Genomic DNA, 115,343 nt, shown 5'->3' on the forward strand with positions numbered 1-115,343 from the left:
CTCGGCTCCACGCCCAGTTCCCGGGCCAGCACGAGGCGAGTGGTCTCGTACCGCTCGAAGGCGATCGCCCGCTGGCCCGTCGCCTGGTACGCGCGAATCAGTGTGGCCTGCACCGCCTCGTCAAGCGGGCTCACCGCGCCCTGCACCGCCAGCGCGGCGATGACCTCGGCGGCGTTGCCCGCCCGCAGCATCAGGTCCCAGTAGGACAGCTGCGCGCGGCGGCGCTCGGCCTTGAGGCCCCACACCTTGGGGTCGCTTTCGAGCGCCGGCACGTCGCACAGGGGGTCGTCGTCCTCCCACAGCCGCAGCGCCTCGCGGAAGAGCGCGGCTGCTCGCGCCGGGTCGCCGTCGCTTTCCGCCTGCTGCGCGGCTGCCACCGTACGCCGGAAGCGCAGCAGGTCGAGGGCGTCCTCCGGCAGGCGCAGCAGGTAGCCGTCGCCGACGGTGGAGAGCACCCCGTCCTGGCCGCGCGGGCTGCGCCGTGGGTCGAGCAGGCGGCGCAGGTGTTTGGTGTGGGTGTGCAACACGTTGACCGCGCTTGACGGCGGCCGTTCGCCCCACAGCGACTCGATCAGCTCCCGGCGCGTGGTCAGCCGCCCGGCGTTGAGCGCCAGAACCCCCAGCATCAGACGGCGGGCGGGTGGCCCGGCATCGACCTCGCGATCGTCGTGCCACACCCGCAGGCGGCCGAGCACCTGGACGACCAGCACCGCCACAGTGTAAAGGCGATGTTCATCAAACTTCCAGAGCCTGTCCAGAGGCCGGGGTTTCCCTTCGTCCAACGTTCTTCCACGAAGGGAGTAACCCGTGGCCAGATGGAAAGCGGGGATCGCGAGCGTCGCTCTGGCGCTGTCGTCCCTGCTTGTCCCCACTCCTCCGGCGACAGCGGCACCGGACAAGCCCACACCGGAGCCCACCGTCGTACAGGAGTGCGGCGCCGACCTCAAACAGCACGCGGCGAAGATCGCCGCGACCGAGAAGTCCGAGACCGCCACCTGTATCCGCAAGCAGGCGAGGAAGACCGGCCCGGCCACGACCGACGCCGGCGTCGCCGCCGCCGCCGATATCTGCGGCGGGCGCGCCACGCTGTCCCGGACAGCCGCATGCGTGATAGAGGATGGTCTGCTGCTCATTTTCACGGTGCCCAACGGGGTCGTCATCGGCTCGATACAGTTCACCGTCTCCAGCTTGACGACCCTTGACTACAGCTCGCTGCGCTGGAGCCAGTCGTGGCACTACCAGGCCAACTCCGTCTCCGGCCCGGCGATCCCCGTGGTGCTCGACACCTTCGTCTACGCCGAGCCGCAATGCCTCGCCAGCTGCACGGTGTCCAGCAGCGGACTGGTCGGCGGGTCAGCGCTTCCGGGCCGCGTCCACTCGACCACCACGTACTTCCACAGCCCGCTCAGCGGCTACAAGTGGGGGGCACACGGTGGGATGAGGTACTGGTTCGCCAACGCGGGATGGGTCAACCCGACGACAAACCCCTCGATCACGGCGCCGGCCGTGCACCGCTGCGACGACGCGCTGACCGGTTACCCCTCGGGCTGCGTCTACGACTCGGTCGTCCCGATGCACGACGTCCTGTCGTATCGCTACCCGTCGTATGCTCGCCACCTCCAGCTCGCCATCAACCATTTCAAGATGACGAATCTCCTGACCAGGACCCAGAACGAGACCCTCATGGCCAACAACTACAACAGGGCATGCCCGCCGGGGCGCCCTGACCCCCCGCTTCCGGGAGTCTGGTCCTGTGACGAATACCCCTTCAAGTCCACCTACAACGGCGCGTACTCCCAGCCATACGGCCGAAACATCTTCATCTTCAACTGGAACACCGCGTATGAGTTCAACTGTCGCGCGACGTGGCTGACGATGCGCGTCTCCACCGACTCCGGCGGCTACAGCGCCTGCATGATTCCCCTGGCGGAGAACACTCTCGGCGGAGCCGACCTGGGCGCCTTCTACTACAAGTCCCGGGTCCTGGACGGGGACCAGTTCCAGGTCCGCGTCATCTGATCAGGATCGGACAACTTGCCTGGCAACACACCGCTCCACCGGTTGCGGGAGCGCGACTTGCCAGGCAAGTCACACGACCATGCCGACCACCGCAGCCGTGCGGCGGGTGGCGAGGAGCACAGGGGGGCCGTACTGACGTGCGGAGACAGGTCGGCGGGTCTAGAGGCTCCGCGGGTCGCGCACCCGCAGGCCGAAGGCCGACAAGCCCTGCTCGTGGTGCTCGATCAGGTCGAGGCGACGGTAGAAGGCGTGGTTCGCGGGGCCTGCCGGGGTGGACTCATGGTCGGTGGTGAGCACGAAGTAGCGGCAGTGCGCGTATCGGTCCTTGAGGTGCTCCAGCAGTCGGCGGCCGACGCCCTTGCCGTGGTGTCGGGCATTGACCAGCAACTCCTGCACGTAGCAGACGATCTCGTCGTCGGATACCGTCCGTGCCAGGCCGAGCAGCGTGCCCGACTCGTCCCTGGCGGTGATGACCAGGTGCGAGTTGGCCAGGCTCCGGCATACCCGGGTGATGTCGCGCGTCCACGGGCCCCAGCCGACCGAGTCGTAGAGCTCAAGCATCTCGGCCTCGTCGAACGACGTCTCCTGAGCGATGATCACCACTTATGGGGCTCCCTGATGTGCTCGGCGTGAAGTGACGCGCCCGAGCTTATTCAGGCCTTGAGCGGCGGCCAATCGGCCGGTGGCGCCAGGTCTCCGCTGAAGATCGGTGACGTGTGGAGAACAGGGGCGCCGACGTCCGGCGTACTCCGCGACGCCGGACCTCGGCGATGGAAACGTCACCCCAGAAACCGCCGCGCGCCACGCAGCCTGGTCCGAAGCCGCCGCTGAGTCATCTCGCACTCCAGGCGCACATCCAGCGGACCGGGCACGTTGGTGTCCGCTCTCCGGCCCGTAGGCAATCGGTCCGCGTCGAGTCCGTCGCGGCGGGCGATGAGCAGCCCCAGCTCGTACCGGCTGATCGCATCGGTTCCGGCGACATGGTGGACGCCGTGATACTCGGACACGGCGAGTTCGAGGAGCGCCGCGGCGAGATCGGCGACATGCACGGGACATCGCACGTCGTCGGTGAACAGCACTCCGCTCGCCCTGCCGGTGGCCAGTGAACGCACCAGCGCCTCGTGCGGAGAACCGCCGTCGCCGATGATCAAGGATGTCCGGACTGTCACCGAGGTCGGCGCGATCGCGCTCACCGCCGTCTCGGCGGCGGCCTTGGCCGCACCGTACGGGGAGATCGGGTCGGGCAGGCACGTCTCGTCGTAGCGAATCGCGGCGCCGGAGAAGACCGTGTCGCTGGACACATGGACCAGGCGCCCACCTGCCGCAGCGACGGCGAGAGCCACGTTCGCGGCTCCGGTCGCCGTGATGGCCCAGTCTGACTGCAGGTACGCGGCGTTGACGACCACCTCCGGCCGGAACGCGCCGATCAGCGCGTCCACGTCGTCTCGCCGGCGCACATCGAGCGGCGACCACTCGACACCCGCGGCCTCTCCCGGCCGGGTCAGGTAGGTCGCGGCCACCTCATGCCCGGCCACCAGGCACTGCCGGACGAGTTCGCCGCCGAGAAACCCACTGCCGCCGACGACAAGGAATCTCATGGCCGGTCCGAGCCGGATTCGCTGGAGGAAGTGCTCACCGGCTCATCATGCATTCATTCTCGGTGTCGTGTCCGCGGAGCCGAGGACCGGATCCCCGTGTGTCCCGCATGGGCTTGACGCACAGGGCAGCGGCGGGGGGCGGTCACGGGGTGCCCGTGACCTGGATGGCGGGTCGCAGGCGGGGCATCAGCTCGGCCAGCTCGCTCACGGTCATGTCCGGCCCCTCCAGTTTCGCCCCGGACCACCGGTCGAAGAAAAGACATACCGCCCCCGGCTCGTAGATCCGGGTCTTCGCGTCCCTGAACTGGGACGGGTAGCAGGCCGCCGCGCCACCGAGCGGGCCGGTCGACATCGCCACGATTCCCTCGGCGCAGGCATCGGTGCTTTTGGTGCCGGATTTGCCCCTGACCGTCTTGCTACCGGACTGCTGCAGTTCCTCGTCGAGCGAGGCGTCCGGGTCTGTGTGCTTTGGGTGGCGCCGCCATACCTGGACCCTTTTCTCGTCGGGTGTCCGGTAGACCGCGGCGATGACGGACTCCTCGTCCGGGCCGGGGAAGGTACGGGGCATGTCCGCCGCGGTGAGCGGCAAGTCGATGAAGGTCTCGGTGCGGGCGGCAGTCGGCGGCCAGGTGCCTGTGGGCGGTGACACGCACGGCTGAGACGCCTCCACCACGGCCAAAACCAGGTTCGTCACCAAGTAGGTCGGAGCCGCGAGGGCGGCCAGCACAGCCAGCAGGACATACCACCACGGCTTTTTGCCGGGCTTGGCTTTGTCGGTCATGCTTCAGAGCCCCGCATTGTTGTACATGCCCCTCAGGGTGGGCACGCCCCCTTGGAGATCACTTGTGCCCGGACGCACTCCCTGATCAGCAGGCGAGAACGGGACTGACCGCCGTGCAGATGGCGGCCTGTTCGCCCCCCCGCTGGAAGTCGTAAGCGCCTTCGCGTGAGGGGGCGGCAGGTGTTCGGCGATGCGTCTCGCCGGGATGGTGGCGGGGGGTGAGTGACCTACCTGGTGTAGGTGACCTCGGGGAAACGTGATGTCGGCCCGTCGAGCAGCGGGGACTTCCTGCCGCGCAGGAACCGGTCGAAGAAGGCGAGCGGGTAGGCGCGCTGGAAGGCCAGCGCCCGCTTCTCGGTGATCGTCCCGACGGATTCCACCAGTTCCTCTACCGGCAGCCCGGCCTTGCGGATGAGCCGGACGTCGTCGCCGAAGGAGTTGTGCGCAGCGCCCCTGACGGTCAGGTGGAGCCGCCATCCGCGCAGGTTCTTCCAGAACGTCCGCAGCGCGGGGTTGCTGACCATCCCTCCCTTGCCGGGCGTGTCGACCACCAAGTACGGCCGGTCCAGCCCGGCGTTGGCGACGGGGCCGAGCACCGCGCCGTCGAGGCCGAGCCCGGCCTTGATACGCCTGTCGGCGTACATGGCCGAGGAGGTGGTGGCGCCACCGAGGGAGTGGCCGAACATCGCGATGCGCCTCAGATCCAGCACCCCCCTCAGCCCCGCGGGCAGGGCGCCGGGCAGCTGGTCGAGCACGAACCCGGTGTCGTCGGTGCGTACCTTGGCCGCCTTGACGAAGTCGGTGATCTCGCCCTTCGGGTTGGTGACGACCCGGCCGCCGGGAAACTCGACCACGGCCGCGTCGTAGGTGTGGTCGATCGTCACGACCGCGTAGCCACGGCTGGCCAGCTCCTGTGCCACCCCGGTGCCGAAGGAGCGCGAGGCATTGGCGCCGGGCGAGTACAGCACCACGGGCAACCGCCCGAGCCGCCGGTCGGCCGGAGCGCCCTGATGGCCGTCGGTGTCGCCCAGGACCAGCTTGCCCGGCGGCAGCCCCATGTCGCGCAGGTAGCGGTCGGCCGCCGCCTTCGGCATCCAGGGCGCGAGCGGGTATCCGGCCGTCTTGCGCGCCGGGTACCAGATGCTGATCATCAGTTCGCGTTTGCGGTCGGTCACCCATGGGTCGGTCCTGGACTGGTCGACCAGGTGCAGCGCGACTGTGCCGATCTTGTGTGGGCCCGTGGGAGAGGGCGGTTCGAACCGCGCCGGGGCTGTGGTCGCGCCCGCCGGGGACGCGACCGTTACCAGGAGCGCGGCGGCGGCGATCACGAGAGGTGTCGTCTTCATGCCTCCACGCTGTCGCCAGGACCGCACGGTGGCATCGCCCTGCCGGACGAAGCTCACATCAGCCCAGGACGCTATGCCAGACAGGCGTTCCTCCTCGCGGACGATGTCGCGCAGGTGACCTGCGCGGATACTGTCGGCTGATGAGAGAGAGCCTGGTGGTGCACAGGCTGCGCCACGGCCACTGGGTGGCCGTGGACGTGGTGGTCGCGCTCCTGCTGGCCGTCGCCTTCGCGGCGGCGGCGCAGCTGCGGACCGGCGTGATCGCGGCGGTCGTCGCGGCCGCCCTGGCCGCGCTGCCCGTCGCGACGCGGCGACGGTGGCCGCTGCCCTCGCTGGTCGTCTCGCTCGCCGCCGCCGCCGCTGCGCTGCTCATGGGCGTGGAGGCGGCTTACCTGCCGGTCGCCGTGGTGCTCTACTCGGTCGGCGTGCGGGAGCCGCGCGGACCGGCCGTCGCCGGCCTGTCCGCGTCGCTGGGCTGTGTGGCCGCCGCCCTGCTCGCCGCCGCCTGGCCGTCCTGGACGCAGGCGCTCGGCGACGCCGGGTTCGGGCTGACCGTGATCGGCTTGTCCTGGACGGCGGGCCTGGCCGTCGGCGAACAGCGTCTGCACGCGGCCCGTACGGCGGAACGGGCAGCCCTTGAGGAACGGCTGCGCATCGCCAGGGATCTGCACGACGTCGTCGCGCACAGCATGAGCCTGATCACGATGAAGGCCGGGGTCGCCGGGCTCGTCGCCGAGACCCGTCCGCAGGAGGCGCGCGAGGCGCTGCGGCTGATCGAGACCATCGGCCGGGAGGGGATGCTGGAGATGCGCGCCATGCTCGGCATGCTGCGCTCGGAGTCCGTCCTCCAGGGCGCCGCGCCCGTGCCACGGCTGCAGGACCTGCACGCCCTGGCCGCGCACGCGGGGATCGAGGTGGACCTGCGCGTCGAGGCCGGGGACTTGCCCGATGGGGTGGCGCTGGCCGTGTACCGGATCGTCCAGGAGGCGCTGACCAACGTGGGCAAGCATGCCGGGACCGGCTGCCGGGTGCGGGTCACGGTACCTGAGGCCGGGGTGGTGGAGGTGGAGGTGACCGACGACGGCCGGTGCCCACCGGGTGACGGAGGTGGGCACGGGTTGCGCGGCATGCGCGAGCGCTGCCTCATGTACGGTGGGCGGCTCATCGCAGGCCCGGTCCCGGGCGGCGGCTTCCGCGTGCTGGCCCACCTCCCCTACGCCTCGCAGGAGGCGCTGTGATCAGGGTGGCGATCGTGGACGATCAGCCGCTGCTGCGTGCCACGCTCACGATGCTCGTCGGCACAGCGGCGGACCTGGTCGCCGTCGGCGAGGCGGGCACCGGAGCGCAGGCCGTCGAGCTGGCCGCGCGCACCCGGCCCGATGTCGTCCTCATGGACGTGCGCATGCCGGACATGGACGGACTGGAGGCCACCCGCCATATCCTGTCCGACCCGTCACGGGCCGGGGCCCGGGTCGTCATCCTGACCACCTTCGACCTGGACGAGTATGTCTACGCGGCGCTGCGCGCCGGGGCGAGCGGGTTCCTGCTCAAGGACATCCCGCCGGCCGACCTACTGGCCGCGATCCGCGTGGTCGCCTCCGGTGAGGCGCTGCTCGCACCAACGGTCACGCGGCGGCTCATCTCCGAGTTCACCCGCAGGGCCGCCGCCGACGCCCTGACCGCACGCGAGCTGACGGCGGTGACCGGCCGCGAGCGCGAGGTGCTGACGCTCGTCGCCCGCGGTCTGACCAATCCCCAGATCGCCGCCCACCTGCGCCTCAGCATCTCCACCGTCAAGACCCACGTGCGCAGCCTGCTGTCGAAGCTGGATGTGCACGACCGCGCCCAGCTCGTCATCATCGCCTACGAGAGCGGCCTCGTCAGTGCCACCAAGGCGTGATGCTCCTGGCAGGAGGAGGGGTTGCCGGCAGGTCCATGCCGTCCAGCGCGGTCCGCGCATCACCGTCCGGGTCGGCGGCCACATCTCGCGTAACACGATCGCGGCGCTGTCCAGGTCCTTGAGCGTACGCAGCCGCTTTCCGTAGAAGTACCGCCTGTCCGCTGATCAGCCGGTGTTTTATCGTGAAACGGTGTTCACGGTTGGTGTTGACCTGGCGACAGAGGCGAAAGAGACGGCGGTGGCCTGGCTTGATTGGTCTGCCGACGGGGCCCGTGTCCGCAGGCTGGAGACTGTGGCGGACGATGATCTGATCGTCGAAGCGATCAAAGGCGCGGACAAGGCCGGTATCGACTGTCCGCTCGGCTGGCCGGACAAGTTCGTTGATTTCATCACGGCTCACCGCACGGGACATGTCGCCGTGCCCGAGGGCAGCACGGACGTCGCCTGGCGCAGGCAGTTCACCATGCGGGTCACCGACTACGAGGTGAAGGAAGTCCTGGACTTCTATCCTCTGAGTGTTTCCGCGAATCTCATCGGCAGCACGGCCCTGCGTTGCGCGGCCCTGCTCGCCGAGCTTGCCCGGCAGGGGCAGCCGGTCGACCGTAGCGGTACCGGTGTCGTGGCGGAGGTCTACCCCGCGGCCTCGCTCAGATGCTGGGGCCTGCCCCACGGCCGCTATAAAAGCCCGGCGAACCGTGGCGGACTCGCGCGGTTGGTCGATGAACTCCAGGAAGCGGCGCCATGGCTGGACCTGGGGGAACACGAGCGAATCTGCCGGACGTCCGACCATGCGACGGACGCCGTCATCGCCGCGCTCACCGCCCGTGCCGCGGCTCAGGGTCTCGCGACCGTTCCGGCACAGGACCAAGCTCACTCGGCGCGCTCCGAGGGATGGATCGCGCTCCCCACCGGACCTCTGAGTGAGCTGTGCCCGGCCGGCTGAGGAGAACGTGTAGCCGGGCACCCTGGTCGTCCTGAACGAGGCGCCCACCCCCGATGTCGTCTCCCCTTCTCGGGATCGGGATCGGGGACGGCAGGGCGAGCCGGGTGGATCCGCGTGTCCTGGACGATCCGGCCGGGTTGTTCGCGGGACAGCCGCGAGTCGCCGGGCGGTTCGTTAAATCCGTGGCCGGGACGCTTGAACGTGGATACGGTCGCCGGGTGCCTGATGCGATTTTCGCGCACCCTCGTCTCGCACCCGTCTATGACGCCTTCGACGGCGACCGCGACGACCTGGCCGCTTACCTCGACCTCGCCGACGAGTTGGGGGCGGACCGCGTACTCGACGTCGGCTGCGGGACGGGATCCCTCGCGGTCCTGCTCGCCGCAACCGGCCGTACCGTCGTGGGGGTCGATCCGGCGGAGGCGTCGCTTGAGGTCGCGAAGTCGAAGGACGCGACCGCAACGGTCACCTGGGTTCATGGAGATGTCAGGACGGTGCCGCCGTTCGGCGCCGATCTCGCGGTGATGACGGGAAACGTGGCGCAGGTCTTCCTCACCGACGACGACTGGGCGGAGACTCTGCGGGGCGTCCACGCCGTTCTTCGTCGAGGCGGATATCTCGTGTTCGAGACCAGGCGACCCGAGTATCGGGCCTGGGAGGAGTGGGCCGCCGACGATGATCACCTGATCCTCGACATCCCCGGGAAAGGACAGGTGGAGCGGCGCCGTGAGGTCACCGAAGTAAGCCTGCCGTTCGTCTCCTTCCGCTACACCTACAGGTTGCCGGTGGACGGTGCGACGGTCGTCTCCGACTCGACCCTGCGGTTCCGCAGCCGCGAGGAGGTCGAATCGAGCCTGGTCGCTCATGGCTACCGGGTGCTCGATGTGCGAGAGGCCCCTGACCGCCCGGGGCGCGAGTTCGTGTTCATCGCCCAGTCCACGACCTGAGAACACGGGACGGTCCAGGCTGAGGCTCGAAGGCGGCCCACTGCGGGAGTCGTTTCCCAACGCCAACGACGAACAGGGCATCAGTTCGCGGAACGCACTCTCAGGATGGTGCGGGTACCCGCACCATCAAGCGTCGACCGCGAGAAGGTACGTCGAAACGCGTACGCGCGTCGGGCTTTCAGGCCGACGACGGGGCGAGGGGCGGACTCGTAGCGTGACCGGGTCCGAGCTTCCCACCCGTTAGGTGAGCCTGCTGATGCGACATCGACTTTCTCTCGCCGTCCTTACCGCGTACGTCTGGATCGCCATGGTGGCGTTCGGGGGTATCGCGGTAGAGACGATCGTCATCTACCCCAACGTGTTCCACGACGTGCCGGCCTCCCTGGCCGAGTCGGTGGAGTTCTTCGTGGTGAGCGGTCCCGCCGACTTCTTCCCGCCGATGGGCGCGGTGACCGTGATCGCCTCCGTGGCGACCCTGATCCTGGTGTGGCCCATCCGGGACACGCGGCTGTGGGCCGGCGGCAGCCTGCTGTCACTGCTGCTGGGCGAGTTCCTGTTCTCGGTCCTGTACTTCTGGCCGCGCAACGACATCATGTTCGAGCAGGGCGCCGCCGTTCATTCCGTGGAGGTGCTGCGCCAGACCGCGTTCGAGTTCGAGACCGGTCACTGGGGACGGCTCGGGATGAGCGCGGTGACGGCCACCCTGGCCTTCGCCGGCCTGTGGCGACTGCTCCGCGCCGGCGCCCTCGCGCGAGATGACGTGTGAGGCGGCTCCTCGGCATGCCCGCGGCGGTGATCCGAGGGCCGGCGCCGCTGGGCGTGCCGCGCGTGGTCGCGCGACAGCCTGCGCGACGACCCCGAGGTCGCCGAGCGATCGCCGGTCGCGGCCCGTGCCGCGTGCGGCAAGGAGGCAGTGGAAGGGTTGCTTGATCTGGGCGTCGGCGCTCGCGGCGGATCGGCTCAGGTCGCTCTTGGCGCGGCGAGCAGTGGATTCTCTCCCCTGACGGATGCCCGTTCAGTGGCAGTGCGGTTGGTGATCATCGCCGGACGAGGTGCCGAGGTCGTCGTCGTATCCGGCCCTGATCCGTGACCACTGGGCGGTCGGGCGGCCGTCCAGCAGGAACTGGTCGCCTCGGGTGTCCCAACGCTGAGGCCAGCCCTCCGGCGAGTCCTCCCAGAACTCCTGCCGGCCGTAGACGGTCAGATCCAGCAGTCCGTACGACGGTGCCATCAGTTCGTTGCCGCGGCCGGTGGTCCAGTAGGTCTCGTAGACCTTGTCGTCGTCGCGGAGATAGGTGACCAGGATGCCGAAGTACCGGTCCGCGACCAATCGGTCCACGGCGTCCTGCGGCACCGAGTACCAGGGAATCGTCCAGCCCATGAAGTCGCGGTAGCGCGAGCTCTCCTCGTACGGTCCCTGGCAGAAGGTCGCGTAGCCGACGTCCCGCGAGTGCAGGTAGGACAACTCGTTGATGTGGGACGTGGAGAAGGTGCAGCCCATGCACTGCTTCGCAGCAGGCTCACCGGTGTGCCACATCTGGAAGTAGGCGATCAGTTGGGATCGGCCGCCGAAGATGTCGATCAACGGCACCGGGCCGTCGGCTCCGATCAGCGGAGTCCGCGGATCGACTTCGACCATCGGCAGCCGACGGCGTTCGGCGGCGAGTGCGTCTCCGGCCCTGGCGTGGGCCTTCTCCTTGGCCCGGAGTTCGTCGATCTGTTTCTGCCAGGTCCGCCGATCGGCGACCGGTGGCCGCGGCAGGGGGCGTCCGGCTGCTGGTGTCTCTGTCATGTGAACCTGTTTAGCCCGGTTGGAGAGGGCGGAACAACACGTTCGACCGATCGTCGTCAAATTCTGATCTTGGGAATGGCCGCCGGTTTCGCCCGCGACGTCGATGGTCTTCCGGTGGCGCCGACGACGCCGTCCGGGCGCGTGGGTGGTTCGTCGGTACGGTCCCACGGCTGCGGGACGCCGTCGTGGTCCGGCAGCGGCGACCGGTCGAACGCGGGTGACCGTGTCGCCGCTGTCGCCGCTGCCGCCGCGCTCTCAGCCGACGCCCTGGTCGAGGCCCCAGCGACGCCGCAGGGCGTTGTCCGCCGCGCCGAAGCACATGTCCACCACGATGCCGATGACCAGGATCACGATCATCGTGGCGAGGAGGCCGGGGGCGTCGGAGAGTTCCCTGGCGTTGTCGAGCTGCTCGCCGATCGACGCCTGATGGGCGATGATCACGAGCAGTTCGCCCGCCATCAGGGATCGCCACGCGAACGCCCAGCCCTGCTTGAGTCCCGACAGGAACGACGGCAGTGACGCGGGCAGGATGACGTGCCGGTAGAGCGCGAGGCGCCGCAGGCCGAGGATGTGCCCGGCGCGGAGCAGGATCGGCGGGGTGTAGTCCACGCCGGCGATCAGCCCGTTCGCGATCGACGGTGCCGCCCCGAGGACGACCACGAACAGGATCGCGCTCTCGCTGAGCTTGAAGAACAGGATCGCGAGCGGGAACCACGCGATGGAGGGCATGGTCTGCAGGCCGGTGATGAGGGAGCCGAGCGCGGCCCGCAGCGGCTTGACCCGTGACACGGCCGCGCCGACCACGAGCCCGACCAGCACCGCGACCGCGAACCCGGTGACCGCGCGGCGCATCGTCACGGCCACGGCCTGGTAGAACTCGGCCTCACCGAGGCGGTTCCACAGATCCGCCAGGACGGTAAAGGGGCCGGGCAGGACGTACTCCGGGCGCCAGCCGCTGAGCACGACCAGTTCCCAGACCGCGAGGACGAGGGCGATCGCCGAGAGCATCGGCCAGGTTCTGGCCCAGATCCTGGAGGCGAGGCTCTGTCGTTCCCGGTGGGACAGTTCCAGCGCGTCCAGGCCGGCGATGTGCTGGGAGAGATCAGCAGTCATTGGTCACCCGCTACTTCTCGATCCCGGTGCCGGCGGGCCGCTGCGCCGCCGGCTGGGCGTGGCGCAACACCTCCTGGCGCAACCGGTCGGTGATGGTGGAGGCGAGTTCGGCCACTTCGGCGGAGTCGGTACGGCGGGGCCGCGGCAGCGTCACGGGGAAGTCCTCGATCACCGTGCCGGGCCTGCTGCTCAGCAGGACGACCCGGTCGCCGAGCCGTACGGCCTCGCGCACGTTGTGGGTGACGAACAGGACGGCCAGCTCGCGCTCCCGCCAGATCCGCTCCAGCTCGTCGTGGAGCAGGTCGCGGGTCATGGCGTCGAGGGCGCCGAAGGGCTCGTCCATGAGGAGTACGTCGGCCTCCTGGGCGAGGGCCCTGGCGAGCGCGACCCGCTGGCGCATGCCGCCGGAGAGCTCGTGCGGGCGCTTGTGGCCGAAGTCGGCGAGGTGGACGATCTCCAGGAGTTCCTTCGCCCGCGCCTGGCGCTCCTTCTTCGTGGTCTTGCCCGAACTCGTCACCCGGAGCGCCAGCTCGATGTTCCCTGAGACCGTGAGCCAGGGGAACAGGGCGGGCTCCTGGAACATCATCGCGATTCGGGCTTCCCTGGTGTCGATCTCCCCGGCGGTGGGACGGTCGAGACCCGCGACGAGATTGAGCAGCGTGCTCTTGCCGCAGCCGGACGCTCCCAGCAGGCAGACGAACTCGCCCCTGTCCACCGAGAGCGTCACCTGGTCCAGGGCCAACAGCTCCCTGCCGTACACCTTGGAAACCGCGTCCAGCCGGACCGCGGGCTCGTGCCCGTCGGTCCGGCCGGGGCGCAGCTCCTGGATCGGAGCTGTCACTTCGCCTCCCTGACCAGCGGCTCGCCGGATGGTGACCGGTGGTGCCGCCTCGACTCTTCTGTTCTGTGGTGCTCGCTCGGACCGGTCACTTGTCGCTCACGGCAGGCTGGCTCTTGGCCTTCAGGACCTCGTTGAGGATCGTGAGGTCGTAGATGCCGTTCAGGTCCACCGGGTCGAGCAGGCCGACCTTCTGGGCGTGCTCGGCGCTGCCGGCGAGGGAGGACGCGATCGGGTCGTTGGTGAAGGTGATGTTGCCGAAGGCGCTGTCCAGGATCTCCTGCGCGATCGGCTTGCCGCTCAGCTCCTTCAGCTCCGCGTTGATCGACTCCTTGGCGCCCGCCGGGTCGGACTTGATGAACTCGTTGGCCTCGACGTGCGCCTCGACCAGCTTCTTCACCAGGTCGGGGTGCTCCTTGAGGAACTGCTGCCGCACGATCAGGTGCGTGATCACGAACTGCTTGTTCGGCCAGAGTTCGGTCTCGTCGAGGAGGATCTTGCCCTTGCTCTCCTGGACCAGACGGCTCGCGAAGGGCTCGGGCACCCAGGCGCCGTCGATGTCGCCGGTGGCGAAGGTCTGCAGGGTCTGGGCGTTCTCCTGGGGGAGGATGGAGACCTCGCCGCCGCCCTTGGTGTCGGTCTTGATGCCCTTCTCCTGGAGCCAGTAGCGCAGCGCGACGTCCTGGGTGTTGCCGAGCTGAGGTGTGGCGATCTTCTTGCCCTTGAGGTCTTCGACGCCGTTGATCTCGGGCTTGACCACGAGGAACACGCCGCCGGACGCCGCGCCCGCGACGATCTTGATCGCCTCGCCCTTGGACTTCGACCAGGCGTTGATGGCCGGGTTCGGCCCGATGTAGGTGGCGTCGATGGCGTCGGAGAAGATCGCCTCGGTCGCGGCCGGGCCGGCGTTGAAGGTCGAGATCTTCAGCGTCGCGTCGTCGCCGAGCGCCTTGGCGAACAGCCCCTTCTGCACCCCGACCAGGGCCGTGGAGTGCGTGATGTTGGGGAAGAAGCCGAGGCGGACCTCTGTCTTCGCCGTGGCGCCGTCACTGCCGGAGGACCCCCCGCCTCCTCCACAGGCCGCCGCGAGGGCTGTCACCGTGACCGCGGCCAGTGCCACTGCCGTCCCCCGGAGCCTGCGAGCCTTCATGGGTTACTCCTTAATTCCTACTTAATAAGTCGGTTAAGTGCATAACATTGCAAACGAGCCCTCCTGTCAAGCGTTGTGATCGCACGGGCACGAGCCGTTACCGGTTTGTGTTCCTGGACGCTTCGGCGTCGTCCCGTATGTCCGCTTATTGGGTTTTATGTCGGATTGGGGCGTCGATGTGTCTGGCGGGGAGGTCTCGACGGGCCGATGGTCGTGGTCAAATTCTGATCTTGGAGATGGTCGCTCTACAGGGCCGCTTCGTCGATCAGTCGACCCGGGCGGCGATGATCCGCGCGCACGCCAGGGACTCGGTATGCGTGGTGTCCACCTCCACGTCATAGATCACGCCGTCGTGAACCACCTCCGCCTGCGACGCGGCCATCCCCTGGACCCGATCACCGCGTGCGATCTCACGGCCCGCGGCGACCGCACCCTCGCACCTCACACCGACCCACAGCACGTCCAGCTCGCCCAGAAGCCTCTGCCACCGCTGCTGGGTGGCGGCTCCACCGAGGAAGACGTCATCGACGATGACCCTGGCGCCGGCGTGGGCCATGGCTACGACGCCCCGCATCCAGGCCGTCTGCAGCTCCATGAAGTCCGCCCCGACGCTCACCCCGCCGTCCGCGGTGATCTCGAGCCCTTCGGTCGACGCCCGCATCCTCGCGGGCATCGCGTCGATGAACGAATCAACGCCGAACGCCGGCCACGGATCCGGAAGAACGGCCTGCAGGCACCGTACGATCCCGGACTTCCCCGAGCTGGAACCACCGTTGATGATGATCATCTGAGTCGCCACCCGGCCACAGTAGAACCTCTCCCGCACGACACGAAGCGAATTTCGCGGCCCCTCGGAGGCTCGGAACGCGGTCGAAGATCGTGGTGAGTGCCGCAGCCTTCGACGGATGCGCCGCCGCTCCCGTCGAAGTCGGAGGATTCGAGGCTCGGTGCCGGAGATGTCCTTCTGTAGGCTGCCGCGATGAACCGTACACACCGTGCCATCGGTGCCGTCGTGGGCTCGGCGGTGGGCGACGCGCTGGGCGCCCCCTTCGAATTCGGTCCCGCCGGGGCGTTCTCCGCCCGGTTTCCCGTTCCAGGCGGCGTTCCAGGCAGTGCTCCCGGCGGCGTTCCAGACAGCGTTCCCGGCAACACTCCCGGCGACGTTCCCGGCAAGGAGAACGAGATGTGCGGGGGCGGCGGCTGGGACGTCGGGGAGGCGACCGACGACACGCAGATGGCCCTGCACCTGGCCGAGTCGCTGCTGGAGCGCGAAGGGCTGGACCTACCGGATGTCTTCGCCAGGTTTCAGCGCTGGGCGGCCTCCGATCCCAAGGACATCGGGCTGCAGACCGAGGATGTCCTGACCAACGGCATGCCCTGGGACCGCGCGGCCGCGACCCACTTCCAGGTCAACCACCGCGCCGCGGGAAACGGCTCGCTGATGCGGGCCACCACCTCGGCGGTCTACTTCGCCCGGCACGGGCAGACCGCCACCATGGACGCCGCCCGCCGCATCGCCGCGCTCACCCACGGCGACCCCGCGGCCTGGGAGGGAACGGCCATCTTCCACGATCTGCTGCGTGTGGCGCTGGAGGGCGGCGACCCCGTCGCCGCGCTGCCGGACAGCCTCGCCCTCGTCGATCCCGACCAGCGCGAGCGATACTCCGTCGTTCTCGCGTCACACTGGCACCCCGACGACGCCACCGAGCCCAACGGTGCCGTCTGGCCCTGCCTCGGCTCGGCGCTCTGGGCACTGCGTACCACCTCCGGCTACGCGGACGCGGTACGCGCCGCGATCGACCTGGGCGGTGACACCGACACCGTCGCCGCGGTCACCGGCGGTCTCGCGGGTGCCGTCTACGGAGCCGACGCGATCCCCGTACGCTGGACCGAACCCCTGCACGTCCCGCTGCCCGGGGCCGGTGAGCGGGTGCTGCGCCTGCCCGAGCTGGTCGATCTCGCACAGCGTCTGGTGAGATGAGGTCACGGCTTCGGGGAGCAGGCGCGTCGCCGCTGTCCGGGACGTTCTCCTGACGGGCGGAATCCTCGTCACGGGAGGGCGGTCGCGTTGGCGAAGCGGTGGGACAGTTCGCGGAGATGCCGGGCGAGTTCCGGGGGAGATTCGACCTCGAAGTCGACGTCGAGCATGCCTACGGTGAACGCGACGAGATCGAACGAGTCCGTGGCGATTTCCAGCAGGCAGGTGTGGTCGTCGACGGGTGTCACGATTCCACTGACGCGTCCGGCGATGTCCGTCGCGGAGGCGTGCATCCGCAGCCTGGCGCGGAGTGGCCACATCTCGAAGCCCATCTTTCTGCACAGGTAGGTCGTGACGTCGCCGTCGGGTGGTTCTCGGTGGGTGAACCGAGGGCCGTTGGGCGTTCGCAGCGAGATCCGGTCGACCCGGAAGGTGCGCCAGTCGGCCCGTTCGACGTCCCAGCCGACCAGATACCACTTCCGTCCCCAGCAGACGAGGCGATGTGGCTCGACGCCGCGGCGGGACTCGGCCCCGTGATGGCTGACGTAGTCGAAACGCAGCCCCTCGGAAGCGTGGATCGCGGCCGAGATCGCGGTGAGCACCGCCGCCTTCACCGGCGGGCCGCTCTCGGGAGACATCGCGACCACCGCGCTTCTCAGCGCGATGACCTGGTGTCGCAACCGGGACGGCAGCATCTGCTCGATCTTGGTCAGGGCGCGCAGCGAAGCCCCTTCGACCTCTGCCACGCTGTGCAGGCCGACCGTGACCGCGACCGCCTCCTCGTCGTCCAGCAACAGCGGGGGTAGCGAGGAACCGGCTCCGAGCCGGTAACCGCCGACCGGGCCCATCGAGGCGCGAATCGAGTAGCCCAGCTCACGAAGCCTGTCGACATCGCGCCGTACCGTCCTGGTGGTGACTCCCAGCCGCTCGGCGAGTTCCGTACCGGACCAGTCGCGGTGCGTCTGCAGCAACGACAGTAGTCGCAGCAGTCGAGCGGGTGTTTCCAACATTCCTCCACTATCGCCCCTGTATAGGAACGGAGCTGTCCTACACGGGGCACAGGGTGGGCGGCATGAGCACAGAAACGCCCTTCCGTATCGACATTCCGCAGACCGAACTCGACGACCTGCGAGACCGCCTCGCCCGCACCCGCTGGCCGGACGAACTTCCCGGCGTCGGCTGGTCCTACGGCGTGAACAAGGACTACCTCGTCGAACTGGTCGAGCACTGGCGTACCGGCTACGACTGGCGGGAGCACGAGGCCCGCCTCAACAAGGTCCCGCAGTTCACCACGACGATCGACGGGCAGAACATCCATTTCCTGCACGTACGCTCGCCCGAGCCCGACGCCACTCCGCTGATCATCACCCACGGGTGGCCGAGCACGGTGTACGACTTCCTGGACCTCATCGGGCCGTTGACCGACCCGCGGTCACACGGCGGGGACCCGGCGGACGCCTTCCACGTCGTCATCCCGTCGCTGCCGGGCTTCGCGTTCTCCGGGCCGACGCGGGAGACCGGCTGGGGGGTCACCCGCGTCGCGCGGGCCTGGGCCGAGCTGATGCGACGCCTGGGATACCGGCGCTACGGCGCCCAGGGCGGCGACTGGGGCAGCGTCGTCTCCCCGGAGATCGGCCGGGGGGACTCCGAGCGTGTCATCGGCATCCACGTGAACGCGCTGGCCAACGCCGCGACCCCGGCCGATCCCGGCATGCTGGACACGCTCTCGGAGGCGGAGAGGGAGCAGGCCGAGCAGAACGAGATGTGGTGGTACGGCCGCTCCGGCTACGCCACGCAGATGGGTACTCGGCCGCAGACTCTGGCGTACGCGCTCAACGACTCCCCGGTCGGTCAGCTCGCCTGGAACCTGGAGTGGTTCGTGGACTGGGACCCCGCCGGAACCGAGCAGACCTCCGTCGACCGTGACACCGTCCTGACCAATGTCACGATCTTCTGGCTGACCGCGACCGCCGGATCGGCGGCCCGGTTCTATCTGGAAGCAGGCGAGTCGTGGGGCCGACCTCCCGAGCGTTCACCGGTCCCGACGGGTGTGGCGAACTTTCCCGGCGACCGGGCGATCCGCGGGCTGGCGGAGCTCTCGAACACGGTCACCCACTGGTCCCATCACCCCCGAGGTGGCCACTTCGCCTCGCTGCAGGCCCCCGACCTGCTGATCTCCGACATTCGGCACTTCTTCCGGATCGTACGACCGCGGTGACCGAGCGCGACGGTGGAACGGCGCGGACCGGTCATTCCCTCATGGGGAAACCGTCTGCTCCCGCCCTCACCCGGTGAGACGGTGACGAGCGGGAAGAAGAACAGCATGGCTGCCACGAGTGTCGACCATCCGCTCTTCGCCCGCTGTTATGCCCGCATCAGCCGGGTCGTGGAGAAGCGAGGGCTGGCCGGACATCGCCAGGCGCTGCTGGAGGGCCTGTCCGGTCAGGTGATCGAGGTGGGTGCGGGAAACGGGCTGAACTTCGCCCACTACCCGTCCACCGTCACGCGCGTGCTCGCGATCGAGCCGGAGCCGCGGCTGCGTCACCTGGCCCGTGCCGCGGCTGTACGGGCACCGGTCCCTGTCGAGGTCCGCGAGGGCCTGGCCGAGCACCTTCCGGCCGCCGATGGCACTTTCGACGCCGCGGTGGCCTCACTGGTGCTGTGCTCGCTGCCCGACCCGCACGCGGCGCTGAGCCAGATGCGCCGGGTGCTGGCTCCGGGTGGGCAGCTGCGGTTCCTGGAGCACGTACGCGCCGACTCGGCAGGGATGAGGTGGGTGCAGGACCTGCTGGACGCCACCGTCTGGCCGCGCCTGGCCGGTGGCTGTCACACCGGTCGCGACAGCGCGCTGGTGATCCAGCAGGCCGGGTTCACCATCACCGCTCTGGAGCGCTTCTTGCTGCCCGCGGTGCGTACACCGATGTCCTTCCTCATCCGGGGAACGGCCTACCCGACCGCATGAGTGCCTGGTAATCCGACGACGGGCGGCACATCGAGTCGGAGGCCGGGCATTTTCCCGGACCACGGAGTGGCTTCCCCAAGGATCGTCGTGCTGTCACGATACGGTCCGCTATCAACAAGGAGGACGGCACGATGAAGTATCTGATGCTGATCTACGGCAACGAGGAGATCTGGAACGCTCTCGCGCCGGAGGACATGGCGAGTCTGATCGCCAAGGTCGACGGGTTCAACGAGACGCTGCGTGAGTCGGGGGAGCTCCTTGAGTCCGAAGGGCTGATGCCCAGGCCGCGGTCGGTTCGGTGGGTGGGTGGTGACGCGGTCGTCACCGACGGCCCGTACGTCGAGGCGAAGGAGTTCGTCGGCTCCTACTTCGTGGTCGAGGTGGACGACGAGGAGCGGGCGATGGAGATCGCGCGGGCCTATCCGGGGACGTTGTACGGCGGTGGCCTGGAAGTGTGGCCGCTGATGGGACGTGACTGGGCGAGTGGCGAGGTCTGACGAGCCTTTCGAGCCGGTCAAGCCGGATGAGCCGGTTCAGCCGATCGAAGCGGACGAGGCGGTCAAGCCGGCTGGGCTGATCGAGCCGGTCGAGCCGGTCGAGCCGGTCGAGCCGGTCGAGCCGGTCGAGCCGGTCGAGCCGGTCGAGCCGGTCGACTCGGTTGAGTCGGTCGAGGAGCTGCTGAGGTCGTCGGCGTCCCGGGTGCTCGGTTCGCTGGTGCGTCGGTACGGGGACTTCGACCGTTGCGAGGACGCCGTGCAGGAGGCGCTGATCACCGCGGCGGACGCCTGGTCGCGTGACGGTGTCCCGGCCCGCCCGCTGGGCTGGCTCAACAAGGTCGCGGCGAATCGGTACATCGACCGGGTCCGGGCCGACAGCGCCCGGGAGCGCCGGGAGAAAGCCGCTCTCGACGCCACGCCGCGCGACGCGCTGGTCGCGCCGCCGCCGGACGCCGAGGTGGTCCGTGACGACCTGCTGGAGCTGCTGTTCCTGTGCTGTCACCCGGCGCTGACCGTCTCGTCGCAGCTGGCGCTCACGCTGCGGGCGGTCGCCGGGCTGACCACCGGCGAGATAGCGGCGGCCTTCCTGGTGCCGGAGAAGACGATGGGGCAGCGCGTCTCGCGGGCCAAGCAGCGCCTGCGGGAGGCCGGGGCGCGGTTCGAACTGCCCCCGGATCCCGAGCACGGGCCTCGGCTGCGGGTCGTGCTGCACGTGCTGTACCTGATGTTCAACGAGGGCTACAGCGCCAGCTCCGGCTCGGACCTGCGCCGGCCCGACCTCACCGGACAGGCCGTCCACCTGGTACGGCGGCTGTACGCGCGGCTGCCCGACTCCGGCGAGGTCGCGGGCCTGCTGGCGTTGATGCTGCTCACCGAGGCGCGCGGCGCGGCGCGTACGGGCCCAGACGGGGTGCTCGTGCCGCTGGAGGAGCAGGACCGGTCCCGCTGGGACGCCGAGGCGATCGCGGAGGGGACCGAGATCCTCACCCGTACGCTCGCGACCCGCCGGCTCGGCCCGTACCAGGTCCAGGCCGCGATCGCGGCGATACACGACGAGGCACCGTCGGCCGAGGCGACCGACTGGCAGCAGATCCTGGAGCTGTACGAGATCCTGGAGCGCCTGCAGCCCAACCCCGTCACCACCCTCAACCGGGCGGTCGCGCTGGGGATGGCACGCGGACCGCGTGCCGGTCTGGAGCTGCTGGACGAGCTGGAATCCGGGATGCTCGCCGGTCATCACCGGCTGCTCGCCGTCCGCGCCTACCTGCTCGACCGGGCGGGGGAGAGGGCCGCCGCGTCCTCGGCGTATCGGGAGGCCGCGCGTCTGGCCGGTAGTCGTCCTGAGCAGCGGTTCCTCCTGCTGCGTGCCGCCCGCTGCGCGCGCTGAGCCGACCGGACGCGAGATCGCGTCATCCGCTGTGAGAGCCGAGCCGAGGCCGCGCAAAAAATATTCGCGCGGGCAGGTAGAAATCCGGTTCGCGGCTCCGATCCTCCACCGAGCGGGCCCCGGAAGGGGGGCCGCCGGAACAGGAGCGAAGCGATATGACAAAGGTGACGGCACAGATGTCGGTGTCCCTCGACGGCTACTACGCCGGTCCGCGACACACCGGTGAGCGGTCGGGCTGGTTGCAATCGGAGGAGGCCGCGGGCTTCTTCCGGGTCACCCGGTGGGTGATCGACGCCATGGCCTGGCGCGAGCGGCAGGGCTTCGCAGGTGGTGAGAAGGACGTCAACTCCGACATCATCGCCGAGTCGTTCGAGGCCGCGGGGGCCTACGTCATGGGGCGGAACATGGCGGACGGAGGTGAGGTTCCCTGGGGTGACGAGCCGCCGTTCCGCGCGCCGGTGTTCGTCGTGACCCACCGCCCCCGCGAGACCCTGGTGCGTCAGGGCGGGACGAGCTTCACGTACGTGACCGACGGCGTCGCCAGTGCCGTGGAGCAGGCACGCGCCGTCGCGGGGGGTAAGAACGTGGCGATCGCCGGAGGCGGCACCCTGCTGCGCCAGGTGTTCCAGGCCGGTCTGCTGGACGAACTGGAGCTGCACATCGTCCCGGTGGTGCTCGGCAGGGGGATGAGCCTGTTCGGCGCCGACATCGGCGCGGGCCTGGGCGCGGGTCCGGGAGCTGACCTGGGGGCGGGGCTGGGCGCGGGCGCGAGGCCGGGTGCCGACCTCGGCCTCGGCCTCGCGGAGAAGGAGGCGATCGAGCTCATCCCCACCAGGGTGATCCACACCCCCGAGGTCACGCACATCCGCTACACGGTCAACGGGCGGTCCGCCCTCGTCCTCGACGACCGAGGCAGCGGGAGTTCAGATCTCCTGAGCTGAGACGGACTCTTCGCCGACCTCCCCTGGCGCGGTGGATCCCTCGGTCGCTCCGGCGACCGAGGAGACCCTCACCCCTTCTCCGCCGCGCCGAAGGGGTTGTCGATGGCGTACCTCCAGTACCCGTCCTGTCCCCGTCGGGCGACGTCGGTGGCGGTGCCCTGGAGGTGCACGGGCCGGCCCCCGCGGTCCGTGCCGTCGATCACCCAGTCGACGATCAGCAGGGCGAGGTCGCCCGTGGTGTGGACGTGTCGCGGACGGACGGTGATCGGCAGTCCCAGATCCAGGAAACGGCCGTTGGCGATGTTGATCTGCTCTCCGGTCAGCGGCGCGCCGGATTCCGAGACGAACACGGCGTCGCTCTCGTAGATCTCCGCCACCGCGTCGGCGTCACCGGCGTTGAAGCGCTCGGCGAAGACGGTGGGCACATCCTCCGGACGTTCGGCAAGCTGTCGCATCATCGCTCCGTTTCGGTAGAAACAACTCGGACGCGGCAACGCTAGGAGGCGCCTTCGTGGCTCACCAAACGGTTGGTTACTCGGGCCTGCCCGACCATCCCCATGCGAACGTCACAGAACCCACCCCGTCATGTCCGGTGGAGATCACCCTGGCGGCCCTGCACGGACGCTGGACGACCCTGATCATCCGTGAACTGCTGCGGGGCGACCGTACGTTCAGCGAGCTTCGCCAGGCACTGCCCGCGCTGTCGGACAAGGTGCTGTCCGACCGGCTCGCGCACCTGGCCGAGGCCGGTGTGCTGGATCGCCACCGCCGCCCCGACTGGCCGCCCCGGGTGCGCTACAGCCTCACCTCCCGCGGGCGCGATCTCGGCCCCGTGCTCCAGGCACTGTGGGACTGGGGTGTGCCGCACCGGCCGTCGGACACGTGAATCGCTCGGCGGGCACCCGTCTCCGGTGGCGGGTGCGCGTCACCGTGAACCGCCTTCACCGTGCCGAACGGTCCACAGCGGATTGTGTCGGTGGCCGTCGCTACAGTCGCCGCACCGTTGACCTTCCGCCGAGGAGACCGCATGACCGAGCCCGATGTGACACCCGATGTGATGATGGCCAGGATCGGCCATGCCGCCGATCTGGGCAGGCGGGGTGAGCGGAAGGCCGCTCGGAGGCTGTTCTCCGAGTTGTGGGAGGAGATCGGGGTGACGGGCGATCCTCTGCACCGGTGCGCTCTCGCTCACTGGATGGCCGATGTGCAGGACGAGGTGAAGGAGGAGTTGCTCTGGGACCTGCGCGCCCTGGAGGCGGCCGACCTGGTCACCGACGAGCGGGCCCGGCAGGTGGGCGTCGCCGGTTCGGTGAGCGGCTTCTACCCATCCCTGCACCTCAACCTGGGTGACGCCTACCGCAGGCTCGGCGACCTCGACCGGGCACGCGACCACCTCGAACGCGGACGCGCCGCCGTCGGCGCACTCGATGACGACGGGTACGGGCAGATGATCAGGCAGGGCCTGGACCGGCTCGCCGGACGCCTCTCGGCCGACTAGATGTCCGTTTCGCGATGGAGGGCCCGGCCGGGCCGCGATGATCGTACGGTCGGACGCATGAGCATCGAAGATCGAAAGGTCGGCGGGGAGGGCGGGAAGAAGGACGCTCGCCGGGCCGGGCTCCGGGCGTGGGGAGGGAGACGGGGGCAGGGGCGGGACGCGTCGGACGGAGCATCCGGGGAATCCTCGGGGTCTTCAAGGTCCTCAGGGGCTTCGGGAACGCGGTCGCGGGGACGGGTTCTCGCGTCGGTCGCCGTGCTGGTGGCGGTGCTGCTCGCGTTCCCCGCCGTCGTGCCCAACGGCGTGGGCAATCTCGGCAGCCTGCTGGAGACCTTCCTGCCGTGGGCTGGCCTGGCCGTTCCCGCGCTGCTCTGTCTGGCGCTGCTGCGCCGCTCGGTCCTCGCGACGGTGTCCCTGGTGCTGCCCGCGGCGGTGTGGGGCGTGGTCTTCGGCGGGCGGGTGCTGCCCGCCGACCGGGAGGCGGCGGGTGACCTGACCGTGCTCCAGCACAACGTGGGCGAGGAGAATCCCGACCACGAGGGGACGGCGCTCGCCCTGGCGGGGGCCGGGGCCGACCTCATCGCCCTGGAGGAGCTGACGCCTGTCGTCCGGCCCTTCTACGAGGACGTTCTCGCCTCCGGCCACCCCCACCGTGCGGTCGTGGGCACCGTCGGCCTGTGGTCCAGGTTCCCGCTGGCGGACGTGCGGCCGGTGGACATCAGGCCCGCGGACGTCGGACCCGACTGGAACCGTGGGATGCGGGTCACCGCGCGGACGCCACAGGGGGACGTGGCCGTGTACGTCGCGCATCTTCCCTCGATCCGTATCCGGCCGTCGGACGGTTTCGGGTCCGGCCGCAGGGACGAGAGCGCCGCCGCGCTGGGTGCGGCCGTCGCCTCGGAGACGCTGGACAGGGTCGTTCTGCTGGGCGACCTCAACGGCACCGTCGACGACCGTGGCCTGGCCCCGCTCACCTCGCGGCTGGTCTCGGCGCGGAGGGGGTTCGGTTTCAGCTGGCCCGCGGCCCTCCCCCTCGCCGGGATCGACCACGTCATGACCCGTACGGCGGTCCCCGTCGCCGCCTGGACCCTGCCCGCCACCGGCAGCGACCACCTGCCGCTCCTGGCCCGCGTCGACCTCTGACGGACGAGGATGTGGGCGAGCGGCCTCCAGACGGGGGCCGACCCGCTCGCGGGCGGTCGTGCGGACGCCGTCCCACGCCGTTCACGCTCCGCTGTGTCGTTTGCGTCGGGCTCGGGCCTTCGTCGGCGATCGGGGTCGCGCTCTTCCAGGAGGCCGGGCCGTCAGGGGCCGAGGATCCCGGCTTCGTTATGCTCGGGCGGTGAGCTCCCCGAGAACGCTCGTACTGTGGGACATCGACCACACACTGATCGACGCCGGCGGTGTCACCGCCGACACCTACGACCACGCGCTGCACGCCACCACCGGCCGCAGGATGGAACACCCGGTGAGCGTGGCGGGGCGGACCGAGCGGGCGATCATCTCCGAGATCCTCCAGGCGCACGGCGTCGAGGTGTCGGACGAGCTCCTCGACTCCTTCTATGTCGCCCTCGCCGAGGCGTTCGTCGTGCGCGAGGCCGTCATGCGGGAGCGTGGCCGGGCCCTGTCGGGGGCACGCGAGGTGCTCGCGGCGCTGGCGGAACGCGAGGACGTGGTGCAGTCGGTGCTCACCGGCAACACCGAGGCGGTCTCGATCGGCAAGCTCACCGTCTTCGGGCTGGACGGTTTCGTGGACTTCGAGGTGGGCGCGTACGGCACCGACCACGAGGACCGCGCCGCGCTGGTGGCCGGCGCGCAGCGACGCGCCGCCGACAAGTACGGGGACTCCTTCACCGTGCGCAACACCGTGCTGATCGGTGACACGCCGAACGACGTCCGTGCGGGTCATGAGGGTGGAGCGAGGGTGATCGCGGTCGCCACCGGCTTCAACGACGTGAACGTCCTGAGCGAGGCGGGGCCTGAGCTGGTGCTGGAGGACCTCGCCGACACCGACGCCGTCGTACGGGCCGTGCTGGGCGTGTCGGACCGGACGGGCGGATCAGCGGGGTGAGCCGGTGGGCACCGTCTGGGTGTCGATCTCGGTGTCGACGAGGCGGACCAGCTCGGGAAGGACCGTGCCCAAAGGGCCGTCGACGGTGAGTGCCGCGTAGCCGTCACCCCTGGTCGGGCCCTGGTTGACGATCGCGACGGGGATGCCGAGCTTCGCGGCGTGCAGCACGAACCGGCGGCCCGACATCACCGTGAGGGACGACCCGAGGACCAGGAGCAGCCGCGCCTCCTCCACGAGGGAGAAGCACGTGCGGACCCGCTCCGCCGGAACGGTCTCCCCGAAGAAGACGACGTCGGGCTTGAGCATCCCTCCGTCGCACGCCCGGCATCCGACCACCTGGAAACCGTCGATCTCCTCGTCGGGCAGTTCGACGTCGCCGTCCGGGTTGATCGCGGTGGGCAGGGCGCCGAAGCGCGGGTTCGCCTCGGTCAGGCGGTGGTCCAGCTCCTCGCGCGGGCTGGAGTGGCCGCATCCCAGGCAGACCACCTCCCGCAGGTTGCCGTGCAGCTCGATGACGGACCGGGCGCCGCCCGCCTGGTGCAGGCCGTCGACGTTCTGCGTCACGATGCCGGAGACCAGGCCCCGCCGCTGGAGGGACGCGACCGCGCGGTGGCCGTTGTTCGGAGCGGCCCGGGTCATCGCCCGCCACCCGAGGTAGCTGCGGGCCCAGTAGCGCCGCCTGGCCACCGGATCGCCGGTGAACGTCTGGTAGGTCATGGGGGTGTGCCGGTTCAGGGTCCCGCCAGGTCCCCGGTAGTCGGGGATTCCCGACTCCGTCGAGATCCCGGCCCCGCTCAGCACCAGGACGCCGCCCCCGGTCAGCAGTCTCGCCAGTGTGCTCGTGCCCTCGCTCACCCCTCCATGCTGCCCCATCCGTACGGGTGGAGCGGCCTCGGGGCCCGCCCGCGGGCCTGGCCGGAGGTTCCGCCGTGTCCGGTCATGCTGCCCGCCGCGTCTTCCCGGGTGATCTCGTCCAGGCGGCCGACGGGGGCGGGACCGCCTCAAGCTCGCTGCGTCCCAAGGTCGCCGGCAGAAGTCACCACGGGTGTGGTGGTAATGTCGGCGAGATGAATCGGGAGCGGCGAGACCGCCTGCGGGACGCGGCCATCGAGGTGCTCGCGGAGACCGGGGGGCGCGGCCTCACCCACCGGGCCGTCGACGCCGTCGCGGCCACCCCGCCGGGCACCGCGAAAAACTACTTCCCGACCAGAGACTCCCTGCTGCGGGCGATCGCCGAGCGCTGCGTCGAGCTGTACCACCAGGTGCCGGGAGGGGAACCCGTCGATCGGGACGGGCTGGTGGCCATGTTCCGCGGGCTTCTGGAGAACGTCGCGGGTCCCGGCCGTTCTCGCCTGCTCGCCTACCTGGAACTCCAGGCGGAGGCGGCGCGCAGGCCGTGGCTGGCGACCATACTCGACGCGATCGCGGCCGCCGACTTCACCGACTTCGAGCGGGCCCAGCGCGCCGCCGGGTTGCCCGTCACCCCGCGTCGCGCCGCCGCCGTCACGCTGGCCATGCACGCCGCCGTCCCGCACCTGCTGGCGGACGGTCACGACACCCTGGCCGCCGCCGGGTTGAACGATCTCGATCGGTTCGTCCGCGATCTCCTGGACGCCGTCTACGGGCGGGAGTCGGAGCCGCCGGAGCCGCCGGAGGCGACGTAGGCGGCGTTGAGTCGCTCGAACGCGCCCGGGCCTTCGTGCGGCTTCGGCGGGGCGTCGAGGTGGCGGACGCGGAGCTCGTCCATGAGTTCCTCGACGAACGCCGGACCCTCGTCGCGCATGAGCTGCTGGCGGCTGCGGAGCTCGGCGCTGCCGGAGGCCCAGTCGAGGCCCCAGTTGCCGAGGGCGTAGATGATCGGCAGGGTCTGGATGCCGGATTCGGTGAGGCTGAAGCGCGCGCGCTGCCCGCGGCCCGCGGCGCCGCGGGTGAGGATCCCCGCGTCGATGAGCCGCTTGAGGCGGTCGGCGAGGATGTTCGAGGCGATGCCCTCGATCGACCCGGTGAGTAGCGCGCGGAAGTATCGGCGGTCGCCGAAGATGATGTCGCGCAGCACGAGCAACGACCAGCGATCTCCGAGCAGCTCGACGCCTGCGTTGATCGGACAGCCGGACCGTGGTTCCACGACTCCTCCTTGACGGTTGTTTCGTTGCCAATATAGTAGTTGCAAAATGCAAGCACTATGGGAAGGAGGAGCTGATGGGTCGCTTCCTCTATTGGATGAACGTGTCCCTCGACCTGCGGATCGAGCAGGTTCCCGGGGACAACGGCGCCGGCGAGTGGCTGCGCATCGGCGAGGAGCTGCACCGCGAGTTCAACGCGCGGGCGCGGGAGCTCGCGGTGATGGTCCAGGGCCGGGTCATGTACGAGACGATGGAGGAGTTCTGGCCGCGGGCGCGCGAGGACGCGTCGCTGCCGGACTTCCTGCGTGAATACGGCGAGATCTGGACGGCGGCCCCCAAGGTGCTCGTCTCCCGCACCCGCCACAGCGCCGATCACGACACCCGGATCATCGGTGGGGACGACGCGATCGAGCGGCTCGCCGCCCTCCGTGACCAGACCGACGGCACCATCGGTGTGGGCGGCGCGGCGCTCGCCACGCAGCTGCTCCGGGCGGGGCTGCTCGACGAGTTGCTGCTCTTCACCCATCCGGCGATCCTCGGCTTCGGCAGGCCGCTGTTCGACGACTACGACCTGCCGATCGATCTCGACCTGCTGGAGCAGCGATCGTTCGACCAGGGCGTCACGATGCATCACTACGCCATCCGGGACGCGAAGGAGACGAGCTCGTGCTGAAGCAGGTCGCGGAGGGTGTGTGGGTCCACGAGAGCGAGTTCGTGCAGACCAACACCGTTGTGGTGCGGGGCCGGACCGGTGTGCTGCTCGTCGACCCCGGCGTGACCGGCTCCGAGCTCGACTGCCTCGCGAACGACCTTCGCGAGTCGGGCCGGCCCGTGGTGGCGGGCTTTTCCACGCATCCGGACTGGGACCACCTGCTCTGGCACGCCGGGTTCGGCGAGGTGCCTCGTTACGGCACGGCGCGCTGCGCGGCCACGATCCGGGAGCAGCTGTCGGAGGCGGGTGCGAAGGACCGTATCGCCGACCACCTTCTCGAGACGGAGATCGCCGGGCAGGTGCCGATGGACCTGCTCGGCCTCATCACCGGACTGCCCGCGGAAACCGCGCGGATCCCCTGGGACGGCCCCGAGATCCGGATCGTCGAGCACCGGGCGCACGCCCCGGGCCACGCGGCGCTGCTGATCGGGGAACGCGGGGTGCTCGTCGCCGGAGACATGCTGTCCGACGTCCTGGTCCCGATGCTCGACATGGAGGGCACCGCCGACCCGATCGAGGAATACCTCACCGCGCTGGACCTGATCGAGGGCGTGGCGGGCGGCGTCGACGTCGTCGTCCCCGGCCACGGGTCCGTCGGCGGATCCGACCAGGTGCGGGCGCGGATCGACCTGGATCGGGCGTACGTACTCGCGCTGCGGGACGGCCACGTCTCCACCGACCCACGGGTCGGCCCGTCGGCGAAGCCCGGCTGGGAGTGGGTGAGCGACGTGCACGAAGGACAACTCCAACGCCTCGCCCGACGAGGCGAGCGCGAAGGAACGCCCCGCTAGCGACCGGTGTGCGGCACGACGCCAAGGTGGCGAACTTCGCGTCAGTCGCGCACGTCGCGACCGCAAACACGATCGGGGCGAGCTCCGACTGCTGCTGTATCCGTATTCGCACCGGACGCGAGCGGACGGCACCCCGGACGCGTGAACAGCGCCGGATGCCGTCTGCAGGTCACCGCCACCGGGGATCTCGACATTCGCGGAACACGTCGTTCTCTTCGCCGGCTCACCTCTTTCTCGGTGTTGCCGGGAATCGACGACGAATAGCCGGCCGAGGCGCGTCAGCGGAAGTCGTCGGCGTGGTCGGCGGCCCACTGCCGGAACGGGGTGCCCGGCCTTCCGGTGAGTTCCTCCACGGTGGAGGTGACCGACTCGGGGAACATCGCCATCTGCGCGTGCCCGTCGATCAGCCCCTTCGCCGCCGCGGGCGGCCAGCCCTGGTCGACCAGCTCGCGCAGCGCCTCCTCGGGCGGGAGTTCCTCCCAGCGGACCGCCCGGCCGACGGCCTCGCCGATGGCGGTCACCTGCTCGATCTGGGTGAGGGTCTCGGGGCCGCTCAGCACGTACCTCGCTCCGGCGTGGCCCGTGCCGGTGAGCACGCTCACCCCGGCGGCGGCGATGTCCCGCTCGTGGATGAGTGCCCTGGTGGCACCTCCGTGCACCCAGCGGACGGTGCCGGTGTCGCGGATCTGCGAGGCCCACATCAGGGTGTTGGCGGCGAACCCGCCGGGCCGCAGGAACGTCCACTCCGGCCCGGACCGTTCGATCAGCCGCTCGATGAGGGCATGGGAGCCGAGGATCGAGTTCGGGTCCGGCTCGGGCGTGCCCGGTGCGAGGTCGGGGACACCGCGTGCGGAGAGGTAGACGACGTGGCGGGCGTGCTTGGCGATCTTCTCGATGGTCGAGGGTGCCGCGTGGTCGGCCGAGAGGGTGGGCCAGACGAGGAACACCGACTCGACCCCGTCCAGGGCGTCGTCCAGCGTGGCGGGGTCGGCCAGATCACCGCGTACGACCTCGGCGCCCTTCGGGAGGGCGGCGGAGGTGGGGTCACGGGTGAGCGCGCGTACGGGGAGGCCCGCGTCGAGGAGCTGGGTGACGGTCTGCCCGCCGACCTTGCCGGTCGCTCCGGTGACCAGAATCATGCGGATCTCCTTCGTGGGTGAGGATGTCCCGACCAGCTTGCGACCTCATCTTTGGTTGAGGTCAAGCGGTAGGGGGTGCATGAGCGCGTTGCCGCTCCGGCCGAGGTCGGGCGGGGGAAGGCGTGTGAGGGTGTCGCGTCTTCGGCTGCGGTCAGCGGAAAGTCCTGGCCGTGGTCGGGCGGAAAGACGTGGCCGTGGCCGGGAGGGAGGTCTTCGGACGAGGTCGAGCGGGAGGTCTTGGCCGTGGTCAGGCGGGGAGGAGGCGCAGGAGGGCGTTGCGCGGTCCCGTCAGGGGGTGGTTCGAGAAGCGGGCCATATGCCGCGACATCGTCACGAGACGCTGAGCGGGCTTTCTGCGCCTGGCGTCGTACGCGCGCAACGCGGTCTCGACCTCGTCCGCGGTGCGGAGGCAGTCGGTGAGAGCGACGGCGTCCAGCAGGGCCTGGCACGCGCCCTGCCCGAGGGCCGGTGACATGGCGTGCGCCGCGTCGCCGACCAGGGCGACGTTGCCCGTCACGAAGGATCTCAGGTGCGAGGACAGCTCGTGGATCTCGTGCCGCAGAACGGTCTCCTCGTCGACTTCGGCGAGGATCCTCGGGATCGGGGCGTGCCAGCCGGTGAAGCGGGCACGCAGCTCGTCAAGGGTCTCCCGGTGGCCTTCCGGTGTCGCCACGGCGGCGTACCAGTTGGTGGACCCGGGTTCCTGGGGAGTGATGCCGAACACCTGGCCGGGTCCCCAGGTCTCACCGCGTAGGTCCGGCTCGAACCCCACGACGCCCCGCCAGGCCACGATCCCGGTGTAGCGCGGGCGGACGGCGGTGCCGAAATACGCCGTGCGCACCGTGCTGCGCAACCCGTCGGCCCCCACCACCAGGTCGTACTCTCCGCGTAGCGCCTCCGGATCGGTGATCTCCGTGCCGGTCGTGATCGAGGCGTCCCCCGCGGCGTCGAGCAGCATCTCCATCAGGGAGATCCTGGACAACATCAGGACCGGCGCGCCGCCCTTGCGCTCGATGCGCTCCAGCGGGAGGTCGGCGATCCTGCGGCCACCCGGCGTGCGGATCTGGGCCCGCCGGTAGGGGACCGTACGGCGACGGAGCTCCTCGTCCAGTCCCAGCCGCGCGAGCGCGGCCTGCGCGTCGGGCCGCACCCCGAGGGCCGTGCCCTGGGAGTTGATCTTCGGCCAGCGTTCGAGCACGTGCACCTCCCACCCGATGCCGCGCAGCCCGATGGCGGTCGTCAGGCCGCTGATCCCGGCCCCCACGATGGCGGCTCTTCCCCTCATGCCCTGCTCCCCTCTAATCACCACAGCGGTGGTGCCACGTCTGTGGTACCACCGCTGTGGTGAATTAGGCAAGTTGGGGCGGGCGGAGTGAGGCGTCGGGATCGACCGCGGCCGGTTACCTGTTCACCGGCCGCGGTCGGTCTCTCGTCGTGATCACCGCTTTCCCGCTGTGATCATCCGCTCCTCGTGGTCGTCGCTCCGGTGGCGGTCGACCTCTCGTCGTGGCCGTCGCCCCGGTCGCGATCACCCTCTTGTCGTGGCCACCGCCTCCCCGGCGGGCTCGTCGCCCTCGAGGACCACGGCACCGCTGAACTGCGCCGAGTACAGGCGGTGGTAGGCGCCCCGCGCGGCGAGCAGCTCGTCGTGGGTGCCCTGCTCGACGATGCGGCCCGCGTCCATCACCAGGATGAGGTCCGCGTCGCGGATGGTGGACAGCCGGTGGGCGATGACGAAGCTGGTGCGGTCCGAACGGAGCGCGGCCATCGCGTGCTGCACCAGGACCTCGGTGCGGGTGTCGACCGAGCTGGTGGCCTCGTCCAGGATGAGCAGCGACGGGTCGGCGAGGAAGGCGCGGGCGATGGTGATCAGCTGCTTCTCCCCGGCGCTGACGTTGCCCCCCTCGTCGTCGATCACGGTGTCGTAGCCGTCGGGCAGGGAACGGACGAACCGGTCGACGAACGTGGCCCGTGCGGCGGCCTGGATCTGTTCCTCGGTGGCGAGCGGATTGCCGTAGGCGATGTTCTCGCGGATGGTCCCGCCGAACAGCCAGGCGTCCTGGAGCACCATGCCGATGTGCGAGCGCAGGTCGTCGCGGCGCATCGCGGTGACGTCCACGCCGTCGAGGGTGATCCGTCCGGAGTTCAACTCGTAGAAGCGCATGACGAGGTTGACCAGGGTGGTCTTGCCCGCGCCGGTCGGACCGACGATCGCGACCGTGTGCCCGGGGTCGGCCACCAGGGACAGATCCTCGATGAGCGGCTGCTCCGGGTCGTAGCTGAAGGACACGTGCTCGAACTCGACGCGGCCCCGCCTGACGGTGGGAGGCACCGGGGCTGCGGGATCCGGTGCCTGCTCCTCGGCGTCGAGCAGCTCGAAGACCCGCTCGGCCGAGGCGACCCCCGACTGCATCAGGTTCGCCATCGAGGCCACCTGGGTCAGCGGCTGGGTGAACTGCCGCGAGTACTGGATGAACGCCTGCACGTCACCCAGGCTCATCGACCCGGTGGCGACCCGCAGGCCGCCGACGACGGCGATGGCGACGTAGTTGAGGTTCCCGATGAACATCGTCATCGGCATGATGATCCCCGACACGAACTGGGCGCCGAAGCCGGCCTTGAACAGCTCCTCGTTCCGCTGCCTGAACACCTCCTCGACCTCGGGACGGCGTCCGAACACCTTCACCAGCTCGTGACCGGTGAACGCCTCCTCGATGTGGGCGTTCAGACTGCCGGTGTGGGCCCACTGCGCGACGAAGTGCTTCTGCGAGCGCTTCGCGATCAGCGCGGTGACGAACATCGTCAGCGGGATGGTGATCAGGGCGATCAGCGCGAGCAGCGGCGAGATCACGAACATCATCGTCAGCACGCCGATCACGGTCAGCAGTGAGACCAGTAGCTGGCTCATCGTCTGCTGCAGGCTCTGGGAGACGTTGTCGATGTCGTTGGTGACCCGGCTGAGCAGCTCGCCGCGCGGCTGGCCGTCGAAGAACCGCAGCGGGAGCCGGTTCAGCTTCTCCTCGACCTCCTCGCGCAGCCGGAACACGGTGCGCTGCACCACGTCGTTGAGCAGGTAACCCTGGAGCCAGCCGAAGGCCGACGCGGCGAGATAGATCCCCAGGACCCACAGCAGGACGGTGCCCAGCGCGCCGAAGTCGATGCCCCGGCCGGGTACGAAGTCCATTCCCGAGAGCAGGCCGGCGAAGTTGTCGTTGCCCGCGGCGCGGGCGGCGGCGATTGCCTGTTCAGGGGTCGTCCCGGCGGGCAGCTGTCTGCCGATCACCCCGGTGAAGATCAGGTCCGTCGCGTGGCCGAGGATCTTCGGTCCGAGGACGTTCAGCACCACGCTGGTCACGGCGAGGGCGATCACGACCAGCAGCTTCGGGCGGTCGGGGGCCAGGCGCCGTAAGAGCCGGCGCGCCGACGGCCCGAAGGTCATCGATTTCTCCGCGGGCATCCCGGCGGCCCCCCCGAAGGGGCCGCGCCCGAAGCCTCCGACGGGCATCGGGGGACGCGGTCGCGTGGTCGTCATGGGCCGGTCGCTGCTCATGCTGCGGCCTCCGAGGCCAGTTGGGATTCGACGATCTCCAGGTACGTGGGGCAGGACTCGATCAGCTCGTCATGAGTCCCCAGGCCGACGACGACACCGTCGTCCAGCACGATGATCTGGTCGGCGTCGGCGATGGTGGAGATCCGCTGGCCGACGATGACGACGGTGGCATCGGCGGTGTGCGGGCGCAGGGCCGCGCGCAGCCGCGCGTCGGTGGCGAGGTCGAGAGCCGAGAACGAGTCGTCGAACAGATAGATCTCAGGCTTGCTGACCAGCGCCCTCGCGATGGCGAGCCGCTGCCGCTGCCCGCCCGACACGTTCGTGCCGCCCTGCGCGATGGGTGCCTCCAGGCCCTCGGGCATCGCCTCGACGAAGTCACGGGCCTGGGCGACCTCCAGCGCCTCCCACAGCTCCGCGTCGCTCGCGTCCGGGTCGCCGTAGCGCAGGTTGCTCGCGACGGTGCCGCTGAACAGGTACGGCTTCTGCGGCACCAGGCCGATGCGCGTCCAGAGCATCTGGGGGTCCAGGTCGCGGATGTCGACGCCGTCGACCGACACCGTGCCGGAGGTGGCGTCGAACAGCCGGGGGATCAGCGAGATCAGCGTCGTCTTGCCGGAGCCCGTACTGCCGATGACGGCGGTGGTCTGTCCCGCGCTCGCACGGAAGGAGACGCCGGACAGCACCGGTGCCGCCGCGCCCGGATAGCGGAACTCGACGTCACGCATCTCCAGCTCGGCGCGCCCGCTCACCTGCCGTACGGGGTCGTTGGGCGGTGTCACCGACGAGTCGGTGTCGAGCACCTCGACGATGCGCTCGGCGCAGACCGCGGCGCGCGGGATCATCATCGAGATGAAGGTGGCCATCATCATCGACATGAGAATCTGCATCAGGTACATGAGGAACGCGGTGAGGGCGCCGACCTGCATCTCCCCGCTGTCCACCCGCGCGGCGCCGAACCAGAGGACCGCGATGCTGGAGATGTTGAGGATCAGCATGATGGTGGGGAAGATGAGCGCGGTCAGCCGCCCGACGCGCAGCGACGTCTCGGTCAGCGCGGTGTTGGCGTCGGCGAACCTGCGGGTCTCCTCGCGCTCGCGAACGAAGGCGCGCACCACGCGGATGCCGGTGAGCTGCTCGCGCAGCACCCGGTTGACCTGGTCGATGCGATCCTGCATCGCGCGGAACTGGGGGACCATGCGGACGCTGATCAGGCCGATCGACACCAGCATCGCGGGGACGCAGACCAGCATGAGCCAGGACAGGCCGAGGTCCTGACGCAGGGCCATGACGATGCCGCCGACGCCCATGATCGGCGCGGCGATCAGCATCGTGCAGGTCATCACGACGAGCATCTGGACCTGCTGCACGTCGTTGGTACCGCGGGTGATCAGCGAGGGGGCTCCGAACCTGGAGACCTCCCTCGCCGAGAACCCCCCCACCCGGTGGAAGACGGCCGCGCGCACGTCACGCCCGAATCCCGTGGCCGTGAGGGAGCCGTAGTAGACCGCCGCGATCGAGCAGGCGATCTGCACGAGGGAGACGAGCAGCATCCAGCCCCCGGCGGACAGGATGTAGCCGGTGTCGCCGGTGGCGACGCCCCGGTCGATGATGTCGGCGTTCAGGCTGGGCAGGTACAGCAAGGCGATGGTGCCGACGAGTTGCAGCACCACCACGGCTGTCAGCGCCCACGAGTAGGGGCGCAGGTATGTGCGGAGCAGCCGGGTCAGCATGAGGGCTCCTCGCGCGGGGTGGCCGGGCGAGGAACGTCGTGCCGGGGATCCGGCCGTCGTCGGCCGGTCGCGCTCGTCGCCCCGGTAACCGGGATCATGGGGGATCTCCTTCAGGGGAATGGTGGGAATCAGCCTGCGAGGTGAAGCTCGGTTGAGGTCAAGCCGAGGAGGACGTCGAGGCAGGAGGAAAGGGTCGAGGTAGGACGGAAGGACGGGAGGTCGCGTTCCCGGCTCGTCGGGGCCGCCGGGGCCGGGACCACCGAGGTCGGGGCGGTTGCGGGCGGGGTGCCGGGAGCGTCGGAGTGCCGGGGGCGCCGTGGGCAGGGTCGGGGAAGCGGTTCCGGTGGGTGGTGGGCGGGAGGTCGGGAAGAGGTTCGGGAGAGGGCGGGGGATCGGGGAAGCGGTTCCGGGGGAGCGGTAGGAGGTCAGGGAAGCGGTTCCGGGGGAGCGGCGGTGAGGCGTACCCCGTCGAGCAGCATGGAGACGACCTCCGAGGCGGCCAGCGGATCGCTCTTGACGAGCCGAGGATGGGTGCACGCGATGACCAGCAACTGCAGTCGGCGGGCGGCCTCGCTCGGTTCGCAGCGCAGCCGTTCCCTGGCGGGTTCGATCAGACCGGTGAGCGCCTCCCTGATCAGCGCGCTCTCCTCGGAGAGATCTCGGTGTTCGTGACCGGCCTCGATGGCCTTCATCCCTATCGCGTCCACCAGGCGGAAGATTCGCGCGGTGCGCCGCTGCAGGATCTCGACCGCCTCGACGAGCCGAACGTCCAGGGGGGCCGTACGGTCGATCGTCTTCAGCTCGCCCAGTAGTGAGGAGGAGTCGAAGGCGCTCGCGATCGCCACGCTCACGAGCTCGTCCTTGGTGGCGAAGACCCGGAAGATCGTTCCCTCCGCCACCCCCGCCGCCTGCGCGATCCGCCGGGTGCTCACGTCCGGCCCCTCGGCGAGCACGAGCGACAGGGTGGAGGCGATGAGAGCCGCGCGCCGCTCGTCGGGGGGGAGGGGGGTGGCACGCTGGGAGGTCGATGTCACGTCGGCATCCTAGCGAATGAATGAGTGAGCCGCTCACTCATTTAAGGGGTGGGGTCCGTGTGAAAGAAGTGATCTTTTCTGCAGAAGTTGGCCGTATTTTTCCGGCAAATGTAGGAAAAAGCAGCTAGAAAGCCCGTCTTTCACCCGATGCGCTGGCCATTGTCTGCGTTCTAACGTCGTCTGGCAGACATCCTGACGTCACCGCGACAGCCGTCTGCCTGTCGGCCAGGAGAACACCCGATGCCCCGTGCCCTCGCCCACCGCCCGTGGGTGCCCGCCACCACCGAGGATCGCGTCCAGTCCGTCCTGAAGGCCGTGACGGACCAGACGGCGTCCTCGGTCCAGAGTGAGATCGAGCGGCTGGTGGCCGAGAACCACCGCATCCACGACGTGGAGTCGATCAACCTCAACCCGGCGACGAACATCATGAACCCGAGGGCCGAGGCCCTGCTCTCGGCCAACCTCGGGTCGCGGGCGTCGCTGGGGTACCCGGGCGACAAGTACGAGATGGGCCTGGAGGCGATCGAACAGATCGAGATCGTCGCCGCCGAGCTGGCCGCGGAGGTCTTCGGTGCGGGCTACGCCGAGGTGCGCGTCGGCTCCGGAGCACTCGCGAACCTCTACACGTTCATGGCCGTCTGCGAACCCGGCGACACGATCATCGCCCCGCCGGCGAGCATCGGCGGTCACGTCACCCACCACCAGCCCGGCGCGGCCGGCCTGTACGGGCTGAAGACCGTTCCCGCCCCCGTCACGTCCGACGGCTACACGGTGGACGTCGACGCCCTGCGCGAGCTCGCCGTACGGGTACGGCCGAAGCTGATCACCATCGGCGGCAGCCTCAACCTGTTCCACCACCCCGTGGCGCGCATCCGCGAGATCGCCGACTCGGTCGGTGCCCGCGTGCTCTTCGACGCCGCCCACCTGTGCGGGATGATCGCGGGAAAGACCTGGCCGCAGCCGCTCGAAGAGGGCGCCCACCTGATCACCATGAGCACGTACAAGAGCCTGGGCGGTCCCGCGGGCGGGCTCATCGTGACCGACGACGCCGAGCTGGCCCAGCGGCTCGACGCGATCGCCTACCCCGGGCTCACCGCGAACTTCGACGCGGGAAAGACCGCGGCGCTCGCCATGACGATGCTCGACTGGAAGGCCGCGGGCCCCGCCTACGCGCAGGCGATGGTCGCGACCGCGCGAAGGCTCGCCGACGAACTGATCGCCCTCGGGGTCCCGGTCTTCGCCGCCGAGCGCGGGTGCACCCGCTCCCACCAGTTCGCCGTCCTCGCCCACCGCTACGGCGGCGGTCAGCGGGCCGCCCGGCGGCTGCGCGAGGCGAACCTCCTCGCCTGCGGCATCGGCCTGCCGTTGGAAGCGGTCGAGGGGGACGTGAACGGCCTGCGCATCGGTACGCCGGAGATCGTCAGGCTCGGGATGACCGAGGCGGACATGCCGGAGCTGGCGTCGTTCATCGCCCGGGGCCTGGACGAGAACGTCGACCCGGGAACCGTGGCACCGGAGGTCACCCAGTGGCGGAGCCGCTTCTCGGGAGTGCGCTTCACGGTGGACGACCCCGCCTGAGGAGGGCTTGCCCGGCCGTCCGGGGCCTTTCCGTAACGGCCGGCAACACCGCCGTCCGGGAGGCTCGGCCCACTTGATCATCAGGGCTCTTTTCCCGCCCGTACCCCGGCCCGCGTGTTAACGGGACGGAAGCCGGGGTAGGGCGGGCCGTGCGCCCGTCACCGCGCGCCTCCACCCGTGGGAGGTCCGATCCGCGCCGGTGGCCGGTTCGTGTCCGGGGCGTGGCCTTACCGGCCCGGCATGAGAGGAGAGCACGGTGGCCGAAGAGTCGGATCTGATCCTCGACCTGGTGTGGCAGGAGTTCCACGAGGTCGTGAACATGACATCGGAGGAGCTGAGGGCCTTCCTGCTCGCGTCGGCCTCGGCCTCACAGGACGCGGCCGCCGTGAGCCCCGAGGCGGCCATGCCGCCGCTCGGGCGTCAGGTGCTCCAGGTTCTCGGCAAGCGGAAGGCCGACCTGACCACCGACGACATCGAGACGATGCGCAAGGCCGTCGACCGTGTCGAGGACACGCTGGCCGAGGGTACGGTCGACGAGGACGACGACGACCGGCGACGGGCGCTGCTGGAGGTGGGCCACAACCCGCTCAGACCGTCACGACTGGGAGGCTGACGCATCGGCAGGAAGCCGGAGGCTGACAGGGCGGCAGGAAGCCGGAGGCTGACAAAGTAACAGGAAGCCTCCGAACCCTCCCCGATCGAAATGGAGACGCCGTGAACGCGCCGACGACCGCCAGGGTGGAGCTGTTCGCCCATCCGGCACTCTTCTACCGGGGCTTCCGGCAGTATCTGGACGGTACGGTGCCCTTCGTCCGCGAGGGCGTCGAGGCCGGAGAGCCGGTCGCGGTCGCCGTGCCGGGACAGAACCTGAAACTCATCCGGGCGGAGCTGGGCGAGGCGGCCGACAAGGTGCACTTCCTCGACATGGAGGAGGTCGGCCGTAACCCCGGGCGCATCATCCCCGCCGTCCTGTGGGCCTTCGCCGACCTCCACCCAGGCCGCCGGGTCCGCATCGTCGGCGAACCGGTCTGGCCGGACCGGCCGCGGACGGAGCACGACGCGTGCCTGTTGCACGAGGCGCTGATCAACCTCGCCTTCTCGGGGCGGGACGCCGTCATCCTGTGCCCGTACGACCTGGACGGGCTGGACGCCGAGATCATCGAGCTCGCCGAGGCGGCCCATCCCGTTCTCGTGGACGGCTCGGGGCCGCGTACCAGCACCGGTTACGCGCCGGAACGCGTCATCCGCAAGTGCGGCGGGCCGTTGCCGGAACCGGAGGACGCCGACGTTCTCCCCTTCGGCGGCGAGGACCTGTGGCGGGTGCGCGCCTTCGCCGTCCGGTACGCCGAGCGGGCGGGCCTGTCGGGGGTGCGCCTGGAGGATCTGCGGCTGATCGCCAGTGAGCTGGCCGCCAACAGCATCGAACACGGGGGCGGCTCCGGGATCCTGCGGATCTGGACGGAAGACCGCCGGATCGTCCTCGACGTCAGCGACGCGGGCCACATCGTCGACCCCCTCGCGGGACGCCGCCCGGCCGACTCCCGGCAGCAGGGCTCGCGGGGACTGCTCGTGACCAACCTCCTCGGAGACCTGGTCCGCGTGCACACAGGGGAGGGCGGGACCACCGTCCGCGTCTGTTTCGACAACCCGTGAGCCGGTGTCCGCGCCTGTTACGACGTCCCCTGAATCGGCGTCCGCGCCTGTTCCGGCATGCCTCGAACCGGTGTCCGCGCGTGTTCGGCATTCCGGAACCGCCGTCCGCGAGCAGTCGCCTCCCTGGAACCGGCCGAAACCGGCCTCGCGCGGTCCCGTCGTCCGTCGCTCCCGTGAACGTTCAGTGGCCGCCGAACCAGCCGGGGACGTCGAGGCGGAAGACCTCATCCGGGGTCACGGCGCGCAGGTCGGACTCCAGGGCACGCAGCCGGTCCTCGCCGATGGTCCTCGCCCAGCTCGCGCGCAGGTCCTCGAAGATACGCGCCGACCGGACGAGGCTGTCGACGCCCCGCTCGGTGAGCCGTACGATCTTGCGGCGGGCGTCGCCGGGGTCGGAGCCGCGCTCGACGTAACCCAGCTGCTCCAGGGTGTCGACCGTCTTGCCCGCCGCCTGCTTGGAGACGCCGAGCCGCCGGCCGAGTTCCACCGCCGTGGTGCCCTCGGGGCCGATCGCCTGCAGAACGAAGCCGTGCATCGGTCGCATGTCGGGATGCCCCTGGCGGGCGAGCTCCGCGTGGAGTTCGTCGATGAGCACCCGGAAGCCGAGAAAGAGCCGGAGCGGGAGCTCGAAGCCAGGAGGGTCGGCCGCCACGTTCGCCTCCTGGCCTCGACGTTTCGACAATGGTGTTGTCGAGCTTAGGGACTGCCGCCGTACCTTGTCATCCTCGGCGGCGCGCCGTGGCGGAGGATGGGGACGACCGGCCTGTCTGTCTCGGTGGTGCGGCGGGACTCCCGCGGCCCTGCCGATCCGCGGCCTTGCCCATCTGCGGCCCCGCTCGTTTGCGGCGCGCTCATCCAAGCCTGCTCATCCACAGCCCTGCTCATCTGCGGCCCTGCTCATCCGCAGCGCGCTCACCTGCGGTGCGGCGGGAGGGCTTTCACGGTGCGCGTCCGTCGGGGCGGCGCCGGTCCTGGAGCCACTTGTCGGTCTGGCGGGTCGCGTTGGGCGCGCTGGGAGTGCCGGGAGAGCGTCGGGTGGCACGGGTCTCGGTCACGGTGAAGTCGGACACCACGTGCCGGTTGTGCATCAGGAAGCCGACGACGCCCGCGATCGCCTGCACGCTGTCGCTCGCGCGGGCACGTCCCGTCAGGAGGTAGACCAGCGGGGTGGACGGCTGGTCGAGGGCGAAATGACGATCGTGATGATGCGCGTCCTGGAGCGTTTTGATCGGGAGCGGCCGTGAGGTGGTGAACCACGCGGCGACCTCCCAGAAGGGGTGCGAGGTGTCGGGATCGATGGACTCCTCGTAGCAGGTCGTGCAACCCCGGCGAGCGTCCTGCCCGTGGGGGCACGCCCAGGCGGCGAGGTCATGCGGCATGCTGCGCTCGGACATGAGCCGACCGTACCTTCCCGTACCGAGAGACCGACGCTTCCACGGTTCCCACGCGCCGGGACACCATGTTCTCACCGGCGTTTTCACCGGTTCTCGGTGAGGATCATCACTTCTTCTCCACCGCCGGAAACGGCCGAAGACGCCGCACCGTCCCCACGGGCAGGGCTTCGCACGCAACATCGTGGAACATCCCGGCCGCCTCCGCCGACCGGTACGGAACCGGCGGCTCCACCGGCCGCCGGCTCGATCCGCTGCCCGTCTTCGGCGGACCTCCTGACGGCAGGAGTACCTCAGGGCTACGGAATAGCTGAGTATTTCGCTGTTTCCGCAGCTCATCGGGGGGAAAGAATGATCTTGGCGGCGTTTCGCCGGCTCCGGGTCGGGCAGCGGATCGCTCTGGGTATCGAACGGGGGACGCATGGCGCGTGAGTTCGACGCGTCCGCTCACTACGGGCGGCGCATCGCCGACGTCCACGACGACGGCATCGCGGTGAAGGATCAACTCCCCGGCAGGGCTCCGGCGCTGCCCGCCGTGCGGGGCCCGATCACCTCCATGCTCTTCGAGCGGCTGGTACGACCACCGCACCGCTTCGGTCTCCTCTCGCTCCCACTCCTGTCGTTCCCCGCCCGGTTCGCGGGCCCCGTCCTCATGGACGAGGACGTGCAGCTGGCGCTCTTCGTCTGTTACGAGCTGCACTACCGGGGCTTCGCGGGGGTGGACGACCGGTGGGAGTGGAGCCCTTCCCTTCTGGAGGTGCGGGAGATCCTGGAGGCGCGATTCGAGGAGGGACTGGCGCGGGCGATACCGTACCCACCCGCCTCGCGGCCCGAGCAGACCCGCCAGGCCCTCGCCGAACTCGTGGGTACGGCCGTCGACGGGCCCGACCTCGCCGGGTTCCTCCAGGGGCAGGCCGACCTGGAGCAGTTCCGCGAGTTCGTCGCGCACCGGTCGATCCACCACCTCAGGGAGGCCGGCCCGCACACCTGGGCGATCCCTGGGCTGGACGGCCGCCCCAAGGCGGCGCTGCCGGCGATCCAGGCGGACGAGTACGGCGGGGGGAGCGCGGGGCGGACGCGCTCGGAGCTGTTTCGGGCCACCATGCGCGGGCTGGGCCTGGACGACTCCTACGGCGCCTACCTCGACCGGGTTCCGGCGATCACGCTGGCGATCTCCAACACCATGTCACTGTTCGGTCTGCACCGACGTCATCTCGGGGCGCTGCTCGGTCACCTGGCGGTGTTCGAGACGATCTCCTCGATCTCCAACCGTCGCTACTCCACGGGACTGGGCAGGCTGGGCGGCGACGAGGCGACGAGGCGTTTCTACGACGAGCACGCACGCGCCGACGCCGTCCGCGAGCAGGCCGCCGCGCACGACATGTGCGGCGAGTTCGTGACGCGGCACCCCACCCGGGTCGGTGACGTCCTGTACGGAGCGGCCTGCGCCCTCACTCTGGACCGGCTCTTCGCCGAGCACGTCATGAGCCGCTGGCGTCGCGGCGCCTCGTCGCTGCGAGAGGGGGATGCGGCGGCGAAGTTGTGAGCGCTCCTGTCGCGAGAGGCGGCCACGGCGCCGAGGTCGTGACCACTCCCGCCGTGAGAGGTGGGTGCCGCGCCGAGGACGTGAGAGCTCCTGTCGCGAGAGGCGGGCGCGGCACCGAGGTCGTGACCGCCCCTGCTCAGTCGCCCGAGCCGCGCATGGCCTGGCGGATCACGTCGCGGGTCCGGTCCACGATCGCGAGAGGCGGCCCGAACAGCAGGTTCATCATCATCGACTCCGTACCGGGATGCGGATGGGTCGGTGCCAGAGCCTCGGCCGCCTTCACCCCGGCCGCCATGGCCCGGCGCTCGGCCACGCTCGTGCGGGCGCGCAGCTGGGCGAACTCGTGGCTCTCCTCGGCGTGGGCGTGGGCGAGCACCGCCGCACGCAACACCTGGAGACGCGCGGAGAACTCGGGGTGCCCGGGACCCAGCTCCTCCAGGTCGACGAGTAACTGCTTCGCCTCCCTCTCCTCCGCGAGGCGCGCGTCGACCACCTCGCCCCCGTCCTCGATCTTGAGACGCGCGTAGGGGTGCACGATCTCCTCTTCTGCGGTCTCGTGCACGGCGAGCATCCGTACGAGACGCTGGAAGGCATCGGCCCGCCGCGCCCCGGTGGGGGCCTCCTCGACCTCGTCGAACAGATTTCTGATCATCGCGTGCTGGCGCACCAGCAGGTCCACGACATCGTTCTCGCTCATCGGCTCGGGCATGGTCCGGCGGTCGTTCATGGGTCCCCCTTCGACTACCAGGTCGATTACCCGCACCCGGGCACCGAAACCCGGGGGACCGGCACCGCGAAGGCGGCGGCACGCGCAGGCGTACGCGAGGAACCTCGCCCCGCCACCCGGCGGGGTGAGCCGCCGTCAGACGGTGATCCACTCGGTGACGACCGTCGCGTCGCCGAGACGGCAGCGGAGGCTGAACGGCCCGGCGGGAACGTCGTCGTAGATGAACCTGCCCAGGTCGTCGGCCGTCAGCGTGACCGGACGACCTCCGAGGACCTCGACCTCAAGGGGACGCGGCGGCATCAGCTGGCCCACCACCCGGCCGCCGACGGCGGTCACGGTGATCTCCAGGTCGACGGTGAGCCCCACGCCCTGGAAGGTGAGCATGCGCGGCTGCCGCTCCCCCCGCACCCGCGAGGATCCGCTCAGGGAGTCGAAGACCAGCTCGGCCAGCTCGGCGTCGAGCGTGCGCAGCGTGTACGCCTCGACCGCGATCTGCAGGAGATGCGAGGGAACGGGGTCGAACAGCTCGATGGCTCGGCGCAGCTCCGCCTCCAGCTCGTCGTCACTCATCGGAAACCCCGTCCGCCCGGGAGGTCCACCCGGAAACCTCGCCTGCCGAGGAGGTCCACTCGGAAGGCACACCTGACAAGGTCCGCCCGGAAGGCACGCCCGAAGAGATTCCCCCGGAAAGCACACCTGGGGAGGTCCACGCGGACATCCCGTCCGCTCGGGAGGTTCACCGGAAACCCCTCCTGCCCAGAAGGACGCGCAGCCGTCGCAGGCAGCGCTGCCTGATCGGCCCGACGCTCCCGACGGCGATGCCGAGTGTCGCCGACACCTCCTGGTAGCTGAACGGCGGAGAGGCCGTGAGCAGCCGCAGCAGCCGCTGGCAGCTCTCACCGAGCTCCTGGAAGGCCTGCCAGGCCGCCCGTGCCCGCTCCCGCTCCCGGGCGGCGTCCTCGGAGTCGATCAGCGCCTGCTCCGGCGTACGGTCGTCGGCGACGCGATCGAACATCTCCCGGTCGTCGCTCGGGGAGACCCGCCGGGCGGCCCTGATCACCTTGACGCACTCGTTGCGCGCCGTGCTGGCCAGCCACGCGCCGACCTTGTCCGGTTCGCGGATCCGGGTGAGATTCTGGGCGAGCCGGAACCAGGTCGTCTGGTAGACCTCCTGCGCGTCCGCGTCCCTCAGTCCGTGGGCGCGCACGACGGACCACACGAGCGGGCTGAGGCCCTCCACCAGGGATTTCCACGCGGCGGCGTCGTCTGAGTCCACCGCGGCGCGGAAGAGGATGCCGATCGAGTCTCGATCCACGGTGACGTCCCCTTGCTTTCTGGACTGTCATCGTACGTCGCAGGACCGATCCGCCCGCACTGGTTTTCAGGACGTGGCCGGGACACTTTGTACGCTCCGTGGCGTCCAGGTGGCGGGGATGAGGGCCGGGGTGGTGATGCCGGACAGCCTGCCGACGGGGATTTCCCGCAGAAGCCTTCCCGCGGCCTCCCGGGAGCCGACCCCCGGGTTCCGCGCCATGTAGTTGGCGATCATGGCGACCACGAGGGGAGCGGAGAAGGAGGTGCCGCTCCACTCCGCCAGGCCGTCGAACTCGACGCGCTCACGGATGGCGTTCGGCGACGACGCCATCTTCTCGGTGAGCTCGCCCCGGTGCGGCGGAAACTGGCAGGTGCAGTCGTACAGTCGGCCGTACCTGCACGCGGGGAAGGTGGAGTGCTGGTAGTCGTACGCCGCGGGAGTGGGGTCCACCGCGGTGAAGGCGCTCACCAGACGCTCACCGGGCGCGTACGTCGTCACCCACGGCCCGTGGTTGCTGAAGCAGGCGCGGTCCGCGCCGTCCTTCCGCAGGGCGCCCACCGACACGACGGCACCCGCGTAGTCGGGGTGGTCGGCGTAGGCGGCGGGCCAGAACCTCACGTCGTTGCCGTTGTTGCCCGCGGCCGCCACGAGCAGCGTCTCGGGGTGGCCCATCAGCGCGTCCATGAAGCGTTCGAGCCCGAGGAGCGCTTCCGCGCCGGTGCTCGGCGTCCCCGCCGACAGGTTGACGATGTCGGGCCACCTCCCCTCGGGCAGCATCCCCCCGAGCAGCTTGTCACCCAGCTCCTTCTCGCTGATCGCGCCCGCGTTGACGAGCGTCGCGTGCACCGTGACGTCGGTGTTGGGCGCGACGGCGCTGATCAGCCCGGCGATGAAGGTGCCGTGCCCGACGTACTGCTTGAGGATGCCCTCGTCGTCGAGCTCGATCTCCTTGCCCTCGCCCACGACGCGGTGCATCCAGGGGTGCGAGCGGTAGTTCTCCACCAGCCCGGTGTCGACCACCAGGACCGACACCGGCGCGCCCTCCTCGCCGGCGAGTTCGGCCACCGCCGGGTTGGGCGACTCGCACCGGGAGATCGGCACCGGCTCGTCGCCGGGGCAGCAGTTCACCGCGATGGAGACGATGTGGTTCCTGGACACCATGCGGCGCCTGTTCTCGCGCTCCAGGTCCTCGACGGCCCTCAGCGCGTCCGACACGTCCCGGTCGGCGAAGCGCTCCCTCCTGTCGGGCTCCCCGACCCGGATCCTGAGCACGCCGCCGGGACTCTCCTCCCGCTCCACCCGCACGCCCGCGTCCCGGTCGCCGCGATCCCTGGCGAACGCTCTCCTCACCGTCGAGGCGACCTCGTCGGCGTCCTCCACGCGGGCGAGGACGTAGCCCTTCTCGTAGAGGAACATGGGCTGTGACCCCTCGAAACCCGCCGCGAGCACCACCTCTCCCATGGCGTCCTGGATCTGGTCGAACTGTTCCTGGAACCTGTCTGGTGCCATACTCGCCATCCTGTTTCGCAGATGTCCTGACGTCGCCATGGGTTAAGAGCCACCGGATGCCTCACTGATACACCTTCCGAGCGATCCGCTCGATACGAACCGGGGGAGTCACCCGGCACGGACGAGCGAATTGCCCGGTAAGGAGAGGGGAGTCCGGAGCTGGACGGGAGGTGTTCTCGGGGAGGGCTCCGCGGCATGGACGCCCTGAACACACCACGTCTAACATCGATCCGTGACCGGGGGAAGCTCGCGGATCCCGCGGCCCGCGGGAGACCCTCTCGATCTGCTGCCCCTGGTGTTCGCCCGCCCGGCGGACGCGCTGGCCGGAGCGCGGGCCGTGCTCTCCGACTCCCCCTCCCCGCACGACGCCTCCGTCGCCCACCAGGTGATCGGCATCTGGCAACGCGACTTCGGCGACCTCACGGCGGCGATCGGCCACCTGAGGAAGGCCCGCGCCCTCGCCGCCAGGTCGGGCTCCGCCAACCGGGAGGCGGACGTGCTCGCCACCCTGGGAGCCGCCCTTATCCACGCGGGCCGCACCCGGCAGGGGCTGGCGGCGCTGGAGACGGCCGTCGAGAGGGGCAGCGGGATCACCGGCGCCCGCGTACTTTTTCGCCGGGGCTACGTCTGGTGGGTGCTCGGCGGGCACCGCGAGGCGCTCGACGACCTGCGCAGGGCCATTCCCGCCCTGCGCAGGGCACAGGACACGATCTGGACCGCGCGGGCGCTCACGCTCAGGGCGACCGTCCACCTCGCGATGGGATCCGTCGAGCGGGCCGAGGCCGACTTCGTCGCCGCCGAGCGGCTGTGGGAGACCACCGACCAGGAGCACGACAAGGCCGACGCGGTGGAGAGCCGGGGGCTGGCGGCGTTCAGGTCCGGCGACCTGCCGGCGGCGCTGCGCCTCTTCGACGAGGCCGCGCGCCGCTACGAGGCCCTCGGCACGCCGATGTTCGTCCTGCACATCCGCCGGTGCGGGGTGCTGCTGGCGGCGGGGCTCGCCCGCGAGGCGCTGGAGGAGGCCGACACCGCCACCGAAGAGCTGAACCGGATGGGAGGTCAGACGACCCGCAGCGCCGAACTCCTGCTCATCGCCGCGCGGGCCGCGATCGCGGCGGGCGAGCCGCACGCGGCGATCGCCCGCGCGAGCACGGCCATCCGGCTGTTCTCCAGCCAGCGCCGCGACTGGTGGCAGGCCCACGCCAGGCTCGTGCTCGTCCAGGCCAGGTTCGCGGCGGGAAAGGTCTCCGGCCGCTCGGTGCGCGACGCCGCCGAGGTCGCCCTGCGGCTGGCGGAGCTGCGTTCCCCCGAGGCGGTCCAGGCCTCGCTGCTCGCCGGACGCACCGCCCTCGCCCTCGGCTGGGAGGCCGACGCCGAACGGCACCTCGCCGCCGCCGCCAGGACCAGGGCGCGCGGCCCCGCCTTCGCCCGCGTGGACGGCTGGGTGGCCCAGGCGCTCAGAGCCGCCGCGGCGGGACGTACGCGCGGCGTGCTGGACGCCTGCCGCCGAGGGCTCGACCTGCTGGACGAGCACAGGATGACCCTGGGCGCCTCGGAGCTGCGGGCGCGGGCGACCGCGCAGGGGGCCGAGCTGGCCGTACTCGCGCAGCGGGCCACCCTCGCGCGGGGCGGCCCCCGCCGTTTCCTCGACTGGAGCGAACGCTGGCGCGCCACCGTGCTCGCGGTCCCGCCCACCCGTCCCCCCGACGATCCCGAGCTGCTGCGCGACGTGACGGCCTTCCGGGAGATCAGCAGCCGGATCGACACGGCGAGGCCGGGTGGCGTGCCGGCCCCCGCGCTGGAACGCGAACAGCGGAGGCTGGAGAAGGAGATCCGCGCCCGGACGCTCCGCACCCGCAGCGCGGGCGGCTTCGACGGGCACCGCTTCGACGCGGGCCCGCTGCTCGACGGGCTCGGCGACGGATGGCTGATCGAGATCGTCGCCGTCGACGGCGAGCTGCACGTCCTGCTCTGCGGCCGGGGCCGGGTGCGCAGGTTCGCCGCGGGACGGCTCGCCGACGCGGCGATCGACGCCGACCACGCCCGCGCCGGTCTCAGACGGATCGCGTACGGGGGCTCGGAGGACAGGCTGCCCGTCCTCGAAGCGGGCGGACGCCGCCTCCAGGAGTCGCTGCTCGGTCCCGCCGTACGCCACCTCGGGGACGGCCCCGTGGTCGTCGTACCGCCGGGCAGGCTGCACGGCGTCCCCTGGGCGCTGCTGCCGGCGCTGGGCGAGCGGGTGCTGAGCGTCTCGCCCTCCGCGAGCGCCTGGCTCCGCGCCCGGCGGATCGAACCGTCGCCGTCCAGGGAGCGGGTCGTGCTGGTGAGGGGGCCGGGGCTCGCGACGGGTGGCGCCGAGGTCCCGCTGCTGGCCGCGCGCTACGGGGAGGCGACCGTGCTGGAGGAGGGCACCGCGCTCGCCCCCGCCGTGCTCGCGGCGCTCGACGGCAGCAGGCTCGCCCACATCGCCGCGCACGGCACCTTCCGCTCCGACAGCCCGATGTTCTCCTCCCTGAGGATGGACGACGGCCCGCTCACCGTGCACGACTTCGAACGGCTGCACAGCGCCCCGTACCGGATCGTCCTGTCCAGCTGCGACTCCGGCAGGCTGCAGCCGGTCGGCGCGAACGAGCTGCTCGGCCTCGCCACGGCGCTGCTGCCGCTGGGCACGGCCGGGATCGTGGCGAGTTCGGTGCCCGTCGACGACGAGGCCGTGGTTCCGCTGATGCTCGCCCTGCACGAGGGGCTGCGGCGTGGCCTGAGCATGGCCGAGGCCCTGCGCGACGCGCGGCTCGCGATGCCCGGCGACGCGCTCAACCGGGCGACCGGCTGGTCCTTCTCCGCCATCGGCGCGGCCTGAAGGCCCCGGCCGGGCGGGCTCCGGCCCCTCACCCGACAGGCGCGCCTCGGCGTCCGGTCGCCCGGTCGGGCTCTCACCGGACAGGTGCGTCTCAGCGCCTGGTTGCCCGGTCGGGCTTTCACCGGACGGGCGCGCCTCGGCGCCCGGTCGGCCGGGTCGCCCGGCGTGGTCGGTCTTCGCGTCAGCCAACGGTGAAGAGCCTTCCCAGGTCGGCGCGGTCGCTGCTGCCGAGCCGCGCGTAGGCGTCGCACAGGTGGTTGGCCACCGTACGGATCGACACGGTGAGCTGCTCGGCGATCTGCCGGTTGGTCAGGCCCGCCGCGGCGAGGCTCACGATCTGCCGCTGGCGTGCGGTCAGCTTCGGCAGCGCGAGGTTGACCAGGGCGGAGCTGCGCGCCCCCTGGCACGTTCCCGCCAGTGCGGCGGCCCGGTTCCTGGAGGACTGTGAGGCGCGCCGGTCGTCGTGGACGAGGGCCGCGTGCGCGAACGCCTCCGCCGCGTACAGTGCCAGGCCGAGATCGGCGAGACCCCGCGCCACCTTGTCCAGCGCCTCCCCGTCGCGCCCGGCGAGCGCGCGGGCGTGCCGGGCCAGCAGGGGGGCGAGGTCTCCCTCGGCGCGGTCGGCGAGGTCTGCGAGCCGGTCGACGACCAGTTCGGGGGTGCCGAGTCGAGCCACGTCGTGCAGGGCGAACATGTCGTCTTCGAGCGGGTCGTCCCCGGCGGCGCGCAGCGCGGACCGCAGGGCACCGTCGAGGTCTCCCTCGGCGGCGAGCGTCCAGGTCAGTGCCCGCTCGGTGGCGAGCCACATACGTGTCCGCACGTCTCCGCCGATGCCCGTCCGCGCGTCTTCACCCATGCGCGTCCGCAGGTCTTCGCTCATGGGCGTCCGTACGTCTCCGTCCATGCTCCTCCGCGCGTCTTCGCTCGTGCGCCTCCGCGCGTCTCCTCGGGGGGCCGGACCGCGCGACAGGGCCTGCCGAGCCGTCGTCAGGTCGCCGATGTAGGCGGAGGCGTGCGCGAGTTCAGCCAGGCAGGCGCGGTGGTGGGGGGAGCGGCGCAGCCCTTCGCGGCTCCAGGCGATGGCCTCGCGGGTCTCCCCGCGCAGCCGGGCGACGCGGGCCCGCCGCGCGCAGAACTCCGGCATCGCGGGCTCGTCCCAGCCGGTGTCGTCCTCGGCCATCCGCTCGCCGGCGCCCCGGGGGATCCCCGTGAGCCTTCCCGAGTACGCGCGTACGACCAGTTCCTCGCACTCGGCCTCCAGCGTCGTGGCCGGGGTGGGGAGGAGCCGTCGCGTGCCGGACGGGTCGCCCGCCCCGCGGCGTTCCGCGGCGGCTCGGAGCACCGGGCCGTGCAGCGGATGGACGAGCCGTATCGAGAGCCGGTCGTCCATGGTGACCAGCCCTCTCGCCCGTAGGCGTTCGAGGACGCCGCAGGTCACCCCGGCGCCGGGTGTGACGAGTTTCAGCGGCCTGCCCGATGCGATGAGCTCAAGCACCTCCCGTTCGTCCCCGCCGACGTCGCGGATGGTCTCCTCCACCAACTCCCTGGCGCGCGCCGTCATCGGAGGAACTCCGCGCCAGGTCCACGTGCCAGACACGTGGCTCAGATCCCCTCCGGCGTGGACGGCGACGACCAGCTCGCGCAGAAGTCGCAGGTCGCCACGGCTCGCCCGGTGCAGGCGCCTGACGGTGAGGGCGTCCACGTAGCCGCCCACCGCACGGGAGAGCAGTTCCCCGCACTCGCTCTCCGTCAGGGGGGCGAGTGTCGTGCGCGGAAGGAGGCCCTCCTCCCAGAGCCGGGAGACGTCCCGCGGTACGGGTTCCCCCTCCCTGACCGTGACGAGCAGGCGGGTACGCCCCCTGAGCGCGAGGCGGAGAACGAGCGCGGCCGAGGATTCGTCGAGGAGGTGGGCGTCGTCCACGACGAGCACACGCACCCCGTCCAGCGCCTCGACGGGGTCCGGCGGGCAGAGAAGTCCCGCGAGACGCGGGGAGGGTTTCGTGAGGTGCGGCGCCGCCCCATGGGAGGCGGAGAACTCCGTGAGACGCGAGGGGTGGGAAAGGAGAGACGCGAAGGCGGCGAGCGGGGTGTTCCGGGTGTCGTGCGTTCCGGTGATCCGTACGTGGACAGGAGCGCGAACGGAGGCGTGGGCGTGAACAGGAGGGTGGACGGGGGCGGCCACAGTGTCGCTCACGGGGGTGCTCACAGGGTTGCTCACGGGGTTGCTCACGGGGTTGCTTATAGGGGCGGTCACAGCCTCGGGGACGGCCTCGGCGGTGAGACGGCTCCTGCCGCTCCCCGCCGCGCCGGTCACGACGACGCCCCGGCGGCCGGCCGCCAGGTTTCGCCGTACGAGATCGAGTTCCTCAGTCCTGGCCGTGAACGGCCAGGGGGACCGTGGGTTTCTCACAGCTGTATGAGCCGGGTTCCCCGTCCGTGATACACGTCGAATTGAGTACCCCCTACTCATGCGCGTCAGGGGTTCCGTCTCCAGTCTCGTGGCATGTGGACACGGTTTCCTTGATCTCCTCCTCACGTCCGGGGGCCGGGGCCTCCACGCCACGGGAACGCCGATGAGAGCGGGCGCCGGCGAGCGCGTCCGGCACTGCTCGCTTCCCGCGTACCCCGCCCACGCGCCGCCGGAAGGACTCCACGGGAGGCGACGCGCGGCCCTGCTCTCGGGGCGGCGGGCGTGGCTGAACGGTACGGTCCTGCACTACTGCTTCCTGGACGGCGGACGCGACGGCGGACGCGACGGCGGACAAGGCGGCAGACACGACGGCGGGCATTCCGACGGGTATTCCGGCGGCGAGCGGGGGGACGACGGGCAGCGTGACGCCGTGCGCCGGGGTTTCCAGGAGTGGAAGGACCTCGGCATCGGGTTGGAGTTCGCCGAGGTCGCCGACCGTAGCGAGGCGGAGCTGCGGATCGGGTTCCGGTGGGACGCCGGATCGTGGTCGGCCGTGGGACGCGAGGCGCTCCGCGTCGGCACCGCCTCCCGTACGACGAACTTCGGCTGGGACCTCACCGGGGCGTCGGGCCGGGGCACCGTGCTGCACCAGATCGGCCACGTCATCGGCATGGTCCACGAGCACCAGAGCCCGTACTCGGGCATCCTCTGGGACGAGGAGGCCGTCTACGAGGACTTCGCGGGACCGCCGAACCTCTGGCCCAGGTCGCGGACGTTCCACAACGTCATCCGCAGGCTCGACGAGAGCGAGGCGAACGGCCCGGTGTGGGATCCGCTGTCCGTGATGGGATACCGGTTCGGCCCGGGGCTCATCCTGGAGCCGCCGTGCTACCGGGCGGGGGTCGCGCCACCGGGCACCGTCTCCGCGCTCGACGCCGCGTTCGCCCGCCGCTGGTATCCGCCCCCGGGCGCCGAGCCGCCGCCCGAACTGCCGCCGTTCCGCTCCGCCCCGCTCGGCGCCGGGGCGGGGGAACAGCGAGACTTCACGATCATCCCCCGCGCGACCCGTGACTACGCCGTCGGTGTCTTCGGCGAGTGCGACACGGTGCTGGTGCTGTTCGAGGAGGTCGGCGGCGACCTGCGCTACCTGGTGGGTGACGACGACGGAGGCCGTCCGCGCAACGCGTCCCTGCGCGTCCACCTGCGCAGGGACCGTCGCTACGTCCTTCGCGTCCGCGTCCACTCCTGCTGGGGTCCCGGCCAGGCGGCCGTCATGTGCTGGTGAGCGCCGGACGCGGAGAGGGCCGGAGTCGCGCGTGCGCGGTCAGCCGTGCTCCATGACACCCTGCCCCCGTGGACCGGTGTCGCAGGAGTCGTGCGTGTGCGGTCAGCCGCTCACCGTCGCCGCCTCCGGGGAGTCGGCGCTCGGGGCGAGCCAGATCGAGCGCCAGTCGCTCAGCTCGTGGAAGCGGCGCAGCTCGGCGAGGCCGCTGAGCCAGCCCATCCACCCGGCGTACGGGGGTTTCCTCTCGTTGAAGCTGCTCTGCATGAAGGTGAGGCGCGTCGCGCCGCCCGAGCCCTCCAGCTCCCAGGTGACGAGACCGAGACCCGGCCACTCCAGGGTGAGATTGCGGCCCGGCTCCAGCTCGGCGATCTTCGCGGGCTGTCCGTCGGCCTCGAAGCCGCCCATCGCGAACCGCCCGCCGACGTACGGCTCGATGTCGATCCTGTAGCCGAACCACGTGCTGAACTTCTCCGAGTCGACGAGCGAGTCGAACACCGCTTCCGGCGAGTCGTCGATGACGAGCCGCTCCCGCATGACGGGGGAGGTGAAGTCGGTCTTCGGCGTGAGCTCGCGCCCCTCCAGGTGGTCGACCAGGTTCGCGATCGACAGGCACCAGAACGTCTGCACCATCCCCAGGACGCCGCTTTCCGCCAGCGCGGTCTCCCGGTCGAAGTGGGTCTGCGTCAGCGAGACGACGGTCGACTCCGCGCTCTCCTCCTCCAGGGTGATCTCGACGGTCGTCTCCTCGCCGCCGAGCAGCCAGGAGAAGCGCAGCGTGTGGTCGTCGACGTGCAGCGGGCGCTGGTGGGGCGCGTCTCCTTCGGGGGTGTGGCGTCCCCAGAACTCGTACCGGTGCGGCAGCTCGACCTCGGCGTGCTCGGCCAGCCAGACGCGCAGCTCGCCCGGGTCGGTCAGGGCGTGGTGGACTTCCTTGAGCGGTGCGGCCACCCGCGCGCTCAGCTTCATCGGATCACTCACGGGGTTCTCCCTTGGGGTAGCAGGCGACGGCGAGCTTGAAGGCGTCCCCCTCGGCGCCGCCGTAACGGGTGAAAAGGTCTTGCAGCGTCGTCTGGAGCTCGTTCAGGAACTCCTGACGCCGCTCGGGAAGCACGCGGATCTCGCCGGACACGCCGACGGACGGCAGCTCGGGCGCGGTCCTGTCGAGCGCGCCGATGTCGGCCTGGACCTCCTCCATGAGGTCCAGCAGGTAGCCCAGACCCAGCTCGTTCCCGGTCGGGCGCAGGCCGATCCGGCCGACGAGCCGGGGGGAGAGCCAGTAGGAGCGGGCGCTCGCCTGGTAGACGCCCTCGTGGATGCCGCGCACCCTGCGCTCGCTCACCTGGGTCACCAGACCCGCCTCGACCAGGCGTTTGACGTGGTAGTAGACCCGCTGCGGGGTCTGGTCGAGCAGGGCCGCGACCTCGGTGCACGAGCGTGGCTCGGCGAGCTGCCGCAGCACCTCGATGCGCTGCGGCTTGAGCAGGGCCTCGGCCTGCTCGATCTGTTCCAGGTACAGGACGTCTCTCATTGCAAAATCAACCTTGTACATAAAATTATATTTTGTCAATGACCGGCGCCGGAAGGTTCGGCGCGGCCTACTCCACCCCGTGCCGAACCGGTCAGGCGGTCAGTCGGTGCGGGATCACCCGTCTCCCGAGGGCGCTCGCATCGCCCCCAGAAGGGTGGCAAGGGTCACGCGGGCGAATCCGATCCGGGCGTCGCTCGCCCCGTACGGCAACCAGAGGGCATCCGCGTGCAGCAGACCGCCGCAGGAGTACACGACGTTGGGCACGTACCCCTCGCGCTCGGCGTCGCCGGGGGTGAGGAGCGTGCCGGGGAGCTCGGCGATGACGCGGTGCGGCTCGTCCAGGTCGAGCAGCATCGCGCCGATGGCGTAGCGCCGCATCGGGCCGACGCCGTGGGTCAGGACGAGCCAGCCGGACCCGGTCTCCAGGGGAGATCCGCAGTTGCCGACCTGGATCAGCTCCCAGCCGCTGCGCGGGGAGTGGAGCGGCACCGGCCGCCGCCACCTGCTGTCCTCGCCGAGGGAGGTGAGGCCGATGGTCTCGCCGTCGGAGCGGCACAGCGCCAGGCGACGCCCGCCCACCTGACGCGGGAACAGCGCCATCCCCTTGTTGACGGCGGCGGGCCCGCGCAGCGGGGTGACCTCGAAGGTACGCAGGTCGTCGCTGGCGAGCAGGTGCGAGCGGATGTGCCGCCCGTCGTAGGCGGTGTAGGTGGCGCGGTACGAAGGCGTGCCGTCCTCGCCGATGATCCTCACGAAACGGGCGTCCTCCATTCCGTTGCTCTCGGCCGCGCCGGCGGGCCAGAGCACCCGCCGCTCAAGGGGGACGTCGGCGGGGAAGGTCACGGCGTAGTCGGAGGCGGTCGCCCGGCGCAGATCCTCCACGGTGCCGTACGTGGTGGTGCGGGTGAGCAGGTCGGTGGGGAGCCGGGTGACCGCCTGCTCGAAGTCGTCGTCGTCGAAGCTCTCCGGCAGCGAGCCCAGCACGGTGGCGGAGACCTCGTTGTCGCGGTCCTCGTCGGCGAGCGCCGCGGCCAGCAGGTCGCGCCGGTGGGGGACACCGTGCCGGGGCCCTGTGGTGAGCGGTCCCGAGCGATCGGCGATGACGAGCTCGTCGCCGGGGCCGAGCACCGCCGTGGCGAAGCCGATGGACGACAGGTGGCCCTCGCCGATCTGCCGAGTGCTGATCACCACGCGCAGCTGTCCGGGGCTCAGGCCGGACTGGTCGGGGTGGGCGACCATCGAGGGGTTGCACAGCGCGGCGCCCTCCACCGCGTACTCGTGGCTGAAGTAGGCGCCGACCAGGAGGCGGGCCGCGGGGGGCAGGTCGAGGCGGCTCGGAACCCGGAAGTGGACCAGGTCGTAGTGGTGCAGGAAGGTCGTCGCGAGATCACGGTGCCGGTCGCCGAACCTTCGCAGTGTCTCCTCCAGCAGCGCGGCGGTCTCGTCGTGGCCGAGGAGCGCGATGCGGTCGATCAGGGCGGAGGTCCGGCTGCGCGTCAGGGCGGCGTCCTCGCCGGGCACGAACAGCTTGATGATCACTCTTCGCGGGTCGGGGGCGAGGGTCTGGTCGAGCCTGGTGGCCAGGTCCTGGATGGTCATGGCACCTCGTCTATCGGGTGGAAGGCCGGGCCGTGGCGCCCTTCGGGAGGTGCGGACGGGGAGGGCTGTCCTTGGAGGAGCGCGGCCGGGGCGCGTGTCCTCAGGGAAGCTCACTCCGTTCGCGCACCAGGCGTTCGGCGTGCTGCAGGGTGGAGATGAGCGCGATGGTCGACTCCGCGCCCTGGTTCAGGTTGGGGCCGTCCATGGTCAGGCCGTCGTACCCCCCTCCGGTCGCGATGTCCCACATGATCGTCTCTTGGTCGTTGGCGCCCTGGAACCACGCCGAGGCCTGCCGCACGCCCGCCTGCCAGGAGGGGGCGCCGGTGACGGCGCCCGCCGTGGCGCAGGCGTCGGCGAGCGCGGCGACCTCGATCGGCTGCTGGTCGTAGCGGTCCCGAGGCGCGAGCCGCCGCCAGCCCGTGACGGCTACGACAGACAGCCGCCCGTCCCCGGTCTGGATGTCGCGTAGCCAGGCCAGCATCCGCAGGCCGTCGGCGAGCATCGAGCCGTCGCCGCCGAGGTGGCCCGCCGCGATGAGCACCTCGGCGAGGGCGGCGTTGGCGTACGTCAACATTGGCTGCGGCCACGGCCAGTCGGGATCGGCCGAGGGAGCCCCGATCGCGAGGGCGGCGTCCGCGAGCAGGGCCGCGGCCGGGGCGTGGTCCGGCAGGACGCGCAGGACCTCCGCCGCGCCGAGCCCGGCGAACGCCATGGCGCGCGGGTGCGGGGACCGCCTGGCGGTGCCGGCGGTGAAGGACGTCAGGGCCTCGTCGCGGATCCACGGGGCGGGGTTGCGGGCCGCCGCGGTGCCCAGGCCCCACAGCGCCCGCCCCCACCAGTCGCCGAGGCCGGGTTCGTCGGTCCAGCGCCGGTCGTGGGAGAGGCGGTTGTGGAACGCGCCGGAGTCGTCCTGCGCGTGCGTGAGGAAGGCCAGGTAGCACTCCGCGAGCCGCCGTACCCGGAGGGTCGGCGCCGGTTCACGGCTGGTCACGACGAGCCCGCGGGCGACGTCGTCGGTGCAGTAGCCGTGCTGGCGGCGGACGACGGCGTGCCTGGCGTGTTCGAACAGGCCGGTGTCGTCGCTCAACCGCGCCAGGTGCCTGAAGCCGGGCAGGGCGGGGGCGTTCACGAGGGGGATGGGGGTTGTGGAGGTCACGGAAGGGCCGCCGCCACGGCTGCCGGGCGTCCGGCGAGGAGGCCCCGGGCGAGTTCCTCGTAGCGCGCCGCGACGGCGGGCCACAGCAGGGTCGGGACCAGGGTGTGGGTACGGTTGCTGAGATCCTCGGCCAGGCCGGGCTCGGTGAGGATGCGGCGTACGGCCGCGGCGAGCGCCCCGGGGTTCTCGTGGGGTACGAGCAGGCCGGGCCCGTCGGTGAGTAGTTCCACGGCGTGCGGGAAGGACGTGGCGACGACCGGGACCCCGGCCGCCACCGCCTCGATCAGGACGCCTGAGGTGACCTGCTCGTGCGAGTCGTACGGCAGCACGACCACGTCGGCCGAGCGGATCAGCCGGATCAGCGAGGCCTGGTCGCGGTAGACGGGGTCGTACCGCACGGAGGCGGACACGCCGAGCCGCGTCCCCATCCGCTGCAGCCGGGCGCGGTAGGCCTCCCCGTGGTGTTCGAGCACCTTGGGGTGGGTCCTGCCCGCGATCGTGTAGGTCGGCGAGGGAGAGAGGTCCCCCAGCAGGGCGAGCGCCCGCAACGCCCACTCGATGCCCTTGCTGGGGCCGATCAGCCCCCAGGTGAGCAGGTGGGGTCGCGGGCGGCGCTGGGCGGGGACGCGCATGTGGTCGGCGGCACCGTGCGGGATGACGGACACCTTGGCCGAGTCGACGTGGTAGCCGGCGAGCAGCCGGTCGCGGGCGGTGCCGGTCATGGTGACCACCGTGCCGGCGGCGTCCACGATCTGTTCGAGCAGCCGCCGCTGCCGGGGGGTCGGCCGGGTCAGCACGGTGTGCAGGACCACGATGCTGGGCACCGTGAGATGCCGCAGCAGCGGCAGGATGTCCTGTCCGTCCGTGCCGGGGTAGATGCCGTACTCGTGCTGGACCACCGCGACGTCGAACCGCTCCAGGGCGGAGGTGGCCGCCTTCCAGCTCTCGTGCCCGCCGGGTGCCCAGGTGTGCACGACCCCGGGTACGGGGCGTTTGTCGTCGACGTCCGTGGTGACGCGGATGATCCCGCCGGAGGTACCGCCCTCGGTGAGGTGGGCGGCCAGAGCGGAGTTGAAGGTGGCCAGCCCGCACTGTGTGGGCGGGTGGGTGCTGAGAAATCCGTATGTACAGGCCAACTGCCAAGCCTTCCGGTCATCGGCCGCTCCGGCTCACGGATGCGGACCTCACGCGGTGAAGACGTCCATCGGCCAGCGTGGTGACGGATGGAGTTGAAGCCTGGCGCCGGGGGCCGTCCTCGTCGGGGCCCGGCTGCCGCGACCCCGCGACAGATCGCGGGGGCTACGTCACCCTGACAGTATCAGGGGCTTACGCTCGGTCCACTATGTGGCGGTAGATGGGTAAACAATTGGCCACCATTCTGTCCACGCCGAATCTGCGTTCGGCCTGGGCGCGACACCCCGCCCGGTCGATCGCGCCGACGCGCGAAATCGCGGAGACTCCGGGCCGCCTCCAACGGATGGGCCGCTTCCGGCCGAGTCGCCTCCGTCGAGGTCACCTCGGTCTGGGCCACCTTCGCAGGTCACCGGATGCGGCGCTGACCCGTTTCCAATCCTCCCGCGACCTCACCGATTCACCCCTCTACCGGACTGATATGGACAGATCCAGGCAAAAACCACGCTGCTGAAATTCACCAGCATGGTGTGGGGTGTCCGCCCGGCCGTTTCTGTGACCTTGAGCCTGATCACCGACCCGTCTCGCATCCAGCCCATCAGTTCGTCCTCGGTGGGCTCGGGGCCGTGCAGGCGCAGCATCAGGTCGTGGGGCTGCCCGAAGATTCGCAGGTGCAGCTCGCACGTAGGTTCGGTATCCGCCATGTTTCGCCGTCCAGACGTCCATATGGAGTAGACCCGGCGGAGTTGTCGGCGTCCTCTTGAGCGTACTCCTCGCGCCGGAAGCCGCCCGCCCAAGCCTCGCCCCTCACCCTCTGAACCAGAACAAGCCCCGCCCTTCGCCTCTGAACCAGGACAAGAGCGTCAGTAGGGCAGGTCGACTCCCGGCGCATTGCATTTATGTACGCGTTCCCGCGATCGAGAGATAAACCCCGGAATCGGCTTTCGTGCGCCACCGTGACTTATCCGTGTCATGACAGGCCGATCGCCATCCAATTCGGTGCGATTCACACGCCAGGGAAATGGTGCGCGCCGTTGTCGTGCGGGCGCGTGCCGCCCGGCCGGATCCGCCTCGGACGTGACGGTCGCGGGCGTGACCGGAAATACCCGTGCGCGTACGCGTCCGGGGCCTGAGCGCTCCGCGGCCCGCGCCATCCGGGCCTGATCCTGGCACGCGTCCGGGGTGTGAGCTGCCCGTACGGCGACGTCCCCGACATCCGTGCCCGCATGCTTTGAAATGCCTTGCCCTGATCACCGACTCAGTGACGGAAAATGCATGATAAATGGCTTGTTCTGCCCTGTCATTGAGCGGCCAATGAGCGTTGAATTGTTGATTCTCGTGGAAATTTTCCGCCAATCGCGGTCTCATGTTCCAGCCAGTTCTTTCGGGATCATTTCTGGGAAGAGGAGAGTCATATGGCCAATTCGCGAAGAATCACGGCACTCGCGGCCGCGCTCGCGACGGCGGTCAGCCTCGGAGCCGTCGGCGCGCAGGCGTCGGCGGCGGTCGCGCGCCCCTCGACAGTGGCCGCACAGCCCGCTGCGGAGGTCGCCGCTCCGCCGCAGGGGCTCCGGATCACCCGCTTCCTCGGCGAGCAGCGCCTGCCGCACAAGATGCGCTTCCGCGGAACCACCGTCGGCGGCCTTTCCGGTCTCGACCGTGACCCGCGCACCGGCACCTGGTACTTCGTCTCCGACGACCGGGGGCGCTACAACCCGGCGCGCTTCTACACCGGCCGTCTTGACATCCACCCGGTCACCGGAGCGTTCACCCGGGTGAACCTCACCGGGGTCACCACCCTGCGGCGCCCCGGCGGGAGCCCCTACCCGGCCGCCGGCCGGCCCAGGTCCGCCGATCCCGAGGCGATCCGTTACGACCGGTGGAGCCGCAGGCTGCTGTGGGCCAACGAGGGCGACCGGCCCGACGCGGAGAATCCCAACATCCCGGTGACCGACATGTCCGTCCGCTGGAGCGGCGCCGACGGCCGCTACCTCGGGGAGCTGGCGATTCCCCGCAACCTGAAGATGACCTCCACCGAGAACGGTCCCCGGCGCGACCTCGGGTTCGAGGGGCTCACCTTCACCGAGCGGGGCATCGCGGCCGTCACGGAGGGGCCGAGGTACGAGGACGGCCCGCTGCCGACCGTCGACAAGGGCGCCACGGCCCGCATCACCGTGTGGGGCCGCGACGGCCGGCCGCGCGGCCAGTACGCCTACCCGATCGACAAGCTCCCGGCGGCACCGGTCCCGGCGAACGGCAGGTCGGACAGCGGGGTCTCGGAGATCCTGGCGATCGACGAGAACCGCTACCTCGCCCTTGAGCGCTCCTGGATCGAGGGTGTCAACTACAAGGCCAAGCTGTACGAGATCGACCTGCGCGGTGCCACGAACGTGCTGACCCGCGACAGCCTGGTCGGTGGACAGCCGTACCGCCCCGTTTCGAAGCGTCTCGTCTCCGACCTCAGCACGGTGCGGCCGCCGGTGCAGAACCTGGAGAGCCTCGCCTGGGGGCCGCGCCTGCGCAACGGCGAGTGCACGCTGGTGATCGGTTCCGACGACAACTTCGACAGCAACGAGGTCACCAAGTTCCTCGCCTTCGCGGCCCGGGGTTGCTGAAAGCGCCACCTTGAAGCCGCCCGGAAAGGGCGGCACTGAAACGGTTCAGCCCGTCGATACCACGTGCGAACGGTGGTGTCGGCGGGCTGAACGCGTGAAACGGCGAGGTGGCCGGGCACGGTTTCGGACTCGGCGCGGATGCCTGTGCCACCCGATACCACTGCCGTGTGGGTGGTGGAAGCCGGGACGGCATTACGTCGGTCCCAAACTTCGAAAAACGCCCGCATCAAACCCCGCGATGATTCGCGGGGATTCACCGGGATTTACAAGATCGCGCTTTCTTGAGCCTGCTGAGCAGGGCATTCTCCGGCTTCGGGGCCTCGGAGCCCGCTGCCTCCCTGTCGCCGTCTCCGGTGACCAAAAATATGTAAATTCTTGGATTCGTCCGTTCTTTCGATACACCCCTTGGCGTAGCTGGGGGTTGTTGGTCATATGTCCGTTTCTTTAGTTTTTGCCGATCCGATCCGTGTCGGGTGCCAGAACCTTGTTCACGTAATGACAAATTTAACGATTTACCTATACGATCGCCGTTCGTGGTTGGAGTGGATCTTTCAGGAACCCGATTGGGCAACGACCTGTTCTTTGTCATGCATGACAACGCGACCGGCCGGATGCGGCTTCATGCCCGCCTGACCGATTTAGGACTGGCCGCAGCCATTCTGGGAGAACTGATGCTCGCCGGACGGATAACCGTGGGACTGGTGGCGGGACAGGTACAACTCGTCGTCCTCGACGAGGCGCCGCCCGGAGACCGGGTCGCCGGGACCGCCCTGGAGCACATCGTCGCCGAACCCTCGCATCGCTTCCGTACCTGGTTGCACTTCCTCGCCCGTACGGCACTCGCCGACGTGGCGGCCCGGATGGTCGACGACGGGCTGCTGCGCCCGCCCGGCAGGCGCCCGTCGCGGAAGCGGGTGCCGGTCGACGTGAACGTCGCGGGATGGCCGGCGGGACGCGTCAACCTCGCGATCCAACGCCGTGAGCCACTCAACGTCCAGGACAGTGTCCTGCTGGGACTGCTCGTCGCGACCGGCGGCAACCGCCTCGTCCTGTGGGAGCAGAACCCCGGCTACCTCTCCGACGCGATCGCCGCCCTCCCGGCGCCGCTCCAGGAACTGATCGCCCAGACCGAGGCTGCCGTAGGTGACGCCGTCATCAGCCGCCGCTGAACCCCCACCCCCCTCACCGCAAGGAATCCCCCCATGTCCGTGACAGAACGCAGGGTGAGCGCCGTTTCCGAGGCGCTCGCCCAGGACCGCCTCGGCGTACCCTCCGTGGTGTTCTTCGTCATCTCGGCGGCGGCGCCGCTGACCGTCATCGGCGGCTCGGTGACCGCCGCCTACGCCGCGACCGGCGTGATCGGCGTCCCGCTCGCCTTCATCCTGCTCGGAGCCATCCTGGGCCTGTTCGCCGTCGGGTACGTGACGATGGCCCGATACGTCGTCAACGCCGGGGCGTTCTACGCGTACACCGCGAAAGGACTCGGCCGGCCGCTGGGAGTGGCGACCGCCTGGGTCGCGCTGCTCGCCTACAACGCGCTCCAGGTCGGCCTCTACGGCATGATCGGCGCGGCGGGCGAACCGCTGATCGCCGACTGGTTCGGCAGCTCCCCGCCCTGGTGGGTCATCGGGCTGGTCGCCTGGGTGCTGACCGGGGTGCTCGGGCTGATGCGGGTCGACGTGAACGGAAAGGTGCTCTCGGTCCTGCTGCTGACGGAGATCGCCATCGTCGTGCTGTTCGACATCGCCGACCTGATCAACCCGGCGGCCTCCGGCTACAGCCTCGACGTCTTCAACCCGGCGAACCTCTTCGTCCCCGGCATCGGAGCGGTGGTCGCGATCTGCATCGCCTCCTTCGCGGGCTTCGAGTCGTCGGTGGTGTTCTCCGAGGAGACCAAGGACCCGAGGCGCACGGTGCCGATCGCCACCTACATCGCGCTCGCCGTCATCTCCGGCCTCTACGCCCTGTCGTCGTGGGCGATGACCGTGCCGGTCGGCTCGGACAAGATCGTCGAGGCCACCCGCGAGCAGAGTTCGAACCTCCTGTTCAACCTGGCCGGGCAGCACCTGGGGGCGACCATCGCCACCCTCGGCGGCCTCCTGTTCGTGACGAGCCTCTTCGCCGCGCTGATCGCCTTCCACAACACGATCTCCCGCTACATCTTCGCCCTCGGCAGGGAGCGGGTCCTGCCCGCGGCCTTCGGCCGCACCTCCCCGCGGACCGGTGCCCCGGTCAACGGCTCGGTGGCGCAGAGCATCATCGGACTGGCCACGATCGTCATCTACGCGTTCTTCGGCCTGGACCCGGTCATCCAGCTGTTCTTCACCGTCGGATCGTTCGGCGGCCTGGGACTGCTCATGATGCTGGCGGCCACCTCGGTCTCGGTATTCGCCTACTTCGCCAGGAATCCCGCCCCGGAGAACGCCTGGCGGACCCGGATCGCCCCGGTCATCTCCTCCGTCCTGCTGTTCGTCGTCATCGTGCTCGTCATGCTCAACTTCGACACCGTGCTCGGCGTGGCCCCCGACTCCCCGCTCCGCTGGATCATGCCCGCCATCTACTTCGTCGCCGCGGGATTCGGCGTCATGTGGGGGCTCGCCCTGCGGTCCAGCAAGCCGAACGTGTACGCCAACATCGGGCTCGGCGCCCAGGCGGCCGTGAAGGGGAACGAATGACCGAGATCATTCGCGTTCCGAACACGCCGGGAGCCGCGGAGACCATCGGCGCGATCATCGCCACCTCCTTCCACGAGCAGGAGATCTCCGCCTGGATGATCCCGTCGGACGACGACCGCCGCCGGGTGATGCCCCCCTTCTTCGCCATGACCAGCGAGAGCGCCCTCGTCCACGGCGAGGTCCTCGCGACGGCCGACATGTCCGCCGTCGCCGTGTGGTTCCACAAGGGGGTCGAGCCGCTCCCGGAGATCCCCGACCGGGCCGCCCGGGTCGAGTCGTTCGCCGGTCCCCACGCCGAGCGCATCGAACTGATGGGGGAGGAGATGGACAAGCGCCACCCCCACGACCCGCACCACTATCTGGCGTTCCTCGCCGTGCTCCCCGGGCATCAAAGGCGGAAGACGGGGACCCGGCTGCTCGAGGAGTACCACCGAGGACTCGACGAGGAGGGGACACCGGCGTACCTGGAGGCGAGCAGCGTCGACAGCCGCAGGCTCTATCTGCGCCACGGCTATCAGGACCTCGGCGACCCGATCTTCATGCCCGGCGGCCCGCCGATGTATCCGATGTGGCGGCCACCGAACCCCTGACCGTGGGACCTCCGCGAGTTTGAAACCGTGAGGGAGGGTATCGCCGCTCTCGATCGGGGTATCGCGGAGGTCCGCCGACGCTATGGGGCAAGGAGGACTGAGTGGATCACCACGATCAGGCGCTGTGGGTGCGGGTGACCCATCGAGGGCACTGCAGCGTGCTGGAGGTCGGTGGGCACCTGGACTTCATCACCGCGTCCACGCTCGCCCACCACGTCGGCGAGGCATGGTCGATGAGCGACGGCCCCCGCCTCGTGCTGGAGCTGTCACAGCTGGCCTTCTACGACTCCACCGCCCTGGGGGTGCTGGCGCAGACCCGGCAGCGCGTCCAGGACACCGCCACCGGCCGGCTCGTTCTGGTGGGCCTCCCCGACGGGCTCGCGCACCTGCTGCTGCGCACCGGCCTGCTGTCCCACTTCGAGGTGTGCGACGACATCGAACAGGCCGCCGCCGACCTGCTCCCCCCGGAGTGATTCACTCTCCGCTCCGCCGGGGCTCGAAGATCCGCACCGGTACGCGGCGCGGAGGCAACGCCCGTGCAGGACAGGGGCTCCACGGGCGGCATGGCCCGTGCGGGACAGGGGTCCCCACGGGCGGTCACCGCGAACACCCGTGTCCTGCACGGGCAGGTGGCGCGGGGTGCGTGGCCCCTGTACGGGCAGGTGGCGCGGGGTGCGGGGTCAGGGGCCGGTGAGGCGGCGATCTCCACGGGTGGTCACCACGAACACCTGCCAGTTGTAGTAGGCGTAGTAATTCCTGATGTCCTGCTTGATCTGGCGCGCGTGCAGCAACACCGCGTTGACGTACGCCTGGGAGTGGTTGTAGGCGTACAGCGCTCGCCGGTAGTCGCGCGGTGCCCCCGACGCGCGAAGATAGTTCGCCGCGGCGAGCAGGGAGTCGCGGGTGTCCTGGATGTCGCCGCCCATTCCGTAGGCGTCCCACGTTCTCGGCATGAACTGCATGGGGCCCTTGGCGCCGGTGTGGCTCGGTGACCGTACGCGGCCGAACTTGGTCTCGACGAACATCACCGCCGCCAGCACCTCCCACTCCACGCCGAACCGCCGCTCGGCGTACCGGAAGTGACCTAGCAGGAAGTCGGCGGGCTTGGGCGGCTGGACACGGAACTTCACCGCCCCGCTGATGGGCCGGACGAGAGAGCGCAGATCCCGGCCGGCCGTCACGTTGTCCTTCGCCTGCCCGGCCAGGGCCTTCGGCAGCTTGGCGTAGGTGCGGGCGGCGACCTGCGGGTTGAGGACGAGGTAGCGGTAGATCCGCTGCTGGTGCAGGGCGAGCAGCACCACCGGCTCGGGGGGTTCTCCCTTGCCGGGATCGCCGTCGCGCCGCCAGGCGTCGATGGCGCGCCGGAGCTCCGCGGTGGTCGTGGCCAGGGAACGGGCCAGCCGCGCCGGGTCGGTGGGGATCGCCGCCTTCGGGGAGGGCGGGGTGGGCACCTGACCCGCGGGCGGCGTCTGCTGCGAGGACTCCTCCGCCGGTGACGCCGTCTCCTGGCCGGGAGCGGCCGGTGGGGCGGTGCTCCCCGAGGGGGCGCCCAGGGAGGCGGGGTCCGGGGCGGTCCCCTGGGAGGTGGAGCCCTGTGCGGCGGCATCCTGTGAGGCGGCGCTCTGCGAGGTGGCGCAGCCGGAGATCGCGAGGACCAGGCCGACGAGAGAGGCGATCACCGGCTTCCCACGCGACCGGCCCACGCGCGAACCCGCCGACCCGCCCTCCGGGGCGCCCGAACCTCCTGAGGCGTTCGCCCTCTTTGAGGTGTTTGACCTCCCGAAGACCTCCGGCCTCTGTGCGGGGCCTGGATTCCCCGAGGTATCCGGTCGTGCGGGCATCGTCCGTCTGTTCGACCGGTGGTCACGCTCCGGCCGTGAAACCTCCGCGCGCTGATCGTTCATCGGCCCCAACGTACCCGAGCGACGACCTCCCGGCCTACCGATGCGGCCCGCGACGGTCGGCGGACCCGGCCATCACGTCACGATCACCTTTCTGACCTGCGCCGAAGGACTTTGGTCCTGATCCGGTAAGCCGAACAGCCCTATTTTCACCAACCGTGTCCGAATAATCCTGATATGTGAGGGAAGCAGCACATATGGCTTGTTGGGGGAGATATGGGGCCGGTGCTGGGAGGAATCTTGTTCGGATCAGTTCTAGCGATCATGACGTTGGTGGGCCTCGTCGTGGCAACCGTGATTGAAGATCGACTTTTGCCGCCCGGACCGATCGAGCTGATCAAGCCGTCCGAGTCACCGGAGTCGCCCGAGCCGATCAAGCCGACCGAGCAGTCCGACGCTCCGGCTGCTCCGGACAACACCGACCGGTAAGGCGACGAACCGCGCGTCTCGTCAGGTCGTTCCGTACGGCGACCTCGATCCTTCCCGTCTCATCGAAGCCGGATGAAGTGAGAACCGGCCCGCGAAATCGAACGATCACTACTTGAACACGCATCCGGTTGGATCTGGGTTCTTTCCTGGTGTTATCCCGAGATGTGAGTGATCATTGGACCCACCCCGCACCGTGCCCCCTGTCCGTACCGTCTCCGCGGGAGTGGGCGCGGTCACCTTCCCCGATCTTCCGTGACATCGCGGACGCCGCGCAGGCGTCGCCCGCGATGACCGGCTCCCGCCACGCCGACTCCGCCCCGCCCCGAGGAGACGTCCCAGGAAATCCGAGGAAAAAGAGGAAAGAGGACCACCCCCATGGCCCTTGCCGGTGTCTTCCTGCCCATCGCCCTCGCGATCATCATGTTCGGTCTCGGTCTGAGCCTCACGATCGCCGACTTCCGCCGCGTCGCCGCCTATCCCAAGGCCACCGTGGTCGCGCTCGCCTGTCAGGTCCTGCTGCTGCCGGTGATCTGCTTCGGTCTGGTGCTCGCCTTCGACCTGCCGCCCGCGCTCGCCGTGGGCATGATGCTCCTGGCCGCCTCTCCCGGCGGGACCACGGCGAATCTCTACAGTCACCTGTTCGGCGGCGACGTCGCGCTCAACGTCACGCTCACCGCGATCAACTCCGTGCTCGCCGTCGTCACGCTGCCGCTGGTCACCAACCTGTCGCTGAACTACTTCGCCGCCGACTCCGCCGCGCTGGGCCTGCAGTTCGACAAGACCGTCCAGGTGGTCGCGATCGTGCTCGTCCCCGTCGCGATCGGCATGGCGGTCCGGGCGTGGGTGCCGCGCTTCGCCGAGCGGATGAACACCCCCGTGAAGATCGCCTCCGCCGTCATCCTGGTCCTGGTGATCCTCGGCGCTCTGCTGCAGGAACTGGACAACCTCGGCGACTACATCCGTTCGGTCGGCCTGATCACACTGCTGTTCAGCGTGATCAGCCTGGCCATCGGCTACTGGGTGCCGCGCCTGGCCAGGATCGAGCGCAGCCAGGCCGTCGCCTCCTGCATGGAGATCGGCATCCACAACGCCACGCTGTCCATCGCGGTCGCGCTCACGCTGCTGAACAACACCCAGATGGCGATCCCCGCCGCCACCTACGGCGTGCTGATGTTCTTCACCGCCGCCGCGGCCGGATTCCTCCTCAGGTCGTCCCGTACCACCCAGGTTCCGTACGACGAGGCTCGCCCCTGACGCGGCCGGCCCGGTGAAGGCGGCGCCGGTTCGGTACGCCACCGGTGCGCCGGGACGTAGGAGTGACGACCCGATCGATGGGAGTCGATCCGGCAGGAGGAGCGGGACGGCCGGACCACGTTGTGCGGCACGTACCTGGTGCTGAGCGGCATCGAGACCGGCCGCCTTACTTCCCCCGTCGCCGTGGGGTCAAGCTTGAGTAAACAGCGTGGGCGCTGTTAGCTTCACTCCGGTGGATGACATGCCTGCACGGGTGAAGGCGATCGAGGGCTTCGCGACGGCTCTGCGAGAACTTCGCAAATCTGTCGGCAACCCACCTTTTCGGGAAATGTCCGGTCGGTCGGGGGCGATCTCGCACACGACACTGCACGAGGCCACGAAAGGCAACCGGCTCCCGAGCTGGGAGACCACCGTCGAGTTCGTCAAGGCGTGCGGCGCGGACCCGGCCGCGTACCGCGAACGCTGGGAGAGGGCGAACCTGGCGGTCAGGTCGGTGAGCGCCGGAGATCCCGCGAACCGCGTCGGCCCCCCGGTGGCCGGTCCGCCCGGTGGGCTCGCGGTCCCCGCCCCGGAGGCCGGGGAAGCCGTGGCGGCCCCTGAAACCGCGGCAGCCGCGGAAGATCGCTCCATGCGCATCGTCGTCGGGTCGTACGTTCCACCGGCGGCCGGTGAGCCTCAGGCACCCGTACCCGCGACGACTCCGCCGCCACCGCCCGGCGAGATCGTGGGCGACGCCCGGCAGGTCCCCCAACCGTCCGGAGGCCGAGGGCGATTCCGGCTGCCCCGCCCGGCAGCGGCGGCGCTCGCGACGGCGGCCGTCGGTGTGGGGACGGCGGTCCTCATCGCGGTGGTCGTCAACCGCGACTCAGGGAACGACGATCGCGGCCCGGCCCCGTCGGGCAGCCCGTCGAGGGCATTGCTTGCGGCGACCGACTGCCCGGTGGTCCCGACCAACCCGCCGTACGATCCGCCCGCGAACGAGGGGGATTCCGCGGTGTTCATCGGGGACATCACGCTCCCCGACTGCACGAGCGTCGGCCCCGGCCGGACCAGGACCAAGGTGTGGCGGATCAAGAACGCCGGGACCGTGCCATGGAAGGGATACACGCTGCGCCGCCTCGACCTCCCGCAGCAGCCCGATCAATGCCAGACCATCTCCGACGTACCGATCAAGGACACCCGCCCCGGAGAGATCGTCGACATCCGGACCGAGATCACCACGCCGAGAAACCCGGGCCTGTGCTACGTGCGGTTCAAGATGATGGACGGTGAGGGACGGGTCGCGTTCCCCGGAGGCCGGCCGCTCAACTTCCAGATCATCGTCGACTGACGGAGACGATGGAGGTGAGCACCTCCCAGCGGGGCTTTTGCCCCATCGACCGACCGGCTTCCCGGCCCGTCGGCCGCATCGGGAGGACGCCCTCGATGCCCAGGACCGAACGCCCGTTCCCCGCCGTGCGACGCACGACGGGGAACGCGGGGAGGTCTTCGAAAGAGGTCAGGAACCGAGAACGATCCCCCTGTAGTAGGACTTGAGGATCCTGGAGTGGCTCCAGCCCGCCTTGCTCTTGTCGCGGGAGCCGGTCTGCGACATCCAGTCACCGGTGACCCAGTGGCCGCACGCCGTCGTCGTCGCGCAGTACTGGGCCCTGAAGATCTTCCCGTTGCGCGTCAACCGGGTGCCCCACGTCGCGTCCACCGCGGCGTTCGTCGCCGCCGTCGCGGAGCCGGGCTTGTACACCTGGCTGGACGTGTGGTCGGAGACGTCGTAGCACTCGCCGCTCGGCGTCCTGCTCGCCGAGTTCAGCGCCCAGTACCAGCCGAAGTTCTTGACGGCGATCGCCCCGGCCCTGAGAGACTCCTTCGGCCAGTACGACGGCCACTCGTTGGACAGGACGTTCTTGATGTAGGTCTTGAACGGTACCCGGTCCACGCGGTTGAGGGACTTGCGGTAGACGAGGATCGTCGTGGGCATCCTGCTGTGCGTGCCGTCGGTCTTGCAGTGGCTCGGCGACGAGGAGCCCATCAGCCGGTGCGAGGCGTTCTGGTTCTTGAGCGCGGGCTTGAGGTTGCCCTTCGCGCCGGGCTTGAAGTCCTGGTAGGTGCTACCGGCGTGGTTGCTGTTGTAGTGGACCCGGACGGTTTTGGCGGTGCGGTTCCAGACGGAGGCGGCGGCGTTCTTGACGCACTTGCCCTTGCCGTTTCCGGGTCCCTTGTAGTCGAAGCAGGAGGGCTGCTTGGTGCCGTAGTCACCGATGGATCCGGTGAAGTCGGAGACCGACCCCTGGTTGTTGCTGTTGAAGTAGTAGCAGAACTCGCCGCTCTCGCAGACGCCGTTACGGCCGGCGGCCGAGGCGGCCGAAGCGGATGGTGCGACGGCGAGCACCGCTCCGCCGAGCACCATCGCGGAGGCCACGGCGGCGAGTCGCGAGATCGGCCGTGCGGTTCGTGGGGACACGGTCGCCTTCCTCTTCTTCATCGTCGTCTTCATCGAAAATCGAGAGCCGTGCCGCGCTCAGCGGAGGTTGTAGCCCTGGGAGACCCAGAACGAGGTCGGGTTCGGGTTGCTCAGGACCGGGTCGCCGACGCTCTTGGCGGCGAGCTTCTGCCGTCCCGGACGCACCTCGACGTGGGTGTGCGCGGCCCCGCTGGACGACACCCCGCGCCACGCCTCGTTGGCGATGAGCTGGCCGCGCGAGACCTGCTGGCCCACACGCAGGGAGGAGCGCGGAGCGGAGTGCAGGTAGATGACCGTCCTGTTCGACGAGGCGTTGTAGATGGAGATCGTGGAGAGCCCCGAGCCGCCGTTGGCCCCGCGTGCGAGGTGGATGACCTGACCGCTCACCAGGGAGTGGACGTTCGTGCCGATGCCGCGGTAGAAGTCGATGCCCTCGTGCCGGCCGGGGGTGCTGGTGTAACCGTCGAAGGCGCAGCTGATGTATCCGCCACTGGTCTTGTACAGCGCGGACGACAGGTTGACGCGTCCCGGTGACGACGACGACGGGCTGAACTGGTGCGAGGCGTTCTCGTTCTTGAGACCGGGCTTGAGGTTGCCCTTCGCGCCAGGCTTGAAGTCCTGGTAGACGCTGCCACCGTAGTTGCTGTTGAAATGGACCCGGACGGTTTTGGAGGTGCGGTTCCAGACGGAGGCGGCGGCGTTCTTGATGCACTTGCCCTTACCGTTGCCGGGACCCTTGTAGTCGAAGCAGGAGGGCTGCTTGGTGCCGTAGTCGTTGACGGATCCGGTGAAGTCGGAGACCGACCCCTGGTTGTTGCTGTTGAAGTAGTAGCAGAACTCGCCGGTCTCACAGACGCCGTTGCGGTCGGCGGCAGAGGCGGGCGGGGCGACGGCGACGGCCGTTCCGCCGAGCACCATCGCGGAGGCCACGGCGGCGAGGATCCTGTTACGCGTTCTCATGCTGTTCTTTCTCCTTGTGTCTGTGCGGCCTGGGGTGTCCTGTACGGCCTGAGGTGTCGGTACGGCCTGGTGTGGGCCTGAGATGTGGCCCGGGGGTGCGGCCTTGAGGTGTGTACGAGGTGGAATGCGTGCGGTATGGAGTCATACGGGGTGGAATGCGTGCGGCCGGGGAGCCAGGGGGGCGCGCGGTCCGGGTGCCCGCGCGGTCAGGGCTTCGGACAGGGCTTCGGACAGGGCTTCGGACAGGGCTTCGGACAGGGCTTCGGACAGGGCTTCGGATGGTCAGCGACGCCGGTATTCCTCCCAAGTGCGGATGGCCACCTTCGGGCCGTCGTCGGGACCACGGCCGGAGAGCCCGTTCAGGCCGAGGTAGTAGTCGCCGACCTGGTTCTGGGCCTGGCCGGAGAGGTCGGTGTCGTTGATGGCGACGGCGTGGATGTGCCACGGCCAGTCGGCCTGAGCGGGAGTGCGCAGCCATGCCGCGAAGCCGACCCGTCGCAACGCGCGGACGGCCGCGGTACGGGTGGCGGAGCTCATCCCCTTGACCGAGATGTCCACGGCGCCCCCGCCGTCGTGGGTACCCGCGGACGTGGGATCCCCGCCCCGGTTGTACGACCCCTGCAACAGCACGAGATCGCGGCCGAGCAGCCGATTCGCCTCGACCAGCATGCTCCGCGTGCGGGTGTTGACGACGCCCCCGCCGAACGACACCCGGCCCCCCGGCACGACGACGTCGGTGACCTTGAAGCGGCCGGCCCCGAGCTTGGTGAGCGACGCCTTGCCCGGCAGGCCGTTGGCGGCGAGACCGGTGAAGCCGAGCGACCGCTGGAACTTCGCGAAGGCGGCGACCGTCGTGCTGCCGAAGTAACCGTCCACCCACTTGGAATCGAGCAGGCGCCGATCGCGCAGCGCCCGCTCGACGAGGAGCACGCTCGCCTTCGCCCCCGGGGTCAGCGTGTCGTCAGGCCGTCGCGGGTCGATCTGGGCCGCCTTGAGGGTGGCTTCCATGTTCACGCTCGGAAGGACCCTCGCGTCGGCCGCCTGTGCCGCCGACACCCCGGACGCTCCCGTCAAGGGGGCGAACAGGGCGGCCGCCACGAGGGCGGCGGCGTATGAAGGCAACTTCATGGGTTCTCCTGGTTTCGGACACTGGAGGGGATTTCTGCGGCGGGATCCACAGTTTCGGATCGCTCGCGCTGTCCACAACGAGATCGTGTTGTCAGCCTGTTCGAAGGGCTTCCTTACAGGGCTGACAGGCGATCCGACGCGTGGCCCGCGACCGCGCGGGGCAGTATCCGAGCAGGACAACGTGGCCGTACAGCGGTCGCGCAGGGCAGTGACCAGGCAGGACAACACGGCCGTACAGCGGCCACGCGCTCGCCTCCCGTAAGGAATGCCATGACCGAAGTCCTCGTCACCGATACCGGTGACCGCTATCACGGAGCCTTCGAGCCGGCCGTCAAGGCGGCGAGGCCCCGGGTTTCGACGTCCGCCGCATCAGGGCGTGAGCGTCGCGGATGATCAACTATCACCGCCGCGAAGGCGGAAGAAGGGCGAAGGCGAAAGAGGGCGGCTGCCCGCCTACGAGGTGACCCCCTGAAACCGGCGCCTACGCGTTGGTGCGCCGGCGGACCATTTCCATGTCCTTCTCCGGCAGCGCGTCGGCGACGAGCAGTCGCGGCAGCAGTTTCGGCTCCAGGGTCATCGCACGGAAGACGAGCGCGACGGTCACGTCGTGGTCGGGACGATGCACGATCTCGACCGGGTCGTCGGCGCGGATCTCACCGGGCTCGATCACGCGCAGGTACGCGCCCGGCCGGACGGCCTGCGTGAACCGCTTGATCCAGCCTTCACGCTCCAGCCACCCCTGGAACGTCGAGCACGGGATGCGCGGGCACGTCACCTCCAGGACGAGGTCCGGCCCGATCCGCCAACGCTCACCGATCAGGGCGCCGTTGACGTCCAGCCCCAAGGTCGTGAGGTTCTCCCCGAAGACCCCGTTCGAGAGCGACCTGCCCAGCTCGGACTCCCATTCGTCGAGATCCTCGCGGGCGTAGGCGTAGACGGCCTGGTCGGAACCACCGTGATGCTTCACGTCATAGACCCGGTCACCGGCGAGGCCGACCGCGCCGGTGCCCTTGGGGCCGGGGGCGGTGACGGCGACCGGGCCGTCGACGGGCCGCTTGTCGATGCCAGTGGACTCCGACTCCTTCCACGGGTTGGGGCGAGGCCGGCCGATATTGACGGAGAGCAGCTTCATGACGGCGATTTTTCCAGACGTTCGACACGAATGGGATTGCCGCGTACGAGCTCGTCGTGGATACGCCAACGGCCGGTGACGGCGGCGCGCTCCGCCGCCGAGTCGCCGTCCTCGAGGCGCTGCCTCAGCAACCGCATGGCGATGCGGCGGTTGAGGCCGAACTGCCGCTCGGTGTCGACCACGACGACGATCCCCGAGGGCCGGTGGGTCGCCCGCACCGCCGTGCTCGCCTTGTTGCGATGTTGACCGCCGGGGCCACCGGTGCGGCAGGCGACGACGTCGACGTCCGCCTCTCTGAACGTCGTGCGCGGGACGTCGACCTCGCACGGTTGCGCGATGACGTACCAGTTCTTCCGGCTCGTGCTGGTCCGGTACGGGCTGGGGGCCTGCCAGCACAGCGTCCCGGTCCACGAGGCGGCGAACGCCTCGGCGCCGGCTCCCGAGATCTGGATCAGGACCGACCGGTAGGTGTCCGGCCGCTCACCGGGAACGCTCTCGACCCGGCGGATCTCCACGTTCTGCCGGGTGGCGTCGGCCTCCAGGCGGCGCAGCAGCCGGGCCAGCGCCCAGGCGCACTCCTGCGGGCCACGCCCGGCCGACAGGAACAGGTGGACGCTCATCGCCGCCCCCGCTCGCGGCGCCGGTCCCGCTGGGAGGCAGGGCCGAGGTCGGGCGTCTTGTAGGTGACGAGCGGAACCGTGGTGGCCACAGGCGTGGCCAGGTCATGGTGAACGAGATCGGCGATCACCTGCTCGATGCGCTTGTAGGCCGTCGGCGCCTCCTCGAAGAGCAGCTGACGGTCTCCGCACACCACCAGCGACCCCACCGGCGTACGGCGCAACTCCTCGACCGTGTGCTTGGCCCGGCCCCGGCGCAGGGCGTCCGCCCGCGACATCTTGCGACCCGCGCCGTGCGCGACGGAATGACCGGCGTCCGGCCCGGCGTGGGCGGCCACGAGGTAGGAGGGGGTGCCCCGCGTACCGGCGATGAGCACGTCGCGGCCGTCACCCCGTGCCGCCCCCTTGCGGTGCAGGTAGACCCCGTCGCGGACCTCGACCAGGTTGTGGCACTCGTCGACGAGCGGCTCGGTGGGCTCGGCCCCCAGGGCGTGGGCGACCCGGGCGGCCATCAACCGCCGGTTGAGCGACCCCCAGCGTACGGCGTCGTCGTGCATCGCCAGGTAGGCGCCGGGATCAGGCGCGGGACCCGCGCCGTGGACCTCGGTGTGCGCCCGCAGGATGCGCTCGCCCAACCCTCGGGAACCGCTGTGCACGATGAGAACCAGGTCGCCGGCGGCGAGCCCGAGCCGGCTCGCGTGGTCCGGCTCGAAGACGGTGTCGATCCGCGCCAGCTCGACGAAGTGATTGCCCCGGCCGACCGTCCCGAGCCCCTCGACGTGACCGGCGGGAATCTCGCCCTTCAGCACGGCCCAGGCCGGGTCGTCGGCATCCCGCTCGGGATCCAGCGCACGATCGAGATCGGGGAACCGGGCGGCGAGCTTCTCCGGCACGGCACGCCTGAGCCTCATGGGGAACACGGCGATGCCGCACCCGATGTCGGAGCCCACCAGGAACGGATACAGCACGGTCGACGTCATGGCGGCCCCGATGGGCGCGCCCTTGCCCGGGTGCAGGTCGGGCATGGCGGCGACGTGCGTCATGCCGTCGAGGGCGGCCACCTGGTGGCACTGCGCGAGCGCGTCGGACTCGATCCAGCTCGCGGGGGAGGCGAACACGGCGACGGTGGCCGAAGCCGTGTCCCCGGTATTCGTGGTGTCCGTGCCGGACGGCAGCGGGGACTGCTGCCGGGAGTGCTGCTGAGACAAAGAGGCTCGCTTCGCTCGGGAGGGGGCTGACAGGAACACGGCGCGAGGAAGCGCCGTGGCATCTCGGAACGCGGTGGCGCTGTCTGTCAGAGCGTCATGAACACCACGTTCCCGGACCCCCACCACGCGAGGCAAGTGGTTTTCGGTCATAAGGGCTGCACGCTTTTCGGATTATCGCCACCAACCTAAACCGCCGACGGCGAGAAGACGTCAATTGAACGGAAGCGATTCCGTCGGACCACGCGGATAGGATCGAAGCTCCTTGGCGACCTGGCCGTGTCGTCCGAATTTCCGGGTTCCCCGTGACCATCTCCGACGGAGGCGATTCGATGTACAAATACAGTCGCGACGAAGAAACGTGGGATCAGCTTACGGAGGCCGGGCTGGAGTTCCTCGTCGAGCGCGCTCAAACCCCGGGTGAGACGTCGTACGAAGACCTCAACAACGCTCTGACGCAGAGAACGGGCCTTCCCGGCTTCGACTTCGGGCGCGCCGATGAGCGAGCCGCCATCGGATATCTCCTGGGCCTGATCGTGGAGAGGACCTATCCGGAGACCGAGCTGATGATCTCAGCCCTCGTCACACACAAGGGCGGGACCGACCCCGGCGGCGGCTTCTACGCCCTGGCCACACAACTCGGACTACTCCGGCCAAACGCCTCGAAGAGCGAGAAAGATGCGTTCTGGGTGGATCAATACATCCGAGTGCAAGAACTCTACTCAAGAGCCGACCGGCCCTGAAATTCCCCGAATGGGCCGGACACCGACGATATGCCATCAGGATCCCGGGTCCCCCGTGCGAAAGACGTTTCCGCCTTCAGAACGGGAGAGGGGACGGGTGGGGGCGTCTCCGCAGGGCCGACTTCGGAAGGGAGGATCGGAGCCTGCTCCTCGGTGGCCGACGGCGGTACGGCGGCCCCGCAGGCGCCGACTCCCATCAGCAGCACGACCGCCATCACGCGGAAACGGCGTTTCACCCGCGTCCGTTCCCCTCTCCACCGAACCGGCGTGACATAAAACGACAGAAACACCTTAAGGGGAGCGAGTTCGGAAATTCCGCCGATGCCACTGAACCTCGTCAGTGAGTTTCCGAACCCCTGTCCTCCTCGCACCGATGTTCCTGGTCGCCGAGCCGACGCTTGTCCGATGTGGTGAAATATGCCGAATGGAGCGCGCGAGGCAGCTGGTGGGCGAGATGCTGGTCTACTGTTTTGTGGCCGTTCTGCTGACCGGAGGGTTCCTGGCCTTCTTCTACGTGCCCAGCGGCCAGACGGTGATCTACAGCGGTCCTTACGAGCCCTTTCGGGGCATTCCCATGAGTGCCGCCTACAACTCGCTCCTGAACCTCAGCTTCGACGTGCGCGGTGGCCTGCTCGTCCGGAAACTGCACCATACCTCCTCGGTCCTGCTCGTCCTGGGAACAATGTTCTGGGTCCTGCTCGGCCGGTTCCGGTACGCCTTCGCGGCACTGGGCCTGGGCCTGCTCGCCGCGCTCGCCGGTTACGGAGCCGCCGACGACCTGCTGTCGGGCACCGTCCTCGGGAAACCGCCCATCCCCGTCTGGTACGGCCTGCACCTGCTGGTCGCGGTGGCGGTGGGCGCCGTGCTGGTGATCTCCTCACGGAAGGAGGCCGCCCGACAGCCCAGAACACCGGCCTTCATAGCCCTGGGCATCGGCCTCACCGTTCTGGCGATCTTCTATCTCTAGAGGGGCGGGAACGCACGACGGCGGTCCCCGACGGTCCGGCGAACCCGGCCTCGTACCGGCTGACCGAAGGACACGTCGCCCCAGGAAGTGACCCGTGGTGTCCGAAGAAGGGGCCGCGGTCCAGGGGGTGGAGTTTCCGGTCCTCATCGATGTGCGGGCATCGAGCTCATGAAGGTACGGGCGAGGCGGTCGATCTCTTCGTCCTTGGAAGCCTCGTCCACGCGCTGATCCCGGTCGATCCGGCCGCGTTCGGCTTTCAGCCGGCGCTCTTCCTCGCGCAGTTTGATCTCGTACTCGCCGGTCCTCTGCCGGGTGGTGAAGTTCAGTTCGGCCTCGTGGCAGGCCGAGCCCGCGCGCAGTTCCTGGGTGAGAAGGCGGTCGTACTCGGTCTTGCCGTTCAGCATCTTGGAGATGATCGGCATGCAGTCGAGCAGCACGAAGATGACGCGCAACAACCAGTGAGCGAAGTTGACCATGCCGCTCTGCCCTGCGACCGTACCCAATGCCTCCCATCGTTCAAGCAGGCCGATGTGGGTGTAGGCCCGTTTCTTCTCCTCGACGCGCTCGGTGATCTTCTTGCTGAGCGCCGCCGCGCTTTCCGTTTCCGCACTGGCGCGATCGGCCGCGAGAGAACCGAGCTTCGCCTTGAGTCTCGCCACCTCCTCCTGCTGCCGGGGGATGTTGTGGTTGGCGACGAAGGTGGCGAGCTCGTTGTTTCTGACCTTGCACTCGGGGCCGTTGCCGGGCACGCCCGTGGTCTGGTTCGGGATCCTGCGGCCGCCAAGGCATTCCCGGTCGCGGCGTTCCTTCAGCTTCTCCTCCTCCTTTGTGTCCGCTGCCAGCCGATCTTCCGCGGCCTTGAGGAGGCTCTGCTGCTGCGTCATGTTGTCCTCGACGGCGGTTGCCCGGTCACCGCCGTCGAGGATGAAATCGGCGCAGTCGACACCCCCGGGAGCCGGTCCCTTGAGGGGGTTGCACCGCTTGTACCGGCTCTCCGTCTGGCTGATCACCTGGTCGCGTTCCGCCATGATCTGCCGGTCGAGCCGTTCCTGAAAGATCTTGAGGGTCAGCGGCTCGGCGATGAAGACGCCGATGGCGAGGGCGACGGCGAGCCGGACCAGCAGGTTGCCCCAGCGGGACCAGCCGTCGCTGTCACCGGCGAGGCTGGTGATCAGAAACCGGTCGATGTTGGCGATGTTCAGGCCCCACAGCGCCGCCACCGGCAACAGATACAACGGAGACGCCGAAAAAATCAGGGTCAGCGCGCCCAGCAGGGAGGCGCCCGCTATGAGCGCGGTGCTGGCCACGATTCCGCCGAGACTGGTGTAGCGGGAGCGTTCCTGAGGAACGCTCGCGAGGATTTTCTCGTCGACTCCGGTGAACCGCCGGAAGAACCTCCCGAGATCGGGCCTCTCCCGACGCCGGGGGTGCCGTCTGTGCTGCTGGGCCGCCTTGGGACCGTGGAGGATGTCAACCACGGACGTCCTCCTCCATGAAGAAGTCGTCGTCGTTGTCGCCTGCCGTCACCTCGGCCTGGGCCTCGTAAGCGGGCCTTTCGAGGTCTCTCACCTCCGCCTCCGGCTCGACCTCGTCGAAGGTGGCGAGCAGTTCCTTGCCGGTCGTCTCGTTGAACAGGCCCTGGGCGATCGCCGCCCGGACGACATCGGCCCGGGCGCGGGCCTGAACGACCTGCAACTCGTGTTCCTGCTGGATTCCGCGCTGGGTGGCGCTGTACTCCCGGTCGCCCAGGGCGGCGTAACGTTCGGCGATCTGCTGTTCGCTGAGACCGGGAACGGTGACGTACAGGCCGTCGGCGGCGCCGGGACCGCTGTTGAGGAGGTCCCTGATCTTCTTGGCCCCGGTGATCTGCTGATCCCGGTCGAGGGCCGCCTCCTGCCGGGTGAAGTCGTTCGCGCCGTGGCCCTTGGTGTGCAGGTAATCCTGCTCGTCGAGTTCGTAGTCACGATCGAGCTTGCGTTTGACGTCGCGGAGGCCGTGTTCGCCCCGGATGTTGTGCAGGCTGGTCTCGTAGTGTCGCCGCCCCTGGGCGATCTCGTCGGGGGCGTGCACGTTGAGGCCGGAGAACTCTGCCGTCATGCCGGGCAGCACACAGGGCACCACGGTCGTGTACGCCTTCACCTGGGCGTGCACGAGCGTCCACAACTCGTGAACCTCGTGCAGCCCGTGGCCGCGGCCGAGTTCGAAGAGCTTGTGGTAGGCCTGGACGTAGGTGACCAGGTGCTCGGTGACATCGGTCAGACCGGCACGCACCACCTCGATCGGCTCGTCGACCGTGCAGCGGAAGTGGATCGAGACGGTGAAGTCGTGGGCGCCGGAGGAGTTGATCGGCACCCGGATCGTGGTGGGGTGATCCTTGGTCACGTCCACGACGCTGACGCTGGCTGCGTGCAGCACGTGCGGTTCGTCGCCGTGCAACCGCCGGTCGCCCAGCACGAACGTGCCGTCGTACTCGAAGACGAGCCGCTGGTGCGGAAGCTGGCGGGGGAGGCTGGAGATCGGCCGCCGGGGTTTGCTCAGGAACCCCTGCCTGGCGACAGGATCAAGGGAGACCTGGCTGATCACGGGGTAAGTCATGGACGCTTTCCGATGGTGTCGAGGGACAGAACAGCCGGGCTCAGGAAGACCCGGAGCAGCGACAGGAGAATCTCCAGCCGGTTCTCGTCGGTGTCGCGGGAGATGGCATAACGCCGCAGGTCATGGGCGAGCAGTGGCCGTTCCTTCGCGGGGAGCGCCTCCACGAGCGCCGCGAACAGGGCATGGACCCGGTCGCGGTCGTCGCCGTCGCGGTCGTCGAAGGCGCAGACGGCGTCGTACAGGGCGGTCAGCGCGTCCTTGCGGTGGGGGCGCTTGACGAGAACCGCGGCCCAGAGTCTGGCGAGCGGGACGGCCGAGGCGGGGCAACTGCGCAGATGAGCGGTGACCGTGGGAGTCCCGACGCCGTCCGCGCGAGCCGACAGGACACTCAGGATCGCCCGAATCAGCGGATCGACCGCACGGCCGATCCGCCGGTCGTTGCCGATCTGGCGGGCCAGCCAGTCGAGCATCGGCAGGGCGTTGCCGGTGGCCTCGGTCAACGCCGCGAACAGACGGGCGAGCGCGATCTCCGCGTGCCGGACGGGCTTCTCACTGCCCCTGATCTGTGTCCAGAGCATCCGGACCGCCTCCAGCGGGAACCGGATGCCCAGCTCACCGGACCAGGCGAGGGTGGCGGTGAACTTGGGTCTGGCGGCGGACGCCCTCGTCCACGAGCTGACGGTGCGCAGCACCTCCGGACGGGTCGTCTCGTCCAGGCACAGCCACGAGATGGCCATCGCGGCGGTGGCCTGGCTGCGCATCACGCCTCTTCCACGGGCCCACGGGGTGAGAAAAGCGCTCTCGACGTACGAGTAGTCCGAGACGGAGGCGAGAACCGCCACCCCCCTGGCGATCTCCGCCTGCGCGCTCGGGTCGCGGAGAGCCGCGCACTCATGGAGCCATTCGGTGACCGGCTCCCACAACCGCATGCCGTGCCGCCGGTACAGCTCCCGCATCACGTGCGTTCGGTGACTCGGGACCCTGAACTCCAGCCTGCGCCCCGGCGACAGGCTGAAAAGGGAGCCCTCCGCCACCCGAAGCAGGCGGCGGCTCGGCATCGGATCGTCCGCGGAAACGGTGACCGCACCCTCGGCGCCGATACCGGCGATCGACTCCAGCCGGGCGAGCAGTGACTCGAAGCCGGCTTCCGGAAGGCCGGCGGTGAAGGCCATGGCGGCCATCTCGAAGAGCTCCCCCCGAGTACGCGGGCCGTCGAACCAGGCGACCACATCGCGCCGCCCGGCGGACTCCAGCCTGTCGAGCGCGTCGTCCAGCGAAATCCCCGACGCCAGGTCGCGCGCGAGTGTCACCACGTCGGCCATGGCGTGGTCGGCGGTGATCTGCGCGGCCGCCTCGTCGGCGACCTCGGGCGCCACCCGGTGAGCCAGCAGGACGTCACGGGCCGGCGGCGGGCGCCAGGCGATCCGGTCTCCCTCCGGCAGCGAGGTCGCCGTCGCCGTGATCACCAGGTAGGCCCCGGCGTCGCGCACCCGGCGCCTGATCTCCCGTACGTGGAAGTCGGCGATGTTTCCTTCGACGTCGTCCTTGGGCCAGTCGCACAGCAGGTAGCCGTGAGCCTTCCGGTATTCGCGGGCGGCCAGCTTCTCCAGCGTGTAGGCCGGGCTGAGTTCCACCACCTCGCGCCGTTCCGCGACGAAGTCCTGAAGCAGGTTGAGCGCCGCCGTCCGGCGGCCGGTGCCGGCAGTGCCGATCAGGGCCACCATGTTGCATCTGCCCAGCTGTTCGGCGGCGGCCTCGTAGGTGGCGTGGCGCACGTGGCGGGTGCGGGTCTCCGCCATCTCGTCGGCGGACACGGGTCCCGAGGTGCGGCGGGACCTGGGGCGGGAGCCCGAGATGCCGAACGAGGCGTCCCCCACGTTGCCGTGAATGTGGTTGATGACGGTCTGGACCTGGGAGACCTGCGCGAAACCCTCGTCCGTCGCCTCGGCCTGATCGGTCAGATCCACCGGTGTGGCCGCCTCGCCGATCAGGACGCCGTCGGGCGGCGAATCAGTTTCGGATACCAAAGTTGATCTCCTCCCCGGAGATGGGAGCGGTGATCATGTTCACGGTCATCTGCTCGGCGTTGAACTGCTGCGCGACCCGCTTCGCGGTGGGGTCGGCCCGCACCAGCTTCTCCAGGGACTCCAGCAGGTCGTCCCGCGACTCCGGGGCGGCCGGTTGGCCCTGCTCGGACCGGAATTTCTTGATCTTCGCGAGCAGTCTGCGCGCTCCGCCCAGGCCGGTCTCGGTGCCGTAGGCGCCGAGACGCTCGATGGCACCCCCGGCGATGAGAGCCCACAGGGTGTCGGCGACCTCGGGCAGGTTGTCCATGTCGAGAGTTCCTCTCTGAGCCAGGTCTTCGGAAGGAATCCACATCCAGGCGATCTCGGTGCGTTCCTTGGTCGGCACTTCCAGCCGGGTGAACGCCTCCGGCCGGTAGGAGGTGTGGAGCTGTCGGACGACGTCCTCGTAGAGCCGATCGGTGAGGATCAGCACCAGGTCGGCGCGCGGGTTCACCTGCAGGGCGGTACGGGCGGCCTCCGCGTCGAGCAGCCGGGCGGTGGTCACCACGACCTGGCCGACGAAGCCCATCGCGCCGCGTTTCACGACGCCGTGGCCGATCGCGACGCGTATCCGCAGGCGGGCGTCGTCTCGGCGTTCGCGGTTGTGGTCGTGGAGCGCCTTGCGCACCCGGTGGACCAGGTCGTCGACGACCCGAAGCTCGCCCTCCCTCTCGGGGATGACGATGACCTCGCCGTCGCCGGCCTCCTGGCGGGCCCAGGTCTCGCGCCGCAGGCCGGCCTCTCGTGCGCCACGGTCCATGACCTGGGCCAGGCCCGACTGGATCGAGTCGTGCCGTAGGTCGTCGCCGCGGCCGTATCCCTCCGCGTCGACCGCCATGACCAGGCGGCGGCTGAAATCAGAATCGAACATCACGTCACCTTGTGGTTGCGAGAAAGATCCACCAGAGCGGTGGGGAGATCGCCGGGGATGAGTCTGGCGAAGGTCGCATCGCCTCAAGACGTACCAGTACGTTTTACCGGTAATTGGACAGACCGATTGGGTCGATGACGATCTTCCTGCGATGACCGGAGGCGATCAGTTCAAGCTCCTTGAAATGTCGGAAGGCCTTGAAGACGGCGTCCTTCCCGGCCCCGACGAGATTGGCGATCTCCTCGTGGGTGAGATCGACTCCCAGTTCCCGTTTGCCGTCCGCCCGGGCGACCCCGTGCCGGCCGGAGAGTTCCACGAGCACGTTCGCGACCCGTACGGGCACGCTGAACTGGGCGAAGTCGGTTCTTCTGCGGTTGGCCCAGTCGAGCCGGTCGGCGATCATCCTGGCGAACGCGTTCCATGCCGCCGGATGACGGTCGAGGAAGTCGGTGAACACCTCCGCGCGGATGACGTGCACCCACATCGGACTGCACGCGGTGACCGCAGCTGATCTGGGCTCCCTGCGCAGAGCCGCCAGCTCGCCGACCACATCGCCGCTGACCCGGATGCCCAATATTGCTGATGCGCCCGATTCCAGGTAGGCCGTCACCTTCACGCACGCGGTGATCCGCTGACCCGGGACGGACCTCAGAAGATAGACCTCGGACCTTTCTCGGTCTCCGTGATAGATGAGTGGTTCGCCGGCCTGCCGCGGGGACGGCGGCACGAGATCCAGGAGTTCCTTCCGCTCCTCCGGGCTGATTCTGTCCATGAGGGTGCCGGCAGGCCATCTGGCGGGAATTTGATCATTCATCACGGATTAAGCGCCTTGGGTCATCGATGTGAAGCTGCTGGAAGCTACACCCTGGAATACATGGTGGCCAGGTTAGATGGTTATCGATGTGGTTATTTGATATATTGTCCGGCTTGCCGTAAAGGGCGGGCCGAAATTCCCGGAGAACTGGACAGGATTCCGGTGATCGGCGTGACCTGGCGGAACATCGGCGGCGATTTGCGGCTTGTGTGCTTACAAGGTGGTTGTGGCTTTCCGAAGGTGAAGGCTCCTGTCTTCTCCGGGGTGGCGCCGTCGCTCGGGACGCTTCGTCTTCGTGTGTGGGAAGCCGTTGGCAAGTCGGGGACCTCACAGACTCGGCTGGTGATCGCGATGGAAGGCCACGCGAGACGCACCCGTCGCGCGGGGTCCCTGGTCGGGGTGAACCTGCGTCACGAGTAAAGCGTATCGTGAACTCAGTGCACAATAGATATTCCTGTGTCGATTCCAGAGCGGAAGGCAACGTGCGACGGGGGCCGCCCTCGGACCCGAGCCGCTCGTCCCAAGGGTGACTCGTCCAAGCGGCGTCACGGAGAGTCGCCGGCGTACCACCCCCGGGAGTGCGCCGCCCCGCGCATGGGGCACCCTTTGCGTTCGGCCCGCATGCTTCACCCGGCTTTGCCAGGACGACCGTTACCGACCACTCGCTCCAGGTAAGTCCTCACCTGATGGCAGGAAACAGCCGCACCAGGCGGGAGGTCGAAATGATCACCTCGTTCGCACGCGCAGTCATCACAGGCGCGTTCACCATCGCACTGAGCGTGCCCGTCGGCGGCGCGCTCGCCGCTTCCGCCGCACCGGTGGATCCACCGAGCCCGCAAACCCAGAAGGACCTCGAACAGGCGATGCGCGGTGAGGCGTTCGCCAACGCCTCCTACCGCCTGTACGCGGCCCAGGCCCAGCGGGAGAGGCTGCCGGCGGTGGCCCGCCTGTTCGAGCGCACCGCCGGCGTCGAACTGGGCGAACACTTCAGGGAGGAGGCCCAGCTGAGCGGCCTGGTCGGCAGCGACGCCGAGAACCTGCGTGCCGCGGTGGCCGGGGAGACCTACGAGTCCCGGCAGATGTATCCCGGTTTCGCGCGGCAGGCCAAGGCAGGCGGCGACAGCCGGGCGGCCGCCCGCTTCTCGGAGATCGCCCGTGACGAAGGCGGGCACGGGCGGGCGTTCGAGGCCGCGCTGCGCGCCGTCGAGTCCGGCGAGGGTACGGTGCCGAAGCCGCCGAAGGCCGACAAGGTTCGGGTCCCGAAGGGGCCGCCCGAGGTCCGCGCACAGCAGACCAAGGCCGATCTGGACGCGGCCTTGCACGGTGAGGGGTTCGCGTACGCCAAATATCATCAGTACGCCGAGCACGCCAAGAACCCGGCCGTGGCGAAACTGTTCCGCGGCACCTCCGAGGTGGAGCTGCACGAGCACTTCGCCGATGAGGCGAAGCTGGCCGGGCTGGTCGGTGACACGCGCGCCAACCTGACCAAGGCCATCGCCGGCGAACAGTACGAGTCCCGGACCATGTACCCGACCTTCGCCAAGCGCGCCGAGGCGGCGGGCGACAGCCAGGCGGCCGCCCGTTTCTCGAACAACGCCGAGGACGAGGCCGGACACGCCCGCGCCTTCCAGCGAGAGCTGGATCGGCTTCCCGAGCAGCCCGGGCAGCCTCCGGCGGCGGACTCACAGTGAGGAGATGACGGGCTCCGGCCGCTTGACGCCGGAGGCCACAGAAGTCATGGCCGCCGGCACCGCCCGCGGCCATCGGCGCTTCTCGCCGGTCGCGATCCGGTGCCCGGCGTCGCGCGAGACAGGAGACGGACATGTTCTTCGGCCTGCCGCTGCACCCGCTGGTCGTGCACGCCGCCGTCGTGTGCCTGCCGCTCGCGGCGCTCGGCACCATTTTGATGGCGTTCTGGCCCGCGGCGGCGCGCCGGTTGTGGCCGGCGGTGCTGTTCGTCGCCACCGTCGCGCTGATCGCCGTGCCGCTGTCGATCAGCAGCGGCGAGACGTTGGCGGACACGGTCGGGGAGAACGCGCTCATCGAGGCCCACGAGGAGCAGGGCGAGCAGGTGCTGCCGTTCGCCATCGTGCTCTGGCTGGCCGCGCTGGGCCTCTCCCTGGCGACCCGGTTCATGGGGCACGGCAGGCACTCACCCCATGAAGGAACGCGCCCGCGATGGTACGTCGGCGCGATGATCGTCCTGGTGATCCTCGCCCTGGTCGGCGGCGTGGGAGGCACCGTCGCCATGGTTCGGGCGGGCCACAGCGGAGCCGAGAGCGTCTGGAGCAAGTGAGTTCCGTACCCGCACCAGGTTCGGTCGGCCTCGGCCGTGAGCACGGCGAAGGAGGTGATCGCCGGCAGCGCGGCGCCGGTGCAGGCCGCCGCTCCGCGGCCGCGCCGGCCGGCCGACCGGCCAGTGGGCGGAAGATCACGGCGCACCCGCCGTGATCGCCAGGCAACCGCCGACCAGGCCCGGACCTCGCTCCGGCGGGCCGGTGACGTGCTCGGGGATCGTGGGGACGAGCAGTCCGAGCGACAGGAAGCACGCCCCCGCGCACGTCAGCAGCAGGCGGGTCATCGCCTGAGCCGTCCGGCGTTCTACCGGAGGGGCTGGGTCAGGTTGACCTTGTTTCCGTCAGGGTCGTGGATATGGGCCACACGTTCTCCCCATGGCATGTCATTGGACGGGCCGAGCACTCGTCCGCCGGCCGACTCGGCCTGGTCCAGCAGACCGTTCACGTCGTCGACCTTCACACTCAGCAGGATCCGCTGCGGGGCGGACAGGTCGGTCGCCGCCTCGTTGACCAGTCCGAGTTCCGAGTCGCCCAACTTCAGGTTCACGAAGAACGTGGGTCCGTCCTCGGGAAAGCGGCTCACCTCCATCGCCCCGAACAGGCGCTCATAGAAGGTTCGCAGTCGATCCAGGTCGGATGTGATGATGACGGGCTGGATGGTCGCCATGGTCGTTCCTCCGGTTCGCGGTGAGTAGCCGTCCAAGGGGATACGCCGTGGCGTCACGAAACTCATCGGTGTGCGGGAAACGATCGCGGTGGCGGCGAAGACGCGGCCGGAGCGCCGAAAAGCGGGATCAGCCGGTCGGCGTCCAGATATGTGGTGATGCCGCTGATCAGACCCTCGGACACGTCCAGAAGAACCAGCCCGAAGGGGACGTGAACGCCGTCGGGACCGGGTCTGGTCTGCCAGAACGCCGGCGAGCCGTTCGCCGCGGCCGGGACGAGACGCGCGCCCGCGCAGGACGCGTTCGGGTCCAGCAGCGCCTGCTCGATCAGGTCGCGGCCGCGAAGCCACCAGGCGAAGGGAGGCATCGACATCGTCGCGTCCTCGTGCAGCAGGGCGACGAGCGCGGTGACGTCGTGACGCTCGAACGCGCTGCAATAGCGGGCGAGCAACTCGCGCTGGCCCGGGTCGGCCGGCCGGAACGGCTCACCGGGCATGGCGTCGACCGTCTTGAGCGTCGACCTCGCCCGCTGTAGCGCGCTGGTCACCGACGCGACGGTGGTCTCCAGGAGGTCCGCGACCTCCCCGCTCTTCCATCGCAACACGTCACGCAGGATCAGCACCGCCCTCTGCCGGGGCGGCAGGTGCTGCAACGCGGCGACGAACGCCAGCCGGATCGTCTCCCGCCGCACGGCCAGCTCTTCCGGATCGCCGTCCATCGGCAGCACGAGAGCGTCCGGAACCGGCTGGACCCAGACCCGCTCCGACACCGGCTCGCCGATGCTCGATCCGCCGTCCGCGGCCCGGCTGAGATCCATGGCCAGGGCCCGGCGTTGCGTGCTGCGCAGCATGTCGAGGCAGATGTTGGTGGCGATGCTGTAGAGCCAGGTGCGCAGCGACGCCCGTCGCTCGTCGTAGCGGTCGAACGCTCGCCAGGCACGCAGCAGCGTCTCCTGCACCGCGTCTTCGGCCTCGAAGCCGGAGCCGAGCATCCGGTAGCAGTAACCGGTCAGTTCGCCCCGGAACGGCTCCAGCCGGGAGCCTTCACCGGTCAGCGTTTCAGCCATTCCCTGACCGTATGCGCCGCCACCGACACATCACGCGGGGAGACCGATGACTTTCCGGCTCCGCGTTCGTACCCATACCGGGATCTCCCGCCGTGAACGTACGCGCCGAACAAGCACGAGGAGGCTTTGATGACCGAAGATCGACTATGGGACGCACTGGTGACGGAACGTGGCGAACAGGCGGACCTGCTCGCCGCGCTGCGTCCCGAACAGTGGGATGCGCCCACGTTGTGTGACGGCTGGAGGGTCCGCGAGGTCGTCGCCCACACGACGATGCCCTTCCGCACCTCACTCGGAAGGACCCTGCTGGAGCTGGCGAAGGCACGCGGAGACTTTAATCGCATGGCCGATCGGTGCGCCCGTCGCGACGCCGTCAGGTTGCCGCCCGAGAGATTGCTCGCCTCGCTGCGGGACAACGTCGCACATCCGTGGACACCTCCCGGCGGAGGCGTCCACGGGGCGCTCGCGCACGAAGTCATCCATGGACTCGACATCACGGTGGGTCTGGGACTCGACCGCCGGGTTCCACCCGAACGGGTGGCCATGGTGCTGGCCGGGATGCGGCCGAAGAACATCGCGTTCTTCGGAACCGACCTCACGGGGGTCACGTTGCGGGCGACCGACCTCGACTGGAGCCACGGGACGGGAACGCCGCTCCGGGGACCGGCTCAGGACCTGCTGCTCGTTCTCTGTGGGCGACGTCTGCCGCCGGGCCGGCTCACGGGGGAGGCCGCGACGCGGTTCTCCCGATAGTTCCCGAAACCGGTGACGGCGACCGGGGGACGCTCGACCTGCTCTTGGGGGCGGCGGGTAGGCCGGCGGCTTGGGATACTCAAGCGGGTGGGACGCCGTCGGCCGAACGGGTCGGCATGTCACCGCCCGAGCCGGGTAGCGCGCGTTCCCGACGACGTCCGTACGCCCGCTCACCGCCGCTCACCGCCGCTCACCGTCAGAGGAGCCGGATGATCCACCCGCATGTCGACTTATGATCTTTTCGTCTGATATTTGCCCTATTGCCGGAAGAGCCGCCATGACCCACCCCCTCAGTCGACGGTCCGCCCTGCTCGGCGCCGCGACGGTGGCCGGTCTCGCCCTGTGGGACAGACCGGCCGAGGCGGCGACCGGCACCGCCGCGTTCGACGACGCGCGCAAGCGGTGGGTGAACCTGATGGCCGGCGGGTCGGACACCTCCGCTCATACCGACACGACGTATATCGACAGGACGCGAGCACTCGAAGGCTCGGCCAACGCGGTGCTGCGCAAGCTGAACCCCGCCCCCGGCCGCCCCAGCCTGTGGCCCGACCTGCCGCTCTCGAACCCCCGGACCGGCAATTTCAACCGCTCCTACAACCGCATGCGCACCCTCGCGCTCGCCTGGGCCACACCCGGCACCGCGATGCACCACGACGGCCAGGTCGCCCGGACCGCCGTTCAAGCGCTGGACTTCCTGTACGAGCACGCGTACCACGAAGGGCTCGACCGGCGGGGCAGCAACTGGTACTGGTGGGAGATCGGCGTCCCTCGCTCGCTCACCGACACCTGCGCACTGCTGTACGACGGCCTGCCCTCGGGCCGCCTCGATCGCTGGCTACGCCCCCTGCACCGCTGGTGCCCCGACCCGGAACGCCGCGTCAGCCACCCCGGCGTCGTCGAGACCGGCGCCAACCGCGCGGGCAAGGCGATGGCGGTGGCGATGCGCGGAGTCCTCACCCACGACGCCCGCCTCGTCAGACGGGCGGGAAAGGCGGTCTCCGACCTGCTGCGGCCGACCAGGGGACCGGGCGACGGCTTCTACCGCGACGGATCGTTCATCCAGCACGACGTGTACCCCTACACCGGCAGCTACGGCGTGGACTACCTGGAGAGCGTCGCCAAGCTGATCGCCATGCTCTCCAGGTCGCCGTGGGAGATCACCGGAATCGGCAACATCTACGACCTCGTGGACCGCACGTTCGTACCGTTCGTCTTCGACGGGCTGATGATGGACTGCGTACGCGGCCGGCAGATCTCGGTGCAGGGCCACCGCGACCACCACTCGGGACACAAGGCGGTCGAGGCCGTCCTCACCCTGCTGGAGACGGCACCCGAACGCCACGCCCGGCGCTGGCGACCGCTCGTCAAAGGCTGGCTCACCCGCAACCAGGCCATCCCCTACGGCACGTACGCCCCCCCGGCGAGCATCGCGAGAGCCACGGCCCTGCTCACCGACCCCGCGGTGCCGGTCGGTGAGCGCACGACGGGCACGTACGTCTTCGCCGACATGGACCGGGTCGTACACCGCCGCCCCACCTGGGCGTACGCGATCTCGATGAGCTCGCAGCGCATCGGCGCCGCCGAGGCCATCAACCGGGAGAACCTGCACGGCTGGTACACCGGCGACGGCATGACCTACCTCTACACCGGCGACCTCACCCACTGGAACGACGACCTGTGGCCCACGATCGACCCGTACCGCCTGCCGGGAACGACGGTCGACACCCGCAGACGCGCCGACCTCCCGCACGACCACCGCCGCCTGCCCCCCACCCCGTGGGCGGGCGGCGTGGCGCTGGACGGCGAGTACGGCGTGGCCGCCATGAAACTGATCGCCGGCGGCTCCTCGCTACGGGCCAAGAAGGCGTGGTTCATGCTCGACGACGCGGTGATCGCCCTCGGCACCGGCATCACCGCCTCCGACGACCGCCGCATCGAGACCATCGTGGAAAACCGCAACACCCACGACCGGCACCCGTCGCTGACCCGGGGCGACGGCTGGATCCACCTGCCAGGCGTGGCCGGCTACGCGCTCCTCGACGGCGCCAAGGCGAAGGTGATCCGCGCCGAGCGCACCGGTCGCTGGCGCGACATCGACAAGGGCGCCACCACCGGAGGCGACACCACCCCCGTCACCAGGCACTACACGACGATCGTCATCGACCACGGCGTCAACCCCCGCAAGGCGCGCTACGCCTACGCCGTGCTGCCTGACGCCTCCGTCACGCAGATGGAGGCATATGCGGGGCGGGTCGAGATCCTCGCCAATTCTGGAGCGGTGCAGGCCATCTCACGGGATGGGGTGATCGCGGCCGTCTTCTGGCGCGGGGGGACGGTCGAGACCCAGGACGGGCCGCTCAGCGTGGACGGCCCCTGCGCGTTGTTGGTCCGGCGGGTCGGGGAGCGGGTGCGGCTCGCGGTGTCCGATCCGTCCAGGAGCGTTGATGAGGTGAAGGTGACGTTGCCCTGGCGGGTGAAGTCGGTGAGGGAGAGCGATCGTAGTGTGCGGAAGGCCAGGGGGGCGCTCAGGGTGGAGGTGGGGGGGAGTCGCGGGCATGCTCATACTGCGGAGGTGTGGGTCTGACTTCGAGGTGCTCGGAATCGATGGGGACGAGATCGATTAGCGAATCGCGTACAGGGGCGTGACGAAGAGCAGCGTGATGAGCTCGGTGGAAATCACCGCAGGTGTGTCTCGCAGCAGCTGACATACGGCTGCTTATGGTGGCACACCGCTGTATGGAGTTGGAAAACGCGAAGAAGAACGCGCCTAGGCAGAGGGATGATCGATGGTCAAGAGGGCGCCCCGGCATGATTTGAACATGCAATACCCGCTTTAGGAGAGCGCGGGCGAAGCCGCATACTTACCCAGCTCGAACTGCAGAGATGCCTTAGGTAACCTTTGTAGTTCTCATGATCATCCTGTGCGTGTCCCACACTCGTCGGGCCAGCTACCACATCATCCGGCTGCAAGGCCCGACGAAGGAGGATCGCAGCAGCTCCCCTGTTCTTGAATCGCCCCGGCTTCTCAGAGAATCTGTGCTCCTCGACTTTTGTGGAGTTGCATGCCATAATCTCAGGAGAGAATCAGCATGTTAAGAAGTTATCCCCCTGATTTGCGTCGTGAGGTTCTGGATAGGGCTTCAGTGGCTGCATGAGCTCTATGGACGGCTTCGTCGAAGGCGGAATCCGTTAAGCGTCGCGCTTCAACTCCATTATCTCCCTCTGGCATTTTTTCTTGGAGCCCTAGCAATTTTCGGACGGTCTTGATCCCTTTCATCTCAATTTGACGGATCCGCTCTCGTGAGACGCCGTATATATCGCCAATGGTTTCCAGTGTCCATATGTCGGTTTCGCTCTCGATCTCGCTGACGGCACCGATTCGACGCCGGAGGATGTCGGCTGTCTTGTCGGTCAGCAAGCTTAAAACCCCTTCAACACGCTCACGCCCGAACTTGGCGGCGAGTGCGGCCTCGGGGCCGGGCGTGGCGTGGTCAGGGCCTTCAATCAGGTCGGCCAACGTAACGCCATCTCCGACGGTTGCGTCTAGGGAGGTCGTGCCACGACTGAGGCGATGGCAATCATCGATTTGCCCGAGGGAGAGGCCCGTTTCGACTACCAAGTCGAGGCGGTTCGCATAGCCCTTGGTGGCGCGCAACCGCTCCTCGGCGCGGTGTACTTTTCGAATCGTATCGTGCATGTAAACAGGGATCCTAATAGTGACCCCCTCGTCTGCGATTGCTCGGGTGATCTTCTGTTTGATCCACCAGGTGGCATACGTCGAAAACTTGTATCCCTTCCCTCCGTCGAACTTCTGGACGGCCCGCATCAAGCCCATCAATCCATGTTGATATAAATCATCGAACTCAAGGCCTTGGTCTTGATGTTTGCCTGCGATCTTTCGTGCCAGTAATTGGTTATGGACGATCATAGTTGTCCATGCCTGGTGGCGTTCATCGTATGGATCAAGATCGGAGGCAAAGTCCTCGGGGAGGTTGTCCGACAGGTCACGCCCCGGGCGCATAAGTATGCTCAGTCCGACTTCCTGTTCCGCTGTGAGCAGTCGTTTCTCGGGATTCCCCATCAACCGATCGATTGAGATGACCTCCCGTGCTGCGGCGATAGCTGCAGTGTGGTCCGAACATGGAGCTTCCTCAGGTTCCTCAGGGGGACCGCCATCTTTGCGCAACTGTGCATCGGCGGACGGCGCAACCGTTATATGATCCTCCGCGTCACGTGGCGGGGGGAAGGTGTCGCTAGGCCGCCTTGGCGGTACCTGCTCGGTTGTGGCCGGTTCCGGTAGTACGGAGATGCCTTCACGTTCAAGGGCTGCTTTCAGGACTGTGATGCCGACGCTGTCCAGACCTGCCATCAACGCTAGACGCTGAAGTTGGCGGGTTGCGATGGCGCGGCCTGCAACGAACTTTCTAACGAGGCGCATCACCGGCTCGGGAACTTGGCCGTCACCGCGTGAGCGTAGGACGGCGCTGGTAGGCGCTACGGCGAGAATCCCCTGTTCAACGAGGCTGTGCCGGAGGCTCGCTAGCTCTTCGGTGGAAAGTCCCGCTGAGGCAGCGACCTCACTCAGAGTCTCTTGCGAAATCTCTGCGCTTTGGACAAGCTGTAGAACCCGACGAACGGCTATCTGTACAGTCCGGCGGCGCTCTGGTTCGACATCATCGGTTCGGATCGCCACACGTACACCCTGTCACGAAGCTCGGGCATTGCCGTCCTGAATCCATAGAATCTTGACGCGCGGCGACGTCGATCGGATTACCGTTGATAGCGCTGAGAGGACGGTAAGTGAGGATCATCCCGAACGAGATCTCTGTCAATGTCAAGAGTACAGCTGAGCGGCGCGTATTCGCCCAGCTCAAAGCACTACCCGATCACAACGGTGTCGCCCTCCACTCGGTCAATCTTCCCGAACATGCCTATAAACGGCTCGGCGAGGTCGATTTCGTCATCATCACCCCTGACGTGTTGCTCATCGTCGAGGTCAAAGGCGGTTCGATCAGTCAACGGGATGGGATGTGGCACATCGGGAGCCGTTACCACCCGCTCGCTGTCAAGGCCGAAGGCCCGTTCGATCAAGCACGGTCTGGGATGTTCGAGCTGGAGAGGGAGCTCAAGCAGGCCATAGGAGACTCCCGTATGGCCAAGGTGGCGACAGGCTTCCTGGTGATCACTACCGATGTCGACCTCCCAGCGTCCACGGAGTACGCGCCGGAGACCTATCTCGGCGCGACACGGTGGAGCGGGGGGCGAGGGCTGGCCGAGGCGTTGGAACGTGCCCGTCGTTTCTGGCAGAAGCGCAACATCCGCGCTGACAAGAAGATCCCGGCTACTCTACGAGACGAGATCGTCAAGGCCATCCGCCCTCAATTCGAACGTGTTCCAACCTTGGCCACTCGGGTGAACGAGCTCGACGCCCGCTTTGAGCTCCTCACAGCCGAGGAGATGGCGTTCTTCGATCGTTTCTCGGATAACCCCCGTATTCGTTGCGAAGGCGGTGCGGGCTCTGGCAAGACGTTTTTGGCAGCCGAAGCCGCAAGACGTCGCGCCAGCGAGGGGCGAGTGCTGCTCACTTGCGCAAGTTCTGTCTTATCTAGCTTTCTTCAAAGCCGTCTGAATCTTCCTAACATCACCGTTTTGTCTTTCGACCGACTCGCAAGTAGCGTCGCCGAGCCGTACGACCTACTGATCGTGGACGAGGCGCAGGATCTCATGGCCTTCGAATGCCTTGATGTCCTTGATCGGAGGCTGAAGGGCGGGCTGGAAGGCGGTCGTTGGGTCTTCATGATGGACCCCAACAACCAGCGTCTGGAGTCCTCCAGTTTCGATCCCGACGCCTATGAGCATCTGGCGTCGATCCCGCAGACGGTACTCAAGCTGCCGCACAACTGCCGCAACACCGAGCAGATTGTGCGGCAGACTCAGATGCACACGGCGGCCGATCTAGGGGTAGCGATGGCTGGCAACGGGATTCCGGTCGCCTTCTGCCCGGTTGATGATAAGGCCGATGAGGCTGCCAAACTGGATGGCTATCTGAACGGACTTCAAGCGGAAGGTGTCCACCCCAGAGACGTCACCCTCGTGTCGATCGATGGCGGCTGGGACGCCACTTCGGCGCGACTCAGCGCACGATTTAGTCGCATGGTCCGGCTGGCTCATGTGACGGGGGTGGATCCGCAGCCTGACCGTACCTCCTGGGCGTCGGTCGATGAGGTCAAAGGGCTTGAGAACCGTTTTGTCTGCATCGTCGATCTCGACGAACAGTCTCTGCAGGGCCGCCTCGATGCCCTCTATGTTGCCATGACCCGTCCACGCGCAGGTTTGTGGATCGCTTGTCAGCCAGGGACGCTGACGGCACTCAAGAAGATTGGCGCGGCGAACTTCAAAAAGCGAGTAGAGGACAAGGCATGATGCCTAAAGGTGATCTGACCGAAGCTCGTGACGACTTCGTCCACTATCTTCGCCGGCAACTTGTAGGCCCCGCTGGTGGAGACCACGAGGTACTTAATGATCCGCCCGACCGCCGCTACCTCATGGGCACACTCTATCCCAGGGGTGGAGCTCTCATGGAGGTGGCGATCGACAATGGGGAGGAGGAAGTCAACGAGTCCAGTTCTGGCGGCTCGGAGGAAGACCGCTTCGCCGACGACCCTGTGGCCGAGGCCAACGCATGGCTACCTTCCTCATTGGGGATTTCCTTCTTCACCAACGCGCATAGACTTCGGATCATATGTTCAGCCGCCCGCTATGAGACGCAGCGGCAGGGAGGGCGCCGTTCCTGGGCACGCATTCCGCTGGGTCCACAGGTCATCGAGGTCGACGGCCACACAGGTCCGGTGCATGTCCTCGACGAACACGCGCGCATTCATCTTCGGCGTCGTCGTTTCGGGACCGAATGGCTCGTAACCTGTGCTCTAGTCAACGCCCACAGCGAATCGGACACGGGTAAGGACTGGGACCTGATGCTGCTCCAATCCTCCGTCTCGATCGAAACGTTGGACGGAGAGATCCTGGAGTACCCCAGCACACGACTTACCAGCCGTGATGAAGAAGAGCAAGAACTTCGCGTCCAGTATCGCCATGCCAAGACGTATGCCATTGGTCACGGATGCGCGGTCGTAGAAGGTTGGACCGACGAGCGCGTGACCAAGGTTTTCTCCGAAGTCATGCCCCAGCAGATCGTTGACCATGTCCGCGCGGCCGGCCCCGTCGACAGCCCCGTGCTAAGCCTCGCGCATCTGGCCGACCCCGATTTGAGCTCCGAGACACTCCGCAGTGAACTGACCGAGTTCATCGCTGGCTATCGTGCCTGGTTCGATGAACAGCACCTTCAACGACACGAGCTGCCCGAGTGGGCGCAAGAACCCGGACAAAGGATCACTAAACGCATCCAGGGTGTCGTCGAAAGAATGAGCTCCGGAGTGAAGGCGCTGACCGCTGATCAACATGCGATGACGGCTTTCCGCCTCGCCAACCGGGCGATGGCCTTACAGATGCGCCACTACGGAGAAGACCTCGCGGGCTCTCGCCATCGCCGAGACGAAGCGGTACCGCATTGGGCTGAGCCGGACCTCGCCTCCGCATGGCGTCCTTTCCAACTCGCCTATTTTCTCCTACTGGTCGACGGGCTCCTCACCGAGGAGCATCCCGACCGCGAAAAGGTCGACCTGCTCTGGTTCCCTACCGGAGGAGGCAAGACTGAGGCCTACCTCCTGGTGGCTTGTTTCGTGATCCTGCTGAGACGGATCCGGCATCCCGCGACCGGCGGGGGCACAACCGTACTCAGTCGCTACACTCTCAGCCTGCTAACCGCACAGCAGTTTCAGAGAGCCGCGACAACTGTCTGCGCACTGGAATATCTCCGCCGTGGCCTCGACAGACCGGTCCCCGACCTCGGCGATGAACCGATCGCCATCGGTCTATGGGTCGGCATGGAGACCACCCCGAATTCCTACGTCGCCGCCGCCGAGGCGTGTCGGGAACTACTCGCTGCAGGCGAACCCGACGATCGTTTTCTATTGGAGCGTTGTCCCTGGTGCGGAACCGAGATCGTTCCACGCTTCCACTCTGAGTCCGCCGCTTATGGGATTCGAGCCAACACCACCTCCTTCAAGTTCTTCTGTCCTCGGCACGAGTGTGCTTTCAATGATGAGTTACCGGTCGCCGTAGTCGACGCCCATCTCTATGAACGTCCCCCGACGATCGTCTTAGGCACAGTGGACAAGTTCGCCCGGCTCGCATGGGAACCGAAAGCAGGCCGTCTGTTCGGCGGCGGAGGCAGACTAAGGCCATCCCTGGTCATCCAAGATGAGCTTCATCTGCTGTCCGGCCCTCTTGGCACCACTGTAGGCCTCTACGAGGCCGCCATATTGGAACTGTGTTCCTGGGATGGACATCGCCCGAAGATCATTGCATCTACGGCCACCATCCGGCGGTCGAGCGACCAGATCCGCGGCTTGTACGGGCGGGAAACCCAGCTGTTCCCGCCCCCCGGTCTGGACGCTCGCGAGTCGTACTTCACCGAACCCGACCCCACCCGGCCGGGCAGGCTTTACGTCGGGGTCATGGCGCAAGGCCATACCTCGTCCACCGCCACAGTGCATACCGGAGCTGCAATGCTTCAGGCGCCGATGGACATCGCCGTCAAGGGGGAGGCGCGGGAGGCCTACTGGACCCTTGTCGCTTACCACAACAGCTTGCGCGAGCTCGGCCGTACGGTCACCATCGCCCACGACGATATTCCAGCCCGACTTAAACACCTGGCGGCCGATCCGGCCACCCAACGGGAGTTGCCCGAAGGATCGGTAGAGGAACTCACCAGCAACATTGCCCGCGCCGCCCAACCAAGGCTTCTGGATCGGTTAGGACGGGCCGCAACCGCACCTGACAGCGTTTCTTTCCTAGCCACGACCAACATGTTGTCCGTCGGCGTGGACGTGGGGCGCTTGGCGCTCATGCTCATGAATGGCCAGCCGAAGACGACCGCAGAGTACATCCAGGCCACCAGTCGCGTCGGTCGTGCAGCCGTACCCGGTCTAATCGTGACACTGTTCCGGTCGACCAAACCTCGCGACAGGTCCCACTACGAGACCTTCGGCGTCTATCACCGGTCGCTTTATCGACATGTCGAACCGACCAGCGTCACACCCTGGTCGTTGCAGTCTCGCTGGCGTGCCTTACACGCGGTCCTGGTGATCCTGATACGACATGGTCTCGGCCTGGCCGGCGAGGATAAAGCAGGACGGATCGTCGATCACGATGAGGAGATTGAGGCGATCGTTCAGCGTATTGTCGACTTCGCTGCCGCAGCCGATCCTAGGGAAGCGGAAGTAGTAAGGGCCGAGCTCATCGAATTGCTCGAATACTGGCGGCAGATGGCCCAGATGACAGAGGCTCAGGGGCAACGCCTTTATTACCGATCCCAAGGGCGTGGACAGGAAAACCTCCTGAAGCCGTATGGCCACAAACAAGGGGAGTGGGATACCCTCCAATCGATGCGAAGCATCGACCGCGAATGCCTGCTCAAAGTCAGGGGGGCGCGCTAGTGGTAATCAAGCGTAAGGTGCGCCAGGCGCAGACGATTACACCCTTCGGTGTGGGCGGCATCTTCGACCTGGGCGGTGAGTCATTCGTGGCCGCCGACATCACCACCTGGGGTAAACACGGAGTCGAGATCAACTCGCGCCGGTTGGCGGTCAAGCTGGGCGTGCAGCAGTTCCGAGCCGCGCCCGTTGCCCCTGACGGCAAGGCGCAGTATGTAGCGAATGCCGCAGGTCCGGTCTATGAACGTTTCCCTAAATGGCTATTCTGCCCCAATTGCCGGTTTATGATTCTGTGGCGCAATCAGGACGAGGAAACAGGAAGAGTGCCCACCTGCGGTAGGTGCGCGGGAAATCCTAAACTGGTGCCGATGCGTTTCATTCAGATCTGCAAGAACGGTCACATGGGCGATGTGGACTGGCGTCTTTGGGCGCACTCCGCCGCAGACACGCCCGAACAACGCCAATGTCAAATGCGGGCGCTGAAGTTCACCATCGGTACCCGCTCCAGCGGGCTGGACTCCCTGAAAGTCCGATGTATGACGTGCCATGCCAATCGATCGCTATTGGCGGTCACCCAAAAGGACATTCTGAAGCGTCTCGGCCTCGAATGTACCGGAAGGCAACCATGGCAGCGGGACGAGGACGCTCACGCATGCGGCGAGACGCCGAGGGTCGTTCAGCGTGGGGCAAGCAACGTATACTTCACTTTGGTGCACTCTGCGATCGACATCCCCAATGTCGTCGGTGTCGACTCCAGTGATGATCAGGCCGATCAGCGAGTTTACGACCACAAGATCTGGCCCGATCTGGTCAGCTCTCCAACGAGTCCAATTGCCGAGATGCAGCGCGCGTACATCGCGCTCGAATGTGACGTCACCGAAGACTTCGTCGACCAACTAGTACGCAGATATGAGCAGGAGACATCAGGTCACGTCATCTTCGTATCTGAGGACAATGATCTCAGCGAGGACGAGTGGTCAGCGTTCATCCAGGCGACCCCACAGACCACTGCCCCCGATCTCAATAACGCCTTGGTGATCAGGGAGGTAGGCCTTGGTTTACAACCCGACGATGCCGAATTCCTGCACCGCCTACAGGAGCGAATTTCCCAGACCGCTGTAGTCGACAAACTTCGGGAAGTGCGTGCTCTCGAAGGGTATTGGCGGTATGAGATTCAAGGACGAGACAATTTCGTTTCGGTGCATCCAACGGGACGGCCATCCTGGCTCCCGGCGGTTGAGTCCTACGGTGAGGGGGTCTTCATCCGCTTGGACGAACAACGCTTACGGACCTGGGAGAAGGAGCCCGTCATACAGCGACGTATCGCAGATCTTGAACAGGACCTAAACTCCGCGCTCCAGCACGATCGCATTCGTGAGTACACTGGCTCCATCCTGCGTCCCCGATACGTGTTGCTGCATACCTTCGCGCACCTGCTCATCCGTCAGCTCGCCTTTGACTGTGGATACAGTGCCGCAGCTCTACGAGAACGCGTCTACGCGCGCGGATACCCCGAAAGCGATGAGCGGCGTCCGCAGGCAGGTGTGCTCGTCTACACCGCAGCCGGTGACGCGGAAGGAACTCTCGGTGGACTGGTTCGTCAGGGCGAGCCGCCCAATCTAACGGAAGCCGTAGTCAGGCTGTTGGAGTCCGCTACGTGGTGCTCCAATGACCCGCTGTGCGGAGAGCACACCGGTCAAGGGTTCGCTAATCTCAATCGCGCTGCGTGCCACGCGTGCGTTCTTCTACCAGAGACGAGCTGCGAGACCGGCAACACGTTGCTCGATCGGGCATTGGTTGTCGATATCGGCGATGTGCCCGGCTTCTTCCAACCCGTTGTTGAGGCAGCGATAGAACTTTCTGCCTCGGCCGTAGGGGAGTCGTGAAACCCCTCTTCTACCTCGATCTCTCAGTCCCACAGCAGGAGCTTTTGATCGAGCTCCCCTTCGAAGGCCGGCATCTGGTGACCGGTCCACCTGGATCCGGAAAGACTCTGTTGGCCGTCCACCGTGCGGTGATGCTCGACATCGCCGGCCGTGAGGTTGTTCTGATCACCTACTCCAACCTGCTCCGGCAGTACACCACCCTCATCGGCGATCGTATGGGTCTGAAGGGTAAGGTGATTACATTCCACAAGTGGTTTCATGAGTTCTGGCAGCGCCGCTTCGGCGAGACGCCGCCACCTGGTGAGCGACAAGGTTCATTCGACTGGACTGAGATCATCGGCTCACTAGCCAGATCTCCCGCCAGCCTGGACAAAGAGTTCGAAAGCCTCGTTGTGGACGAGGGGCAGGATCTCCCGAAGGAGTTCTACCTCCTATGCAGGCAACTCGCTGCGGACGTAACCGTCTTCGCTGACGACAACCAGCGCATCGGGGATGACCAGAGCACGCTCCCAGAGATACAGAACGCATTGGGTTCTTCCACGAGGCGCTGGAGGGTCCCTATCAACTACCGGAACACCCGACAGATCGCGGACCTCGCATCCTGCTTCCACTGCGGTTCGGCGGAAGACCTTCCACCGGCATCCATTCGGCTGGGGCCTGCACCAACCTTGACAAGGGATCGATCAGACAAAGCCTTCGCTGACCGTCTCGTTGAATACGCCCGATCTCACCCGGATCTGGAGATCGGTGTAGCCCTCAAATTCATCCACGACCAAACCTTGCTGGTGGATCATCTCCAACGCAACGACGTCCGCACAGTCCAACGCTACGTTGGGAACAGCCGAGACTTCCGTACAGTCGACTTCGCCAAGACCGGAATCCGGGTTTTCAGCATCTTCAGCGTGAAGGGATTGGAGTTCGACACGGTCTTTGTCCCCCAGCTTGAAATTTACGACGACGACCCCACAGGTGCCGCCGCCCGGATGCGTTTCTACGTCCTCTCTACCAGAGCTCGTCGAGAACTTCACTTTTCTTATGAGGGGGAACGTGAGCCAGCCATCGTATCAGGCCTCCCAGACAGAATTCTTCGAAGGATCAGTTGACCGCGAGCCGGTTGGCCCTGGATCCAAGGACGACATCGATGTTGACCGATGTTCGGATCCGGGTTTCGGAGCGATTTCCATCTCAAGCTGGTCCGGCAGTTACAGGACCTGATCCGCTGCCCGCGCACCTTGGTGCGTGAACGCACTTGCGAAAAACAGCGCGTGGGGAAGTGGCTGGAAGAACCCCAGAGCAGCGAAGCGAGTTGAGTCGCTCCGGCCTCGGCGGAGGCTCCACCGAGGCCGGAGCGACTCAGAAGCTCACCGCTGGTGGTGTGGCGGTCCGCGTCCGCCGAGCTGGGCAGGTGTCCGGCGCGCAGCCGTGACCGATGCGCGCGGCGTCTTCGTCGAGGCGGAGGAGGACGGCGAGTACACAGCCGTCGACAACCTCGAGTTCAAGCGCGTGGCGGCGGAGGCTGGAGAGCTGGGCACTGCTGGTGCCGCGGCGGACGACAAGAGGCGAGTGGTTGCCGGGGACCATGAACGTGCGGCTCGAGGGAGCCTGGTGGAGTCCGAGTCGCCAGGTCAGCCAGGTGTGTACGTTGACGCCGCTGCCGCGCAGGATGTCCCGGGTGACAGAGATCCGCACGCCTAGGACATCGCCTTCGATGGCCATCGAATCGGGCTGGGCCGGTTCTTCCTCCAGTATGGGGCGGGCACCGCGGGAGACGAGGTCAACGAGGCCATCGGGGGTCTCACCGAGCTGGTCACTGAACAGGCACTGCTTCAGGCGCCACGGAGTAACCGGGTGCAGCTCTGTCACACTGGCGAAGAGCCGCGTCCGAGATAGAGGGCCCGACTTGGTGACCACCGCGACCATCGCCTCCACCGCAGTGGCGTACGTGGACGCGCGTAGGTGTGTCCACTCGGTCAGTGCCCAGGTGCCCTCGGGGCGGATCTGCCGGAACCGGTCGTCACGGCGCAGTGCCTCTCGCACGGCCGCGACAGTCGTCGCGGCCATGGGGGTGAGCAACTCGTCGGCCCTGCACGGGCGCCCAGTGTTCAGCAGCCACAGGTACGCGGCATCGCGTCTCCGCGCCTTGCGGCGGACCCAATGCCCGTCGAGGCTCAAGGCGAGCCGCGACTTGGAGTGGTTCAGGAGCCCGGCCAGAGGGAGACCTGCGGGCATTCCGGCCTCGGAGGCCAACCGGCCGAGGTCGTTGCCGCAGAATGGAGCGATGTCGACAAGACGCCGCAGGACGCCGCCCAGCGCGCCGGGGTCAACACTCCACCAGCCGCGCAGGGGCCCCGCCCACGTTTGCGGCGCGTCCAGCCCCGCCGCAGTCAGCAGCTCCTCCAGCACCACGTGGTCAACGACCCCGAGCGCGGCGGCGAAGGCTTCTCGCGGGGCGGCCGGGCCCGCGCCCGCAGCGCGGATAGTCTCTCGCCAGCCATCCTGGATGATGTCCGCCATCTCCACGAGCCGCTTCCGCGCCTGATTCTGGATCTGACGCGCGCGTTCGCGGCTCAGCCTAAGCGCCGCTCCGACCTCGTCCAGGGTCCGCCCCTCGGCCCTGTCGGCGATGACGGCCCGCTCGCGCGCGTCGAGGACTCCGGTTTCCCACGTCCTGATCAGCCACTCGTCCATCGATCGCTCGCCCCCATCGGTTCTCCTTACATCTCGTTGAAATAGACGATTCGCACGCCGAGGAACTTGGCCATGTGCCGATGCTCCTCCTTCTGCTCGGGCGACACGGGAGCGCGGAATGGATCGACGACGCAGATCATCCAGGGCCAGGTCTCCCCAGTGGACCGGTCGAGGATTGCCGGCCACACGAGGTGCTTGAGGTTCGCCACCGTGCCGGCCACGAAGTGCTGCTCCTCGTCCTCGGTCCCTACCTTGCGAATTCTCGCGCGCATCGGCTTCTGCTGGGTGGTCCCCGGGATGACCTCCCAGCCGGGGCCGAGCGTCGCCGCGACCATCTGCTCGAGCGTCGCGGCCAGCCGCTTCACGTACTTGGCGTACTTGCCCTGCCCTCGCCGCGCCCGCTCGTACTCCTTCATGGGGCAGTCCTTCAGCCAGGGGCGAATGTTCGCCCGCTGCCCCACGAAGTCGAGGATGCGGCCGCCGATCTCCGGGTCCTCCGTCCACTCCTGGTACAGGCGGGTGCGGTCCGCGTCCTGGAGGTGCGGCCACTGGGCCTCGTCGGCCTGGGCGTAAATTCGCGTGACCACCGCCTTCTCGACGGCGGGTGGGATCTTATAGTCGGTCACAGGATTCCTTTCGGCAGGGGGAACTGGAGGCGGACCTCGTCTGCCGCGGTCTCGAGATCGGCGGCGTCCTGGATCCACATGTCCACCAGCGAGCCAACCGTCTCGTCCTGGAACTCGATCCGGGAGCCGTGCGGAAGTTCCAAGTGCTCGGTCTCCTCGGCTTCCAGAGTCCGGCGCAGGTTCAGTACCGCTGCGGCGCGGCGGATATCGGTCACGAAGTCGAGGACCTTCAGAGCCTTCTTGCCGGGGCTCAGCCGCAGCCCGCGGCCGAGTTGCTGCACGAAGATCCTCCGGCTGTGGGTGACGCGCAGGAATGCGATCAGGTTCACGTCGGGTACGTCGACACCCTCGTTGAACACGTCCACACAGGTGATCACCGGTACGCGACCGAGGCGAAACTCGTTGAGCAGGACATCACGGTGACGCTTAGGCAGACCACTGTGCAAGTGGGAGGCGTTGATCCACGCCGGGTCCGAGACGGCGAGAAGACCCGCCATGTGCTCGGCGTGCTCGATTGTCTGGCAGAACACAATGGCGCGGGGCTCGGAGGTCTCCCGCCACGTCGCCCGCAGATGCTCGACGATCTCCTCGTCCCGTTGAGGGAGGAATAAACGCCGATTGAGGTCCTTGATCGAGTAGCCCTGACGGCTGATGTCCTGGACGGCGTCCCAGTCGACACCGTCCGCGTACAGTTTGTAGTCGACGGCCGACAGATAGCCCGCCGCCATGCCTTCGGCGATGCCCATCTTGAAGCTGGTAGAGCCGAAACGGGCGATGACGTCAAACTTGTCGCCACGCCAAGGAGTCGCGGTGACTCCGAATCGTCCCGCACTCCCACACAGATCGAGGAGTTCCGCAAACCTGCCGGTCTCGGCTACGTGATGGGTCTCGTCGATCATGACGAGGTCGGGTTCATAACCCGCGCGTACGGCGGACAGCGCCGACTCGACCGTCGCGACGACAACGCCGTCGAGGGCCCGGGGCTTGCGTTCGCCAGTCAAGAGGCGGGTGGGCACGCTCTTCTGAAGGTGCCGCCACAGCGCCTTCTCCAGCTGTCCGACCAGGTCGCGCATGTGAGCGACGACCAGGACACGCGCGTCGGGCCGTGACGCCAACAGATTGCCGATGACCTCGCCGCCGACGACTGTCTTTCCCAGCCCCGTCGCCAGGACCAGCAAAGCCGTCCCCTTAGTGTCGAGGTCTCGCTCGATCGCGGCCACGGCCTGTTTCTGGTATGGCCGCAGGGAGTAGGGGGTGGGCACACGATCGGGCATTCTCTGACCGATCGCGTACAGAGTGGCCCCGTGCCAAAGGGCGATGTCGATGCCGATCCCCGCCAGCGCCTGGCGCCGCGCCTCGGCCGATGCGGTGATGGCCGTGTTGGTCACCAACACGGCCTTGTCGGCCCGGTAGTGGGTGCGCGCACGTTCGAGGTCGTCGACGCCCGCGTGGTCGGCCGTGCCATGCGCCTTCCACTTGCTTTGGAACACCCACTGCTCGCGGGCGCGGACCGCGAGTAGGTCGGCGCCGTGGTCGTGAGCGCCGTCGATGATGCGAACGTCTTGGAAACCCAGATGCCAGAGGAGCCTTTCGATCGCCTTGACCAGTCCCTCCGGACCGCCGTCGCGCAGTTCTGTGGCCGTTAGGAATACGGCGCTCACCTTTCGCCAGCCAGCTCGTCACGCAGCAAGGCGATACTCAGGCGGGCCCGCCGCAGTTGCTGGGCGGTCGCTCCACCCGCGAACGTGCCGAGTGTCGCCACGTCCGCGAGGCAGCCCGTGACCCGGGCCAAACTCAGCGCCTTACCGGACGGCGACGACACCCCGGCGTACGGGCCACGGAAGACGACACCATCCATGAACGACTCCGGCATCGCCTGAACGAGTCGGACTAGGGCCAGTGCGGGCATGTGGTGGACGAAACCGGAGTCCTTGCCGAGACGGCTGACGAGGCCGACGCATCCGGCGGCGATCATCTCCTCCTCGGTTGCGACCTTCTCCTCATGGGTGAGGTGACCATAGGCGGTGGTGTGGCCGCCGCTCTGGTTGAGCGTTTCGGTCACGCGCTCGCGGATCTCGGTGAGAAGGTCGCGGGCCTCCGCGCCGACGGTGGTGCCGTCGAGGGCGCTGTCCTGCAGGGACTCGGCGCGGATCGCGGCGACGAGCTGGGACGGGCTCCAGTCGGAGCGCGCCCGAATTTTTAGGATGGCGGCCAGTTCGACTAGGAGCAGGTCGGCGTAGTCCGCGCCGAACCGCCGGAACGCGGCGTGCTCGGGGTCGACGAGGGTCGTGAGTTCGTTGCCGGACCTCTGGTCGAGGAGGACGGGAGCGTGTAGCCCGTTGTCGTCCATGAGCCGCTCGCCAGGCTTCAGTAGCAGGGTCCGCACCTTTAAGTAACCGAGTTCGGGGTGGCCGAACGACCGACTCAGGTATGTGTAGGGTGTTGCCGCGTTCTCGTAGCGGGCCAAACGTTCGCTGCGGGTCTCCTTCGCAGGGGCCGTCCGGGTGGGCGTGGTGGAGGCAGTGGACGGGGTCTCCGGCCGGGTCATGCCGGAGGTAGGCATGTCGATCGGGAAGCCGAGCGCTTCCCCGACGGCTTTCTCGTCAGGCTGGAGCGGCACGCTGTCTGCCGTCTTGGCCTCCTTGCCTCGATTTTTGATTTCCTCGTGTCGCAGGACTTGCTGCCACCAGTGCTCGTCGGTCTGGAACGCCGGGTCGTCTGCCTGGAACTTCCGGCCCCAGTCGCGGGTGGCCGAGTGGAGTGGCTTGTGGCCATCGCCGGGGACGAGGTAGCGCAGGCCAGCGTCGTTGCGGCGAAAGCCCTTGAACAAGAGGGCCAGCGGGCTCTCATTCTCCGGGTAGCCGAGTTTGCGGGCGCGCTGGGGTTGGAGCGGCGCCAGGCCGCGCAGCAGCTCGACGGCGGTGAGCCAGCTACGGTCTCCGTACGCGAAGGCGTCCTTTTGGTAGGTGACGGGGACGTGGTCGAGATGGATCTCCCCGATAAGGCGGCCGCCCTGGTGGGCGAGTTCAACCGGGTACTCGGGTTCCTCGTTTCCCGCGATCCCGTCGGGGTTATTCCAGGTGAAAAGCTGCTTGTCCCAGCGCAGGATCTTCCGGCCGTTACGCAGGAAGTCGATCCCGTATTCGGTTTTGTCTAGGTAGCGCTGGACGCCAAGCCAGCCGTGGATCCGGCGCTCACGCACGGTCAAGTCGCTACTGCCACAGACAGAGCAGACCTCGCCCGAACCGATCTGCCACTCCCCGCAATCCCGGCAGGCGATCCCGTTCTGGAGTTTCTCGTCGATCGGGATGTAGGCGGAGATCCGCTCTTTGCCGTTGTAAAGCACATAACGGTCGTCGCCCCAGCGGCAGTGGCGGACCGGCTTGACCCGGGTCCCGCCGACGTAGAGGTCGAAAGGGTGCTCGGTGAGGATCCACGAGTACACCGAGCCGAGGGTGTTGCGGAGCGAGGCGCCGTTGCGGCGCAGCCACTCGGCACGCGTGCGATGCAGGCGGTCGATGATGATCCTCGTGCCGTGCTGGGATGGGTCGGTCTTCGTCTCGGTGATGTCCTTCGCCTCGAAGTCGTCCTTGATCTGGTCGAGGTCGATCTCGACGCCAATCCACTCCGTGTCGCCCGCGCGGGTCGTCAGGATTCGGGTGCGCCTGCCGAGGCGGGCGGTCGAGATGTTGAAACCCATGCCGAACAGGCCGAGTTTGTCGTGCATATCGTTTCCGGACCAGCCGGCCCGCACCGCGCGCGCCAGCCGGTCGTATGACATGCCCCGCCCAGTATCGCGGACCTCCAAGACTCCCTGCGGTGACGACGGCAGAGTCACGCTGACCGTGAAGCCGTCCGGCCACTCTGTGCCCGAGCGGAGGACATCAAGGAAGTCATCGAAGGGGTTGTCTACAAGTTCGGCCACACACTGCCACTCGTCGAAATCGATCTCGCCCAGCATGCTCAGCACGCGGGCGGAAGGGGTGATTTTCACTCCGGCGGAACCCTCCTGGCGGACGCTGTCATGGCGGCTGCGGCGTGCGTGGGCACAGCGAAGCCGCCCGCTCTCATGAGTCGAGCATTCGATCTCGAGACTAAAGGGGACTACTGACGATTCGGCTGGAGTTTGCGAACCTCGACGAATTCTGTCACTGCTGGGATGAGGACGAAGGTGTTGAACCCTCACAAACAGGAATGATCTGGTCACAGATGGGCGAAAGGAGCGATGGCCGTCGCGGCCGCGGGTCTTCTCGCGCACCAGATTCGCAACGCGTTCTGCGGCGGCCTCAGGGGCTTCGTGTTTAACCGCATGATGTCCGCAAGGATCCGCAGCGTCTCGGATCCGGTTCGTGACGATCTCGTCTCACCAGAAGACACTTTTAATCGTCGCCAGCCGCAGACGCTCGGGACAGCTATGCCCGGTAACAGCTGTCCGCGAGGACCGCGATGCGGTCGCCGGGGAAGAAGGGGGCGACTCTGCATCGGGTCTCGGCGGTTCGCCGGGTGTCGACCTGGTAGCACATGCCGCAGTTGCCGCGCATCGAGGCCCGTACCTCGACCGACGACGCGGTCGGCTCGAGCGGCGGTGTCATGGCAGATGTCGGTGAACACGGTCGCGGCTCGGATGTCCAAGCTCGGCCTGGGTGGCCCGGCAGGGCAGGCGGCCAACGGCGCCAAATCTAGTGCGCCAGCAGTTCAATGCCGTCGCGGCGGATCTGCTGTGGTGTGGCGACGTCAAGAGATCGTCACTGGTAAGGGCAAGTTGTATCTGGCCACGGTGGAGAATCTGTTCTAGCCGCGTCTGCCCGATTGTGCCATGTCCACCCGTCACGATGCCGCCTTGACGGTCATCTCGTTGAGACGGCCGCGGCCATGCGGGTCCGGATGACACCTTTACGCTGATTGTCAACGCTCTCGCTCGGAGTCAAACACCGGCAACTTCGGGGGCGACGCCTCCGCAGATCATGGCAGTGATCTCGGTAGCTGCCGCTGGGCACATGTAAGGGACGCATACGTAGTCTGATCGCAAGTTTTCTGACAACATCGCGCTTTTAAACGTAAGGCTTAGCGATTTCGAACAACCATTTCGATTCGGGAGGCGGCTTCGACCGGGTCCTCGTGTTCCCAGACTCTGATGACAAGCCAGCCAGCCGCCTCGAGCTTGGAGTCCGTGTCGCGGTCGCGGACTCTGTTCTTTTCGATTTTTTCGTTCCAGAACTTGTCGTTGCGGCGAGCTGGCCGGTAATGCTCTATACAGCCGTGCCAATAACAGCCGTCCGAGAACACCGCCACTTTCACTTTAGGAAATACGACGTCTGCTCGTCTCCGCAGTCCCTCGACTGGGGGCGTGTCCACGCGGTAGCGAAGACCGAGCGCGTGAATCGCTGACCTGAGGGCGAGCTCGGGCTTGGTGTCACGGCTGCGGTTAGCCTTCATCACCTTCCGCGAAGCGGGAGTACTAGCCCATGAGTCCTCTGCTGGCTCCGGAATAATCAATCGCTCTTGCTCGAACGCCAGGCGCCATGCGACAGCGAGGTTGCGGGCACGGGTCGTCTCAGTGACCTCCCCCAGATAGGCTGTCCCGGTCTTGCCTTTGTCGGACCAGCGAAGATAAGCCCGGATCCGGCGAGTATTCGGAAGCAGTTTAAGCTCCACGGACGCCAACGCCTGCCGGCCTTCTCCAAGACCGACGTAGCGTCGATCTCGTCCGCCAGCCGCGCGATCCTGTTCCATGGTGCGTTCGGTACGGCTGAGGCCCGGCTTGCCCTTCCACGCTCGGTCGGGCGGTGGCTTGTCTTTCCACCGCCTGGGCTCGGCGACGGATGGATCGGTCACGTCAATGCTTCGGCCTCGTCCAAGACCGTCGCGACCGCGTTGGCGAATACCTGGCCAAGAAGAACGGGCACAGCGTTACCGAGCTGCCGCATCTTCTCCCCACGAGGCCCAACCAGGACCCAATCGTCGGGGAAAGTCATCACTCGAGCGGTCTCGCGGACGGTCATGTATCGGTGCCCACCGTCATCGAGAAGCATCACCGATTCGCCTCCCGGGACTCCGTGGACTCCGGCCTTGACGGTCTTGGCGGGTCGATCCAGTTCGTTTGGTGTATGCCCAGGATAAATCCGGGCGTCCGGCCAGCCGATGTGATCCGTGAAACCGCCCAGGTGGTACTCGTTCCGGTCGAGTTTCTCGACCGGAGGCAGAGGTCGTTGTCCGTCGATGCCCTTGATCGCGTCACGGAGAGTACGCCAGGGTCGAAGACGTTCTCTATCGAGCAACGGCAGCGAGTGCTGTGAAATCCTCGTCATCGCTTGCTCGCGGACCCTTCTGGGAACGTCCGGATGCCGTTCCCAGTACGAGCCGTTCCGCATGTCATCGTGAAGACTCTCCTCGGAGAATTGCGGTCGCACGAGCTGCTCGAACCGATCCCAGTCCACCCCGAGGTCTCGCCGGAACGCGATCATAATCACACGGTTTCTGATCTGCGGAACGCCATAGTTCGCCGCGTTTACGGGATAGTGTCTGACATCGTACCGTTCATGGTCATCTACCGTCGCTGTCTCGAGTAGGTGGCGTAGAACCTCATCATGATCCTGCCACCCACTACCTTCCGTTCGCTCTTCGAACGGAAGTGCCAATTCACGCTTGATGTACTCGAAGTAAGGCATGAACGATGGGCGCAGGAGCCCCCGCACGTTCTCGCAGACGACCGCCTTCGGCTCCATTTGCCTGATCGCTCTGAACATGTGCGGGAAACCGTTGCGCTTATCCTCGTCACCCTTGGCCACGCCCCCAAGGCTGAAAGGTTGGCACGGTGGCCCGCCAGCGAGAACGTCCACTCGGCCTTTGAGGTACTTAAAATCAACCTCGGTGACGTCCCCTACAAGTAGCGGGGGGTTCTCGCCGGGCTCCGGAATGGGCGGCGTAGTGCCAACTTTGTACGGGTGTGCCTTGTTCGCCTCGAGCGTCTCACACGCACGCTTATTGAATTCATTGAACAGGAGGGGCCTGAAGCCAGCGCTAGCTACCGCCATGGCTAGACCGCCACCACCCGCGAAGAGCTCGACGCTCGTACGGTCCTTCGAGGTGTGATTCAACTGTTCAACCATGGCGAAAGCGTACCGCGGAGTCGGCGACCTTGCAGCTCTATCGCTCGGTCCCTTCGAACACATGCGCAAACGCCCTCCCATGGATCATGTCTGACATAGGTGATCTACGACACCTCGCCAGTATCTACACTTACGAAGGTTGGTCGAGACTTGGCTGAGCACGACACCAGGAGTGACACATGGGGACGGACCGCAACGAGGCCATATATCTTGGAGGGCGCCCCGCATGACTGGGCAGTACAGCGACGGGTTTCGCCTCAGCATCACCAAGGCGCTGAGCACGCAGCTCTACACGGCCCTTCAGGCTCTCGAGCCAGCACCTCTGACCATGGAGAACCTGGACGCTCTCTATGCTCAGGCCGCCAAGCTTGGCTTGGACAGCCTGTCGGGGGTGTATCAGCTCTACCGCCAAAGGCCGATAGGTGGACACGAACTCACCTACGTTGGCAAGGCGGACCAACCCCTCCCTAAACGTCTAAGCGAGCACCTCTTCAAGCTGTCCGGCAGGGTGGGCATCTCGATCGACGAGATCTCGTTTAAGTGCCTCTTTGTGGAAGAGGACCTGTCCGCCGTCTCTCCGGAAAAGATGCTCATCAAAAGGCATTTGGAGACCAGCGCTATCGTCTGGAACAACCGCGGGTTCGGCATCAACGATCCAGGACGGAACCGAGATGGGACCGTCCTCAAGGACACTCATTTCGATCTTGAGTACCGCATCGACCTCGCTCGAGAGGTCCCCGGTCTTCAGGCGGGGTCTCAGTCTTTGCGCGATCTACTCCAAACGGTCAAGTCGGGAATCCCTTACATCTTTCGCTACCAGCGTTCGGCTGGCTTCAGGGACAAGTGGGTCACCGTCCCCAGCGCGAACATGAGTGTAGACGAGACCTTTCGGTTCATCGCTAAGCACCTGGATGAGACATGGAAGATCAGCGCCCTAGTGGGATGGACGATCATGTACCCGGACAATAACCGTAGTTATCCTAGTGCCTTCCGTTACTACCACTCCAACGGCACCGTCACGGACGCTACCCCTCGCACAAAGCAAGCCCAAGAAGGCGACGTGGATGCTCAAGACAACGGGGACGACGAGGATGAGAGCATGCTGTTCTGAATCGCGCTTTACTTGACAGACCGCCACCATTTTCGAGTTGACCCGGTTTGATGGACACCCTTGACGTGGTGGTTAGGCGGCCTGAGTGGCCTTATGGACATCGGGGTTGCCGTAACCCAGGCCTCTACCTCAACCTGGAATGTCGGAACCCGTTGTCGTCAAGCACAACGAAAAACGCCCCGGCCATACACGGCTCGGGGCGTTTATGCTGCTCAGCTGCTGTGGTCAGGGGCGGGGTCGAACCGTCGACCTTCCATTTTTCAGATGGAGCGATCACCCTGGTTGGGTAGCGGAGACCGTGGTCAGAGGGTGGTGAGCGTGACCGTGCATAGAAGGACAACGAGCACGCGCCAATGGTCGGATCACCAAGGCTCTGGAAATTTGATCACTATCAACTTAGGAGGCCCTGGCAGAGTCCGGGGTCTTTGGTGTTGTCCGCTGATGGTACGCAGCGGTCAGCGCCAGTGTCTGAGGTCTGGCGCAGCCAAGGTTCGACCTGCTGCGATGGCATTCTGTACGCTTCGCGCAAGAGTGTTCTCTAGGGCGGTCGCCTGCTGCAGGAGGTTCTGCGTGCCCATTCTGTCGTCCGTGTGCGCGAGCAGGTAACGATACTTGTCGTTGTTCTGCAGCTGCTCATGAGCCCGTAGCGCAGCATCCGCCTCTTGAGTACGGCGAGCATAAGCCTCTAGCTCCATGATTCGCTGTGTGACCATCGCGACCGAATGCTGCAGGGCTTGCCGCTGTGGAGCGAGGACGGCCGTCAGCTCAGGGGTGACGATGACACCGTGGGTAGCGGCGACCTGCTCCGCACGAAGGATTGTCTGAAAACGGAGGAAACGACTGATCTCCCATAGTTGTTGGGGAAACAGTACGTCGTTGGCGACAGAGTCCAAGAACCCCTGCCGGCTGACTTGCGACCCGGTGACTGTCATGACGGCGTCAGTAGTCCGTTTGAGCAAAGCGCGGGACTCGTTGTCGAGATCGCTGGGGAGTACGTAGTGATCACGATAGAGGCGTGCCAGCCGTTTTGGAGATGCGAGATGTTTCCTCGCGAGGAATATCGCTGCGACCGTAGCGAACAGAATGAGGAGAGACAAACCGATCCATGGTTCCTTGATCATGGCCTCGGCGATGCCCCTGATGATTCCGCCGACCATGAAGATTGCAAAAATCACCAAGCAACCTTTTGTGCTCGACGACTGAGAAGCGGCATACTTGGACGAAGGCGCCGTTGATGTGCCTACGAGCTTCCGGTTGCCTATGATCCGGCGCTTGTCCCGAGGTGGGGTCGACGATCGGCCAGTGATCAGCCCAGGAGTGCACGGTAAAGATCAGCCTCCTATCGGCCCTGGACGGTCCAGAGTTGGACTCGGCATCGTGGGCTCTCCAGGGCGCAGATACTCCCAGAGAGCACTTTCCTACACAACCGTCTTCAAGGGCGACGAACAGAAGTGGGTGAGAGCCGGGAGGGCGCCCTGAGGCCAAACAGAGTTTCTCGCTGGGTTGCGGTTCACTCTTCCGTCTGGCGATAGCTGGGGTCTCGGCGAGTAACGTGTCCGTGGCCATGTAAAAGTCCCCACAGGTGGCCAGTTCGTGGTCACCACTGATGGCCGGTTTAGGTCCCCGCTTCTCGTTCGCGTGTCGTCGGGAGGTGTGTGCCCTGAGCGGTGATCGTGACGGTGTCAGCCAGTCACGAGATCACCGCTCAGGGGGTCTGTTCGGCCATGAAGTCATCGGGGGAAGTCATGGACATCATCGCCGCCTACCGGGAGGTAGGCACCTATCGCGGAGCCGCGCAGATCTGCGGCACCACCCACAAGACCGTCAGACGCATCATCGAGCGGTCGCGGGCCAGCCACAAGCCGACCGGCCGCAAATGCCGTGAGCGCAACTTCGACGCGGTCGCCGAGTTGGTGGCCGCCAAGGTGGAGGCCACCGCGGGAAAGATCTCGGCCAAGCGGCTGCTGCCGCTGGCCCAGACCGCCGGATATACCGGATCAGCGCGTAACTTCCGCCGTCTGGTCGCCTCAGCGAAGAAGACCTGGCGGCGTGATCACCATCGCGGGCGGCGCCCGGCGATCTGGACACCGGGCCAGATGCTGGTCATCGACTGGGGCGAGGCCGGCGGCGGACTGCATGTGTTCTGCGCGGTGCTGGCCTGGTCCAGGATCCGGTTCGTCCGCTTCGCCGACAACCAGCGCTCCGCCACGACGCTGGCCATGCTGGCCGAATGCTTCGAAGAACTCGGCGGAGTGCCCACGATGGTGCTGGCCGATCGGATGGGCTGCCTGAAGGGCGGCGTGGTCGCCAACAAGGTCATCCCGACCGCCGATTACGTCCGCTTGGCAACGCACTACGGTTTCCGCCCCGACTGGTGCGAGGCCGCCGATCCCGAATCGAAGGGAATCGTGGAGAACCTGGTCGGCTACGCCAAGCGCGACCTGGTTGCCCCGCACGCCCCGTTCGATGATCTGACGGCGGCGAACGTCGCCGCTCGTCAGTGGTGCGCCGAGGTCAACGCCGTGCCGCACTCGGAGATCTGCGCCATCCCGCTTGAGCGGCTGATGACCGAACGTGATCTGCTGAGCGCGCTGCCGTCGCTGCGGCCCGCGATCGGCACGGCGCCGGCCACCCGCAAGGTCGACAAGCTCTCGTGCGTGCGGTTCGGCTCGGCCCGCTACTCGGTGCCCACCCGCCCTGATTGGCGCCGCCGTCACCGTCACCGAGGCCGACGGACGGCTACTGATCTGCGATCTGGCCACCGGCCAGATCGTCGCCGAGCACGCCCCCGTGGCTCCTGGCGAGGCAGCCATCAGCGACGAACACTACGGCGGCCCGCGGCCGGCACCACGCCGCGCCGCCCGGCCCAAAACCCCAGCGGAGAAGACCTTCCTCGAACTCGGCCCGATCGCTGAGGCGTTCTTGACCGCCTCGGCCGCCTCCGGCAACACCCGCCTGGCCGCCGACCTGGAGGAGCTGGCCGCGCTGCGGGCCGCGCACGGCGAGGCTGCCTTGCTGTCGGCGCTGGAGCGCGCGAGTTGTTTTCGCCGCTGGCGAGCCGAGGACGTGCGCTCGATCCTGGCCGCCGGAGCCGGAACCGCACACCCCTGCCCGGCCGGAGACGCCCTCGTGGTGGAGTTGCCGCAGGTGCCGACCCGGCCGCTGTCGGCCTACACCCTCGACAAGCTCACCCGGATCGGACAGGTGTCATGAGCTCATCCGTCATCCCGCCGCTGGCCGCCGATCTCGACAGCGGGCTACGCCGCCTGAAACTGTCAACGATCCGGCAGCTGGCACCCGAGGTGCTCCTGACCGCCCGCACCCAGCGGTGGAACCCCGAGGAGTTCCTGCGCACGCTCATCGACGCCGAACTGACAGCGCGAGATGCCTCTAACGCCCGAACGAGGATGAAGGCCGCCGCGTTCCCGGTCATCAAGACGATCGAGGAGTTCGACGTCGCCGCCTCCTCGATGCCCCGGGCGACGTTCGACTATCTGGCCTCGCTGGAATGGATCCGCGCAGCGGAGAACTACTGCGCGGTCGGCCCGGCCGGCACCGGCAAGTCCCACAGCCTCATCGCGTTCGGAGTCGCCGCTGTTCAGGCCGGTTACAAGGTTCGCTACTTCACCGCCGCCGAGCTGGTCGAGACGCTTTATCGGGGTCTGGCCGACAACTCCGTCGGCCGGGTGATCGAGAGCCTGCTACGCGCCGATCTGGTCATCATCGACGAGGTGGGGTTCGCGCCGCTGGATGACACCGGCACCCAGCTGCTGTTTCGGTTCGTCGCCGCCGCCTACGAGCGCCGCGCACTCGGGATCGGCTCGCACTGGCCCTTCGACCAATGGGGACGCTTCCTGCCTGAGCACACCACCGCTGTCAGCCTGCTGGATCGACTCTTGCACCACAGCATCGTCGTGGTCACCGAGGGCGAGTCCTTCCGCATGCGACAAGCCCGAACCCGAACCCCAGGACGACCCGTCAAGAAGTAGTCAACTACGAAGAGGCGGGGACTTTTTCCTGGCCACCAGCGGCGACACGCA

At 68.1% G+C, this 115,343-nt stretch carries 101 protein-coding genes and 1 pseudogene (1 of these 102 only partly in view); 46 read left to right on the forward strand and 56 right to left on the reverse strand.

Annotated elements, in window-relative coordinates; genetic code table 11:
• Positions 1-710, reverse strand: partial view of a tetratricopeptide repeat protein gene (locus AB0B90_RS22770; RefSeq protein ID WP_362924560.1) — the 5' portion only. Its footprint begins 2,164 nt before the window's first position; only the first 710 of its 2,874 coding nucleotides appear in the window; the start codon lies at positions 708-710; its stop codon lies beyond the left edge, outside the window.
• A gap of 97 nt (positions 711-807) precedes the next feature.
• Between AB0B90_RS22770 and AB0B90_RS22775 the strand changes: the two genes are divergently transcribed.
• Positions 808-2,019, forward strand: coding sequence for a hypothetical protein (locus AB0B90_RS22775; protein ID WP_362924562.1), 1,212 nt, complete (start codon positions 808-810; stop codon positions 2,017-2,019).
• A 159-nt stretch (positions 2,020-2,178) separates the two neighbouring features.
• Here AB0B90_RS22775 and AB0B90_RS22780 read toward each other — a convergent pair whose 3' ends face one another.
• The 4 genes from AB0B90_RS22780 to AB0B90_RS22795 all read right to left on the reverse strand — a co-directional run bounded on the left by AB0B90_RS22780 (position 2,179) and on the right by AB0B90_RS22795 (position 5,744).
• Positions 2,179-2,622: a GNAT family N-acetyltransferase gene (locus tag AB0B90_RS22780; RefSeq protein ID WP_362924564.1), complete on the reverse strand. Its 444-nt coding sequence runs from the start codon at positions 2,620-2,622 to the stop codon at positions 2,179-2,181.
• Positions 2,623-2,798: 176 nt separating this feature from the next.
• Positions 2,799-3,617 carry a sugar nucleotide-binding protein gene (locus AB0B90_RS22785; protein WP_350945645.1) on the reverse strand — a complete coding sequence of 273 codons (819 nt, stop codon included), beginning with the start codon at positions 3,615-3,617 and terminating at the stop codon, positions 2,799-2,801.
• 142 nt (positions 3,618-3,759) lie between these two features.
• Positions 3,760-4,398 (reverse strand): hypothetical protein, encoded by a 639-nt coding sequence (locus AB0B90_RS22790; protein WP_362924567.1) that lies wholly within the window; start codon positions 4,396-4,398, stop codon positions 3,760-3,762.
• Between the two features lie 227 nt (positions 4,399-4,625).
• On the reverse strand, positions 4,626-5,744 hold the full coding sequence (locus tag AB0B90_RS22795) for a lipase (protein WP_350945643.1): 1,119 nt from the start codon (positions 5,742-5,744) through the stop codon (positions 4,626-4,628).
• A 140-nt stretch (positions 5,745-5,884) separates the two neighbouring features.
• Here AB0B90_RS22795 and AB0B90_RS22800 point away from each other — a divergent pair, with 140 nt between their 5' ends.
• The 5 genes from AB0B90_RS22800 (at position 5,885) to AB0B90_RS22820 (ending at position 10,300) form a co-directional block, all read left to right on the forward strand.
• Positions 5,885-6,982, forward strand: coding sequence for a histidine kinase (locus AB0B90_RS22800; RefSeq protein ID WP_362924569.1), 1,098 nt, complete (start codon positions 5,885-5,887; stop codon positions 6,980-6,982).
• Positions 6,979-7,644, forward strand: a complete 666-nt coding sequence (locus tag AB0B90_RS22805; RefSeq protein ID WP_350945641.1) for a response regulator transcription factor — start codon at positions 6,979-6,981, stop codon at positions 7,642-7,644. Before AB0B90_RS22800 ends, AB0B90_RS22805 begins: the two co-directional genes overlap by 4 nt.
• 190 nt (positions 7,645-7,834) lie before the next feature.
• Entirely contained in the window at positions 7,835-8,587 is a 753-nt protein-coding gene (locus AB0B90_RS22810; protein ID WP_362924572.1) for a DUF429 domain-containing protein, read from the forward strand.
• 218 nt (positions 8,588-8,805) lie between these two features.
• Positions 8,806-9,534: a class I SAM-dependent methyltransferase gene (locus tag AB0B90_RS22815; RefSeq protein ID WP_350945639.1), complete on the forward strand. Its 729-nt coding sequence runs from the start codon at positions 8,806-8,808 to the stop codon at positions 9,532-9,534.
• A gap of 256 nt (positions 9,535-9,790) precedes the next feature.
• On the forward strand, positions 9,791-10,300 hold the full coding sequence (locus AB0B90_RS22820) for a hypothetical protein (RefSeq protein WP_350945638.1): 510 nt from the start codon (positions 9,791-9,793) through the stop codon (positions 10,298-10,300).
• Positions 10,301-10,549: 249 nt separating this feature from the next.
• Here AB0B90_RS22820 and AB0B90_RS22825 read toward each other — a convergent pair whose 3' ends face one another.
• From AB0B90_RS22825 to cpt, 5 genes are all read right to left on the reverse strand, one after another.
• Positions 10,550-11,326 carry a DUF899 family protein gene (locus AB0B90_RS22825; RefSeq protein ID WP_362924575.1) on the reverse strand — a complete coding sequence of 259 codons (777 nt, stop codon included), beginning with the start codon at positions 11,324-11,326 and terminating at the stop codon, positions 10,550-10,552.
• Positions 11,327-11,581: 255 nt separating this feature from the next.
• Entirely contained in the window at positions 11,582-12,439 is an 858-nt protein-coding gene (locus tag AB0B90_RS22830) for an ABC transporter permease (RefSeq protein WP_350945636.1), read from the reverse strand.
• A gap of 10 nt (positions 12,440-12,449) precedes the next feature.
• The gene (locus AB0B90_RS22835) at positions 12,450-13,280 is read right to left on the reverse strand and encodes an ABC transporter ATP-binding protein (RefSeq protein WP_350945635.1); all 831 of its coding nucleotides are present in this window, start codon (positions 13,278-13,280) and stop codon (positions 12,450-12,452) included.
• 85 nt (positions 13,281-13,365) lie between these two features.
• Positions 13,366-14,427: an ABC transporter substrate-binding protein gene (locus AB0B90_RS22840; protein ID WP_350945634.1), complete on the reverse strand. Its 1,062-nt coding sequence runs from the start codon at positions 14,425-14,427 to the stop codon at positions 13,366-13,368.
• 265 nt (positions 14,428-14,692) lie between these two features.
• On the reverse strand, positions 14,693-15,226 hold the full coding sequence (gene cpt, locus AB0B90_RS22845) for a chloramphenicol phosphotransferase CPT (RefSeq protein WP_350945633.1): 534 nt from the start codon (positions 15,224-15,226) through the stop codon (positions 14,693-14,695).
• Between the two features lie 180 nt (positions 15,227-15,406).
• Here cpt and AB0B90_RS22850 point away from each other — a divergent pair, with 180 nt between their 5' ends.
• Entirely contained in the window at positions 15,407-16,408 is a 1,002-nt protein-coding gene (locus AB0B90_RS22850) for an ADP-ribosylglycohydrolase family protein (RefSeq protein ID WP_350945632.1), read from the forward strand.
• Positions 16,409-16,476: 68 nt separating this feature from the next.
• On the opposite strand, the gene AB0B90_RS22855 is transcribed toward AB0B90_RS22850, so the two are convergent.
• Positions 16,477-17,415 (reverse strand): YafY family protein, encoded by a 939-nt coding sequence (locus tag AB0B90_RS22855; RefSeq protein ID WP_362924578.1) that lies wholly within the window; start codon positions 17,413-17,415, stop codon positions 16,477-16,479.
• Positions 17,416-17,477: 62 nt separating this feature from the next.
• Here AB0B90_RS22855 and AB0B90_RS22860 point away from each other — a divergent pair, with 62 nt between their 5' ends.
• From AB0B90_RS22860 to AB0B90_RS22880, 5 genes are all read left to right on the forward strand, one after another.
• Positions 17,478-18,623, forward strand: a complete 1,146-nt coding sequence (locus AB0B90_RS22860; RefSeq protein WP_350945630.1) for an epoxide hydrolase family protein — start codon at positions 17,478-17,480, stop codon at positions 18,621-18,623.
• A 105-nt stretch (positions 18,624-18,728) separates the two neighbouring features.
• The gene (locus tag AB0B90_RS22865) at positions 18,729-19,367 is read left to right on the forward strand and encodes a class I SAM-dependent methyltransferase (protein ID WP_350945629.1); all 639 of its coding nucleotides are present in this window, start codon (positions 18,729-18,731) and stop codon (positions 19,365-19,367) included.
• 131 nt (positions 19,368-19,498) lie between these two features.
• Entirely contained in the window at positions 19,499-19,864 is a 366-nt protein-coding gene (locus AB0B90_RS22870) for a YciI family protein (protein ID WP_362904112.1), read from the forward strand.
• Positions 19,851-21,251, forward strand: a complete 1,401-nt coding sequence (locus AB0B90_RS22875) for a sigma-70 family RNA polymerase sigma factor (RefSeq protein WP_362924581.1) — start codon at positions 19,851-19,853, stop codon at positions 21,249-21,251. The genes AB0B90_RS22870 and AB0B90_RS22875 overlap by 14 nt, the downstream gene beginning before the upstream one ends.
• Before the next feature lie 155 nt (positions 21,252-21,406).
• Positions 21,407-22,192: a dihydrofolate reductase family protein gene (locus AB0B90_RS22880; protein ID WP_362924583.1), complete on the forward strand. Its 786-nt coding sequence runs from the start codon at positions 21,407-21,409 to the stop codon at positions 22,190-22,192.
• Positions 22,193-22,260: 68 nt separating this feature from the next.
• On the opposite strand, the gene AB0B90_RS22885 is transcribed toward AB0B90_RS22880, so the two are convergent.
• Entirely contained in the window at positions 22,261-22,647 is a 387-nt protein-coding gene (locus tag AB0B90_RS22885) for a DUF4440 domain-containing protein (protein ID WP_362924586.1), read from the reverse strand.
• A gap of 56 nt (positions 22,648-22,703) precedes the next feature.
• Here AB0B90_RS22885 and AB0B90_RS22890 point away from each other — a divergent pair, with 56 nt between their 5' ends.
• The 4 genes from AB0B90_RS22890 (at position 22,704) to AB0B90_RS22905 (ending at position 25,761) form a co-directional block, all read left to right on the forward strand.
• Positions 22,704-23,078 carry a helix-turn-helix domain-containing protein gene (locus AB0B90_RS22890; RefSeq protein ID WP_362924588.1) on the forward strand — a complete coding sequence of 125 codons (375 nt, stop codon included), beginning with the start codon at positions 22,704-22,706 and terminating at the stop codon, positions 23,076-23,078.
• A gap of 141 nt (positions 23,079-23,219) precedes the next feature.
• On the forward strand, positions 23,220-23,690 hold the full coding sequence (locus AB0B90_RS22895) for a hypothetical protein (protein WP_350945618.1): 471 nt from the start codon (positions 23,220-23,222) through the stop codon (positions 23,688-23,690).
• A gap of 255 nt (positions 23,691-23,945) precedes the next feature.
• Positions 23,946-24,833, forward strand: coding sequence for an endonuclease/exonuclease/phosphatase family protein (locus tag AB0B90_RS22900; RefSeq protein WP_350945617.1), 888 nt, complete (start codon positions 23,946-23,948; stop codon positions 24,831-24,833).
• Positions 24,834-25,032: 199 nt separating this feature from the next.
• Positions 25,033-25,761, forward strand: a complete 729-nt coding sequence (locus AB0B90_RS22905; RefSeq protein ID WP_350945616.1) for an HAD hydrolase-like protein — start codon at positions 25,033-25,035, stop codon at positions 25,759-25,761.
• Here AB0B90_RS22905 and AB0B90_RS22910 read toward each other — a convergent pair.
• On the reverse strand, positions 25,750-26,634 hold the full coding sequence (locus AB0B90_RS22910; RefSeq protein WP_350945615.1) for an NAD-dependent protein deacetylase: 885 nt from the start codon (positions 26,632-26,634) through the stop codon (positions 25,750-25,752). The two genes, AB0B90_RS22905 and AB0B90_RS22910, sit on opposite strands and share 12 nt — an antisense overlap.
• 194 nt (positions 26,635-26,828) lie before the next feature.
• On the opposite strand from AB0B90_RS22910, the gene AB0B90_RS22915 reads away from it, so the two are divergent.
• The gene (locus AB0B90_RS22915) at positions 26,829-27,425 is read left to right on the forward strand and encodes a TetR/AcrR family transcriptional regulator (protein WP_350945614.1); all 597 of its coding nucleotides are present in this window, start codon (positions 26,829-26,831) and stop codon (positions 27,423-27,425) included.
• On the opposite strand, the gene AB0B90_RS22920 is transcribed toward AB0B90_RS22915, so the two are convergent.
• Positions 27,380-27,886, reverse strand: coding sequence for a helix-turn-helix domain-containing protein (locus tag AB0B90_RS22920; protein ID WP_362924592.1), 507 nt, complete (start codon positions 27,884-27,886; stop codon positions 27,380-27,382). The genes AB0B90_RS22915 and AB0B90_RS22920 overlap by 46 nt on opposite strands.
• A gap of 74 nt (positions 27,887-27,960) precedes the next feature.
• Here AB0B90_RS22920 and AB0B90_RS22925 point away from each other — a divergent pair, with 74 nt between their 5' ends.
• Together AB0B90_RS22925 and AB0B90_RS22930 are read left to right on the forward strand one after the other, a co-directional pair.
• Entirely contained in the window at positions 27,961-28,557 is a 597-nt protein-coding gene (locus AB0B90_RS22925; protein ID WP_362924594.1) for a dihydrofolate reductase family protein, read from the forward strand.
• Positions 28,551-29,387 carry an MBL fold metallo-hydrolase gene (locus tag AB0B90_RS22930; protein ID WP_362924596.1) on the forward strand — a complete coding sequence of 279 codons (837 nt, stop codon included), beginning with the start codon at positions 28,551-28,553 and terminating at the stop codon, positions 29,385-29,387. Before AB0B90_RS22925 ends, AB0B90_RS22930 begins: the two co-directional genes overlap by 7 nt.
• 278 nt (positions 29,388-29,665) lie before the next feature.
• Here AB0B90_RS22930 and AB0B90_RS22935 read toward each other — a convergent pair whose 3' ends face one another.
• The 5 genes from AB0B90_RS22935 to AB0B90_RS22955 all read right to left on the reverse strand — a co-directional run bounded on the left by AB0B90_RS22935 (position 29,666) and on the right by AB0B90_RS22955 (position 36,840).
• Positions 29,666-30,526 carry an NAD(P)H-binding protein gene (locus tag AB0B90_RS22935; RefSeq protein ID WP_362924598.1) on the reverse strand — a complete coding sequence of 287 codons (861 nt, stop codon included), beginning with the start codon at positions 30,524-30,526 and terminating at the stop codon, positions 29,666-29,668.
• Between the two features lie 247 nt (positions 30,527-30,773).
• Positions 30,774-31,811 (reverse strand): FAD-dependent monooxygenase, encoded by a 1,038-nt coding sequence (locus AB0B90_RS22940; protein WP_362924600.1) that lies wholly within the window; start codon positions 31,809-31,811, stop codon positions 30,774-30,776.
• 243 nt (positions 31,812-32,054) lie between these two features.
• The gene (locus AB0B90_RS22945; RefSeq protein ID WP_350945608.1) at positions 32,055-33,965 is read right to left on the reverse strand and encodes an ABC transporter ATP-binding protein; all 1,911 of its coding nucleotides are present in this window, start codon (positions 33,963-33,965) and stop codon (positions 32,055-32,057) included.
• Positions 33,966-34,072: 107 nt separating this feature from the next.
• Positions 34,073-35,806, reverse strand: a complete 1,734-nt coding sequence (locus AB0B90_RS22950; protein ID WP_362924602.1) for an ABC transporter ATP-binding protein — start codon at positions 35,804-35,806, stop codon at positions 34,073-34,075.
• A gap of 425 nt (positions 35,807-36,231) precedes the next feature.
• A complete protein-coding gene (locus tag AB0B90_RS22955) occupies positions 36,232-36,840 on the reverse strand; it encodes a helix-turn-helix domain-containing protein (protein WP_350945606.1) in 609 nt (202 codons plus the stop codon).
• A 240-nt stretch (positions 36,841-37,080) separates the two neighbouring features.
• Between AB0B90_RS22955 and AB0B90_RS22960 the strand changes: the two genes are divergently transcribed.
• The 3 genes from AB0B90_RS22960 (at position 37,081) to AB0B90_RS22970 (ending at position 40,071) form a co-directional block, all read left to right on the forward strand.
• The gene (locus tag AB0B90_RS22960) at positions 37,081-38,418 is read left to right on the forward strand and encodes an aminotransferase class I/II-fold pyridoxal phosphate-dependent enzyme (protein ID WP_362904078.1); all 1,338 of its coding nucleotides are present in this window, start codon (positions 37,081-37,083) and stop codon (positions 38,416-38,418) included.
• 256 nt (positions 38,419-38,674) lie between these two features.
• Positions 38,675-39,031, forward strand: a complete 357-nt coding sequence (locus AB0B90_RS22965; protein WP_350945604.1) for a DUF3140 domain-containing protein — start codon at positions 38,675-38,677, stop codon at positions 39,029-39,031.
• 101 nt (positions 39,032-39,132) lie between these two features.
• Entirely contained in the window at positions 39,133-40,071 is a 939-nt protein-coding gene (locus AB0B90_RS22970; protein WP_350945603.1) for a sensor histidine kinase, read from the forward strand.
• Between the two features lie 181 nt (positions 40,072-40,252).
• On the opposite strand, the gene AB0B90_RS22975 is transcribed toward AB0B90_RS22970, so the two are convergent.
• Both AB0B90_RS22975 and AB0B90_RS22980 read right to left on the reverse strand, forming a co-directional pair.
• On the reverse strand, positions 40,253-40,723 hold the full coding sequence (locus tag AB0B90_RS22975) for a MarR family transcriptional regulator (RefSeq protein ID WP_350945602.1): 471 nt from the start codon (positions 40,721-40,723) through the stop codon (positions 40,253-40,255).
• A gap of 286 nt (positions 40,724-41,009) precedes the next feature.
• Complete coding sequence (locus tag AB0B90_RS22980; protein WP_350945601.1) at positions 41,010-41,465, reverse strand: hypothetical protein; 456 nt, start codon at positions 41,463-41,465, stop codon at positions 41,010-41,012.
• Between the two features lie 418 nt (positions 41,466-41,883).
• Here AB0B90_RS22980 and AB0B90_RS22985 point away from each other — a divergent pair, with 418 nt between their 5' ends.
• Positions 41,884-43,008 carry an iron-containing redox enzyme family protein gene (locus tag AB0B90_RS22985; RefSeq protein ID WP_362924606.1) on the forward strand — a complete coding sequence of 375 codons (1,125 nt, stop codon included), beginning with the start codon at positions 41,884-41,886 and terminating at the stop codon, positions 43,006-43,008.
• 136 nt (positions 43,009-43,144) lie between these two features.
• Here AB0B90_RS22985 and AB0B90_RS22990 read toward each other — a convergent pair whose 3' ends face one another.
• From AB0B90_RS22990 to AB0B90_RS23005, 4 genes are all read right to left on the reverse strand, one after another.
• Positions 43,145-43,735, reverse strand: a complete 591-nt coding sequence (locus AB0B90_RS22990; protein ID WP_362924608.1) for a hemerythrin domain-containing protein — start codon at positions 43,733-43,735, stop codon at positions 43,145-43,147.
• Positions 43,736-43,870: 135 nt separating this feature from the next.
• Positions 43,871-44,305: a hypothetical protein gene (locus tag AB0B90_RS22995; protein ID WP_350945598.1), complete on the reverse strand. Its 435-nt coding sequence runs from the start codon at positions 44,303-44,305 to the stop codon at positions 43,871-43,873.
• Between the two features lie 166 nt (positions 44,306-44,471).
• The gene (locus AB0B90_RS23000; RefSeq protein ID WP_350945597.1) at positions 44,472-45,050 is read right to left on the reverse strand and encodes a sigma-70 family RNA polymerase sigma factor; all 579 of its coding nucleotides are present in this window, start codon (positions 45,048-45,050) and stop codon (positions 44,472-44,474) included.
• Positions 45,051-45,116: 66 nt separating this feature from the next.
• Positions 45,117-46,559 (reverse strand): S8/S53 family peptidase, encoded by a 1,443-nt coding sequence (locus AB0B90_RS23005; RefSeq protein WP_362924611.1) that lies wholly within the window; start codon positions 46,557-46,559, stop codon positions 45,117-45,119.
• A 232-nt stretch (positions 46,560-46,791) separates the two neighbouring features.
• Here AB0B90_RS23005 and AB0B90_RS23010 point away from each other — a divergent pair, with 232 nt between their 5' ends.
• The gene (locus AB0B90_RS23010) at positions 46,792-49,419 is read left to right on the forward strand and encodes a CHAT domain-containing tetratricopeptide repeat protein (RefSeq protein WP_350945595.1); all 2,628 of its coding nucleotides are present in this window, start codon (positions 46,792-46,794) and stop codon (positions 49,417-49,419) included.
• 181 nt (positions 49,420-49,600) lie between these two features.
• Here the strand turns inward: AB0B90_RS23010 and AB0B90_RS23015 are convergent, their stop codons facing one another.
• Positions 49,601-51,829 carry a LuxR C-terminal-related transcriptional regulator gene (locus AB0B90_RS23015; RefSeq protein WP_362924613.1) on the reverse strand — a complete coding sequence of 743 codons (2,229 nt, stop codon included), beginning with the start codon at positions 51,827-51,829 and terminating at the stop codon, positions 49,601-49,603.
• A gap of 163 nt (positions 51,830-51,992) precedes the next feature.
• On the opposite strand from AB0B90_RS23015, the gene AB0B90_RS23020 reads away from it, so the two are divergent.
• Positions 51,993-53,114 carry a M12 family metallopeptidase gene (locus tag AB0B90_RS23020; protein ID WP_362924615.1) on the forward strand — a complete coding sequence of 374 codons (1,122 nt, stop codon included), beginning with the start codon at positions 51,993-51,995 and terminating at the stop codon, positions 53,112-53,114.
• 102 nt (positions 53,115-53,216) lie between these two features.
• Here the strand turns inward: AB0B90_RS23020 and AB0B90_RS23025 are convergent, their stop codons facing one another.
• From AB0B90_RS23025 to AB0B90_RS23050, 6 genes are all read right to left on the reverse strand, one after another.
• Positions 53,217-54,092: an SRPBCC family protein gene (locus AB0B90_RS23025; protein WP_350945592.1), complete on the reverse strand. Its 876-nt coding sequence runs from the start codon at positions 54,090-54,092 to the stop codon at positions 53,217-53,219.
• Positions 54,085-54,642 carry a helix-turn-helix domain-containing protein gene (locus tag AB0B90_RS23030; protein WP_350945591.1) on the reverse strand — a complete coding sequence of 186 codons (558 nt, stop codon included), beginning with the start codon at positions 54,640-54,642 and terminating at the stop codon, positions 54,085-54,087. Before AB0B90_RS23030 ends, AB0B90_RS23025 begins: the two co-directional genes overlap by 8 nt.
• Before the next feature lie 114 nt (positions 54,643-54,756).
• On the reverse strand, positions 54,757-56,241 hold the full coding sequence (locus AB0B90_RS23035) for a glycoside hydrolase family 130 protein (RefSeq protein WP_350945590.1): 1,485 nt from the start codon (positions 56,239-56,241) through the stop codon (positions 54,757-54,759).
• A 100-nt stretch (positions 56,242-56,341) separates the two neighbouring features.
• Positions 56,342-57,370: a glycosyltransferase gene (locus AB0B90_RS23040; protein ID WP_350945589.1), complete on the reverse strand. Its 1,029-nt coding sequence runs from the start codon at positions 57,368-57,370 to the stop codon at positions 56,342-56,344.
• Positions 57,371-57,393: 23 nt separating this feature from the next.
• On the reverse strand, positions 57,394-58,533 hold the full coding sequence (locus tag AB0B90_RS23045; RefSeq protein ID WP_350945588.1) for a glycosyltransferase: 1,140 nt from the start codon (positions 58,531-58,533) through the stop codon (positions 57,394-57,396).
• A gap of 447 nt (positions 58,534-58,980) precedes the next feature.
• Positions 58,981-59,232 carry a hypothetical protein gene (locus AB0B90_RS23050; protein ID WP_362924619.1) on the reverse strand — a complete coding sequence of 84 codons (252 nt, stop codon included), beginning with the start codon at positions 59,230-59,232 and terminating at the stop codon, positions 58,981-58,983.
• Between the two features lie 711 nt (positions 59,233-59,943).
• On the opposite strand from AB0B90_RS23050, the gene AB0B90_RS23055 reads away from it, so the two are divergent.
• The 5 genes from AB0B90_RS23055 to AB0B90_RS23075 all read left to right on the forward strand — a co-directional run bounded on the left by AB0B90_RS23055 (position 59,944) and on the right by AB0B90_RS23075 (position 64,881).
• Positions 59,944-61,143 carry an esterase-like activity of phytase family protein gene (locus AB0B90_RS23055; RefSeq protein WP_362924621.1) on the forward strand — a complete coding sequence of 400 codons (1,200 nt, stop codon included), beginning with the start codon at positions 59,944-59,946 and terminating at the stop codon, positions 61,141-61,143.
• Positions 61,144-61,685: 542 nt separating this feature from the next.
• The gene (locus AB0B90_RS23060) at positions 61,686-62,312 is read left to right on the forward strand and encodes a GPP34 family phosphoprotein (protein ID WP_362924847.1); all 627 of its coding nucleotides are present in this window, start codon (positions 61,686-61,688) and stop codon (positions 62,310-62,312) included.
• A gap of 33 nt (positions 62,313-62,345) precedes the next feature.
• Positions 62,346-63,818 carry an APC family permease gene (locus AB0B90_RS23065; RefSeq protein WP_350945584.1) on the forward strand — a complete coding sequence of 491 codons (1,473 nt, stop codon included), beginning with the start codon at positions 62,346-62,348 and terminating at the stop codon, positions 63,816-63,818.
• On the forward strand, positions 63,815-64,408 hold the full coding sequence (locus tag AB0B90_RS23070) for a GNAT family N-acetyltransferase (RefSeq protein ID WP_350945583.1): 594 nt from the start codon (positions 63,815-63,817) through the stop codon (positions 64,406-64,408). The genes AB0B90_RS23065 and AB0B90_RS23070 overlap by 4 nt, the downstream gene beginning before the upstream one ends.
• Positions 64,409-64,509: 101 nt before the next feature.
• Positions 64,510-64,881, forward strand: coding sequence for an STAS domain-containing protein (locus AB0B90_RS23075; protein ID WP_350945582.1), 372 nt, complete (start codon positions 64,510-64,512; stop codon positions 64,879-64,881).
• 207 nt (positions 64,882-65,088) lie between these two features.
• Here the strand turns inward: AB0B90_RS23075 and AB0B90_RS23080 are convergent, their stop codons facing one another.
• Entirely contained in the window at positions 65,089-66,087 is a 999-nt protein-coding gene (locus AB0B90_RS23080) for a transglycosylase SLT domain-containing protein (RefSeq protein WP_362924624.1), read from the reverse strand.
• 495 nt (positions 66,088-66,582) lie between these two features.
• On the opposite strand from AB0B90_RS23080, the gene AB0B90_RS23085 reads away from it, so the two are divergent.
• The 3 genes from AB0B90_RS23085 to AB0B90_RS23095 all read left to right on the forward strand — a co-directional run bounded on the left by AB0B90_RS23085 (position 66,583) and on the right by AB0B90_RS23095 (position 69,322).
• Positions 66,583-66,738 carry a hypothetical protein gene (locus AB0B90_RS23085; RefSeq protein WP_350945580.1) on the forward strand — a complete coding sequence of 52 codons (156 nt, stop codon included), beginning with the start codon at positions 66,583-66,585 and terminating at the stop codon, positions 66,736-66,738.
• 375 nt (positions 66,739-67,113) lie between these two features.
• Positions 67,114-67,992, forward strand: coding sequence for a bile acid:sodium symporter family protein (locus tag AB0B90_RS23090; RefSeq protein ID WP_350945579.1), 879 nt, complete (start codon positions 67,114-67,116; stop codon positions 67,990-67,992).
• A 328-nt stretch (positions 67,993-68,320) separates the two neighbouring features.
• Positions 68,321-69,322: an NBR1-Ig-like domain-containing protein gene (locus AB0B90_RS23095; protein WP_362924627.1), complete on the forward strand. Its 1,002-nt coding sequence runs from the start codon at positions 68,321-68,323 to the stop codon at positions 69,320-69,322.
• 168 nt (positions 69,323-69,490) lie between these two features.
• Here AB0B90_RS23095 and AB0B90_RS23100 read toward each other — a convergent pair whose 3' ends face one another.
• The 6 genes from AB0B90_RS23100 to AB0B90_RS23125 form a co-directional block, all read right to left on the reverse strand.
• A complete protein-coding gene (locus AB0B90_RS23100) occupies positions 69,491-70,450 on the reverse strand; it encodes a SpoIID/LytB domain-containing protein (RefSeq protein ID WP_362924629.1) in 960 nt (319 codons plus the stop codon).
• Positions 70,451-70,507: 57 nt separating this feature from the next.
• On the reverse strand, positions 70,508-71,410 hold the full coding sequence (locus AB0B90_RS23105; RefSeq protein ID WP_350945576.1) for a peptidase inhibitor family I36 protein: 903 nt from the start codon (positions 71,408-71,410) through the stop codon (positions 70,508-70,510).
• Between the two features lie 282 nt (positions 71,411-71,692).
• Positions 71,693-72,538: a peptidoglycan-binding protein gene (locus tag AB0B90_RS23110; RefSeq protein WP_350945575.1), complete on the reverse strand. Its 846-nt coding sequence runs from the start codon at positions 72,536-72,538 to the stop codon at positions 71,693-71,695.
• Positions 72,539-73,019: 481 nt separating this feature from the next.
• Positions 73,020-73,670 carry an MOSC domain-containing protein gene (locus AB0B90_RS23115; protein ID WP_350945574.1) on the reverse strand — a complete coding sequence of 217 codons (651 nt, stop codon included), beginning with the start codon at positions 73,668-73,670 and terminating at the stop codon, positions 73,020-73,022.
• Positions 73,667-74,290 (reverse strand): peptide chain release factor H, encoded by a 624-nt coding sequence (gene prfH, locus AB0B90_RS23120; protein WP_362924633.1) that lies wholly within the window; start codon positions 74,288-74,290, stop codon positions 73,667-73,669. The genes AB0B90_RS23115 and prfH overlap by 4 nt, the downstream gene beginning before the upstream one ends.
• A complete protein-coding gene (locus AB0B90_RS23125) occupies positions 74,287-75,495 on the reverse strand; it encodes an RNA ligase RtcB family protein (RefSeq protein WP_362924635.1) in 1,209 nt (402 codons plus the stop codon). The genes prfH and AB0B90_RS23125 overlap by 4 nt, the downstream gene beginning before the upstream one ends.
• 302 nt (positions 75,496-75,797) lie before the next feature.
• Between AB0B90_RS23125 and AB0B90_RS23130 the strand changes: the two genes are divergently transcribed.
• Together AB0B90_RS23130 and AB0B90_RS23135 are read left to right on the forward strand one after the other, a co-directional pair.
• Positions 75,798-76,235, forward strand: coding sequence for a hypothetical protein (locus tag AB0B90_RS23130; protein WP_350945571.1), 438 nt, complete (start codon positions 75,798-75,800; stop codon positions 76,233-76,235).
• Between the two features lie 424 nt (positions 76,236-76,659).
• Positions 76,660-77,202, forward strand: coding sequence for a hypothetical protein (locus tag AB0B90_RS23135; protein WP_350945570.1), 543 nt, complete (start codon positions 76,660-76,662; stop codon positions 77,200-77,202).
• Between the two features lie 143 nt (positions 77,203-77,345).
• Here AB0B90_RS23135 and AB0B90_RS23140 read toward each other — a convergent pair whose 3' ends face one another.
• From AB0B90_RS23140 to AB0B90_RS23160, 5 genes are all read right to left on the reverse strand, one after another.
• Positions 77,346-78,680, reverse strand: coding sequence for a DUF4407 domain-containing protein (locus AB0B90_RS23140; protein WP_362924637.1), 1,335 nt, complete (start codon positions 78,678-78,680; stop codon positions 77,346-77,348).
• Positions 78,673-79,797: a hypothetical protein gene (locus tag AB0B90_RS23145; RefSeq protein WP_362924639.1), complete on the reverse strand. Its 1,125-nt coding sequence runs from the start codon at positions 79,795-79,797 to the stop codon at positions 78,673-78,675. The genes AB0B90_RS23140 and AB0B90_RS23145 overlap by 8 nt, the downstream gene beginning before the upstream one ends.
• Positions 79,794-81,824 (reverse strand): hypothetical protein, encoded by a 2,031-nt coding sequence (locus tag AB0B90_RS23150; RefSeq protein WP_362924641.1) that lies wholly within the window; start codon positions 81,822-81,824, stop codon positions 79,794-79,796. The genes AB0B90_RS23145 and AB0B90_RS23150 overlap by 4 nt, the downstream gene beginning before the upstream one ends.
• Positions 81,808-82,734 carry a hypothetical protein gene (locus AB0B90_RS23155; protein WP_350945566.1) on the reverse strand — a complete coding sequence of 309 codons (927 nt, stop codon included), beginning with the start codon at positions 82,732-82,734 and terminating at the stop codon, positions 81,808-81,810. The genes AB0B90_RS23150 and AB0B90_RS23155 overlap by 17 nt, the downstream gene beginning before the upstream one ends.
• Positions 82,735-82,837: 103 nt before the next feature.
• Positions 82,838-83,548, reverse strand: coding sequence for a Crp/Fnr family transcriptional regulator (locus AB0B90_RS23160; protein WP_362924644.1), 711 nt, complete (start codon positions 83,546-83,548; stop codon positions 82,838-82,840).
• Between the two features lie 722 nt (positions 83,549-84,270).
• On the opposite strand from AB0B90_RS23160, the gene AB0B90_RS23165 reads away from it, so the two are divergent.
• Positions 84,271-85,239, forward strand: a complete 969-nt coding sequence (locus AB0B90_RS23165) for a ferritin family protein (RefSeq protein ID WP_362924646.1) — start codon at positions 84,271-84,273, stop codon at positions 85,237-85,239.
• A 131-nt stretch (positions 85,240-85,370) separates the two neighbouring features.
• Entirely contained in the window at positions 85,371-85,844 is a 474-nt protein-coding gene (locus tag AB0B90_RS23170) for a DUF2231 domain-containing protein (RefSeq protein ID WP_350945563.1), read from the forward strand.
• Positions 85,845-85,979: 135 nt separating this feature from the next.
• Here AB0B90_RS23170 and AB0B90_RS23175 read toward each other — a convergent pair whose 3' ends face one another.
• The 3 genes from AB0B90_RS23175 to AB0B90_RS23185 all read right to left on the reverse strand — a co-directional run bounded on the left by AB0B90_RS23175 (position 85,980) and on the right by AB0B90_RS23185 (position 87,576).
• Complete coding sequence (locus tag AB0B90_RS23175) at positions 85,980-86,129, reverse strand: hypothetical protein (protein ID WP_362924648.1); 150 nt, start codon at positions 86,127-86,129, stop codon at positions 85,980-85,982.
• Positions 86,130-86,149: 20 nt separating this feature from the next.
• Positions 86,150-86,512 (reverse strand): VOC family protein, encoded by a 363-nt coding sequence (locus AB0B90_RS23180; protein WP_362924650.1) that lies wholly within the window; start codon positions 86,510-86,512, stop codon positions 86,150-86,152.
• A gap of 62 nt (positions 86,513-86,574) precedes the next feature.
• Positions 86,575-87,576, reverse strand: coding sequence for a sigma-70 family RNA polymerase sigma factor (locus AB0B90_RS23185; protein WP_362924652.1), 1,002 nt, complete (start codon positions 87,574-87,576; stop codon positions 86,575-86,577).
• Between the two features lie 129 nt (positions 87,577-87,705).
• Here AB0B90_RS23185 and AB0B90_RS23190 point away from each other — a divergent pair, with 129 nt between their 5' ends.
• Positions 87,706-88,329 (forward strand): maleylpyruvate isomerase family mycothiol-dependent enzyme, encoded by a 624-nt coding sequence (locus AB0B90_RS23190; protein ID WP_362924654.1) that lies wholly within the window; start codon positions 87,706-87,708, stop codon positions 88,327-88,329.
• 277 nt (positions 88,330-88,606) lie between these two features.
• Positions 88,607-90,913, forward strand: a complete 2,307-nt coding sequence (locus tag AB0B90_RS23195; RefSeq protein WP_362924656.1) for a polysaccharide lyase 8 family protein — start codon at positions 88,607-88,609, stop codon at positions 90,911-90,913.
• Between the two features lie 516 nt (positions 90,914-91,429).
• On the opposite strand, the gene AB0B90_RS23200 is transcribed toward AB0B90_RS23195, so the two are convergent.
• Positions 91,430-92,698, reverse strand: a complete 1,269-nt coding sequence (locus AB0B90_RS23200; RefSeq protein WP_362924658.1) for a sigma-70 family RNA polymerase sigma factor — start codon at positions 92,696-92,698, stop codon at positions 91,430-91,432.
• A 431-nt stretch (positions 92,699-93,129) separates the two neighbouring features.
• Between AB0B90_RS23200 and AB0B90_RS23205 the strand changes: the two genes are divergently transcribed.
• The 4 genes from AB0B90_RS23205 (at position 93,130) to AB0B90_RS23220 (ending at position 100,872) form a co-directional block, all read left to right on the forward strand.
• Positions 93,130-94,752: an NERD domain-containing protein gene (locus tag AB0B90_RS23205; RefSeq protein ID WP_362924660.1), complete on the forward strand. Its 1,623-nt coding sequence runs from the start codon at positions 93,130-93,132 to the stop codon at positions 94,750-94,752.
• Between the two features lie 155 nt (positions 94,753-94,907).
• Positions 94,908-97,886 carry a helicase-related protein gene (locus AB0B90_RS23210; RefSeq protein WP_362924662.1) on the forward strand — a complete coding sequence of 993 codons (2,979 nt, stop codon included), beginning with the start codon at positions 94,908-94,910 and terminating at the stop codon, positions 97,884-97,886.
• A complete protein-coding gene (locus AB0B90_RS23215; RefSeq protein WP_362924664.1) occupies positions 97,886-99,769 on the forward strand; it encodes a DUF1998 domain-containing protein in 1,884 nt (627 codons plus the stop codon). The genes AB0B90_RS23210 and AB0B90_RS23215 overlap by 1 nt, the downstream gene beginning before the upstream one ends.
• Positions 99,766-100,872, forward strand: coding sequence for an AAA family ATPase (locus tag AB0B90_RS23220; RefSeq protein WP_362924666.1), 1,107 nt, complete (start codon positions 99,766-99,768; stop codon positions 100,870-100,872). Before AB0B90_RS23215 ends, AB0B90_RS23220 begins: the two co-directional genes overlap by 4 nt.
• Before the next feature lie 250 nt (positions 100,873-101,122).
• Here AB0B90_RS23220 and AB0B90_RS23225 read toward each other — a convergent pair whose 3' ends face one another.
• The 7 genes from AB0B90_RS23225 to AB0B90_RS23255 all read right to left on the reverse strand — a co-directional run bounded on the left by AB0B90_RS23225 (position 101,123) and on the right by AB0B90_RS23255 (position 110,192).
• Entirely contained in the window at positions 101,123-102,457 is a 1,335-nt protein-coding gene (locus AB0B90_RS23225; protein ID WP_362924668.1) for a sigma factor-like helix-turn-helix DNA-binding protein, read from the reverse strand.
• Positions 102,458-102,483: 26 nt separating this feature from the next.
• Positions 102,484-103,083 (reverse strand): hypothetical protein, encoded by a 600-nt coding sequence (locus tag AB0B90_RS23230; protein WP_362924670.1) that lies wholly within the window; start codon positions 103,081-103,083, stop codon positions 102,484-102,486.
• Entirely contained in the window at positions 103,080-104,744 is a 1,665-nt protein-coding gene (locus AB0B90_RS23235) for a DEAD/DEAH box helicase family protein (protein ID WP_362924672.1), read from the reverse strand. Before AB0B90_RS23235 ends, AB0B90_RS23230 begins: the two co-directional genes overlap by 4 nt.
• Positions 104,741-107,077 carry an ATP-binding protein gene (locus AB0B90_RS23240; RefSeq protein ID WP_362924674.1) on the reverse strand — a complete coding sequence of 779 codons (2,337 nt, stop codon included), beginning with the start codon at positions 107,075-107,077 and terminating at the stop codon, positions 104,741-104,743. Before AB0B90_RS23240 ends, AB0B90_RS23235 begins: the two co-directional genes overlap by 4 nt.
• A gap of 418 nt (positions 107,078-107,495) precedes the next feature.
• Positions 107,496-107,675: a hypothetical protein gene (locus AB0B90_RS23245; RefSeq protein ID WP_362924676.1), complete on the reverse strand. Its 180-nt coding sequence runs from the start codon at positions 107,673-107,675 to the stop codon at positions 107,496-107,498.
• Between the two features lie 472 nt (positions 107,676-108,147).
• A complete protein-coding gene (locus AB0B90_RS23250) occupies positions 108,148-108,816 on the reverse strand; it encodes a very short patch repair endonuclease (protein ID WP_362924678.1) in 669 nt (222 codons plus the stop codon).
• 98 nt (positions 108,817-108,914) lie between these two features.
• Positions 108,915-110,192 (reverse strand): DNA cytosine methyltransferase, encoded by a 1,278-nt coding sequence (locus tag AB0B90_RS23255; RefSeq protein ID WP_362924680.1) that lies wholly within the window; start codon positions 110,190-110,192, stop codon positions 108,915-108,917.
• Between the two features lie 226 nt (positions 110,193-110,418).
• Here AB0B90_RS23255 and AB0B90_RS23260 point away from each other — a divergent pair, with 226 nt between their 5' ends.
• A complete protein-coding gene (locus AB0B90_RS23260; RefSeq protein ID WP_362924682.1) occupies positions 110,419-111,303 on the forward strand; it encodes a hypothetical protein in 885 nt (294 codons plus the stop codon).
• Between the two features lie 455 nt (positions 111,304-111,758).
• Here the strand turns inward: AB0B90_RS23260 and AB0B90_RS23265 are convergent, their stop codons facing one another.
• Positions 111,759-112,478 (reverse strand): hypothetical protein, encoded by a 720-nt coding sequence (locus AB0B90_RS23265; RefSeq protein ID WP_362924684.1) that lies wholly within the window; start codon positions 112,476-112,478, stop codon positions 111,759-111,761.
• A gap of 549 nt (positions 112,479-113,027) precedes the next feature.
• On the opposite strand from AB0B90_RS23265, the pseudogene istA reads away from it, so the two are divergent.
• Together istA and istB are read left to right on the forward strand one after the other, a co-directional pair.
• Positions 113,028-114,516: pseudogene (istA, locus tag AB0B90_RS23270) on the forward strand (IS21 family transposase).
• A complete protein-coding gene (gene istB, locus AB0B90_RS23275) occupies positions 114,513-115,292 on the forward strand; it encodes an IS21-like element helper ATPase IstB (RefSeq protein WP_362924686.1) in 780 nt (259 codons plus the stop codon). Before istA ends, istB begins: the two are co-directional and overlap by 4 nt.
• Positions 115,293-115,343 lie beyond the last annotated feature (51 nt).

The organism is Streptosporangium sp. NPDC049078 (assembly GCF_040648855.1).
Lineage (GTDB): Bacteria > Actinomycetota > Actinomycetes > Streptosporangiales > Streptosporangiaceae > Streptosporangium.

Excerpts from the sequence above, each read along its gene's own strand:
- AB0B90_RS22785 (WP_350945645.1), bottom strand. The coding sequence starts at position 3,617 with ATGAGATTCCTTGTCGTCGGCGGCAGTGGGTTTCTCGGCGGCGAACTC.
- AB0B90_RS22790 (WP_362924567.1), bottom strand. The coding sequence starts at position 4,398 with ATGACCGACAAAGCCAAGCCCGGCAAAAAGCCGTGGTGGTATGTCCTG.
- AB0B90_RS22795 (WP_350945643.1), bottom strand. The coding sequence starts at position 5,744 with ATGAAGACGACACCTCTCGTGATCGCCGCCGCCGCGCTCCTGGTAACG.
- AB0B90_RS22800 (WP_362924569.1), top strand. The coding sequence starts at position 5,885 with ATGAGAGAGAGCCTGGTGGTGCACAGGCTGCGCCACGGCCACTGGGTG.
- AB0B90_RS22820 (WP_350945638.1), top strand. The coding sequence starts at position 9,791 with ATGCGACATCGACTTTCTCTCGCCGTCCTTACCGCGTACGTCTGGATC.
- AB0B90_RS22825 (WP_362924575.1), bottom strand. The coding sequence starts at position 11,326 with ATGACAGAGACACCAGCAGCCGGACGCCCCCTGCCGCGGCCACCGGTC.
- AB0B90_RS22830 (WP_350945636.1), bottom strand. The coding sequence starts at position 12,439 with ATGACTGCTGATCTCTCCCAGCACATCGCCGGCCTGGACGCGCTGGAA.
- AB0B90_RS22840 (WP_350945634.1), bottom strand. The coding sequence starts at position 14,427 with ATGAAGGCTCGCAGGCTCCGGGGGACGGCAGTGGCACTGGCCGCGGTC.
- AB0B90_RS22850 (WP_350945632.1), top strand. The coding sequence starts at position 15,407 with ATGAACCGTACACACCGTGCCATCGGTGCCGTCGTGGGCTCGGCGGTG.
- AB0B90_RS22855 (WP_362924578.1), bottom strand. The coding sequence starts at position 17,415 with ATGTTGGAAACACCCGCTCGACTGCTGCGACTACTGTCGTTGCTGCAG.
- AB0B90_RS22860 (WP_350945630.1), top strand. The coding sequence starts at position 17,478 with ATGAGCACAGAAACGCCCTTCCGTATCGACATTCCGCAGACCGAACTC.
- AB0B90_RS22865 (WP_350945629.1), top strand. The coding sequence starts at position 18,729 with ATGGCTGCCACGAGTGTCGACCATCCGCTCTTCGCCCGCTGTTATGCC.
- AB0B90_RS22870 (WP_362904112.1), top strand. The coding sequence starts at position 19,499 with ATGAAGTATCTGATGCTGATCTACGGCAACGAGGAGATCTGGAACGCT.
- AB0B90_RS22880 (WP_362924583.1), top strand. The coding sequence starts at position 21,407 with ATGACAAAGGTGACGGCACAGATGTCGGTGTCCCTCGACGGCTACTAC.
- AB0B90_RS22885 (WP_362924586.1), bottom strand. The coding sequence starts at position 22,647 with ATGCGACAGCTTGCCGAACGTCCGGAGGATGTGCCCACCGTCTTCGCC.
- AB0B90_RS22895 (WP_350945618.1), top strand. The coding sequence starts at position 23,220 with ATGACCGAGCCCGATGTGACACCCGATGTGATGATGGCCAGGATCGGC.
- AB0B90_RS22910 (WP_350945615.1), bottom strand. The coding sequence starts at position 26,634 with ATGGGGCAGCATGGAGGGGTGAGCGAGGGCACGAGCACACTGGCGAGA.
- AB0B90_RS22915 (WP_350945614.1), top strand. The coding sequence starts at position 26,829 with ATGAATCGGGAGCGGCGAGACCGCCTGCGGGACGCGGCCATCGAGGTG.
- AB0B90_RS22925 (WP_362924594.1), top strand. The coding sequence starts at position 27,961 with ATGGGTCGCTTCCTCTATTGGATGAACGTGTCCCTCGACCTGCGGATC.
- AB0B90_RS22935 (WP_362924598.1), bottom strand. The coding sequence starts at position 30,526 with ATGATTCTGGTCACCGGAGCGACCGGCAAGGTCGGCGGGCAGACCGTC.
- AB0B90_RS22940 (WP_362924600.1), bottom strand. The coding sequence starts at position 31,811 with ATGAGGGGAAGAGCCGCCATCGTGGGGGCCGGGATCAGCGGCCTGACG.
- AB0B90_RS22945 (WP_350945608.1), bottom strand. The coding sequence starts at position 33,965 with ATGACCTTCGGGCCGTCGGCGCGCCGGCTCTTACGGCGCCTGGCCCCC.
- AB0B90_RS22950 (WP_362924602.1), bottom strand. The coding sequence starts at position 35,806 with ATGCTGACCCGGCTGCTCCGCACATACCTGCGCCCCTACTCGTGGGCG.
- AB0B90_RS22960 (WP_362904078.1), top strand. The coding sequence starts at position 37,081 with ATGCCCCGTGCCCTCGCCCACCGCCCGTGGGTGCCCGCCACCACCGAG.
- AB0B90_RS22980 (WP_350945601.1), bottom strand. The coding sequence starts at position 41,465 with ATGTCCGAGCGCAGCATGCCGCATGACCTCGCCGCCTGGGCGTGCCCC.
- AB0B90_RS22985 (WP_362924606.1), top strand. The coding sequence starts at position 41,884 with ATGGCGCGTGAGTTCGACGCGTCCGCTCACTACGGGCGGCGCATCGCC.
- AB0B90_RS22990 (WP_362924608.1), bottom strand. The coding sequence starts at position 43,735 with ATGAACGACCGCCGGACCATGCCCGAGCCGATGAGCGAGAACGATGTC.
- AB0B90_RS22995 (WP_350945598.1), bottom strand. The coding sequence starts at position 44,305 with ATGAGTGACGACGAGCTGGAGGCGGAGCTGCGCCGAGCCATCGAGCTG.
- AB0B90_RS23005 (WP_362924611.1), bottom strand. The coding sequence starts at position 46,559 with ATGGCACCAGACAGGTTCCAGGAACAGTTCGACCAGATCCAGGACGCC.
- AB0B90_RS23020 (WP_362924615.1), top strand. The coding sequence starts at position 51,993 with ATGAGAGCGGGCGCCGGCGAGCGCGTCCGGCACTGCTCGCTTCCCGCG.
- AB0B90_RS23030 (WP_350945591.1), bottom strand. The coding sequence starts at position 54,642 with ATGAGAGACGTCCTGTACCTGGAACAGATCGAGCAGGCCGAGGCCCTG.
- AB0B90_RS23035 (WP_350945590.1), bottom strand. The coding sequence starts at position 56,241 with ATGACCATCCAGGACCTGGCCACCAGGCTCGACCAGACCCTCGCCCCC.
- AB0B90_RS23050 (WP_362924619.1), bottom strand. The coding sequence starts at position 59,232 with ATGGCGGATACCGAACCTACGTGCGAGCTGCACCTGCGAATCTTCGGG.
- AB0B90_RS23055 (WP_362924621.1), top strand. The coding sequence starts at position 59,944 with ATGGCCAATTCGCGAAGAATCACGGCACTCGCGGCCGCGCTCGCGACG.
- AB0B90_RS23065 (WP_350945584.1), top strand. The coding sequence starts at position 62,346 with ATGTCCGTGACAGAACGCAGGGTGAGCGCCGTTTCCGAGGCGCTCGCC.
- AB0B90_RS23070 (WP_350945583.1), top strand. The coding sequence starts at position 63,815 with ATGACCGAGATCATTCGCGTTCCGAACACGCCGGGAGCCGCGGAGACC.
- AB0B90_RS23090 (WP_350945579.1), top strand. The coding sequence starts at position 67,114 with ATGGCCCTTGCCGGTGTCTTCCTGCCCATCGCCCTCGCGATCATCATG.
- AB0B90_RS23095 (WP_362924627.1), top strand. The coding sequence starts at position 68,321 with ATGTCCGGTCGGTCGGGGGCGATCTCGCACACGACACTGCACGAGGCC.
- AB0B90_RS23105 (WP_350945576.1), bottom strand. The coding sequence starts at position 71,410 with ATGAGAACGCGTAACAGGATCCTCGCCGCCGTGGCCTCCGCGATGGTG.
- AB0B90_RS23110 (WP_350945575.1), bottom strand. The coding sequence starts at position 72,538 with ATGAAGTTGCCTTCATACGCCGCCGCCCTCGTGGCGGCCGCCCTGTTC.
- AB0B90_RS23115 (WP_350945574.1), bottom strand. The coding sequence starts at position 73,670 with ATGAAGCTGCTCTCCGTCAATATCGGCCGGCCTCGCCCCAACCCGTGG.
- prfH (WP_362924633.1), bottom strand. The coding sequence starts at position 74,290 with ATGAGCGTCCACCTGTTCCTGTCGGCCGGGCGTGGCCCGCAGGAGTGC.
- AB0B90_RS23135 (WP_350945570.1), top strand. The coding sequence starts at position 76,660 with ATGGAGCGCGCGAGGCAGCTGGTGGGCGAGATGCTGGTCTACTGTTTT.
- AB0B90_RS23145 (WP_362924639.1), bottom strand. The coding sequence starts at position 79,797 with ATGACTTACCCCGTGATCAGCCAGGTCTCCCTTGATCCTGTCGCCAGG.
- AB0B90_RS23155 (WP_350945566.1), bottom strand. The coding sequence starts at position 82,734 with ATGTTCGATTCTGATTTCAGCCGCCGCCTGGTCATGGCGGTCGACGCG.
- AB0B90_RS23160 (WP_362924644.1), bottom strand. The coding sequence starts at position 83,548 with ATGAATGATCAAATTCCCGCCAGATGGCCTGCCGGCACCCTCATGGAC.
- AB0B90_RS23165 (WP_362924646.1), top strand. The coding sequence starts at position 84,271 with ATGATCACCTCGTTCGCACGCGCAGTCATCACAGGCGCGTTCACCATC.
- AB0B90_RS23170 (WP_350945563.1), top strand. The coding sequence starts at position 85,371 with ATGTTCTTCGGCCTGCCGCTGCACCCGCTGGTCGTGCACGCCGCCGTC.
- AB0B90_RS23175 (WP_362924648.1), bottom strand. The coding sequence starts at position 86,129 with ATGACCCGCCTGCTGCTGACGTGCGCGGGGGCGTGCTTCCTGTCGCTC.
- AB0B90_RS23180 (WP_362924650.1), bottom strand. The coding sequence starts at position 86,512 with ATGGCGACCATCCAGCCCGTCATCATCACATCCGACCTGGATCGACTG.
- AB0B90_RS23185 (WP_362924652.1), bottom strand. The coding sequence starts at position 87,576 with ATGGCTGAAACGCTGACCGGTGAAGGCTCCCGGCTGGAGCCGTTCCGG.
- AB0B90_RS23190 (WP_362924654.1), top strand. The coding sequence starts at position 87,706 with ATGACCGAAGATCGACTATGGGACGCACTGGTGACGGAACGTGGCGAA.
- AB0B90_RS23195 (WP_362924656.1), top strand. The coding sequence starts at position 88,607 with ATGACCCACCCCCTCAGTCGACGGTCCGCCCTGCTCGGCGCCGCGACG.
- AB0B90_RS23200 (WP_362924658.1), bottom strand. The coding sequence starts at position 92,698 with ATGGCAGGTCTGGACAGCGTCGGCATCACAGTCCTGAAAGCAGCCCTT.
- AB0B90_RS23210 (WP_362924662.1), top strand. The coding sequence starts at position 94,908 with ATGGAGGTGGCGATCGACAATGGGGAGGAGGAAGTCAACGAGTCCAGT.
- AB0B90_RS23225 (WP_362924668.1), bottom strand. The coding sequence starts at position 102,457 with ATGGACGAGTGGCTGATCAGGACGTGGGAAACCGGAGTCCTCGACGCG.
- AB0B90_RS23245 (WP_362924676.1), bottom strand. The coding sequence starts at position 107,675 with ATGACACCGCCGCTCGAGCCGACCGCGTCGTCGGTCGAGGTACGGGCC.
- AB0B90_RS23250 (WP_362924678.1), bottom strand. The coding sequence starts at position 108,816 with ATGGAACAGGATCGCGCGGCTGGCGGACGAGATCGACGCTACGTCGGT.
- AB0B90_RS23255 (WP_362924680.1), bottom strand. The coding sequence starts at position 110,192 with ATGGTTGAACAGTTGAATCACACCTCGAAGGACCGTACGAGCGTCGAG.
- AB0B90_RS23260 (WP_362924682.1), top strand. The coding sequence starts at position 110,419 with ATGACTGGGCAGTACAGCGACGGGTTTCGCCTCAGCATCACCAAGGCG.
- istB (WP_362924686.1), top strand. The coding sequence starts at position 114,513 with ATGAGCTCATCCGTCATCCCGCCGCTGGCCGCCGATCTCGACAGCGGG.